This window comes from Massilia sp. IC2-278 (genome assembly GCF_020708045.1).
Classification (GTDB): Bacteria; Pseudomonadota; Gammaproteobacteria; order Burkholderiales; family Burkholderiaceae_D; genus Telluria.
Window position 1 is genome coordinate 685,237 of the sequence record NZ_JAJFES010000001.1, and the last position, 115,343, is coordinate 800,579.

Annotated in this window: 92 protein-coding genes, 3 tRNA genes and 1 pseudogene (1 of these 96 running past the window's edge); 53 read left to right on the forward strand and 43 right to left on the reverse strand. The window is 65.4% G+C overall.

Annotation, left to right across the window (positions count from 1 at the left end; all coding sequences use genetic code 11):
* The 5 genes from LK540_RS02990 to moaD form a co-directional block, all read left to right on the forward strand.
* Window positions 1-558, forward strand: partial view of an NAD-dependent epimerase/dehydratase family protein gene (locus LK540_RS02990; protein WP_229435542.1) — the 3' portion only. 399 nt of this gene lie to the left of the window's left edge; 558 of the gene's 957 nt are visible here — the last part of the coding sequence; its start codon lies beyond the left edge, outside the window; it ends in the stop codon at window positions 556-558.
* 33 nt (window positions 559-591) lie between these two features.
* Window positions 592-1,980, forward strand: a complete 1,389-nt coding sequence (locus tag LK540_RS02995) for an L-serine ammonia-lyase (protein WP_229435543.1) — start codon at window positions 592-594, stop codon at window positions 1,978-1,980.
* Window positions 1,981-2,332: 352 nt separating this feature from the next.
* Window positions 2,333-3,808 carry a threonine synthase gene (gene thrC, locus LK540_RS03000; RefSeq protein WP_229435544.1) on the forward strand — a complete coding sequence of 492 codons (1,476 nt, stop codon included), beginning with the start codon at window positions 2,333-2,335 and terminating at the stop codon, window positions 3,806-3,808.
* A 41-nt stretch (window positions 3,809-3,849) separates the two neighbouring features.
* On the forward strand, window positions 3,850-5,094 hold the full coding sequence (glp, locus tag LK540_RS03005; protein ID WP_229435914.1) for a gephyrin-like molybdotransferase Glp: 1,245 nt from the start codon (window positions 3,850-3,852) through the stop codon (window positions 5,092-5,094).
* Window positions 5,095-5,098: 4 nt separating this feature from the next.
* Window positions 5,099-5,356, forward strand: a complete 258-nt coding sequence (moaD, locus tag LK540_RS03010; protein WP_229435545.1) for a molybdopterin converting factor subunit 1 — start codon at window positions 5,099-5,101, stop codon at window positions 5,354-5,356.
* Between the two features lie 57 nt (window positions 5,357-5,413).
* On the opposite strand, the gene dctP is transcribed toward moaD, so the two are convergent.
* From dctP to LK540_RS03035, 5 genes are all read right to left on the reverse strand, one after another.
* On the reverse strand, window positions 5,414-6,448 hold the full coding sequence (gene dctP / locus LK540_RS03015; RefSeq protein ID WP_374041314.1) for a TRAP transporter substrate-binding protein DctP: 1,035 nt from the start codon (window positions 6,446-6,448) through the stop codon (window positions 5,414-5,416).
* 262 nt (window positions 6,449-6,710) lie between these two features.
* Complete coding sequence (locus tag LK540_RS03020; RefSeq protein ID WP_229435547.1) at window positions 6,711-6,950, reverse strand: hypothetical protein; 240 nt, start codon at window positions 6,948-6,950, stop codon at window positions 6,711-6,713.
* A gap of 10 nt (window positions 6,951-6,960) precedes the next feature.
* On the reverse strand, window positions 6,961-7,887 hold the full coding sequence (locus LK540_RS03025) for an alpha/beta fold hydrolase (RefSeq protein WP_229435548.1): 927 nt from the start codon (window positions 7,885-7,887) through the stop codon (window positions 6,961-6,963).
* On the reverse strand, window positions 7,884-8,087 hold the full coding sequence (locus LK540_RS03030) for a helix-turn-helix transcriptional regulator (protein ID WP_229435549.1): 204 nt from the start codon (window positions 8,085-8,087) through the stop codon (window positions 7,884-7,886). Before LK540_RS03030 ends, LK540_RS03025 begins: the two co-directional genes overlap by 4 nt.
* Before the next feature lie 9 nt (window positions 8,088-8,096).
* Window positions 8,097-8,483: a hypothetical protein gene (locus tag LK540_RS03035; RefSeq protein WP_229435550.1), complete on the reverse strand. Its 387-nt coding sequence runs from the start codon at window positions 8,481-8,483 to the stop codon at window positions 8,097-8,099.
* Window positions 8,484-8,611: 128 nt separating this feature from the next.
* Between LK540_RS03035 and LK540_RS03040 the strand changes: the two genes are divergently transcribed.
* The 3 genes from LK540_RS03040 to LK540_RS03050 all read left to right on the forward strand — a co-directional run bounded on the left by LK540_RS03040 (window position 8,612) and on the right by LK540_RS03050 (window position 12,369).
* Window positions 8,612-9,862, forward strand: a complete 1,251-nt coding sequence (locus LK540_RS03040; protein WP_229435551.1) for a TIGR03862 family flavoprotein — start codon at window positions 8,612-8,614, stop codon at window positions 9,860-9,862.
* A gap of 87 nt (window positions 9,863-9,949) precedes the next feature.
* Complete coding sequence (locus LK540_RS03045; protein ID WP_229435552.1) at window positions 9,950-10,291, forward strand: hypothetical protein; 342 nt, start codon at window positions 9,950-9,952, stop codon at window positions 10,289-10,291.
* 86 nt (window positions 10,292-10,377) lie between these two features.
* Window positions 10,378-12,369 carry a TonB-dependent receptor gene (locus LK540_RS03050; RefSeq protein WP_229435553.1) on the forward strand — a complete coding sequence of 664 codons (1,992 nt, stop codon included), beginning with the start codon at window positions 10,378-10,380 and terminating at the stop codon, window positions 12,367-12,369.
* A 158-nt stretch (window positions 12,370-12,527) separates the two neighbouring features.
* Here LK540_RS03050 and LK540_RS03055 read toward each other — a convergent pair whose 3' ends face one another.
* The 7 genes from LK540_RS03055 to hpnC all read right to left on the reverse strand — a co-directional run bounded on the left by LK540_RS03055 (window position 12,528) and on the right by hpnC (window position 18,590).
* Window positions 12,528-13,514 (reverse strand): hypothetical protein, encoded by a 987-nt coding sequence (locus tag LK540_RS03055; RefSeq protein ID WP_229435554.1) that lies wholly within the window; start codon window positions 13,512-13,514, stop codon window positions 12,528-12,530.
* Window positions 13,515-13,622: 108 nt separating this feature from the next.
* Entirely contained in the window at window positions 13,623-14,426 is an 804-nt protein-coding gene (locus LK540_RS03060) for a head GIN domain-containing protein (protein ID WP_229435555.1), read from the reverse strand.
* Window positions 14,427-14,435: 9 nt separating this feature from the next.
* Window positions 14,436-15,260: a DUF1700 domain-containing protein gene (locus LK540_RS03065; protein ID WP_229435556.1), complete on the reverse strand. Its 825-nt coding sequence runs from the start codon at window positions 15,258-15,260 to the stop codon at window positions 14,436-14,438.
* The gene (locus LK540_RS03070; RefSeq protein ID WP_229435557.1) at window positions 15,253-15,402 is read right to left on the reverse strand and encodes a hypothetical protein; all 150 of its coding nucleotides are present in this window, start codon (window positions 15,400-15,402) and stop codon (window positions 15,253-15,255) included. The genes LK540_RS03065 and LK540_RS03070 overlap by 8 nt, the downstream gene beginning before the upstream one ends.
* Window positions 15,403-15,433: 31 nt before the next feature.
* Window positions 15,434-16,837: a hydroxysqualene dehydroxylase HpnE gene (gene hpnE / locus LK540_RS03075; RefSeq protein WP_229435558.1), complete on the reverse strand. Its 1,404-nt coding sequence runs from the start codon at window positions 16,835-16,837 to the stop codon at window positions 15,434-15,436.
* 12 nt (window positions 16,838-16,849) lie between these two features.
* Entirely contained in the window at window positions 16,850-17,683 is an 834-nt protein-coding gene (gene hpnD, locus LK540_RS03080) for a presqualene diphosphate synthase HpnD (protein WP_229435559.1), read from the reverse strand.
* A gap of 97 nt (window positions 17,684-17,780) precedes the next feature.
* A complete protein-coding gene (gene hpnC / locus LK540_RS03085) occupies window positions 17,781-18,590 on the reverse strand; it encodes a squalene synthase HpnC (protein WP_229435560.1) in 810 nt (269 codons plus the stop codon).
* Window positions 18,591-18,761: 171 nt separating this feature from the next.
* Between hpnC and LK540_RS03090 the strand changes: the two genes are divergently transcribed.
* The 11 genes from LK540_RS03090 to LK540_RS03140 all read left to right on the forward strand — a co-directional run bounded on the left by LK540_RS03090 (window position 18,762) and on the right by LK540_RS03140 (window position 32,696).
* On the forward strand, window positions 18,762-19,904 hold the full coding sequence (locus tag LK540_RS03090) for an efflux RND transporter periplasmic adaptor subunit (protein WP_229435561.1): 1,143 nt from the start codon (window positions 18,762-18,764) through the stop codon (window positions 19,902-19,904).
* Window positions 19,901-22,987, forward strand: coding sequence for an efflux RND transporter permease subunit (locus LK540_RS03095; RefSeq protein ID WP_229435562.1), 3,087 nt, complete (start codon window positions 19,901-19,903; stop codon window positions 22,985-22,987). Before LK540_RS03090 ends, LK540_RS03095 begins: the two co-directional genes overlap by 4 nt.
* Before the next feature lie 356 nt (window positions 22,988-23,343).
* Window positions 23,344-23,430, forward strand: a tRNA-Leu gene (locus LK540_RS03100).
* 31 nt (window positions 23,431-23,461) lie between these two features.
* Window positions 23,462-24,802 (forward strand): trigger factor, encoded by a 1,341-nt coding sequence (gene tig, locus LK540_RS03105; protein WP_229435563.1) that lies wholly within the window; start codon window positions 23,462-23,464, stop codon window positions 24,800-24,802.
* A gap of 74 nt (window positions 24,803-24,876) precedes the next feature.
* Complete coding sequence (clpP, locus tag LK540_RS03110; RefSeq protein ID WP_267498632.1) at window positions 24,877-25,494, forward strand: ATP-dependent Clp endopeptidase proteolytic subunit ClpP; 618 nt, start codon at window positions 24,877-24,879, stop codon at window positions 25,492-25,494.
* Between the two features lie 147 nt (window positions 25,495-25,641).
* Window positions 25,642-26,910, forward strand: a complete 1,269-nt coding sequence (gene clpX / locus LK540_RS03115; RefSeq protein ID WP_229435564.1) for an ATP-dependent Clp protease ATP-binding subunit ClpX — start codon at window positions 25,642-25,644, stop codon at window positions 26,908-26,910.
* 269 nt (window positions 26,911-27,179) lie between these two features.
* Window positions 27,180-29,585 carry an endopeptidase La gene (lon, locus tag LK540_RS03120; RefSeq protein ID WP_229435565.1) on the forward strand — a complete coding sequence of 802 codons (2,406 nt, stop codon included), beginning with the start codon at window positions 27,180-27,182 and terminating at the stop codon, window positions 29,583-29,585.
* 507 nt (window positions 29,586-30,092) lie between these two features.
* The gene (locus LK540_RS03125; protein WP_229435566.1) at window positions 30,093-30,365 is read left to right on the forward strand and encodes an HU family DNA-binding protein; all 273 of its coding nucleotides are present in this window, start codon (window positions 30,093-30,095) and stop codon (window positions 30,363-30,365) included.
* A gap of 125 nt (window positions 30,366-30,490) precedes the next feature.
* Window positions 30,491-30,567: transfer RNA gene (locus tag LK540_RS03130), tRNA-Asp, on the forward strand.
* Between the two features lie 19 nt (window positions 30,568-30,586).
* Window positions 30,587-30,663 (forward strand) — tRNA-Asp (locus LK540_RS03135).
* A gap of 113 nt (window positions 30,664-30,776) precedes the next feature.
* The gene (locus tag LK540_RS03140) at window positions 30,777-32,696 is read left to right on the forward strand and encodes a SurA N-terminal domain-containing protein (protein WP_229435567.1); all 1,920 of its coding nucleotides are present in this window, start codon (window positions 30,777-30,779) and stop codon (window positions 32,694-32,696) included.
* A gap of 483 nt (window positions 32,697-33,179) precedes the next feature.
* Here LK540_RS03140 and mnmH read toward each other — a convergent pair whose 3' ends face one another.
* Window positions 33,180-34,235 (reverse strand): tRNA 2-selenouridine(34) synthase MnmH, encoded by a 1,056-nt coding sequence (gene mnmH / locus LK540_RS03145; RefSeq protein WP_229435568.1) that lies wholly within the window; start codon window positions 34,233-34,235, stop codon window positions 33,180-33,182.
* A 20-nt stretch (window positions 34,236-34,255) separates the two neighbouring features.
* Window positions 34,256-34,843 (reverse strand): arylesterase, encoded by a 588-nt coding sequence (locus tag LK540_RS03150; RefSeq protein ID WP_307729145.1) that lies wholly within the window; start codon window positions 34,841-34,843, stop codon window positions 34,256-34,258.
* Window positions 34,844-34,880: 37 nt separating this feature from the next.
* Between LK540_RS03150 and LK540_RS03155 the strand changes: the two genes are divergently transcribed.
* A complete protein-coding gene (locus LK540_RS03155) occupies window positions 34,881-35,597 on the forward strand; it encodes an ABC transporter ATP-binding protein (RefSeq protein ID WP_229435570.1) in 717 nt (238 codons plus the stop codon).
* Between the two features lie 212 nt (window positions 35,598-35,809).
* Here LK540_RS03155 and LK540_RS03160 read toward each other — a convergent pair whose 3' ends face one another.
* Window positions 35,810-37,312, reverse strand: a complete 1,503-nt coding sequence (locus tag LK540_RS03160; RefSeq protein WP_229435571.1) for an NAD(P)H-hydrate dehydratase — start codon at window positions 37,310-37,312, stop codon at window positions 35,810-35,812.
* An 89-nt stretch (window positions 37,313-37,401) separates the two neighbouring features.
* On the opposite strand from LK540_RS03160, the gene LK540_RS03165 reads away from it, so the two are divergent.
* Window positions 37,402-41,001, forward strand: a complete 3,600-nt coding sequence (locus tag LK540_RS03165; protein WP_229435572.1) for a hydantoinase B/oxoprolinase family protein — start codon at window positions 37,402-37,404, stop codon at window positions 40,999-41,001.
* Window positions 41,002-41,246: 245 nt separating this feature from the next.
* On the opposite strand, the gene LK540_RS03170 is transcribed toward LK540_RS03165, so the two are convergent.
* Window positions 41,247-42,887 carry a tetratricopeptide repeat protein gene (locus tag LK540_RS03170; protein WP_229435573.1) on the reverse strand — a complete coding sequence of 547 codons (1,641 nt, stop codon included), beginning with the start codon at window positions 42,885-42,887 and terminating at the stop codon, window positions 41,247-41,249.
* Between the two features lie 217 nt (window positions 42,888-43,104).
* Between LK540_RS03170 and purL the strand changes: the two genes are divergently transcribed.
* Window positions 43,105-47,130 (forward strand): phosphoribosylformylglycinamidine synthase, encoded by a 4,026-nt coding sequence (gene purL, locus LK540_RS03175; protein ID WP_229435574.1) that lies wholly within the window; start codon window positions 43,105-43,107, stop codon window positions 47,128-47,130.
* A gap of 384 nt (window positions 47,131-47,514) precedes the next feature.
* Here the strand turns inward: purL and LK540_RS03180 are convergent, their stop codons facing one another.
* The 6 genes from LK540_RS03180 to LK540_RS03205 all read right to left on the reverse strand — a co-directional run bounded on the left by LK540_RS03180 (window position 47,515) and on the right by LK540_RS03205 (window position 52,240).
* Window positions 47,515-48,291 carry a peptidyl-prolyl cis-trans isomerase gene (locus tag LK540_RS03180; RefSeq protein ID WP_229435575.1) on the reverse strand — a complete coding sequence of 259 codons (777 nt, stop codon included), beginning with the start codon at window positions 48,289-48,291 and terminating at the stop codon, window positions 47,515-47,517.
* Window positions 48,292-48,383: 92 nt separating this feature from the next.
* Window positions 48,384-49,166: a peptidylprolyl isomerase gene (locus LK540_RS03185; RefSeq protein ID WP_229435576.1), complete on the reverse strand. Its 783-nt coding sequence runs from the start codon at window positions 49,164-49,166 to the stop codon at window positions 48,384-48,386.
* A 107-nt stretch (window positions 49,167-49,273) separates the two neighbouring features.
* The gene (locus LK540_RS03190) at window positions 49,274-49,588 is read right to left on the reverse strand and encodes a BolA family transcriptional regulator (protein ID WP_229435577.1); all 315 of its coding nucleotides are present in this window, start codon (window positions 49,586-49,588) and stop codon (window positions 49,274-49,276) included.
* Window positions 49,585-50,217: a septation protein A gene (locus LK540_RS03195; RefSeq protein ID WP_229435578.1), complete on the reverse strand. Its 633-nt coding sequence runs from the start codon at window positions 50,215-50,217 to the stop codon at window positions 49,585-49,587. Before LK540_RS03195 ends, LK540_RS03190 begins: the two co-directional genes overlap by 4 nt.
* Window positions 50,218-50,241: 24 nt before the next feature.
* Window positions 50,242-50,637 (reverse strand): peptide-methionine (R)-S-oxide reductase MsrB, encoded by a 396-nt coding sequence (gene msrB / locus LK540_RS03200; RefSeq protein ID WP_229435579.1) that lies wholly within the window; start codon window positions 50,635-50,637, stop codon window positions 50,242-50,244.
* A gap of 109 nt (window positions 50,638-50,746) precedes the next feature.
* The gene (locus LK540_RS03205; protein ID WP_374041323.1) at window positions 50,747-52,240 is read right to left on the reverse strand and encodes a YdiU family protein; all 1,494 of its coding nucleotides are present in this window, start codon (window positions 52,238-52,240) and stop codon (window positions 50,747-50,749) included.
* A gap of 206 nt (window positions 52,241-52,446) precedes the next feature.
* On the opposite strand from LK540_RS03205, the gene LK540_RS03210 reads away from it, so the two are divergent.
* Window positions 52,447-54,099, forward strand: coding sequence for a 3-(methylthio)propionyl-CoA ligase (locus LK540_RS03210; protein ID WP_229435581.1), 1,653 nt, complete (start codon window positions 52,447-52,449; stop codon window positions 54,097-54,099).
* 30 nt (window positions 54,100-54,129) lie between these two features.
* Here the strand turns inward: LK540_RS03210 and LK540_RS03215 are convergent, their stop codons facing one another.
* Entirely contained in the window at window positions 54,130-54,303 is a 174-nt protein-coding gene (locus LK540_RS03215; protein ID WP_229435582.1) for a hypothetical protein, read from the reverse strand.
* A 177-nt stretch (window positions 54,304-54,480) separates the two neighbouring features.
* Between LK540_RS03215 and LK540_RS03220 the strand changes: the two genes are divergently transcribed.
* Entirely contained in the window at window positions 54,481-55,989 is a 1,509-nt protein-coding gene (locus tag LK540_RS03220; protein WP_229435583.1) for a CYTH and CHAD domain-containing protein, read from the forward strand.
* Between the two features lie 12 nt (window positions 55,990-56,001).
* On the opposite strand, the gene LK540_RS03225 is transcribed toward LK540_RS03220, so the two are convergent.
* From LK540_RS03225 to LK540_RS03240, 4 genes are all read right to left on the reverse strand, one after another.
* Window positions 56,002-56,724 (reverse strand): MarC family protein, encoded by a 723-nt coding sequence (locus LK540_RS03225; protein ID WP_229435584.1) that lies wholly within the window; start codon window positions 56,722-56,724, stop codon window positions 56,002-56,004.
* 586 nt (window positions 56,725-57,310) lie between these two features.
* Entirely contained in the window at window positions 57,311-58,075 is a 765-nt protein-coding gene (locus LK540_RS03230) for a hypothetical protein (RefSeq protein ID WP_229435585.1), read from the reverse strand.
* A 9-nt stretch (window positions 58,076-58,084) separates the two neighbouring features.
* A complete protein-coding gene (gene arfB / locus LK540_RS03235; protein WP_229435586.1) occupies window positions 58,085-58,483 on the reverse strand; it encodes an alternative ribosome rescue aminoacyl-tRNA hydrolase ArfB in 399 nt (132 codons plus the stop codon).
* A 92-nt stretch (window positions 58,484-58,575) separates the two neighbouring features.
* A complete protein-coding gene (locus LK540_RS03240) occupies window positions 58,576-61,041 on the reverse strand; it encodes a hypothetical protein (protein WP_229435587.1) in 2,466 nt (821 codons plus the stop codon).
* 44 nt (window positions 61,042-61,085) lie between these two features.
* On the opposite strand from LK540_RS03240, the pseudogene LK540_RS03245 reads away from it, so the two are divergent.
* The 3 genes and pseudogenes from LK540_RS03245 (at window position 61,086) to LK540_RS03255 (ending at window position 65,198) form a co-directional block, all read left to right on the forward strand.
* A pseudogene (locus LK540_RS03245) lies at window positions 61,086-63,172 on the forward strand (3-hydroxyacyl-CoA dehydrogenase NAD-binding domain-containing protein).
* Window positions 63,173-63,354: 182 nt separating this feature from the next.
* Window positions 63,355-64,578 carry an MFS transporter gene (locus tag LK540_RS03250; RefSeq protein WP_229435588.1) on the forward strand — a complete coding sequence of 408 codons (1,224 nt, stop codon included), beginning with the start codon at window positions 63,355-63,357 and terminating at the stop codon, window positions 64,576-64,578.
* Window positions 64,575-65,198 carry a metalloregulator ArsR/SmtB family transcription factor gene (locus LK540_RS03255; protein ID WP_229435589.1) on the forward strand — a complete coding sequence of 208 codons (624 nt, stop codon included), beginning with the start codon at window positions 64,575-64,577 and terminating at the stop codon, window positions 65,196-65,198. The genes LK540_RS03250 and LK540_RS03255 overlap by 4 nt, the downstream gene beginning before the upstream one ends.
* A 220-nt stretch (window positions 65,199-65,418) precedes the next feature.
* Here the strand turns inward: LK540_RS03255 and LK540_RS03260 are convergent, their stop codons facing one another.
* Complete coding sequence (locus LK540_RS03260) at window positions 65,419-67,119, reverse strand: MFS transporter (protein WP_229435590.1); 1,701 nt, start codon at window positions 67,117-67,119, stop codon at window positions 65,419-65,421.
* Between the two features lie 329 nt (window positions 67,120-67,448).
* On the opposite strand from LK540_RS03260, the gene LK540_RS03265 reads away from it, so the two are divergent.
* The 4 genes from LK540_RS03265 to LK540_RS03280 are packed head-to-tail and all read left to right on the forward strand — an operon-like array spanning window position 67,449 to window position 70,706.
* Window positions 67,449-68,627 carry an acetyl-CoA C-acyltransferase gene (locus LK540_RS03265; RefSeq protein ID WP_229435591.1) on the forward strand — a complete coding sequence of 393 codons (1,179 nt, stop codon included), beginning with the start codon at window positions 67,449-67,451 and terminating at the stop codon, window positions 68,625-68,627.
* Between the two features lie 54 nt (window positions 68,628-68,681).
* On the forward strand, window positions 68,682-68,984 hold the full coding sequence (locus LK540_RS03270) for a Dabb family protein (RefSeq protein ID WP_229435592.1): 303 nt from the start codon (window positions 68,682-68,684) through the stop codon (window positions 68,982-68,984).
* Window positions 68,985-69,014: 30 nt separating this feature from the next.
* The gene (locus tag LK540_RS03275; RefSeq protein WP_229435593.1) at window positions 69,015-69,797 is read left to right on the forward strand and encodes an SDR family oxidoreductase; all 783 of its coding nucleotides are present in this window, start codon (window positions 69,015-69,017) and stop codon (window positions 69,795-69,797) included.
* A gap of 12 nt (window positions 69,798-69,809) precedes the next feature.
* A complete protein-coding gene (locus LK540_RS03280; RefSeq protein ID WP_229435594.1) occupies window positions 69,810-70,706 on the forward strand; it encodes an SDR family oxidoreductase in 897 nt (298 codons plus the stop codon).
* 51 nt (window positions 70,707-70,757) lie between these two features.
* On the opposite strand, the gene LK540_RS03285 is transcribed toward LK540_RS03280, so the two are convergent.
* From LK540_RS03285 to LK540_RS03295, 3 genes are read right to left on the reverse strand one after another with little or no spacing between them, the layout of a single operon-like run.
* Window positions 70,758-71,501 carry an NRDE family protein gene (locus tag LK540_RS03285; protein ID WP_229435595.1) on the reverse strand — a complete coding sequence of 248 codons (744 nt, stop codon included), beginning with the start codon at window positions 71,499-71,501 and terminating at the stop codon, window positions 70,758-70,760.
* Window positions 71,492-71,779, reverse strand: coding sequence for a DUF4936 family protein (locus tag LK540_RS03290; protein ID WP_229435596.1), 288 nt, complete (start codon window positions 71,777-71,779; stop codon window positions 71,492-71,494). Before LK540_RS03290 ends, LK540_RS03285 begins: the two co-directional genes overlap by 10 nt.
* A 1-nt stretch (window position 71,780) precedes the next feature.
* A complete protein-coding gene (locus tag LK540_RS03295) occupies window positions 71,781-72,839 on the reverse strand; it encodes a folate-binding protein YgfZ (RefSeq protein ID WP_229435597.1) in 1,059 nt (352 codons plus the stop codon).
* 147 nt (window positions 72,840-72,986) lie between these two features.
* Here LK540_RS03295 and mltG point away from each other — a divergent pair, with 147 nt between their 5' ends.
* The 11 genes from mltG (at window position 72,987) to lpxO (ending at window position 80,648) form a co-directional block, all read left to right on the forward strand.
* The gene (mltG, locus tag LK540_RS03300; RefSeq protein ID WP_229435598.1) at window positions 72,987-73,988 is read left to right on the forward strand and encodes an endolytic transglycosylase MltG; all 1,002 of its coding nucleotides are present in this window, start codon (window positions 72,987-72,989) and stop codon (window positions 73,986-73,988) included.
* Window positions 73,985-74,614 carry a dTMP kinase gene (gene tmk, locus LK540_RS03305; protein ID WP_229435599.1) on the forward strand — a complete coding sequence of 210 codons (630 nt, stop codon included), beginning with the start codon at window positions 73,985-73,987 and terminating at the stop codon, window positions 74,612-74,614. The genes mltG and tmk overlap by 4 nt, the downstream gene beginning before the upstream one ends.
* A gap of 41 nt (window positions 74,615-74,655) precedes the next feature.
* The gene (gene holB, locus LK540_RS03310; protein ID WP_229435916.1) at window positions 74,656-75,645 is read left to right on the forward strand and encodes a DNA polymerase III subunit delta'; all 990 of its coding nucleotides are present in this window, start codon (window positions 74,656-74,658) and stop codon (window positions 75,643-75,645) included.
* Between the two features lie 10 nt (window positions 75,646-75,655).
* Window positions 75,656-76,045, forward strand: coding sequence for a PilZ domain-containing protein (locus LK540_RS03315; protein WP_229435600.1), 390 nt, complete (start codon window positions 75,656-75,658; stop codon window positions 76,043-76,045).
* A gap of 16 nt (window positions 76,046-76,061) precedes the next feature.
* Window positions 76,062-76,595 carry a GNAT family N-acetyltransferase gene (locus LK540_RS03320; RefSeq protein WP_229435601.1) on the forward strand — a complete coding sequence of 178 codons (534 nt, stop codon included), beginning with the start codon at window positions 76,062-76,064 and terminating at the stop codon, window positions 76,593-76,595.
* A gap of 67 nt (window positions 76,596-76,662) precedes the next feature.
* Window positions 76,663-77,103, forward strand: coding sequence for an acetyltransferase (locus LK540_RS03325; protein WP_229435602.1), 441 nt, complete (start codon window positions 76,663-76,665; stop codon window positions 77,101-77,103).
* Between the two features lie 253 nt (window positions 77,104-77,356).
* A complete protein-coding gene (locus tag LK540_RS03330) occupies window positions 77,357-78,139 on the forward strand; it encodes a TatD family hydrolase (RefSeq protein WP_229435603.1) in 783 nt (260 codons plus the stop codon).
* A gap of 34 nt (window positions 78,140-78,173) precedes the next feature.
* Window positions 78,174-78,833 (forward strand): ankyrin repeat domain-containing protein, encoded by a 660-nt coding sequence (locus LK540_RS03335; RefSeq protein ID WP_229435604.1) that lies wholly within the window; start codon window positions 78,174-78,176, stop codon window positions 78,831-78,833.
* A gap of 180 nt (window positions 78,834-79,013) precedes the next feature.
* Window positions 79,014-79,214 (forward strand): hypothetical protein, encoded by a 201-nt coding sequence (locus tag LK540_RS03340; RefSeq protein ID WP_229435605.1) that lies wholly within the window; start codon window positions 79,014-79,016, stop codon window positions 79,212-79,214.
* 112 nt (window positions 79,215-79,326) lie between these two features.
* Window positions 79,327-79,551 (forward strand): DUF6139 family protein, encoded by a 225-nt coding sequence (locus LK540_RS03345; RefSeq protein WP_229435606.1) that lies wholly within the window; start codon window positions 79,327-79,329, stop codon window positions 79,549-79,551.
* Between the two features lie 194 nt (window positions 79,552-79,745).
* Window positions 79,746-80,648 carry a lipid A hydroxylase LpxO gene (gene lpxO / locus LK540_RS03350; RefSeq protein ID WP_229435607.1) on the forward strand — a complete coding sequence of 301 codons (903 nt, stop codon included), beginning with the start codon at window positions 79,746-79,748 and terminating at the stop codon, window positions 80,646-80,648.
* A gap of 113 nt (window positions 80,649-80,761) precedes the next feature.
* On the opposite strand, the gene LK540_RS03355 is transcribed toward lpxO, so the two are convergent.
* From LK540_RS03355 to LK540_RS03380, 6 genes are all read right to left on the reverse strand, one after another.
* Complete coding sequence (locus tag LK540_RS03355) at window positions 80,762-81,199, reverse strand: universal stress protein (protein ID WP_229435608.1); 438 nt, start codon at window positions 81,197-81,199, stop codon at window positions 80,762-80,764.
* Window positions 81,200-81,319: 120 nt separating this feature from the next.
* Window positions 81,320-82,315, reverse strand: a complete 996-nt coding sequence (locus LK540_RS03360) for a site-specific integrase (RefSeq protein ID WP_229435609.1) — start codon at window positions 82,313-82,315, stop codon at window positions 81,320-81,322.
* A 197-nt stretch (window positions 82,316-82,512) separates the two neighbouring features.
* On the reverse strand, window positions 82,513-83,271 hold the full coding sequence (locus tag LK540_RS03365) for an ABC transporter ATP-binding protein (protein ID WP_229435610.1): 759 nt from the start codon (window positions 83,269-83,271) through the stop codon (window positions 82,513-82,515).
* A complete protein-coding gene (locus tag LK540_RS03370; RefSeq protein ID WP_229435611.1) occupies window positions 83,268-84,206 on the reverse strand; it encodes an iron chelate uptake ABC transporter family permease subunit in 939 nt (312 codons plus the stop codon). Before LK540_RS03370 ends, LK540_RS03365 begins: the two co-directional genes overlap by 4 nt.
* A 13-nt stretch (window positions 84,207-84,219) precedes the next feature.
* Window positions 84,220-85,248, reverse strand: coding sequence for an ABC transporter permease (locus tag LK540_RS03375; RefSeq protein WP_229435612.1), 1,029 nt, complete (start codon window positions 85,246-85,248; stop codon window positions 84,220-84,222).
* Window positions 85,245-86,195, reverse strand: a complete 951-nt coding sequence (locus tag LK540_RS03380; protein WP_229435613.1) for a siderophore ABC transporter substrate-binding protein — start codon at window positions 86,193-86,195, stop codon at window positions 85,245-85,247. Before LK540_RS03380 ends, LK540_RS03375 begins: the two co-directional genes overlap by 4 nt.
* 372 nt (window positions 86,196-86,567) lie before the next feature.
* On the opposite strand from LK540_RS03380, the gene LK540_RS03385 reads away from it, so the two are divergent.
* From LK540_RS03385 to LK540_RS03400, 4 genes are read left to right on the forward strand one after another with little or no spacing between them, the layout of a single operon-like run.
* Window positions 86,568-87,986 carry a hypothetical protein gene (locus LK540_RS03385; RefSeq protein WP_229435614.1) on the forward strand — a complete coding sequence of 473 codons (1,419 nt, stop codon included), beginning with the start codon at window positions 86,568-86,570 and terminating at the stop codon, window positions 87,984-87,986.
* Complete coding sequence (locus LK540_RS03390; RefSeq protein WP_229435615.1) at window positions 87,983-88,663, forward strand: chromosome partition protein MukE; 681 nt, start codon at window positions 87,983-87,985, stop codon at window positions 88,661-88,663. Before LK540_RS03385 ends, LK540_RS03390 begins: the two co-directional genes overlap by 4 nt.
* Complete coding sequence (locus LK540_RS03395) at window positions 88,660-93,060, forward strand: ATP-binding protein (RefSeq protein ID WP_229435616.1); 4,401 nt, start codon at window positions 88,660-88,662, stop codon at window positions 93,058-93,060. Before LK540_RS03390 ends, LK540_RS03395 begins: the two co-directional genes overlap by 4 nt.
* Entirely contained in the window at window positions 93,057-94,049 is a 993-nt protein-coding gene (locus LK540_RS03400) for a hypothetical protein (RefSeq protein WP_229435617.1), read from the forward strand. Before LK540_RS03395 ends, LK540_RS03400 begins: the two co-directional genes overlap by 4 nt.
* A 1,462-nt stretch (window positions 94,050-95,511) precedes the next feature.
* Here the strand turns inward: LK540_RS03400 and LK540_RS03405 are convergent.
* Window positions 95,512-96,525 carry a LacI family DNA-binding transcriptional regulator gene (locus LK540_RS03405; protein WP_229435618.1) on the reverse strand — a complete coding sequence of 338 codons (1,014 nt, stop codon included), beginning with the start codon at window positions 96,523-96,525 and terminating at the stop codon, window positions 95,512-95,514.
* A 305-nt stretch (window positions 96,526-96,830) separates the two neighbouring features.
* On the opposite strand from LK540_RS03405, the gene LK540_RS03410 reads away from it, so the two are divergent.
* The 6 genes from LK540_RS03410 to LK540_RS03435 all read left to right on the forward strand — a co-directional run bounded on the left by LK540_RS03410 (window position 96,831) and on the right by LK540_RS03435 (window position 106,415).
* On the forward strand, window positions 96,831-99,275 hold the full coding sequence (locus tag LK540_RS03410; protein ID WP_229435619.1) for a TonB-dependent receptor: 2,445 nt from the start codon (window positions 96,831-96,833) through the stop codon (window positions 99,273-99,275).
* 92 nt (window positions 99,276-99,367) lie between these two features.
* Entirely contained in the window at window positions 99,368-100,699 is a 1,332-nt protein-coding gene (locus LK540_RS03415; RefSeq protein ID WP_229435620.1) for a GH1 family beta-glucosidase, read from the forward strand.
* A gap of 14 nt (window positions 100,700-100,713) precedes the next feature.
* On the forward strand, window positions 100,714-101,784 hold the full coding sequence (locus tag LK540_RS03420; RefSeq protein ID WP_229435621.1) for a glucokinase: 1,071 nt from the start codon (window positions 100,714-100,716) through the stop codon (window positions 101,782-101,784).
* The gene (locus LK540_RS03425) at window positions 101,771-103,123 is read left to right on the forward strand and encodes an MFS transporter (RefSeq protein ID WP_229435622.1); all 1,353 of its coding nucleotides are present in this window, start codon (window positions 101,771-101,773) and stop codon (window positions 103,121-103,123) included. Before LK540_RS03420 ends, LK540_RS03425 begins: the two co-directional genes overlap by 14 nt.
* Window positions 103,120-105,357 carry a heme-degrading domain-containing protein gene (locus tag LK540_RS03430; protein ID WP_229435623.1) on the forward strand — a complete coding sequence of 746 codons (2,238 nt, stop codon included), beginning with the start codon at window positions 103,120-103,122 and terminating at the stop codon, window positions 105,355-105,357. Before LK540_RS03425 ends, LK540_RS03430 begins: the two co-directional genes overlap by 4 nt.
* A 20-nt stretch (window positions 105,358-105,377) precedes the next feature.
* Window positions 105,378-106,415 (forward strand): Gfo/Idh/MocA family protein, encoded by a 1,038-nt coding sequence (locus LK540_RS03435; protein ID WP_229435624.1) that lies wholly within the window; start codon window positions 105,378-105,380, stop codon window positions 106,413-106,415.
* Window positions 106,416-106,752: 337 nt separating this feature from the next.
* Here the strand turns inward: LK540_RS03435 and LK540_RS03440 are convergent, their stop codons facing one another.
* Window positions 106,753-107,925, reverse strand: a complete 1,173-nt coding sequence (locus LK540_RS03440) for a site-specific integrase (RefSeq protein ID WP_229435625.1) — start codon at window positions 107,923-107,925, stop codon at window positions 106,753-106,755.
* A gap of 123 nt (window positions 107,926-108,048) precedes the next feature.
* Between LK540_RS03440 and LK540_RS03445 the strand changes: the two genes are divergently transcribed.
* The gene (locus tag LK540_RS03445) at window positions 108,049-108,651 is read left to right on the forward strand and encodes a nicotinamidase (RefSeq protein ID WP_229435626.1); all 603 of its coding nucleotides are present in this window, start codon (window positions 108,049-108,051) and stop codon (window positions 108,649-108,651) included.
* Window positions 108,652-108,743: 92 nt separating this feature from the next.
* Here the strand turns inward: LK540_RS03445 and LK540_RS03450 are convergent, their stop codons facing one another.
* The 4 genes from LK540_RS03450 to LK540_RS03465 all read right to left on the reverse strand — a co-directional run bounded on the left by LK540_RS03450 (window position 108,744) and on the right by LK540_RS03465 (window position 115,215).
* Window positions 108,744-110,144 (reverse strand): amino acid permease, encoded by a 1,401-nt coding sequence (locus LK540_RS03450; protein ID WP_374041315.1) that lies wholly within the window; start codon window positions 110,142-110,144, stop codon window positions 108,744-108,746.
* 303 nt (window positions 110,145-110,447) lie between these two features.
* A complete protein-coding gene (locus LK540_RS03455; RefSeq protein WP_229435627.1) occupies window positions 110,448-112,220 on the reverse strand; it encodes a thiamine pyrophosphate-requiring protein in 1,773 nt (590 codons plus the stop codon).
* Between the two features lie 93 nt (window positions 112,221-112,313).
* Window positions 112,314-112,703 (reverse strand): DUF2784 domain-containing protein, encoded by a 390-nt coding sequence (locus tag LK540_RS03460; RefSeq protein WP_229435628.1) that lies wholly within the window; start codon window positions 112,701-112,703, stop codon window positions 112,314-112,316.
* Window positions 112,704-112,716: 13 nt separating this feature from the next.
* Complete coding sequence (locus tag LK540_RS03465; RefSeq protein ID WP_229435629.1) at window positions 112,717-115,215, reverse strand: alpha/beta hydrolase fold domain-containing protein; 2,499 nt, start codon at window positions 115,213-115,215, stop codon at window positions 112,717-112,719.
* Window positions 115,216-115,343: the final 128 nt, after the last annotated feature.

Genomic DNA, 115,343 nt, shown 5'->3' on the forward strand with positions numbered 1-115,343 from the left:
CAGTACACGGTGATGGACCCGACCACGATCTACGGCATCAGCAAGCTGGCCGGCGAGCGCCTGTGCGAGTACTACCACACCAAGTACGGCGTGGACGTGCGCTCGATCCGCTACCCCGGCATCATCAGCTTCAAGTCGCCTCCGGGCGGCGGCACCACCGACTACGCCATCGCCATCTTCCATTCGGCGCTCAAGGGCGAGACCTACGAGTGCTTCCTGGGTCCCGAGACCACGCTGCCGATGATCTACATGCCGGACGCGATCCGCGCCACCATCGAACTGATGGACGCGCCAGCCGAGCAAGTGAAGATCCGCTCCTCGTACAACGTGGCCGGCGTGTCGTTCAACCCGCGCGAACTGGCTGCCGCGATCCAGAAGGCCGTGCCGGCATTCGAGATCGCTTACAAGCCCGACAGCCGCCAGGCGATTGCCGATACCTGGCCGAAGAGCCTGGACGACAGCCGCGCCACGGCGGACTGGGGCTGGAAGGCGCGTGTCGGCATCGAAGAGATGGTGTCGAGCATGCTCGAGAACATCGACGTCGGCGCCACCGCTTAATCCATCGCATAATAAGAAAAGCCGGAGACAAAGATGGACATGAGCGTTTTCGATCTGTTCAAGATCGGTATCGGGCCATCGAGCTCGCACACGGTGGGCCCGATGGTGGCGGCGCGCCGCTTCCTGCTGGAGTCGGGCGCGCTCGATGAAGCGGTCGGCGTCGAAGCCCACCTGTACGGTTCGCTGGCGCTGACCGGCGTCGGCCACGCTACGGACAAGGCGGTGATCCTCGGCCTGATGGGCGAGACCCCGCAGGACATCGACCCGGACACGGTCGAGGACAAGCTGGCTGAAGCGGAGCTCGACGGCGTGCTGCGCCTCCTCGGCACGCACGAAGTGCCGTTCACGGCGCGCAGCAATCTGGTCTGGCACAAGACCTCGACCCTGCCCGAGCACCCGAACGGCATGCGCTTCGTGCTGCAGCTGAAAGACGGCAGCGTCATCGAGCGCATTTATTATTCGGTCGGCGGCGGCTTCATCACCGCGGCCGGCGAAGCGCAGACGCGCTCGAACGAAGCGCCGCAGACGCAGGTGCCGTTCCCCTTCGACACCATGAGCGAACTGCTGGCCCACGGCAAGCAGCACGGCCTGTCGATCCCGCACATGCTGCGCGCAAATGAACTGGTGCGCATGAGCGAGGCAGAGCTGGATGCGGGCCTGGACCGCATCTGGGTTACGATGCGCGACTGCATCGCCCATGGTCTCGTCACCGAAGGCCAGCTGCCGGGTGGCCTGAACGTCAAGCGCCGCGCTGCCACCTTGTGGAAGCAGGCGCACTGCAACGAGGGCAAGCGCGTCAACGAACTGCCGCACGATGCGACCCACCATGTGACGCTGTATGCGATGGCGGTGAACGAAGAAAATGCGGCGGGCGGGCGTGTGGTGACGGCGCCGACGAATGGCGCGGCCGGCATCATCCCGGCGGTACTGCGCTACTACGCCGAGGACTGCCGCCCAACCGATGCAGCGAAAGGCATCCGCGACTTCCTGCTGACCTCGAGCGCGATCGGCATGCTGTGCAAGAAGAACGCCTCGATCTCGGGCGCCGAAGTCGGCTGCCAGGGCGAAGTCGGCGTGGCCTGCGCGATGGCCGCGGCCGGCCTGGTGGCGGCGCTCGGCGGGTCGAACGAGCGTATCGAGAACGCGGCCGAAATCGGCATCGAACACCACCTCGGCATGACCTGCGACCCGATCGGCGGTCTGGTGCAGATTCCCTGCATCGAGCGTAACGGCATGGGCGCGATCAAGGCGATCACGGCGGCCTCGCTGGCGCTGAAGGGCGACGGCACCCACTTCGTCAGCCTGGACAACGTGATCGAGACCATGCGCCAGACGGGGGCGGATATGCAGGCGAAGTACAAGGAAACCTCGCTGGGCGGGTTGGCGGTGCATGTGGTGACCGTTAATCACGCGGCTTGCTGATCCAGCGGTCGCGATCCCGCACCAGACGTCCGGCCCGCAGCTGCAACCGTACGGTGGGGTGTTTGAGGCCGGGGGCCTCAAACACGAAGTGCCCACGCGGAAGCCAGCGCAGCGTTAGCTTCTTCCACATCGAAACCGACGCGTTATCGCGGCGCTTCCAGAGGCGCTGTCGAAACGCGTCGTTTTCGATTCCTGCATGCGCCAACGCGACGCATGCATCCGCGTGGGCACAGCGTGCCCACCGTACGGTCGCCGCCAACGATTCCCTACACAATCTCGACCACACATACAGGATCTGCCGGCCCGCACTATAATAAAAGAATCAACGCGAGCCCAACCGGATCATTTACGTATGCAATATGTGTCTACCCGCGCAACGAGCGCGTCCGCTTCCCGCAATCCGGAAACCTTCTCGACCATCCTGCTCGGCGGCCTGGCCCCCGATGGCGGCCTGTTCATGCCGGCCACCTACCCGCAGGTGACGAACGACGAGCTGACCGCCTGGCGCAAGCTCTCCTACGCCGAGCTGGCCTATGAAATCCTGCGCAAGTTCGCGACCGACATCCCGGACGCCGACCTGAAGGCGCTCACCGCGAAAACCTACACGCCCGAGGTCTACCGCAACGCACGCGAGGGCGAATCCGCCGCCGACATCACCCCGCTGCGCACCCTGGAAGACGAAAACGGCCGCAAGCTGATCCTGCAAGCCCTGTCCAACGGCCCGACCCTGGCCTTCAAGGACATGGCCATGCAATTGCTCGGCAATCTGTTCGAATACGCGCTGGCCAAGAACGACGACGAACTGAACATCTTCGGCGCCACCTCGGGCGACACCGGCAGCGCCGCCGAGTACGCGATGCGCGGCAAGCGCGGCGTGCGCGTGTTCATGTTGTCGCCGAACGAGAAGATGAGCGCCTTCCAGACCGCGCAGATGTTCAGCCTGCAGGACCCGAACATCTTCAACATCGCGGTCGAAGGCGTATTCGACGACTGCCAGGACATGGTCAAGGCGGTCTCGAACGATTTGTCGTTCAAGGCGCGCCACAAGATCGGCACCGTCAACTCCATCAACTGGGCGCGCGTGGTCGCGCAGGTGGTCTATTACTTCCGCGGCTACCTGGCAGCGACGACCGGCAACGAGCAAAAGGTGTCGTTCACCGTCCCCTCGGGGAACTTCGGCAACATCTGCGCCGGCCACATCGCGCGCATGATGGGGCTGCCGATTCATAAGCTGGTGGTTGCCACCAACGAGAACGACGTGCTCGACGAATTCTTCCGCACCGGCGTCTACCGTGTACGCAAGAGCGCCGAGACCTACCACACCAGCAGCCCGTCGATGGACATCTCGAAGGCCTCGAACTTCGAGCGCTTCGTCTACGACCTGGTCGGCCAGGACAGCGAACGCACCGCGGCGCTGTTCCGCAAGGTCGACACCCACGGCGGCTTCGACCTCTCCGGCGGGCCGGGCAGCGACGGCGACGAATTCGCCCGCGTCGGCGAGTACGGCTTCGCCTCGGGCAAGTCGACCCACGCCGACCGCCTCGACACCATCCGCATGGCCTTCGACGACTATGGCATCACCGTCGATACCCACACCGCCGACGGCATCAAGGTCGCGCGCGAGCACATCGAAGCCGGCGTGCCGATGATCGTGCTGGAAACCGCGCTCGCTGCCAAATTCAATGAAACCATCCTGGAAGCGATCGGGGTCGATGCTGAGCGTCCCGCCGGCTTCGAGGACCTCGAGCTGCTGCCGCAAAAATTCGTGCTGATGCGCCCGAACGTCGACGAAATGAAGACCTTCATCGCCGCGCACACCGGACTGTAACCATGACCCCAACGAACGACAAACCCGCGCCGGCGCGGGCGATGCTGACCGTGCGCGAAGCGCTCGACACGCTGCTCGCCGCCGTGCACCCCGTAGCCGACACCGAACAAATCGCCACGCTCGAGGCCAACGGCCGCGTGCTGGCCCAGGACCAGGCCTCGACCATCGATGTGCCTTCCGCCGACAACACGCAGATGGACGGCTACGCCGTGCGCGCGCTTGAGTGCATCAATGGCGGCGCCGTCCTGCGCGTGGCCCAGCGCATCCCGGCTGGCACGGTTGGCGAGCCGCTCGAACCCGGCACCGCCGCGCGCATCTTCACCGGCGCAATGATCCCGCAAGGGGCCGACGCGGTGGTGATGCAGGAGCAGTGCGAAGCCCAGGGCGAGAACGTGGTGATCCGCCACACGCCAAAGGCCGGCGAATGGATCCGCCGCACCGGCGAAGACATCGTCGCCGGCTCCACCATCCTCGCTGCCGGCACGCGCCTGCGCAGCCAGGAACTGGGACTGGCTGCCTCGGTTGGGCTTGCGACGCTGCCGGTGTGCCGCCGCGTGCGCGTGGCCGTGTTCTTCACCGGCGACGAACTGACCATGCCGGGCGAAGCGCCGAATGGCCAGCTGGCGCCGGGCGCCATCTACAACTCGAACCGCTTCACCCTGCGCGGCCTGCTGGAAAATTTCGGCTGCCAGATCACCGACTTCGGCATCGTGCCCGATTCGCTGGACGCCACCCGCGCCACGCTGCGCGCAGCGGCGCGCGAGCACGACCTGATCATCACCTCGGGCGGCGTGTCGGTGGGCGAGGAAGACCACATCAAGCCGGCCGTGGAAGCGGAAGGGCAGCTGAACATGTGGCAGATCGCCGTCAAGCCGGGCAAGCCGCTGGCGTTCGGCAACGTGCATCGTGAGAATGGCAGCAGCGTAAGCAGCCCCACCGGGGCTGCTTACTTTATCGGCCTGCCGGGCAATCCGGTGTCGAGCTTCATTACCTTCCTGTTGTTCGTGCGGCCTTTCCTGCTGCGCCTGCAGGGCGTGAGCGGCCCGGTCGAGCCGCGCGCCTACCAGATGCGCGCCGACTTCAGCCTGCCGAAGGCCGACCGCCGCAACGAATTCCTGCGCGTGCGCGTGAACGCCGGCGGCGGGCTGGAGCTGTTCACCAACCAGGGTTCGGGCGTGCTGACCTCCACCGTGTGGGGCGACGGCCTGGTCGACAACCCGCCGGGACGCGTGATCAACGAAGGCGACATCGTGCGCTTCATCCCGTTTGCCGAACTCCAGCACTGACACCATGTACATCGAACTGCGATTTTTTGCCTCCGTGCGCGAGGCTTTGGGCCTGGCGCAGGAGCGTGTGGAACTACCCGACGACGTGCGCACCGTGGGTGCGGTACGCGACTACCTGATCGCGCGCGGCGGCGCCTGGGCCGAAACCCTGGCGCACGGACGCGCGCTGCGCATGGCCTTCAACCACGTGATGTGCGCGCCGGAGACGGCGATTGTCGAAGGTGGAGAAGTGGCGTTCTTCCCGCCCGTGACGGGCGGGTAAAAAAACGCCGGCTGGCGATAGCCGCAGGGTGGACGGGGAACCCGTCCACCCTACCGATCACAACGCCGCGATCGATTTCTCGGCCAGCGCCAGCAGCTTGGCGCAGTTGTCGTTGCGCCCGCCGAACTCGCGCCAGGCCGTGGTGCGGGCAACCGCCTGCCACTGCTTGAGCGACTCCGCATCCATGTCCGCCACGCGCGCGCCGGTGCGCGAGTAGTAGCCGGCCACCGCCTGGTCGTCGGCCATGGCCATGCGCATCGCGAACTTTTCCAGGTCGGCGCCAACGGTCATGATCGCCTCCTGCTGCGACTTGCTCAGGCGCGAGAACACGGTCCGCGACATCATCAGCGGCTCGAACATGAACCAGTAGCCGCCGCCGCGCGCGGTGGTCACCGAACGCGCCACGTCGGCCAGGCGGAAGGTGATGAGCGAGGTCGACGAAGTAAACGCCGCATCCAGCGCGCCGCTCTTCATGGCGTCGTGGATCTCGTTCGAGGGCATGTTGACGATGGTGGCGCCGGCGTCGCGCAGGATCAGGTCCATCTCGTGCGAGCCGCCGCGGGTCTTCAGGCCCTGCACCTGTTCCGGGCGCAGGATCGGCTCCGCGCCGCGCGAGGCCACGCCGCCGGCCTGCCAGATCCAGCTGATCAGGACCAGGCCCTGGCTGTCGAGGATGCGCATCAGCTCCTTGCCGACCTCGGCGTTTTTCCAGGCGTAGCCCTGCTGGTAAGAGGTCACCAGGCCCGGCATCAGGCCGATGTTCGCCTCGGGCGATTCGGCGCCGGCATACGACAGCGGCACCAGCGCCAGGTCGAGGCTGCCCTTGCGCAGCGCGCCGAACTGGGCGTTCGGCTGCATCAGCGACGAATTCGGGTAGATCGAGAACTTCAGGCTGCCGCGCGTGCGTTTTTCCACCTCGGTAGCGAACATGCGGCACAGGCGGTCGCGGAAGTCGCCTTCCGTGATGCTACCGCCGGGGAATTGATGCGAGATCTTCATCGACTGCGAAGCGGCCCATGCGCTGCCGAGCCACAAAGGACTGGATGCGAGCGCACCCAGCACTGTCCTGCGAGCCAAAGATGGCCGTGACATTTCCGACATACTCATCCTCCAAGATGATTGAACGACCCGGCGAATCGTGCGCCCATCGGGGAGCTGCATCGTTCACCTGCGTCTGTATAAGAATATTCTCATGACATTCCTTGTCAAGAAGAATATTGTTGACTTAACAAATGCAGGATGAATAACGCGCCGGGGAGCACAGCAACGAGGGCAGCAACGAGGGCAACAGTATCAGGCTTGTCCAGCGGGACAACCCTGATACCGCGCATCGTTCATCGTGGAGAAAAACGCCTTATTTCTTGTCGAGCCGTTCGCACACCGCGCAGTCCAGGCCCTTGCGCATGTTGTAGTACCGGCGGCCGATGAAAAGCGCCGAGGCGACCGCCGCCCAGGCCAGGGCCGAGGGCCAGGCGCGGGCAAAGGCTTCGCCGCGCACCAGCACGTCGACCACGAGCAGCAGGGCGAACATCGAGCCGGCGGCAAACGCGTACTGGCCGATCCAGTGGGACATGGGGGGCATGGTTGCGGACATGGGTGTCTCCTTACAGGTTGTTCAGGAATTGGCGCAACGCGTCGTTCACGGCACGGGGCTGGTCGAGCATGGCGAAGTGGCGCGCGTTGTCGATGGGTTTGACGTCCAGCGTCAAGGTGCCGGTCATCAGTTCCCGATAATACGCCACCTTCTCGCTGCCGGACATCCCCGTCAGGGCCGCATCCGGGCCATAGGTGGGCGCGAGCACCAGCACCGGTACGCGAATGTTCGCCAGGCCCGGGCGCAGGTCGCGCGCCATCACCGAGGCGGCATAGTCCGCCACCGCGATGGGGTCGCTGCGCGAGGTGAGCATGGCCACGTCGTCGGCCTTGCCCATGTCGACCAGGCCGATGGTGCGCATGTACTGCCGCTGCTGCGCCGCGAACGCCGGCCCGGCCGCCGCCGCCATCTGCCGGCGCACCGCCTCGGCCATCGCCGGACGCTGCGCGGGCGGCATGTCCTCGGTGCGCGGGAAGACCGGCAGGCCGTCGATGGCGACCACGCCGCCGAGTGCGCCGGGCAGGTCCTCGGCCAGCGCGATCGACAGCGTGGCGCCCAGGCTGTGCCCGACCAGCACCGGCCTGGCGAGCTTGCGTGCGGCGATCAGTTCGGCCAGCGCGGCCTTCGCGTTGTCGAAGGGGTCGCCTTCAAGCGCAGGGCGGCCATCGAAGCCGGGCAGGGTGACCACGTAGATCGTGTAGCCACTCCCCAGTTCGCGCACCGTTTCCTGCCACACCCAGGCGCCGCTGGACAGGCCGGGGATCAAGACCAGCGGGCGCGCGCCGCTGCCGTGGCGCTCGACCAGCATGCCCTTGAGCTCGAAGCGTTCGGCGGGTGCGAGGCTGGCGGCAAAACGGTTGGCAGGCTGCGGCGCGTCCTGTGCCATGGCGGGCGCCGCGGCGCCGAGGATCAATGCGAACAACAATGCTGCTTTCATGCTGGCTCCTGGTTGGGGGTAAAAATCGCTTCGATGGGTTGCTTGAAGATCTTCGAGATCGCAAAGGCGAGCGGCAGGCTGGGGTCGTACTTGCCGTTCTCGATGGCGATCACGGTCTGGCGCGACACGTCCAGCAGCTCGGCCAGGTGGGCCTGGCTCCAGCCGTGTTCGGCGCGCAGTTCGCGGATGAGGTTTTTCATCTGCCGTGCTTACCGGTCGATCAGCTTGCGCGCGATGCAGACGACGCCCGTGGCGCCGCACAGCACGCACCAGACCGTGAACATCGACAGCTTCGGGTAGCCTGCGGTTTCCAGGAACCCATAGGTGAAGGTGAGGCCGGCGGTGATCGCCGAGGCCAGCGCCACGTTTTCCATCAGCTGCTTGCGAATGAATTCGTCGACCCGCGCCAGGTGGCGGGCGATGGCCCAGATCATGACGCCGAAGCCGATCATCGGGCTCACCAGCACCAGGGTGCGTAGCATGCCGTCATCCATCGGCCGCCCGTAGCGGATGGCCGCCATCAGCAGGACGATGTAGAGCGCGATGGCGCCGAACAGTTCGCGGTGATAGGCCCTGGTAACGCGTTTTTCGTGCATGTCGGCTCCATGTAAAGTATGCTTTACATTGTGGTTCGGGCCGAATCCGATGTCAAGCACCCTTTACATTTTATTTGCCGGTGCGATCTCGACTACAATGCGGCCTCCGACTTTCACTGTCCTCCAGCATGTCCGCATCTTCCCCCCCTGTTTCCCGCGTCGCCATCATCGGAGGCGGCCCGGCCGGCCTGATGGCCGCCGAAGTCCTGGCGTCACATGGCGTCGCGGTCGACGTCTACGATGCGATGGCGTCGAGCGGACGCAAGTTCCTGCTAGCGGGGAAGGGCGGCATGAACATCACGCACTCCGAGCCGTATGCCCCCTTCGTGGCCCGCTACGGTGCGCGCAGCGCCGAGGCCGACGCATGGCTGCGCGGCTTCACGCCGCAGGGCGTGCGCGACTGGATCCACGGCCTCGGCATCGACACCTTCGTCGGCACCTCGGGCCGCGTGTTCCCGCTCGAAATGAAAGCCGCGCCACTGCTGCGCGCCTGGCTGCACCGCCTGCGCGAAGCCGGCGTGCGCCTGCACACCCGCCACCGCTGGCAGGGCTGGCGCGACGGCCAGCTGGTCTTCGCCACGCCCGAGGGCGAAACGCTGGTCAACGCCGACGCCACCATCCTGGCCCTGGGCGGAGCCAGTTGGGCGCGCCTCGGTTCGGACGGCGCCTGGGTGCCGCTGCTGGAAGCGCGCGGCGTCGAGGTCGCGCCGCTGGTGCCCTCGAACTGCGGCTTCGACACCGACTGGAGTGCCCACTTCAGCGAGAAGCACGCCGGCGCGCCCTTGATCACGGTGGCGGTCGAATACGAGAACCGTGAGGGACAGCGCGAACGGCGCCAGGGGCAGTTCGTCGTCACCGCCAGCGGCATCGAGGGCAGCCTGGTGTACGCCCTGTCGGCGCCGCTGCGCGACCAGATCGCGGCGCGCGGACACACCACGATCTGGCTCGACCTCGCGCCCGACCACGACGCGGAGCGCGTGCGCGCCGAAGTGCTGCGTCCGCGCGGCTCGCGCTCGATGTCGAGCCACCTGCAAAGCCGGCTCGGCATCAAGGGCGTGAAGGCGGGCCTGTTGCGCGAATGCCTGGATGCGGCCGGCTACAACGATCCCGCACGCCTGGCAGGGGCGATCAAGGCGCTGCCGCTGGTCTTGAAGCGTCCACGCCCGATTGACGAGGCGATCAGCAGCGCCGGCGGGGTGCGCTTCGAATCGATCGATGCCAACGGCATGCTGCGGGCGCTGCAGGGCGTGTTCGTGGCCGGCGAGATGGTCGACTGGGAAGCGCCGACCGGCGGCTACCTGCTCACCGCCTGCTTTGCCAGCGGGCGCGCGGCCGGCGCCGGCGTGCTGCGCTGGCTGGGCGAACGCGCGGCGCCTTGAGGTAAAAACACCACGGGCAAGCGCCGGGCATGCGGTTCCGGTTAGAATGCCCGCTTGCCGTTTGAATTCGCCGTCGCCCGTTTTTCCATGTCCCGTTCCATCGTCCATGTGCTGTTGTCGCTCCTGCTGCTGCTTGCGCAGCAGGCGTCGATCCTGCACGTGGCAACGGACTGGGGCGGCGCGCGCGGCACGGCCACGGCCACAGTCGGCGAGTCCGTGGCCAAGTCCGGCAAGCTGCCGGGCGGCGCCGCGCACGACGCCTGCGCACTGTGCATGGACAGCGCCCAGCTGGCCTTTGCGCTGCCGCTGCCGGCGCTCGCTTTCACTCCGCTGCAGCTTGCCTTCGACACTCCGGACGGCGCCTGCGATGCCGGCATCCGCCTCCTCGGTTCCTGCGTCTTCCAGCCGCGCGGCCCGCCGCAAGCCTGATAACACTGCCGTTCATTTTCCGCTGCCACGGCCTACGCGCCCTGGCGGCGCCGCATGTTATCCGTTTTGCCAGAGGTTGAACCACCATGAACTACCCACGCACGCTGATCGCCAGCGCGATTCTCCTTGCCTTCAACGCGCCGGTCCTGGCGCAAACCGTCCACACCCACGACGACGCTGTACCCCAGGTGCTGGTCACCGCCTCGCCCTTCCGCAGCGCCGCAGAAGATCAGATCCTCACCCCGGCCAAGGTGCTGGCCGGCGACGAACTGCGCGACAAGACCGGCAGCTCGATCGGCGAGACCCTGTCGCAGGAACTCGGCGTCTCGGCATCGGCCTTCGGCGCCGGCGCCTCGCGCCCGGTGATCCGCGGCCTGGAAGGCTCGCGCGTCAAGATGCTGGAAAACGGCATGGCCACCAACGACGTCTCCGGCCTGTCGAACGACCACGCCGTGGCCTCCGAAGGCGCGGTGGCGCGCCAGATCGAAATCCTGCGCGGCCCGGCGGCGCTGCTGTACGGCTCGGGCGCCATCGGCGGCCTGGTCAACATCGTCAACGAACGCATCCCGACCACGCTGGAGCCGAAACCCACCGGCCAGGTGGAAGCGCGCTACGGCACGGTCGACAACAGCCGCAACGGCTCGGCCAGCGTGGATGGTTCGAGCGGCCACGTCGCCATGCACGTCGACGCCAACTGGCGCGAGACGAACGACTACAGGATCCCCGGCAACCGCGTGCTGGACGACCCGTCCACCAGCATGAAGCGCCTGCCGAACTCGGAAACCGAGGCAAAGGAAATCGGCGTCGGCGGCTCCTGGGTCGACGACTGGGGCTATGCCGGCCTGTCGGCCGCGCACCAGAGCAACCTGTACGGCATCCCGAGCCTGGAAGGCTCGCGCATCGACCAGAAGCAGGATCGCTACGACTTCGACAGCCTGGTCAAGGCGCCGCTGGCCGGCTTCGAATCCTTCCGCTTCAAGGCCGGCTACACCGACTACCGGCACGCCGAGCTGGGCGAAGATGGCCCCGAAGTCCTGTTCGCCAACCGCTCGCTGGAAACGCGCGCCGAGCTGGCGCATGCGCCAGTCGCCGGCCTGCACGGCACCTTTGGCGTGCAGACCGAGAACACCCATTTCTCGGCCCTCAGCGCCGAAGGCGGGCCGGACACGGTGCCGGTCACGCACTCGAAGACCGCCGCCGCCTTCATCGTCGAGGAGGCGAATGCCGGCCCGCTGCGCCTGAGCGCCGGCCTGCGCTACGAGAACGTCGAGCGCGACCCGGTCGGCAACCTCAAGCGCAGCTTCGACCTCGGTTCCGGTTCCTTCGGCGCTGCCTGGCCGTTCGCGCCGGGCTACAGCGTGGGCGCCACCGTGTCGTACGCCCAGCGCGCGCCGGCCATCGAAGAACTGTACTCGGGTGGCCCGCACGACGCCACCGCCACTTTCGACATCGGCAACCCGAGCCTGGACAAGGAAATCTCGCGCAACGTCGAGCTGTCGCTGGCCAAGACCAGCGGCCTGCTGCGCTGGAAGGCGAATGCCTACCGCAACAACGTGTCCGACTTCATCTACGGCCGCATCGACGACTCGTTGGTCGACGAAGAAGGCAACCCGGGCGATGAACTGCGCCTGCGCCGCTTCGAGCAGGCCGATGCGCACATTCGCGGCGCCGAGGCCGAAGTGACCTGGAACCAGACCGGCGCCGGCTGGTCGGGCCGCCTGTTCGCCGACACCTCACGCGGCAAGCTCGATGCGGGCGGCAGCCTGCCGCTGCAGCCGGCCGACCGCATCGGCGCCAGCGTCGGCTACCGCCAGGGCGACTGGCGCGGCGGGCTGTCGCTGGTGCACGCACGCGGCCAGGACCGCCTGGCGGCCTCGGAAACCACGGCCACGCCGGCCTACAACCAGCTGAACGCGAATATCTCGTACACCCAGCACCTGGCAAGCACCGACCTGACCTGGTTCCTGCTGGCGAAGAACCTGCTGGACGACGATATCCGCGTATCGACCTCGGTGCTGAAGGACATCGCGCCGCTGCCGGGCCGGAACTTCGTGTTCGGCGTGCGCGCGAAGTTCTAAACCGTAGGGTGGGTTCTCGAACCCACCCTGCAATCCTGTTCCACGAAGTTGTAGGGTGGACTCCCGAGTCCACGCTGTACTGCATGTGCATGTCGAAAAATGCGCGCTGTGGTCTGCACCGGTACGACAGCGTGGACTCGGGAGTCCACCCTACAGGATCAGCGCAGCAGCGGGCCGATATCCTCACCCAGCATCTTGCGCGCCAATGCCGGAATGTCCGGCTTGCCGCTGCTCGCCAGCACCGCGCTCACCCAGGCCTGCACGGCCGCCCGGCCATGCCGCGCTTCCAGGCCGTCGAACACGGCCAGCGCGGCGCCGTAGCGGCCTTCATCGTTGCCGTTGTCTTCCACCATATCTTCCGGCTTGAAGCTGAAGGGGCCGGGCGGAACATAGCCCGGGTCCCTGGCCCGGCGGGCGCGGTCTTCGGCCGACAGCTGGCGCTCGATGGCCTCGGGCTTGACCCGCAGGCCGCCCCAGGCGCCCAGGCGCGGCTGGGCCAGGGCTTGCGCATCGCGCCGGCGCCGGGCCCGTTCCTCTGCGGCCAGGTCGGGCCGGATCTGTTCGGTCACCTGCAAACCCGCCCATTCCGCATGGCCTTCCTGGAACCAGCGCGGCTGCCATGCACCGTTACGTCCCTGCAGCAGATGCGTCTCTTCATGCGGCATCACATTGACCAGCATGTCGATGGCGCGCGGCGACCAGGCGGCCGAGTCGAATTCGTTCAGCCAGCGCAGTTCGCCGTCGCGTTTCGGGGGAATGTAGTCGTGCTTGCGCGAGATGACCATCGGCGACCAGACCGCCTGGCTGCGCGCTTCGGGCACGGCCGCCGGCAGCAGGTCGAGCATGCCCATGAAGCAGGCGGCTTTCGAGGCGGCGGCAGCGGCCAGGTCGGGGTCGTGGTAGATGCGTACGCTGGCCCCGGTGACGCCGGAGCGGGCCTCGACATAAGGAAGGTCGCCCGGTCCGGCAGGCAGCGCGCGGACCTGGACCTGCGGCAGCGCCGCGTCCGGCCCGGCCTCTAGGCTGCATGCGGCGCGCAGGGCGTCGGGCGATGGCGCCGCTTCAGCCGCAGATGCGGCAGCCAGGCAGGCCGGGATGGTCAGGAAAACGAACGACAAGTGGGCGATGGTTCGGCGCGCGCGCAAGGAGGACTCCAATGACAGCTGCCGGTCCGGCGGACCAGCCAGCCCGCCATTGTAGCCACGCGGGCAGATGGCAAAATGCGCGCTTTGTCACGGCGCCAGGCCGCGTGCCTATTCCACGAAATGCACGGTCCCGCTGCCGCTGCGGCTGACGTTGCGCTGCGACGGCTCGCCGTGCACGTCGATGTCGCCGCTGCCGCTGACGGCGGCGCTCACCGTGTCGCGCACGGTGATGCTGGCGTCGCCCGAGCCGCTCTGGCGCAGCTGCGCCTCTTCGGTACGCAAGCGCTGGGCGTCCAGGGTGCCGGTGCCGCTGCCCTCGTACTTGAAGCGCCGGGTGGCGCCGGCCAGGCTCAGGGTGCCGGAGCCCATCAGCTCGGCCTCGATGCTGTCGCTGTTGCCGGCGTCCACGCTCAGGTCGCCGCTGCCGTGCAGGACGGCCCTGGCCTGGCGGTAGCGGCCGTTGAACTGCACGCTGCCCGAGCCGCTCAGCGACAGTTCGATGCGTTCGCCCGAGAAGCCGTTGATGCGGGTGTCGCCGCTGCCGTCGAGCGCCAGGCGCTCCAGCATCGGCAGGGTGACTTCCACTTCCAGCGGCTGGCGGTGGCGCAGCAGGATGCCCTGGGTGCCGATACGCAGCACGCCGTCGCGGCTGCTGGTGTCGATGTTCTGCAGCAGGCGCGCTTCGCCGCGCACCACCAGGCCGGGCTGGGGGCCGTAATGCACGCTCAGGTCGACCGGCGCGCTCAGTTCGATGGCGCGCACGCTGCGCTCGATGCTGCGCGTGTCGCTTGTCACGCTGCGGCCCTCGAGGCGCGTCGGCACGCCCTGGGCACGCAGCATGGTGTAGGTCAGGCCGATCAGCACGACGGCCAGGACCAGCAGGGCAAAACCGACTCGTAACAGGGCGCGCATCGGCTCTCCTCAGCTGCCGCGCAGGAGCGACATGTTCATTTGCAGGTAACGCCGGACGCCGCTGGCGGCGTAGCGCGTGACCACGATCGACACCAGGAACAGCACGATCCCGCCCAGCACCAGCGCGAAGCCGAGCACGGTCTGGGTCATGCGCGCGTCCTCGTCCAGGTCGGTGGAGATGCGCACGCTGCTGCCGGCCACGCGCTCGGCGCCGCGCACCACGCGCGAGGATTCGATCGAACGCCCCTCGGCTGCGTCGGCCGCCTCGGCTTCTGCGTCGCGCTCGGCAGCCGCATCGCCGGCGTCGTCGATCTCGATGCCGGTTTCGCTGATCGAGATGCGGGTGCGCACGCGCTCGCCCGCGCCGCCGTCGCCGAAGCTGACGTGGCGCAGCGGGCCGTCGAGCACGAGTTCGCTGGCGCCCGACAGGCCGCTGGCGGTGATCGCGATGCCGCCCACGTAGAACGCCAGCGCGGTCACGTACAGCGCGGCCAGCAGCGAGCCGAAGACGGCGGCCGGAATCACCATGAACAAATTGAAGATCAGCAGGCCGACGACCGAGACGCACAGGCGCAGCAGGTTGGCCGGGTTCTTCTGCTCGGCAAAGGCGGCCATGTGGCTGTTGGCGCGCAGGGTGAGGGCGACCTTTTTCGGGTCGTCGAGTTCGCGCGCGATGTCGGTTTCCAGGCGGCCGGCGGCGGCGCCGTCGACGAAGCGCTGCTCGTACCAGGCCAGGGTCCTGGCCTGCAGCTCGGGCGGCAGGCCGAGCATGGCGCGTTTCAGCGCGTCGAGGTATTCCAGCTTGCCCATGGCGATGGCGCCTGCCTCAGGCATGGCCGAGCAGGAGGATGGCGCGCAGCGCCGGGCCGGTGGCATTCGCCTGGCCGCCGAAGAGTTCGGGGGCGACCAGGGCGGCCGTGCTGGCGGCCACCACGGCCAGCAGGCCAAGCGTACGCACGCCGAGTTGGTAAGTCATGTTCCTGTCCAGGATGGGGTTTCCGATGCTGCTACTCTACGGAACCGGTGGCCGGGCCACCAGCGGCGTGCGACAGGCTGCTGTTTTCGCGGGGCAGGCGGGCGTAGGCGAGGATGGCCGCGGCGGCGCCCTGGCCGCTGCGCACCGCCGACTCGAGCGTGGCCGGGTAGTCGCTGGCGGTGTAGTCGCCGGCCAGCACCAGGCCGGGCAGCGAAGTGGCGTTGCCGGGACGCGCCAGGCCCGGGGTGCAGGCAAAGGTGGCGCGCTTGTCGGTGATCACCCGGCTCCAGAGCGGCGCGGCCAGGGCCGGCTGCCGGAAAGCCCCGGCCAGCTGCGCGGCCACCGCCGCGGCCAGCGCATCCTGGCCGAGCGCGGCGGCGGCGCCGGCGGCGCTGACCACCACCGCCAGCAGCCCGGCCTGGTTTGCGTCGAGCTGGCCGCGGTCGAACACGAACTGGCCGAAACGTTCGTCCCGCGGCGCATCCATCAGGGCGCAGAAGGGCAGTGGCAGGCGCAGCTTTTCGTCGTATTGCAGGTAGCAGGTGGAAATCGGCTCGTACTCGAAGGCGCCGATCTGGCCGGCAATCGCCGTTTCGCCCGCCGGCGCCAGCAGGGCGGCGCTCTGCGTGGGCGGCGTGGCCAGCACCACGGCGTCGAAGCTTTCCCGGTTGTCTCCGGCCTGGACTTCCCAGCCGGCGCCGACGCGCGCCAGCGCACCGACCTTGGCGCCCAGCCGCACGGCACCGCCTTCCGCTTCGATATGGCGCGCGGCGGCTTGCGGGAACAGGGCGCCCAGTTCCAGGCGCGGAATCAGCATGTCGGATGCCGCGCGTTTCGCGCCCAGGCTGTCGCGCAGCACGGCCAGGAACACGTTGGCGGAGGCGCGCTCGAGCGGCGTGTTCAGCGCGGCCAGGCACAGCGGGCGCCACATCAGGCGGATCAGGCGCTCGGTCTGGTCGAAGCGTTCCAGCAGCACGCTCACCGGCACGTCGTCGTTCAGGCCCCAGCGCATCCAGCGCGCGCTGCTGGTGAAGCGGGCCAGGGCCAGCTTGTCTTCGCGCCTCAAGCCCTGGGCGCGCACCAGGGCCACGACCATGTGCCAGGGCGCCGGCAGGCGCGGGGCGACGAAGTCCATGCCGCCGCTGCCGGCCGGATAGCGCATCTGCAGCGGCAGGCGCAGGAGCGCCGCATCGGGATCGACGCCGACGCGCCGCATGAGCTTCATCGTGTCCGCGTAGGCGCCGAGCAGGATGTGCTGGCCGTTGTCGAGCATCTTGCCCTGGACTTCGACCCCGCGTGCGCGGCCGCCCAGGGTGCGCGCCGCTTCAAACAGCGTCACCTGCGCGCCTTTGTGCACCAGTTCGACCGCGGCGGCGCAGCCGGCCCAGCCGCCGCCGACGACGGCAACGCGCAAGCCTGTCTTAGTTGCGGACATCAGTTACGCACATCAGTTACGCACATACGTTTTCCACGCCAGCCACAGCTTGCGCAGCGGCGTGAGGGAGATGCGCTGGGTCAGCACGTGGTACTTGTCGCGCGCGATCTCGTCCAGCAGCGTGCGGTAGATGGCCGACATCATCAGGCCCGGGCGCTGGGCGCGCCGGTCTTCCTTCGGCAGGGCGGCCAGGGCTTCGTCGTACATCTTCTGGGCGCGCTCGGTCTGGAAGGCCATCAGCGCTTCGAATTTCTCGCTGTGGCGCGCGTTCAGCAGGTCCGCCGCGGTGACGCCGAACTGCTGCAGCTCGTTCACCGGCAGGTAGATGCGGCCCTTGCGCGCGTCTTCGCCGACGTCGCGGATGATGTTGGTCAGCTGGAAGGCCAGGCCGAGCTTTTCGGCGTAGTCCAGGGTCTGGGCATTCTTGTACCCGAAGATGCTGGCCGACAGGATGCCGACCACGCCGGCCGCGTGCCAGCAGTATTTCTTCAGGCCCGCGTAATCGAGGTAGCGGCTCTGGTCGAGGTCCATCTCCATGCCGTCGATGATCGCCTGCAGGTGCTGCTCCTGCAGGTTGTAGACCGTCAGGTGCGGCTGCAGGGCCTGGGTTACCGGGTGCGTGGGCGTGCCCCCGTACATCTTCGACACTTCGGTACGCCACCAGGCCAGCTTGATGCGCGCGACCGAGCCGTCGGTGGCGTCGTCGACCGTGTCGTCGACCTCGCGGCAGAAGGCGTACAGCGCGGTGATCGCGCGCCGGCGCGCCGGCTCGAGGAATAGGAAGCTGTAATAAAAGCTGGAACCGCTCTGGACCGTCTTTTGCTGGCAGTATTCGTCAGGAGACATGTAAAAGATGCAATATTTGGCGATGCGAATCCGCTATCTTAGCCGAAGCGCGCGTGGCAGTGGCCGTCTAATGCGGCTTTTTGGCGGGCCGGTGCGCTTACATGCGCAGTCCGCGCCAGCCCATGAGCAGGTATTCGTGCTTGCCGAGCTTCGGCCGGCGCCGGAATACGTCGTACTCGGCCGCCTCGATCCGCTCCAGGATGCGCAATCCTCCCTGCACGATCAGGCGCAATTCCCAGCCGATGCGGCCCGGCAGGCGCCTGGCCAGCGGCGCGCCGCTCAGCATCAATGCGCGGGCGCGCTCGACCTCGAAGGCCATCAGCGCGCGCCAGGCCGGCGTGTCGGCGCCGGTACGAAGATCATGTTGACTCACGCCATAGCGGTCCAGGTCTTCCAGGGGCAGGTAGATGCGGCCCTTCTCGATGTCGATCGCCACGTCCTGCCAGAAGTTGATCAGCTGGAGGGCCGTGCAGATCGCATGCGAGTCGGCCAGGTTGCGCTCGTCCACCGCGCCGTACAGGGCCAGCATCAGGTGCCCGACCGGGTCGGCCGAGCGGCGGCAATAGTCGAGCAGCAGGGCGTAATCGGCGTAGCGCGTGGTGACCACGTCCTGGCGGAAGGCCGACAGCAGATCGCGCAGCGGCTGCAGCGGCAGGTCGAACTCGCGCACCACGCCGGCCAAACGCGCGAACATCGGGTGCGCCGGCGTGCGGCCGGCGGCGATCTCGTCGAGCGCGGCTTCGTATTCGGCCAGGCCGGCCAGGCGCTCGGCCGGCGCTGCATCGCCCTCGTCGGCCACATCGTCGGCGCCGCGCGCAAAGGCATAGATGGCTTCGACGGCAGGCACCAGGCGGCGCGGCATCAGGATCGAGGCGACAGGGAAGTTTTCGTAGTGGTCGACGGGCATGCAAATCTGATGACTGGCGGGTCATTTACGATGAATGTGAGCATGATTATAATTGCCGGGCTTTGGGCCGGCCCCGTTTGCATGGATAATGCGGCGAGGCTGCCCGAGACCAGCCTATCCCGGCCGCGTCAGTGGCCCGTATCCGAACACCGCAATCAAAAGGAAAAAGACGTGTCCGATTCGATCCGACTGCGCCGGCCGCTGGCCGCCCTGTGCACCCTGTCTGCACTGCTCCTGTCTGCCTGCTCGAAAGAGGCGCCCAAGGCCGAGGAGGTGCGCCCGGTGCGCGCCATCGTGCTGGCCCAGGGCGAGCTTGGGGCCAGCGCCGAATTCTCGGGCGAGGTGCGTCCGCGCATCGAGTCGCGCCTGGGCTTCCGGGTGGCCGGCAAGATCGTCGAGCGCAAGGTCGACATCGGCGCCACCGTGAAAAAGGGCGACGTGCTGATGCAGCTCGACCCGCAAGACCTGAAGCTGGCCGCCAGCCAGGCCCAGGCCAGCCTGCGCGCCGCCGAGACCAACCGCGACCTCGCCAATTCCGACTACAAGCGCTACCAGGAACTGCGCGAAAAGAACTTCGTCAGCCAGTCGGTGCTGGACTCGAAACGCGCCGCCCTACGCGCCGCCCAGGCCGAAGCCGACGCCGCCCGCGCGGGCTTCCGCGGCCAGTCGAACCAGGCCGGCTACAGCAACCTGGTGGCCGACATCGATGGCGTGGTCACCGGCATCGACGCCGAGGTCGGCCAGGTCGTGAACGCCGGCACGCCGGTGGTGCGCGTGGCTCGCACCGACGAAATGGAAGTGGTGATCGGGATTCCCGAAGACCGCGTCGACGACATCCGCAAGGTTGACTCCGTGACGGTGCGCCTGTGGGCCAATCCCGGCGAAGCGATCGCTGGCAAGGTGCGCGAAGTGTCGCCGGTGGCCGATGCCGCCACCCGCACCTACACGGTCAAGGTGGCGATCCCGCCGCGCGCCGACGTGCGCCTGGGGATGACGGCCGCGGTGCAGTTCGCCTCGCGCACGAAGAGCGACGGCCTGCGCGCGCCGCTCACCGCGCTGCACCACGAGAAGGGCGTGACGGGTGTCTGGATCGTCGAGAAGGATGTCGTGAAGCTGGTGCCGGTGCAGATCGCCGGCCAGGCCGGGAACGACGTTCTGCTCGGCGCCGGCGTCCGGCCCGGGCAGACCGTGGTCACCGCCGGCGTGAACCTGCTGTGCAATGGCCAGAAGGTGCGCATCCTCACCAGTGATGTCGCCCGCCGTGGCGACACCGAAGCCGCAGCGGCCGGCGCTGGCGCCGGAGCCCGGAAATGAAGGGCTTCAACCTGTCGCGCTGGGCGCTCGAGCACATTCCCCTCACGCGCTACCTGATCGCCGCGCTCCTGATCGGCGGCATCCTCAGCTACCAGAAGCTGGGCCAGGACGAAGACCCGCCGTTCACCTTCCGCGCGATGGTCGTGCGCGCCATCTGGCCCGGCGCCACCGCCGTGCAGATGGCCGAGCAGGTCACCGACAAGCTCGAACGCAAGCTGCAGGAAACGCCCTACATCGACCGTATCCGCAGCTTCTCCAAGCCCGGCGAAACCACCATCATCCTCGAATTGCGCGAATCGACGCCCCCAAAAGACGTGCCGGATTCCTGGTACCAGGTGCGCAAAAAGATCGGCGACATCCAGGGCACGCTGCCGCAGGGCGTGATCGGTCCCTTCTTCAACGATGAATTCGGCGACACCTACGGTTCGATCTTCGCCCTGTCTGGCGATGGATTCACCTATGCCGAGATGAAGGACTATGCCGACTTCGTGCGCCAGCAACTACTCGGCGTGCCGCTGGTGGCCAAGGTCGAACAGTTCGGTGTGCAGAACGAGAAGGTCAACATCCTGTTCTCGAACAAGAAGTTCGCCCAGCTCGGCGTGCCCTTCGAGCAGATCGTGAACCAGATCGCGACGCAAAACGGCATCGAGGCTTCCGGCGTGCTGGTGACGCCGACCGATAACCTGCAAGTACGCGTGACCGGGGCGATCCGCACGGCGAAGGAACTCGAAGACCTGCAGCTGCGCGCCGGGAACACCACCTTCCGCTTGGGCGACTTCGCCGTCGTGAAGCGCGAATACCAGGACCCGCCGCAGGACAAGATGCGCTTCAACGGCAAGGAAGTGATCGGCCTGGGCGTGTCGATGGAGAAGGGCGGGAACATCATCCAGCTCGGCGAGTCGCTGGACACGACCGTGGCGCGCATCCACTCCCAGCTGCCGGTCGGGATCGAGCTGGAACGCGTGTCGAACCAGCCGCAGGCCGTGACCGAATCGGTGAGCGAATTCATTCATACGCTGATCGAGGCCGTGATCATCGTGCTGGCCGTGAGCTTCCTGGCGCTCGGCCTGCACACCAAGCCAAAGCTGCGCATCGACGTGCGCCCCGGCCTGGTGGTGGCGCTGACCATCCCGCTGGTGCTGGCGATTACCTTCCTCTTCATGCGCATGCTCGATATCTCGCTGCACAAGGTGTCGCTCGGGGCGCTGATCATCGCACTTGGCCTCCTGGTGGACGACGCCATCATCGCGGTCGAGATGATGGTGCGGAAAATGGAGGAGGGTTTGTCGCGCTTCGAGGCGGCCACCTTTGCCTATACGTCGACTGCCATCCCGATGCTGACCGGGACCCTGATCACGGCGGCCGGCTTCCTGCCGATCGGCCTGGCCAAGTCGGCGGCCGGCGAGTACACCTTCTCGATGTTCTCGGTGAATGCGATCGCGCTGATCGTGTCGTGGATCGTGGCCGTCACCTTCACGCCCTACATCGGCTTCTTGCTGCTGAAGGTGAAGCCGCACGGGCAGGGGCATTCCGAGCACGACGTCTTCGACACGCCGATGTTCCGGCGCTTCCGTGCGCTCGTCACCTGGTGCGTCGAGTTCCGCAAGACCACGATCGTCCTCAGCCTGGCCGTGTTCGCGCTCGGCGTCTTTGGCTTCAAGTTCATCGAGAAGCAGTTCTTCCCCGATTCCAGCCGTCCCGAATTGATGGTCGAGATGTGGCTGCCGGAAGGGACCAGCTTTGCCGCCAACGAGGCGCTGGTGAAGAAATTCGAAAGTTTTGTTCGCAAGCAGCCGAACGTGGAGAGCATCACGAGTTATGTCGGCACCGGCAGCCCGCGTTTTTACCTGCCGCTGGACCAGATCTTCCCGCAGTCGAACGTGTCGCAATTCGTCGTGCTGCCGACGAGCGCGGCGCACCGCCAGGAATTGCTGACCAAGATCGAACGCGTCTTCCGCGAGGAATTCCCGGAAGTGCGCGGGCGCGTGAAGCTGCTGCCGAACGGGCCGCCGGTGCCGTATCCGGTGCAGTTCCAGGTGGCCGGGCCGGATATCGGCGTGGTGCGCGGCGTGGCCGATCAGGTGAAGGATGTCTTGCGCGCGAACCCGAATGCGGTGGGCGTGAACGATAACTGGAACGAGTCGGTGAAAGTCTTGCGCCTGGACTTGGACCAGGACAAGCTGCGCGCACTGGGTGTGACCTCCCAATCGGTGCGCCGCGCTGTGAATACCGTGTTGTCGGGGACGACCGTCGGCCAGTTCCGCGAGACCAACGAGCTGATCGATATCGTGGTGCGCCAGCCGGTGGAAGAGCGTTCGACGATTACCGTGCTGCGCGATACGAACATCCCCACCGCCTCGGGCCGCTCCGTGACGCTCGGCCAGGTGGCACGCGTCGAATTCGTGTGGGAGCCGGGCGTGATCTGGCGCGAGGGCAGGGAGTGGGCGATCATGGTGCAGTCGGACGTGGTGGCCGGCATCCAGGGGCCGACCGTGTCCGGGCAGGTGAACGAGAAGCTGGCCGAGATTCGCGCCAAGCTGCCGGCTGGCTACCGCGTGACGCTGGAAGGCGCGGCGGCGGACAGCTCGGAGGCGGAAGCCTCGATCACGGCGAACGTGCCGCTGGTGCTGTTCATCGTGTTCACGCTGCTGATGCTGCAGCTGCACAGCTTCTCGCGTTCGCTGCTGGTGTTCCTCACCGGGCCGCTCGGCGTGGCAGGAGCGGCGATGGCCTTGCTGTTGCTGGGGCGGCCGTTCGGCTTTGTTGCCAACCTGGGCGTGATCGCGCTGTTCGGCATGATCATCCGGAACTCGGTGATCCTGGTCGACCAGATCGAGCAGGACATCAAGGGCGGGGCCGAGGCCTGGGATGCGATCGTCGAGGCGGCGGTGCGCCGCTGCCGGCCGATCCTGCTGACGGCGGCCGCCGCGGCGCTGGCCATGATTCCGCTGTCGCGTTCCGTGTTCTGGGGGCCGATGGCGGTGGCGATCATGGGTGGCCTGCTGGTGGCCACGGCCTTGACCCTGCTGTTCCTGCCGGCGCTGTATGCGGCGTGGTTCAGGGTGAAGAAGCCGGTGCGGTGATTTGCCGGCGTGTCGATATTCAACCGTTCTATTCCGCGTGGACTCAGGAGTCCACCCTACGAAAAGCACATTCAACCATGACGTATCCGTGGTCGAATCCGTAGGGTGGGCACTTGTGCCCACGCGGTCTCGCCATTCGAATATCGGCGAATTTAACCGGCATAACGCTGCATGAAAACCATATTCAACATATGCATGAATAAACCCCACCGCACCCCAGCAAAATTCACTCCCTCTAGTGTCAGAAAATCCAGTAAAATACCGGGTTGAAGTTGTAGCCCCTAGACAATGGAGTGCAGGGCGGCCGGTTTCTACTGTCGGGCGCCCTTTGTTTTTGTGGCAATATGCAATCCTGCGCGAGGATGGCGAAATTGGTAGACGCACCAGGTTTAGGTCCTGACGCCAGCAATGGTGTGGGGGTTCGAGTCCCCCTCCTCGCACCACGAATAATTATTTTTTTGGACGATTTTTACGATGGCAACTGCAGTCGAAACCCTGGATAAACTCGAGCGCCGCTTGACGATCACTTTTCCGCTGAGCGATGTTCGTACGGAAGTTGAAAAACGCCTCAAGAAACAGGCCAAGACCGCCAAGGCGCCTGGCTTCCGCCCAGGCAAAGTGCCTCTGAAAATGGTCGCAGCCCAATACGGCTACCAGATCGAATCGGACGTGCTGAACGACCGCGTCGGCCGCGCCTTCAACGACGCCGCCAACGAAGCGGGCCTGCGCGTTGCCGGTTTCCCGAAGATCGAGCCGAAGGAAGAAGCGGCTGAAGGCATGCTGGCTTTCGACGCTACCTTCGAAGTCTTCCCTGAAGTCAAGGTCGGCGACCTGGCCGCCGTCGAAGTCGAAACCATTGCTACCGACGTCAGCGACGCCGAAATCGACAAGACCATCGACATCCTGCGCAAGCAGCGCGTGCACTACCACACCAAGGGCGAAGCCGGCGAACACGGCGACGGCGGCGAAGCCGTTGCAGCCAATGGCGACCGCGTGACCGTCGACTTCGTCGGCAAGATCGACGGCGTCGAATTCGACGGCGGCAAGGCCGAAGGCTACAGCTTCGTGCTGGGCGAAGGCCGCATGCTGCCGGAATTCGAAGCCGCCACCGTCGGCCTGAAAGTCGGCGAAAGCAAGACCTTCCCGCTGGCTTTCCCTGAGGATTACCACGGCAAGGACGTCGCCGGCAAGACCGCCGAGTTCACCATCACCCTGCAGAACCTGGAATGGGCGCACCTGCCGGAAGTCGACGCCGAGTTCGCCAAGTCGCTGGGCATCGAAGACGGCGCCATCGAAAAAATGCGCGCCGACATCAAGACCAACCTGGAGCGCGAAGTCAACGCCCGCATCAAGGCCCGCAACAAGGAAGCCGTGATGGACGCCCTGGTCAAAGTGACCGAGATGGACGTGCCGAAAGTCATGATCGAGCAGGATTCGCAGCGCCTGGCCGAGCAGACCCGCCAGGACATGGCCCAGCGCGGCATGGACGTCAAGAACCTGCCGTTCCCGACCGAACTGTTCGCTGAAAAGGCCGAGCGCCGTGTGCGCCTGGGTCTGATCCTGTCGCAACTGGTCGCTGACAACAACCTGCAAGCAACGCAAGAGCAGGTGAAGGCCCAGATCGAAGACTTCGCACAAAGCTACGAAGATCCGAAGGAAGTCCTGAAGTACTACTACAGCGACCGCCGCCGCCTGGGTGAAGTGGAAAGCCTTGTTTTGGAAGAAAACGTCGTTAACTATGTACTTGGCAAGGCGAAGGTCAGCACCAAGACCATCGCTTTCGATGAATTGATGGGTAGCAACCCACAGGCTTGATCGGATGGGTAGGCTCATCCTTCGAGCCTACCCTTCACCTTTTACAAGCCTCTTTTTCAAGGAACCAGACAGGTATGAACCATAATCCGGCATTGGACACCCAAGCACTCGGCCTCGTGCCGATGGTCGTGGAGCAAAGCGGCCGCGGCGAGCGCGCGTACGATATTTACTCGCGCCTGCTGAAGGAACGTGTGATTTTCCTGGTCGGTCCTGTCAACGACCAGATGGCCAACCTGATCGTCGCCCAGATGCTGTTCCTGGAGAGCGAGAATCCGGACAAGGACATCTCGCTCTACATCAACTCCCCGGGCGGTTCGGTTTCCGCAGGCCTGGCGATCTTCGACACGATGAACTTCATCAAGCCGGACGTCTCCACCCTGTGCACCGGCCTGGCGGCGTCGATGGGCGCCTTCCTGCTGGCCGCTGGCGCGAAGGGCAAGCGTTTCTCGCTGCCGAACTCGCGCGTGATGATCCACCAGCCGTCGGGCGGCTCGCAGGGCATGGCCTCGGATATCGAAATCCAGGCCAAGGAAATCCTGTACCTGCGCGAACGCCTGGCACGTATCATGGCCGACAACACCGGCCAGACCATCGAGCAGATCCACAAGGACACCGACCGCGACCGCTTCATGTCGGCGGAAGAGTCGGTGGAATACGGCCTGATCGACAAGGTTCTGACGAATCGCGCTTGATGCACCCCACAAGGTGTTGCTGAAAAACGCCCGGGCGCAAACACGTTCGGGCGTTTGTTTTTTATTTCGGGTAGCATGAGGGTGTGTGCGCCGACAGCGCGCGCGTCGTCATGACGTTATATCCATATTCAATAGAAACCTGCCCCCATGTCTGACAAAAAATCCTCCAGCGGCGAAAAGCTTCTGTACTGCTCGTTCTGCGGCAAGAGTCAGCACGAGGTGAAAAAGCTCATCGCGGGACCATCGGTCTTCATCTGCGACGAGTGCATCGACCTGTGCAACGACATCATCCGTGACGAGACTTCGAACGTCGAATCGGTGGCGGGCGCCAAGTCCGACCTGCCGACCCCGCACGAGATCGCCGAACTGCTCGACCAGTACGTGATCGGCCAGCAGACTGCCAAGCGCATCCTGTCGGTGGCTGTTTATAATCATTACAAGCGCCTCAAGCACCTCGGCAAGAAGGACGACGTCGAACTGGCCAAGAGCAACATCCTGCTCGTCGGCCCGACCGGTTCCGGCAAGACCCTGCTGGCGCAAACCCTGGCGCGCATGCTGAACGTGCCGTTCGTCATCGCCGACGCCACCACGCTGACCGAAGCCGGCTACGTCGGCGAAGACGTCGAGAACATCATCCAGAAGCTGCTGCAAAGCTGCAACTACGAGGTGGAAAAGGCGCAGCGCGGTATCGTCTACATCGACGAGATCGACAAGATTTCGCGCAAGTCCGACAATCCGTCGATCACGCGCGACGTCTCGGGCGAGGGCGTGCAGCAAGCCCTGCTGAAACTGATCGAAGGCACCATGGCCTCGGTACCGCCGCAGGGCGGGCGCAAGCACCCGAACCAGGACTTCGTGCAGATCGACACCACGAACATCATGTTCATCTGCGGCGGCGCCTTCGACGGCCTGGCCAAGATCGTGCAGAACCGTTCGGAAAAGTCGGGCATCGGTTTCGCGGCCAGCGTCAAGAGCCAGACCCAGCGTTCGAACAGCGAAATCATGATGGAAGCCGAGCCGGAAGACCTGATCAAGTTCGGCCTGATTCCCGAACTCGTCGGCCGTCTGCCGGTCGTCGCCACGTTGAACGAATTGACCGAAGAAGCACTGATCCAGATCCTGATCGAGCCGAAGAATGCGCTCATCAAGCAGTATTCGAAACTGCTGGAAATGGAAGGCGCGGAACTGGAAATTCGCCCGGCCGCTTTGCACGCGATTGCGAAAAAAGCATTGGCGCGCAAAACCGGCGCTCGTGGTTTGCGTTCGATCCTGGAACACGCGCTGCTCGACGTGATGTACGAATTGCCGAACCAGCAAAACGTGGTCAAGGTCGTGGTTGATGAAAACACCATCACCAATGGCGCCAAACCTTTGCTGATTTACAGCGAAAGCGCAAAAGCCTCGGGCGAAAACTAAAAAATTCCGCACGGAAAGCACAAATCCACTTGTGCGCCGGGAGCTTGAAGGTACAATTTACCTCAATAAAAGCATCCGGCTTCAATCGAAAAGCCACTCTCGGCCGCGTGCCGTGCAGTGGCTTTTTTATTTGAAACACGGGCATTTATTGGAACGGCAAGTCTCTTTTTCTTGAATGTCTTTTTTATTTCAAGAAATATTCGATTGCCGGTCTTGTGTTTTCACCGTGTGCGCCCAACATCGTCTACACGCTTTTTATAAGGTATGCCATGACAACTTCGAAATTAACCGAGCAAACGACGCTGCCCCTCCTGCCGTTGCGCGACGTGGTCGTGTTTCCCCATATGGTGATACCACTGTTCGTTGGCCGCCCGAAATCGATCAAAGCCCTGGAAGCTGCGATGGAGCAGGGCAAGAGCATCATGCTCGCCGCCCAAAAGGCTGCTGCCAAAGACGAACCTTCCGCCGCGGACATCTACGAGATCGGCTGCGTCGCGAACATCCTGCAAATGCTGAAGCTGCCTGACGGCACCGTGAAGGTGCTGGTCGAAGGCGCGCAGCGTGCCCGTATCGATCACATCACCGACGCCCCGACCCACTTCGTGGCCGAGCTGACCCCTGTGCGTTCGGAAATCGGCGACGACTCCGAAGTCGAAGCCATGCGCCGCGCCATCGTCCAGCAGTTCGACCAGTACGTCAAACTGAACAAGAAAATCCCGCCCGAGATCCTCGCGTCCCTGGCCGGTATCGACGACGCCGGCCGCCTGGCCGACACCGTTGCCGCGCACCTGCCGCTGAAACTCGAGCAGAAGCAGGTCATCCTGGAAATCTTCAACGTCGCCAAGCGCCTCGAGCACCTGCTCGGCCAGCTGGAAGGCGAACTCGACATCCTGCAAGTCGAGAAGCGCATCCGCGGCCGCGTGAAGCGCCAGATGGAAAAATCGCAGCGCGAGTACTACCTGAATGAGCAAGTAAAAGCCATCCAGAAGGAACTGGGTGAGGGCGAAGACGGCGCCGACATCGACGAGCTCGAGAAGAAAGTCATCGCCGCCAAGATGCCGAAGGAAGCGCTGGACAAAGCCACCGCCGAGATCAAGAAGCTGAAACTGATGTCGCCGATGTCGGCCGAAGCCACCGTCGTGCGCAACTACATCGACACCCTGGTGTCGCTGCCGTGGAAAAAGAAATCCAAGGTCGCCAACGACCTGGAAAACGCCGAGAAAGTGCTGGAAGCCGAGCACTATGGCCTCGACAAGATCAAGGAACGTATCCTCGAGTACCTCGCGGTGCAACAGCGCGTTGACAAGCTCAAAGCGCCGATCCTGTGCTTCGTCGGTCCTCCGGGCGTGGGTAAAACCTCGCTGGGCCAGTCGATTGCCCGCGCCACGAACCGCAAGTTCGTGCGCATGGCCCTGGGCGGCGTGCGCGACGAAGCCGAGATCCGCGGTCACCGCCGTACCTACATCGGCTCGATGCCGGGCAAGGTGCTGCAGTCGCTGGCGAAAGTCGGCGTGCGGAATCCGTTATTCTTGTTAGATGAGATCGACAAGATGGGTGCGGATTTCCGCGGCGACCCGTCGTCGGCCCTGCTGGAAGTGCTGGATCCGGAACAGAACCACACCTTCTCGGACCACTACCTGGAAGTCGACTTCGACTTGTCGGATGTGATGTTCGTGGCGACCTCGAACTCGTTCAACATCCCGCCGGCGCTGCTGGACCGGATGGAAGTCATCCGCCTGTCGGGTTACACCGAGGACGAGAAGACCAATATCGCCCAGCGCTACCTGCTGCCGAAGCAGGTCAAGGCCAACGGCCTGCGCGACGGCGAGATCAAGGTGGAAGAGTCGGCAATCCGCGACATCATCCGCTACTACACCCGCGAAGCCGGCGTCCGTTCGCTCGAGCGTGAAATCTCGAAGATCTGCCGCAAGGTCGTCAAGATGCTGCTGCTCAAAAAAGGCGACAAGGCCATCATCGTCAACGCCAAGAACCTGGACAAGTTCCTGGGCGTGCGCCGCTACGATTTCGGCGTGGCCGAGAAGGAAAACCAGATCGGCCAGGTGGTCGGCCTGGCCTGGACCGAAGTCGGCGGCGACCTGCTGACCATCGAAGCCGTGAACGTGCCCGGCAAGGGCGCCATCATCCGCACCGGTACCCTGGGCGACGTGATGAAGGAGTCGATCGAAGCGGCCCGCACCGTGGTGCGTTCGCGTGCCCAGCGTCTCGGTATCAAGAACGAGGTGTTCGAGAAGAGCGACATCCACATCCACGTGCCGGAAGGCGCGACGCCGAAGGACGGTCCGTCCGCCGGTATCGCGATGACCACCGCGCTGGTGTCGATCTTCACCGGCATCCCGGTCCGCGCCGACGTGGCGATGACGGGCGAGATCACGCTGCGCGGCGAAGTCCTGCCGATTGGCGGCCTGAAAGAAAAGCTGCTGGCGGCGCATCGCGGCGGCATCAAGACGGTGTTGATCCCCGAGCAGAACGTGAAGGACCTGGCCGAGATTCCGGACAACGTCAAGAACAAGCTCGAGATCGTGCCGGTGCGCTGGATCGAGAAGGTCCTGGAAATCGCGCTGGAACGCCAGCCGGAAGCCTTGGCCGACGTGCCGGCGGTGTCGGTCACTCCGTCGAGCTCGACCGAAGGGCAGGGCGATGTGGTGAAGCACTGATCGCTGGTAGATCGCAGTAAATGAAGAGGCGCCCAGGTGGCGCCTCTTTTTTTTGCCGGTTCGCGTCGTGTTCTTTGCTAACCGGCGTCACGTTTTGGGCCGGATGGCCTCCCGTACGGTGGGCACCCCGTGCCCACGCGGTACGTGCTCGTTCGCAGTCCGCTGCTTCAAGACTTCGCTCGAAACGCATGCAGTACTCTCGGCGCTAACAATGCGCCATTTGATCCGCCAACAATGATCACCGTTCCGCGTGGGCACGGGGTGCCCACCCTACGTTCGCGATTCCAAATACGCCGGCGGCCATGCGTATCGCGATTTCAAGCCCGTCCGTGGCCATGCATGCCGCGATTTCAATGCCGCCCATCGCCATGCATCCCCCAATTCCAGCCACGTCGCCCGCCATACGTGTTGCTTGACAGAAGCAAATCCCCCTTGTTTAATACGCGCTTGCAGTTTTTTGCAGGAAGGCGCAGCGCCGCCGCGTCAGAACGTACAAGAGGGAATAGAGTGAACAAGACTGAACTGATCGAAGAAATCGCGAAATCCGCGGACATTACCAAGGCCTCGGCAACGCGCGCACTCGACGCCATGATCGAAGCGGTGACCGCGACCCTGAAGAAGAACGACAGCGTGACGCTGGTCGGCTTCGGCACCTTCAGCGTGGGCGAGCGCGCGGCGCGTACCGGCCGCGATCCGCGCACCAAGGAACCGATCAAGATTAAAGCTGCAAAGGTTCCGAAATTTAAGGCTGGTAAAGCGCTAAAAGATGCTGTAAACTAATGCCTTCTCTGCAGCGACATGCAGAGAACACCAGGCGGTAAAGCGAGACTGTGTGTCTCGCAAAGTGGGAAGCTTTGGCCTCTCTGCTTTCTGCGGCCTGGTATGCAGTACCTAGTATGTGAAGTGGAGCGGTAGTTCAGTTGGTTAGAATACCGGCCTGTCACGCCGGGGGTCGCGGGTTCGAGCCCCGTCCGCTCCGCCACTCACCATACACAGATTCTGGAGCGGTAGTTCAGTTGGTTAGAATACCGGCCTGTCACGCCGGGGGTCGCGGGTTCGAGCCCCGTCCGCTCCGCCAGATGCAGTAGTACCGGGGCGCCACGAAAAGGCGCCTCAATAAGAAGAGGCGAACGCGAGTTCGCCTTTTTTTTTAACTGTGCTTTTAGGCCATTTCCTGAGTGATTGGTGACCATGTTTGATTTTGTACGTAACAACAAACGCGTGATGTACGGCGTGCTCGGCCTGATCATCGTTCCGTCCTTCGTTCTCGTCGGTGTCGACAGCTACCAGAGCCGCGGCGACAGCGCCGCCGGCGTCGCCACCGTCGACGGCCGCACCATCACCCAGCAGGAATGGGACGATGCCCAGCGCCGCCAGATCGACCAGGCCCGCCAGCAGATGGGTCCGCAATTCGACCAGAAGATGTTCGACACCCCGGAAGCCAAGCGCGAAGTGCTGAACAACCTGGTGGCCGAACGCGCCGTCAACGCGGAAATCGCACGCAGTCACCTCACGGTGGGCGACCAGGCGCTGGTCGGCGCGATCCAGAGCCTGCCCGGCTTCAAGAAGCCGGACGGCAGCTTCGACATGGACCAGTACAAGGCCGCGCTGGCCGCCCAGGGCATGACCCCGGACATGTTCGACGCGCGCATGCGCCGCGACATGGCGATCCAGCAACTGGCCGGTTCGATCCAGAGCACCGCCTTCGCCCCGCGCTCGGTGGCCAGCCGCATTTCCGACATCAACGACCAGGAACGCGAAGTCCAGGAACTGTTGTTCCCGATCGCGAACTACCTGCCGCAAGTCAAAGTCACCGACGAAATGGTCAAGGCCTTCTATGACAAGAACGCCAACCTGTTCCAGATTCCGGAGCAGGTGAAAGCCGAGTACATCGTGCTCGACGCAGCCGCCGTCGAAAGCCAGGTGAAGGTCAGCGACGCCGACGTCACCGCCTTCTACAACGCCAACCAGAAGCGTTTCGTGACGCCGGAACAGCGTACCGCCAGCCATATCCTGATCAACAAGGCGCGCGACGCCAAGCCGGCCGACGAAGCCACCGCCAAGGCCAAGGCCGAAGCGGTGCTGGCCGAAGTGCGCAAGAACCCGGCCGAGTTCGCGGCCATCGCCAAGACCCAGTCGCAGGACACCGATTCGGCGGCGCAAGGCGGCGACCTGGGTGCGATCGAGAAGGGCAACTATCCGGTCAAGGAAATCGAAGAGACCGTCTTCAAGCTCAAGGATGGCGAAGTCAGCGGCATCGTGGCCTCGGAATTCGGCTACCACATCATCAAGGTGACCTCGGTCAAGCCGTCGGTGCAGAAGCCGCTGGATGCCGCCCGTGCTGACATCAGCGACGAGCTGAAGAAGTCGGCGCTGTCGAAGAAATACTCGGAACTGGCGGAAAGCTTCAACGACATCGTCTACGAGCAATCGGACAGCCTGAAGCCGGCCGCCGACAAGCTGGGCCTGCAGATCCAGACCGTCGAGGGCCTCGGCCGCAAGGCGAACCCGGCGCTGGGCACGGCGCCTTACAACAACGACAAATTCCTGACCGCCCTGTTCTCGAACGAGTCGATCAAGAACAAGCGCAACACCGAAGCCGTGGAAGTGGCGCCTGCGACCCTGGTCGCCGGCCGCGTGGTCGAGTTCAAGCCGGCCACCAAGCGTCCGCTGGCCGAAGTCGAAGCGGCGATCCGCCAGCGCGTGACGCAGGAAGAAGCGCTGCGCCTGGCACGCCAGGCCGGCGAAGCCAAGCTGGCCGCCGCCAAGGCATCGGGCGACGCCACCGGCTTCGGCGAGGTGAAAGTCCTGTCGCGCACCAAGGAGCCGACCGTGAACCCTGCCGGCGCACTGGCCGTGTTCAAGGCCGACGTGACCAAGCTGCCAGCCTATGTGGGCGTGGACGTGCCGGGCGTGGGCTATGGCGTGTACCGCATCGGCAAGGTAGCGCAGCCGGCCCAGGTGGATACCACCCGCCGCAACCAGGAAGCCCAGCAGATCGGCGGCCTCGTTGGCCAGGCCGAGCTGTACAACTTCGTCGAGGCGATCAAGGTCAAGAACAAGGCCAAGGTGAATGTCGGTGCCGCCAAGCCGGCGGAGCAGGCTGAGTAAGTTGCTTCAGATGTAAATAAAAAACCCGGCTGTGCGAGCAGCCGGGTTTTTTTACGTCTGGCGTATCGTTGGTGGCAGAGATCGTGACAGTGCCAACCGTAGGGTGGGCACCCCGTGCCCACGCGGAAGCATGAGAGGTGTTGGCCCGGAGAGATGCGCTCCACGCCGCGCAATGACAAACGTTCAAAAAGAAATTCGTTAGCCCATCATTCCGGTCGGCGTTCCGGAGCGAACAGTCACCGTCGTGGGCCAGAGGATCGGCACGTAGCCGCGTGGGCACAGAGTGCCCACCGTACGGTTGAGGTCACAGGCCATAATCAAGCCGCAGACGCATCAAGCGCAGGCCACAATCAAGCTGCAGGCGACAATCAGTCGCCGCAGGACATAATGAATACGCAGGCCACAATCGCGCCGCAGCTGCCATCACGTCGCGGGCCACAATCAAGCTGCACGCCGCAGCCATCATGACGCTGCAAGCCGCCATTACCCCGCGTGCAGACTCCTCGCCGCACGCACGAAATCTTCCGGCGCAATATCCGCCAGCTCCAGCACCTGCGCCTTCGTATACTCCGTAAAGTTGCGGTCGATCGAGCGCAGGTAGGCCGGATCGTAGTGCTCCACCAGCAATTGATCGACCAGTTCCGGCATGGCCCCCGCATTCGCCATCGCATGCCAGGCGTCGATCTTCGCCCGCCCGTGCAATTGCACCAGGTGCTCGAGCTGCCCGTTCAGCGCACCGGCATCCTGTGCAAAATGTTCGTAGTCTTCCATCAGCAGCCGCACCCGGTTCGGGCGCGACAAATGCACTGCGATGCAGGGCGAGGCACGCATGCGGGCCATCACCGCGTCGGGCACGCGCAGGTTGCCGACCTTCTTGCTTTCAGACTCGACGAACACCGGTTGGTTCGGGTCGAAGTGACGCAGTTTGTCCCAGATCTGACTTTCGAACATTTTCTGGGTCGGCTGCGGTTCGTGCGGCAGGTGGCCGAGCACCGAGCCGCGGTGGGCCGCCAGGCGTTCCAGGTCCAGCACCTGGGCGCCGACGCGCTCCAGGGTCTCCAGCAGGCGGCTCTTGCCGCTGCCGGTGGTGCCGCAGATCACGCGGAAATCCACCTGCGGCGGATTCTCCAGCGCCGTGCTCACCTGGGCCCGGTACGCCTTGTAGCCGCCTTCCAGCTGCACCACCGGCCAGCCGATCCTGGCCAGGATGTGCGCCATCGAGCCGCTGCGGTTGCCGCCGCGCCAGCAATACACCAGGGGCTTCCATTCGCGGGGCTTGTCGGCAAACAGTTGCTCGATATGGCGAGCGATGTTGGCCGCCACGATCGGCGCGCCGAGCTTCTTCGCCTCGAACGAGCCGACCTGCTTGTATAGCGTGCCGACCCGGATGCGCTCTTCGTTGTTTAGCACCGGGCAATTGATCGCGCCCGGAATGTGGTCGAGCGCGAACTCGCCTTCGCTGCGGGCGTCGATGATGGTATCGAAGCTGTCGAGTTCGGGCAGGATGTCGGCGAAGGGCAGTACGGCGGGGTATTTCATTGTCGGGGAACGGGTTCCGGTTATTGTTGTCGGATCAGGCTGGAGAAGGTCGGCCAGATGTTCTTCAGGATGATGGGGTGGGCCTGGGCGTTCGGGTGCAGGCGGTCGGCCTGGAACAGCGCCGGCTTGTCGGCCACGCCTTCGAGCATGAAGGGAACCAGCGGCGCCTTCAAGTCTTTCGAGAGCGCGCCGTACATGCCGAAGAAGCGCTCCGTGTAGGCGCGGCCATAGTTTGGCGGCATGCGCATGCCGATCAGCATGACCTTGGCATCCTGCTTTTGCGAGAGCGTGACCATCTGGCGCAGGTTGGCCTCGGCCGAGGCCACCGGCAGGCCGCGCAGGCCATCGTTGGCGCCCAGCTCGATGACCACGATCTGCGGCTTGTGGGCGGTAAGAAGGGCCGGCAGGCGGGCCCGTCCGCCGCTGGTGGTCTCGCCGCTGATGCTGGCGTTGACGATGCGCGCGTCGATCTTTTCGGCCTTCAGTTTTTGTTCGAGCAGGGCGACCCAGCCCGCGCCGCGCGTCAGGCCATATTCGGCCGACAGGCTATCGCCCACCACCAGCACGGTTTTTGGTGCAGAATAAGCGCTCGCTGATGCAGCCAGCATGAGCAAACCGACAGACAATTTCTTGAGACGAGCAAGCATGCGTGATAATCCCGAGGCTTTCAAAAATGACGTATCCGCCGCAGCGGGGCGACCGGCCGCCATCGAGGTGACCGGGTTGTCCAAGCGGGTGGCGGACGCCAGCGGCGAACTCACCATCCTGCACGGCATCGATTTTACCGTGGGAGCGGCCGAGACGCTCGCGCTCGTCGGCGCATCGGGCTCGGGCAAGTCGACCTTGCTCGGCCTGCTGGCCGGCCTGGACACGCCGAGCAGCGGCAAGGTGCTGCTCGACGGCACCGACATCTTCGCGCTCGATGAAGATGGGCGCGCTGCGTTCCGCAAGGCCAAGCTGGGCTTCGTGTTCCAGTCGTTCCAGTTGCTGGCGCATTTGAATGCGCTGGAAAACGTGATGCTGCCGCTGGAACTGCGCGGCGACGACAACGCGCGCGAGAAGGCGGAGGCGATGCTGGGGCGCGTGGGCCTGTCGAGTCGGCTGAAGCATTATCCGAAGTATTTGTCGGGCGGGGAGCAGCAGCGCGTGGCCCTGGCGCGTGCCTTCGTCACCGAGCCACCGCTGCTGTTCGCGGACGAGCCGACCGGCAGCCTGGATGCGGCGACGGGGGAAGCGGTGATCCAGCTGATGTTCGAGCTCAATCGCGAGCGTGGGTCGACGCTGGTGCTCGTCACGCACGATCCGGCGATGGCGGCGCGCTGCGGGCGGACCTTGACCATTGCGGCGGGGCGCCTGGCGTAAGGTTTCGTAGGGTGGACACCTGTGTCCACGCTGTCTCAACCGTGGGCGTTCCGGTCAAGTTGCGGTGCGCCACGGTACGACAGCGTGGACTCGGGAGTCCACCCTACAACAGCCTGGCATCCCGGTAACAGTGGGGGATGCCGCAGTACGGCCGCGTCGGCACGCGTGCCTGGCGCGGCGCGGCCTGGCGCGGCCCGGCCCACCCTGCAAACCTAGCGTGTCACCAGGCCGTTTAATACCTTCCTGATCGCGGCCGGCAGCTCGCCGGCCGTCAAGCCGATCGGCCCGTAGCCATCGGCCACCAGATGGTCCGCCGCCGCGCCGTGCATCCACACCGCACCCACGGCCGCTTCCCACGCCGGCCAGCCTTGTGCCAGCAGCGCACCCACGACGCCCGCCAGCACGTCGCCGGTGCCGCCGGTCGCCAGACCCGGGTTCCCGGTCGGATTGACCGCCAGCGCTCCATCCGGGCCCGCCAGCACGCTGCCCGATCCCTTCAGCACCACGACCGCATTCAAACGCTTCGCCAGCGTGCGCGCCGCGCCCAGGCGGTCGGCCTGCACCTCGCCTGCCGACACGCCCAGCAGCCGCGCCGCCTCCAGCGGATGCGGCGTGATCACGGTCGCGCCTACGCGCCGGGCCACACGCGCCTGCAGGTCGGTGCTGCTCGATACCAGGTTCAAGCCATCGGCGTCGATCACCACCGGCGCGGTCGCATCGATCCCGTGCCCGAGCACCCGCATCGCCTCCAGCGCGTCGCCCATGCCCGGCCCCAGCACCAGGGTCCGGCCCTCGGTATCGAAGTCGTGCGTGGTGCGGAACATCAGTTCCGGCTGCATGCTGTTGTAGCCCGGCCCGACGTCGACCGTGGCCACGAACACGCGTCCCGCGCCGGCATGCAGGGCGCCGCGCCCGGCCAGCACGGCGGCGCCGAGCATGCCGTGCGCGCCGCCGACGATCGCCACGTCGCCGAAGCTGCCCTTGTGCGTGTTCTGTCGGCGCGGCGCCAGCTGGGCCGCGAACAGGGAAGGCGCGGCGACCAGCGCTGCCGCCGGCGGGTACAGTTCGGGCGCGATGCCGAGGCCGGCCACCAGTACCTGGCCCGCGTGGTCGCGCCCGCAGGCGGTGTGCAGGCCGGGCTTGTCGCCGATGAAGGTGATGGTGTGGCTGGCGCGCACAGCGACGCCGCCTTCACCCACCGGCACGCCGGTGTCGGCATCCAGGCCGCTCGGCACGTCCAGCGCCAGCACCGGGCAGCGCACGTCGGACAATGCAGTGACCAGTTCCGGGTAGCGCCCCACCAGGTTGCGTGCCAGGCCGATGCCGAACAGGCCGTCGACCACCAGCGCCCAGTCGCGCGTATCGGGCGCGACGTCGGCAAAGTTGGCGCGGCTGGCGCGGGCGCGGGCCAGGGCCTGCGCGGATTCGGGCGAGGGCTGGCCGGTGGGGGCGAAGTAGAGCACCACCACGTCGAGGCCGTCCTCGCTCAGGTTGGCGGCCAGTTCCAGGGCGTCGCCGCCATTGTTGCCGGGGCCGGCCAGCACCAGCACCGGACGGGTGCGGGCGTCGCCCACGAGTTGCAGCGCGAGGTCGGAGGCGGCGCGGCCGGCACGGCGCATCAGCGTGCCGGTTTCCAGTTCCTGCATCGCCGCTTCCTCGACCGCGCGGATCTGGGCGACGGTGTACAGCGTGCCGCTGTCAAGCTTGCTATCCATAAGTCTTCTCTCGAATGTCGTTGCCCGCATTGTGCCTGATCCTGGCGCGACGGCGGCTACAATAGGGAAAACACAACCTGGAGAGACGCATGGACTGGCAGTTCTGGATCGACCGCGGCGGCACATTCACCGACATCGTGGCACGCCGCCCGGATGGGCAGCTGGTGACGCACAAACTCCTGTCCGAGAATCCGGAACAGTACCGCGACGCGGCGGTGGCCGGCATCCGCCACCTGCTCGGCGTGGCCGCCGGCGACCCGCTGCCCGCGGCCCGGGTCGAGGCGGTGAAGATGGGCACCACGGTCGCGACCAACGCGCTGCTGGAGCGCAAGGGCGAGCCGACCGCGCTGGCGATCACGCGCGGTTTTCGCGACGCGCTGCGCATCGCCTACCAGAACCGCCCGCGCCTGTTCGACCGCCACATCGTGCTGCCCGAACTGCTCTACGCCCAGGTGGTCGAGATCGACGAGCGCATGGGTGCGCATGGCGAAGTCGTGCAGCCGCTGGACGAAGTGGCGGCCCGCGCCGGCCTGCAGCAGGCCTACGACCGCGGCCTGCGCGCACTGGCGATCGTCTTCATGCACGGCTACCGCTACACGGCGCACGAGGCCGCGATAGCGCGCATCGCACGCGAGATCGGCTTCACGCAGGTCTCCACCTCGCACGAAACCAGTCCGATGATGAAGCTGGTCGCGCGTGGCGACACCACCGTGGTCGACGCCTACCTGTCGCCGATCCTGCGCCGCTACGTCGACCAGGTCGCGTCCGAGCTGCCGGGCGTGAACCTCCAGTTCATGCAGTCGAACGGCGGCCTGACCGATGCGCGCGCCTTCCAGGGCAAGGACAGCATCCTGTCCGGCCCGGCCGGCGGCATCGTCGGCATGGTGCGCGCCAGCCGCCTGGCCGGCTTCGAGAAGATCATCGGCTTCGACATGGGCGGCACCTCGACCGACGTCTCGCATTACGCCGGCGAGTTTGAACGCGTGTTCGAGACCCAGGTCGCCGGCGTGCGCATGCGCGCGCCGATGATGAGCATCCACACGGTGGCCGCCGGCGGCGGCTCGATCCTGCACTTCGACGGCAGCCGCTACCGCGTCGGCCCCGACAGCGCCGGCGCGAATCCCGGCCCGGCCAGCTACCGGCGCGGCGGGCCGCTGGCGGTCACCGACTGCAACGTCATGCTCGGGAAGATCCAGCCGGCGCACTTCCCGAAGCTGTTCGGCCCGAATGCCGACGAAGCGCTCGACGTCGACGTCGTGCGTGCCCGCTTCGCCGAGATGGCCGGGCAGATCTTCGACGCCACCGGCGACCGGCGCACGCCCGAGCAGGTAGCCGAAGGCTTCATCCAGATCGCGGTCGGGAACATGGCCAACGCGATCAAGCAGATCTCGGTGCAGCGCGGGCACGACGTGACCGAATACGCGCTGACCAGCTTCGGCGGCGCCGGCGGCCAGCACGCCTGCCTGGTGGCCGATGCACTGGGCATGAAGACGGTCTTCATCCACAGCCTGGCCGGCGTGCTGTCGGCCTACGGCATGGGCCTCGCCGACCAGAGCGCGATGCGCGAGCAGGCAGTCGAGGAAAAGCTGGGCGCGGCCGGGGAAGGGGCGCTGGCGGCACGCCTGGACGCGCTGGCCGAGGCCGCGCGCGGCGAGTTGCTGGGGCAGGGCGTGGGCGCCGAGCGCATCGACGTCATCCGGCGCGTGCACCTGCGCTACGAGGGCACGGACTCGGCGCTGGTGGTGGACTTCGGCTCGAACGCGGCCATGCAGGCGCAGTTCGAGACAGCCTATAAACGGCGCTTCTCCTTCCTGATGCCGTCGCGCGCGCTGGTGGTCGAAGCGGTGTCGGTGGAGGCGCTGGGCCGCTCCGAAGCGCCGCCCGAGACCATCACCGACAGCAGCCCGCGTGCCGGCACCCCGGCGCCATCGGAACAGGTGCGCATGTTCGGCAATGGCGAATGGCGTGAGACCGGTATCTACCGCCGCGCCGACGTCAAGCCGGGCGACACGATCAAGGGTCCGGCCATCGTCGCCGAGAACAATGCCACCACGATCGTGGAGGCTGGCTGGCAGGCCGAAGTCACGCCTTACAACCACCTCGTGCTGAAGCGGGTGGAGGCGCTGCCGGAGCGGCGCGCGATCGGCACCACGGCCGACCCGGTGATGCTCGAAATCTTCAACAACCTGTTCATGTCGATCGCCGAGCAGATGGGCCTGCGCCTGCAGAACACGGCCTATTCGGTGAACATCAAGGAGCGCCTCGACTTCAGCTGCGCCATCTTCGACGCCGACGGCAACCTGGTGGCGAACGCGCCGCACATGCCGGTGCACCTGGGTTCGATGGGCGAATCGATCAAGACCGTGATGCGCGAGAATGCCGGCCGCATGCGCGCCGGCGACGTATACGTGCTGAACGACCCGTACAACGGCGGCACCCATTTGCCGGACGTGACGGTGATCTCGCCGGTGTTCGACGAAGCGGGCCGGGAGATCCTGTTCTATGTCGGCTCACGCGGCCACCATGCGGACATCGGCGGCACCACGCCGGGCTCGATGCCGCCGGACTCGCACCACATCGAGCAGGAGGGTGTCCTGATCAACAACTTCAAGCTGGTCGACGGCGCTGACGGCGTGCTGCGCGAGGCAGAGGCGCGCGCCTTGCTGCTCGGGGCGCGCTACCCGGCGCGCAACCCGGACCAGAACATGGCCGATCTGCGCGCCCAGGTGGCGGCGAACCAGAAGGGCGTCGAGGAACTGCACCGCATGGTGGCGCACTTCGGGCTGGACGTGGTGCGCGCCTACATGGGCCACGTGCAGGACAACGCCGAGGAAGCCGTGCGGCGCGTGATCGGGGCGCTGAAGGACGGGGCGTTCACGGTGGAGCTGGACAACGGCGCCCACATCGACGTGGCGATCCGCGTCGACCGCGCGGCACGGGGCGCCGAGATCGATTTCACCGGCACCTCGGCCCAGCTGGACAACAACTTCAATGCGCCCTCGGCGGTGTGCATGGCAGCGGTGCTGTACGTGTTCCGCACCCTGGTCGAGGACGAGATACCGCTGAACGGCGGCTGCCTGAAACCTTTGCGGGTGATCATTCCGCCGGGCTCGATGCTCAATCCCCACTATCCGGCTTCGGTGGTGTCGGGGAACGTCGAGACCTCGACCTGCATCACGAATGCGCTGTATGGCGCGCTGGGCGTGATGGCGGCCTCGCAGGGGACGATGAACAACTTCACCTTCGGGAACGCAAAGTACCAGTACTACGAAACGATTTCCGGCGGCAGCGGGGCGGGCGAGGGCTTCGATGGCACGGATGTGGTGCAGACCAACATGACCAACTCGCGCCTGACCGATCCGGAAATCCTCGAGTTCCGCTTCCCGGTGCGGCTGGAGAGCTATGCGATCCGTGCCGGTTCCGGCGGGGCGGGGCGCTGGCAGGGCGGGAATGGCGGCGTGAGGAAGGTGCGCTTCCTGGAGCCGATGACGGCGGCGATCTTGTCGAACAACCGGGTCTATGCGCCCTTTGGCATGGCAGGCGGCGAGCCGGGGGCGCGCGGCGTGAACAGCGTGCTGCGCGCGGATGGCAGCGTAGAGGGGGTGGGGCACATCGGCAAGGTGGAGATGGCGGCGGGCGACACGTTCGTGATCGAGACGCCGGGTGGGGGAGGGTACGGCAGCGTGTAAAGCAATTATCGGCGTATTCCGTACGGTGGGCACGCTGTGCCCACGCGGTTACGTGTTCATGATGCGGGCACGTGCGGGGAGGTGTCGCTCGCGTCACTGAACGAAGCCGGCCAACGCGATTGGGTGTGCGGCAGGGCTTGATGCTACCGATTGGATCTCATCGGCCAACGGCAAAAGCAGACGCACGTAACCGCGTGGGCACGGAGTGCCCACCGTACGGGAGACATCAGCGGCCGAACGTTGCGTTACGACGAAATACCGTACTTGCGCCGCATCGCCATGTACTCGTCGGTCAACGGCCCCAGCCTCGGATGCTGGGCATCCACCGCCCGGATATTCTCCAGCTGCGCGAAGCACAGCTCCCCCAGCGGGTGATCCCACCCCAGCTCGTTGATCTGCCTGAGCACCCCGCCCGCCACCGCGATCATCACCTGCAGATTCCCCGGCGCCATGCGCAGCGCTTCGAGCAGGGTCTGGACCGCGCCGCGCACGTCGCCCATGTTGCGCTTCTCGTCGGCCACGCCGAGCAGGATCTGGGCCTGCGCCTTCAGTTGCTGGCCCATGCCGTCGGCCAGGTCGCGGCGGCCGGCGTCGGCGAACACCTGCAAGGCGCCGGCAGTCGTCATGCCGGCGGCCGGATCGTTCACCACCGTCATCATCACCTCCTGCGCCTGGCCGTCGAGCCGGTGCGCCAGGCAGGAGCGCACCAGACCCAGGCGCAGCGCCGGCGACAGGCCGCTGCTGGCGCGCACGGCCGTCACCGCCGTGTGCAAGTCGTTCAGCGCCGCGGGGCGGTTGCCGGCCGCGTCGTGCACGGCCGCGTTGGCGATCGCCAGGCAGGCGTCGGTTTCCGGGCTGGCGCGCAGCGAGCGTTCCAGGTCGCGCACCACGCCGGTGGCCTGCAGCACGTCGCCGCGCTTCACCAGGGCCTTGACCAGTTTCACATGGTCTTCGGGGTCGCGGAATTCCGAGTAGCGCGCCTTGCTCACCACCTGCCTGAGCGCGCGTTCCGCCGCCGCCGCGTCGCCGGCGTCGAGCGCCACTTCGCCGAGTTTGCGCAGGCGCCGTACCAGATGCGGCGACAAATTCACCGCTTCTTCCAGGATCTTCTGCGCCTGGGCGTGGGCGCCGGCCGCCTCGTGGCAGCGCGCCAGCAGGTCGTAGGCGCCCATCAGCTGCGGCTTGGCGGCGATCAGCATCTGCAGGGTCTCGCGTGCCTCGTCGATGCGGCCCTGGGCGAACTGCGCGCGCGCCAGGCCCAGGCCGGCCCAGCCCAGCGGCTTGAAGGCCAGCACCTTGCGGTAGATCTGCTCGGCCTCGCCATGCTCCTTCAGCTGCACGTGCAGTTCGGCGCGCAGGCGTGCGAAGTCGAGGGCGTGGCGCGCATGCGTGATCTCGGCCGCGGCGGCGCTGCGGATCGCTTCGCGGAGATTGTTCTGCGCCACCAGCTGCCAGGTCGGCAGGAACACGGCGCGCCGCTCCAGGGCGCGGGCGATGCGTGCGCCCAGGGTCTCGGCCGTAAACGGTTTCAGCACGTAGTCGGTGGGCGCGAGTTCGGCCGCGCTGACCACCTTGCCGTGCACCGCTTCCGAGGTCAGCATGATGAAGATGGCCCAGGGCGCGATCAGGCGGTGGTGGCGCAGGTCTTCCAGCAACTGCTGGCCGTCCTGGCCGTCGCCGGCGCCGCCGCTGCCGGCGCCGCCAAGGTCGTATTCGCAGAGGATGACGTCGTAGGCGCGGCGCGTCAGCTGGCGGATCGCGGTGCCAGCATTGATCGCGTACTCGACCTTGCTGATGCTCGCGGCATTGAGCATGTTCTGCAGGTTGCTGCGCATGCCTGGATTGGGGTCGATCACCAGTACCGACAGCTTGCTGTTGTCTTGCATGTGTTCTCTTTCGTTGCTCGGGCGCGAAACGCTTCAAACGCTACAATACCGGCAAGGGAAGGGCGCGGCAACCGGCAGTCCGCCACGGGGCGCGCAGAAGCTCGCCGGCCCTGCAGTCCACCCTGCGGTCCACCCTGTAGTCCACCCTCTGGTGCACCCTGTATAATAGCGGGCTATCTTCCACCCGCAGCCACGCTGCATCAACCGACTTCCAGCCATGTTGATTCTGCCGGGTTCCAACGCCCTTTCGGTATTCCGTAGCCAACGCCTCCTGAACCAGCTGCAAGCAGTCGCTCCCACGATTGCCTCGGTCCAGGCTCGCTTCTACCACTTCATCGACGCCAGCGCACCGCTGTCCACTGCGGACACCGAGCGCTTGACGGCCATGCTCACCTACGGCGAGCCTGTGCCCGAGACCCTGTACGAGGGCGCCGTCGAAGAGTTCTTCGTGATTCCGCGCCTGGGCACGATCTCGCCCTGGGCCTCGAAAGCGACCGACATCGCGCACAACTGCGGCATGTCGCACGTGCACCGCATCGAGCGCGGCGTGGCGTACAAGGTGGTGCTCAAAAGCGGCATCCTCGGCAGCAGCATCGGCGCGCCGAAGAAGCTGGACGCCGACGCCATCGCCGCCGTGGCCGCCCTGCTGCACGACCGCATGACGGAAAGCGTGCTGCGCAGCGCCGACGATGCCGTGCGCCTGTTCGATGAACTGCCGGGCAAGGGACTGGAATCGGTCGACGTGCTGGGCCAGGGCCGCGGCGCCCTGGTGCGCGCGAACGTCGAACTTGGCCTGGCGATGTCGGACGACGAGATCGACTACCTGGACGACGCGTTCACGAAAGCCCAGCGCAACCCGACGGATGTGGAACTCATGATGTTCGCCCAGGCGAACTCGGAACACTGCCGCCACAAGATCTTCAACGCCGACTGGATCATCGACGGCGTGAAGCAGGACAAGTCGCTGTTCGGCATGATCAAGAACACTCACCAGCTGCAGCCGAAGGGGACGGTCGTCGCCTACAGCGACAATTCCTCGATCATGGAAGGGGCGACGGTCACGCGCTTCTTCCCGCGCGAGAACGGCGAGTACGCGACCCTGAGCGAACTGACGCACACGCTGATGAAGGTCGAGACCCACAACCACCCGACCGCGATCTCGCCATTCCCGGGCGCCTCCACCGGCGCCGGCGGCGAAATCCGCGACGAAGGCGCGACCGGCCGCGGCGCCAAGCCGAAGGCGGGCCTGACCGGCTTCACGGTCTCGAACCTGGACCTGCCGGATGCCCGGCGCGCCTGGGAGAATGCGGCCGACGTGACGGCTGCCGGCGACAAGAGCTCGGCAGCCGTGTACGGCAAGCCGGAACGCATCGCCTCGCCGCTGCAGATCATGATCGACGGCCCGCTCGGCGGCGCCGCCTTCTCGAACGAATTCGGCCGTCCGGTACTGGGCGGCTACTTCCGCACCTACGAGCAGAACGCGCAGGCGGCGGGCGGCGTGTACGGCTACCACAAGCCGATCATGATCGCCGGCGGCATCGGCAACATCTCGGACCAGCACACGCACAAGAACGACATCCCGCCGGGCAGCCTGCTGATCCAGCTGGGCGGCCCCGGCATGCGCATCGGCATGGGCGGCTCGGCCGCTTCGTCGATGGCCACCGGCACGAACACCGCCGACCTGGACTTCGACTCGGTCCAGCGCGGCAACCCGGAAATGGAACGGCGTGCCCAAGAGGTGATTAACGGCTGCTGGCAGCTGGGCGCCGGCAATCCGATCATCTCGATCCACGACGTTGGCGCTGGCGGCCTCTCGAACGCCTTCCCGGAAATCGTGAACGACGCCAAGCGCGGCGCGACCTTTGACCTGCGTAAGATCCAGCTCGAAGAGTCGGGCATGGCGCCGAAGGAGATCTGGTCGAACGAATCGCAGGAACGCTATGTGCTGGCGATCGCGCCGGAGAGCCTGGAGACGTTTGCAGCCCTGTGCGAGCGCGAGCGTGCGCCGTTCGCCGTGATCGGCGTCGCCACCGAAGAGCGCCAGTTGCGCGTGGTCGATCCGGAAGCGGGTAACAATCCGGTCGACATGCCGATGGAAGTCCTGCTCGGCAAACCGCCGAAGATGCAGCGCACGGTCGAGCACGTGCAGCGCGACCTGCCAGCGGTCGACCTGACCGGCATCGCGCTGGAAGAAGCCGCCAAGCGTGTGCTGCTGCTGCCGACCGTCGCCGACAAATCCTTCCTGATCACCATCGGCGACCGCAGCGTCGGCGCCATGACCGCGCGCGACCAGATGGTCGGCCCGTGGCAGGTGCCGGTTGCCGACTGCGCCGTCACCGTGATGAGCCACGAGGGCTATGTGGGCGAAGCGATGGCGATGGGCGAGCGCACCCCGCTGGCCGTGATCGACGCCGCCGCTTCCGGCCGCATGGCCGTGGGCGAGGCGATCACCAACATCGCCGCCGCGCCGATCGCCTCGATCGAAGACATCAAGTTGTCCGCCAACTGGATGGCCGCCTGCGGCCAGCCGGGCCAGGACGCGGCCCTGTTCGACACCGTGAAGGCGGTCGGCATGGAGCTGTGCCCGGCGTTGGGGATCAGCATCCCGGTCGGCAAGGATTCGCTGTCGATGCGCACAACCTGGCAGGACGAAGGCGAAGCGAAATCGGTGATCTCGCCGGTGTCGCTGATCGTCTCCAGCTTCGCGCCGGTGCCGGACGTGCGCCGCACGCTGACGCCGCAACTGCGCACGGACCTCGGCGACACCGCCCTGATCCTGATCGACCTGGGCCGCGGCAAGAACCGCATGGGCGCCTCGGCGCTGGCGCAGGTTACCCAGCAGCTGGGCGACGCGGTGCCGGACGTCGATTCGCCGGAAGACCTGAAGGCCTTCTTCGCCGCGATCCAGCGTTTGAACGCGGACGGCAAGCTGCTGGCTTACCACGACCGTTCGGACGGCGGCCTGTTCGCCACCCTGTGCGAGATGGCCTTTGCCGGCCGCGCCGGCGTGTCGGTCAATCTCGACATCCTGACCATGGAAGGCGAGCACGCCTCCGACTGGGGCGACGCCAAGAACTGGGCCACGCAGGTCGGCGAGCGCCGCAACGAGATGACGCTGCGCGCGCTGTTCTCGGAAGAGCTGGGCGCCGTGGTGCAGGTGCGCGCTGAGGACAAGAGCCTTGTCATGAACGTGCTGCGCGAACTGAACCTGGGCGCCTGCAGCCACATCATCGGCAAGGTCAACGATCGCGGCGTGGTCGAGTTCACGCGCGACGCCAAAGTCATCTACCTCGAAAAGCGCAGCAACCTGCACCGCCTGTGGTCCGAGACCAGCTGGCGCATCGCGCGCCTGCGCGACAACCCGGCCTGCGCCGACCAGGAATACGAGCGCCTGCTCGACGAAACCGATCCGGGCTTCACGCCGAAGATCGCTTTCGACATGAACGAGAACGTGGCGGCGCCCTTCATTGCGACGGGCGTGCGTCCGCGCGTGGCCATCCTGCGCGAGCAGGGCGTGAACTCGCACATCGAGACCGCGTTCGCCATGTACCAGGCCGGCTTCAACGCCGTCGACGTGCACATGAGCGATCTGATCGCCGGCCGCGTGAAGCTCGACGACTTCAAGGGCGTGATCGCGGTGGGCGGCTTCTCCTACGGCGACGTGCTGGGCGCGGGCGAGGGCTGGGCCAAGACCATCCTGTTCAACGCCCAGCTGGCGGACCAGTTCGCGCGCTTCTTCGCGCGCCAGGATACCTTTGGCCTGGGCGTGTGTAACGGTTGCCAGATGCTGGCCAACCTGAAGCCGATCATTCCGGGCGCGCAGGCCTGGCCGAAGTTCACCCGCAACAAGTCGGAACAGTTCGAGGCGCGCTTCGGCATGGTCGAGGTGCTGGATTCGCCGTCGATCTTCTTCCAGGGCATGGCAGGTACCCAGGCGCCGCTGGCGATCGCCCACGGCGAAGGCTTTGCCGACTTCTCGCTGACCGGCGATCTGTCGCAGGTGGTGCAGTCGCTGCGCTATGTCGACAACCGCGGCCAGGCCACCGAGCAGTACCCGTTCAACCCGAACGGCTCGCCGGGCGGCCTGACGGCGGTCACCACCCCGGACGGCCGCTTCACGGCCATGATGCCGCACGCCGAGCGCGTGTTCCGCACCGTGGTGCATTCGTGGGCGCCGGAGAGCTACGGCGAGGATGGACCGTGGATGCGCATGTTCCGCAATGCGCGCAAGTGGGTGGGTTGATCGCTTAGCGTGGAAACAGGAACGCCTCCCTCGGGAGGCGTTTTTGTTTGGGGATGCGGCGGCGGGGTTGACGTTGTAGGGTGGACACCTGTGTCCACGCGGTACGACAGTTGCGTATTCGTGCAGGCTCCCCCAATGGTCAAACGATGAGACCGCGTGGACACAGGTGTCCACCCTACGAACACCGTTCGAGGCCATCTCACGCAATTCGACAACGCGCACGCTACACCGCGTGGGCTCGAGAGCCCACCCTACCCACTGTCGGCATAGTGCCGCGCAGGCCTCGTCGGACGGTGGGTTCGAGCACCCACCCTACAAATAAAAAGGCGCTTCCTCGGAAGCGCCTTTTGCTTGTTTCAGCCTATTACTTACAGCCAGCCAGGATTACTGGACCTTGGCCTTCTTCAGCAGCGACTCGCGGAACTCGGCCAGCTTCTTCTGCTGCAGCGATTCTGCAACCTGCTGCTTGACCTGGTCCAGCGGCGGGACTTGCACCGGACGCACGTCTTCGAGCTTGATGACGTGGAAGCCGAACTGGGTCTTCACCGGGGTGTCGGTGATGGCGCCTTTTTGCAGCGAGGTCATGGCTTTCGAGAATTCTGGAACGAAGCCGCGCGGGTCGGCCCAGCCCAGGTCGCCGCCGTTCTGGGCGGTGCCGTCCTTGCCCTGCTTGGCCAGTTCTTCGAACTTGGCGCCGCCCTTGAGCTTGGTGATGATGGCCTTGGCGTCTTCTTCCTTCTCGACCAGGATGTGGCGGGCGTGGTATTCCTTCTCCGGCGCCTGGGCCTTGGCCTTGTCGTACTCGGCCTTGATCTCGGCGTCCTTGACCGGGTTTTTCTTGACGTAGTCGGCCAGCATCGCGTTGATGATGATGCTCTGGCGGGCATTGTCGACCGCTGCCTTGACGTCCGCACGGCCGCCGACGCCTTGCTTGTCGGCTTCCTGGATCAGGACTTCACGGCCGATCAGTTCTTTCTTGACCATTTCGCGCAGCTGCGGCGAATCCGTGGCACGGCCTTGGGCGACGATCTGCTTGACCGCCTGGTCAACCTTTGCCGCCGGGATCGGCTTGCCATTAACGGTGGCGGCGTTCTGCGCGAACACAGGCGCAGCGACCAGCGCGGTCATGGCGAGCAACAGGCGGGTGGGCTTCAAAATCATTGTTCGGATCCTATAAAAACTCGATAAAGTCGCCCGCTGGCGACGAAACCCGGCGCGTCACCCAGGGGCGGGCGCGCCGGAGGCACAACATCTTACTGTACCTTCGCCTTCTTGACCATTTCCTCCTGATAGGCGGCGAGCTTGGTCTGGGTCAGGCTTTCGGCGATCTGCGGCTTGATTTCTTCCATCGCCGGAACTTTCACGGCGCGGGTGTCGTCGACCTTGATCACGTGGTAGCCGGCGCCCGTTTTCACCGGGGTCTCGGTCACGCCGCCTTTTTGCAGCTTGGTGAAGCCGGCTGCGAATTCCGGCGGGAAGGCGGCCGGGCTAGCCCAGTCGAGGTCGCCGCCATTGTTGGCCGAACCGGTGTCCTTGCTTTGCTTGGCCAGTTCTTCGAACTTGGCGCCGCCCTTCAGCTTGGCGATGACGGCTTTCGCTTCGTCTTCGGTGGCCAGCAGGATGTGGCGCACGTGGTATTCCTTTTCCGCGGCCTGGGTCTTGGCGAAGCGGTCGTACTCGGCCTTGATTTCGGCATCGGTGACCGGGTTCTTGGTGATGTAGTCGCGCGCCAGCTGGCTCACGACGATGGCCTGGCGGGCATTGTCGAGGGCGAGCTTGACTTCAGGCTTCTTGTCGTAGCCTTGCTTGATCGCTTCCTGCATCAGCACTTCGCGTTCGATCAGCTGCTTCTTGATCATGTCGCGCATTTGCGGCGAATCCTCGCCCTGGCCCTGGGCCACGACTTGCTTCACGATCGCGTCCACGCGCGAGGTCGGGATCGGCTTGCCGTTGACGACGGCCAGGTTCTGGGCGAAAGCGGGTGCTGCGATAACGGCGATCAGGGCTAACAGCAGTTGTGCTGGCTTAAAAGTCATTATGGTGTTCCTGTGGGAGGGGAGTTGCTTGGACGGAGTTCTGATTAATTCTTTTGCAGAGCAATTCAATTGTGCGAGAGATTTCTTAAGCTATGCTGAACGTGGCCTCAGTCCGTGTTCGGCATGCTTGCGGATGACAGCTCGGAGGGCGCCAGGGCGGTGATTGCCAGGGCGTGGATCTCGGCCTTCATCATATCGTGCACGGCATCATACACCAGTCGATGGCGCATGACGAGTCTTAGTCCCTCGAAGCGCTCGGAGACGATGCGCACGCTGTAATGACCACCGCCCGAGGCGGCGCCGGCGTGCCCGGCATGCAGGTGCGAATCGTCGCCGACGGCCAGGTCGAGCGGGTTCAGGGCTTCGGTCAGGCGCGCTTCGATGCGCTCGACCCGGGTGTCGACGCGGTTATCCAGACTCATGCTTCCTCCTGTGGAACGTGTTTTACCAGCATCATGGCTTGGCCGATAGAGAACAAGAAGAAGATCGCGGTCATGCCGAAGACCTTGAAGTTCACCCAGGCGTTCGTGTCGTTCTCGAAGACCACGAAGGCCATCACCAGGTTCAGCGCGCCCAGGAAGAACAGGAAACCCATCCACTGGAAGCCGACGCGCGGCCAGATGGCTTCCGGCAGCGGCAGGGCTTCGTGCATCACCTTGCGCATCAAATTGTTTTTCAAGAAGACCTGGCTGACGAACAGGGCCGCCGCGAAGATCCAGTACAGCATGGTCGGCTTCCACTTGATGAAGGTCTCGTCGTGGAAATAGATGGTGGCGCCGCCGAACACCACGATCACGAAGAAGGACACCCAGAGCATGGTGTCGACCTTGCGCCGACGTACCAGCAGGTAGCCCACCTGGAGCACGGTGGCGATGATGCCGACCACGGTGGCGAGCATGATCGGCGCCTGGCTGGCGATGATCTTGCCGCCCGAGACCAGGCCGCCGAGGTAAGTCTCGGCCAGCGCCACCGCGGCCGCCTCGTTGCCGGTGCCGTATTTATAGACCGCGAAGAACAGGATCAGCGGGAAGAAGTCGAACAAAAATTTCATGGGGCTCCAGGTAAAGCTTGGTGGTTACAGCGGCTTGAAGCTGAGCGCGGCCGAGTTGATGCAGTAGCGCAGGCCGGTCGGCGGCGGGCCGTCCGGGAACACGTGGCCGAGGTGGGCGTCGCACACGGCGCAGATGATCTCGGTGCGCACCATGCCGTGCGTACGGTCGACTTTCTCGATCACGTTGTCGGGATCGAGCGCCTTGAAATAGCTGGGCCAGCCGCAGCCGGACTCGAACTTGGCGTCGGACTCGAACAGCGGGGTGTTGCAGCAGACGCAGGTGTAGATGCCGTGCTCGTGGTGGTCCCAGAATTTGCCGGTGAAGGCACGCTCGGTGGCGGCGTGGCGCGTCACCTGGTATTCCATCGGGTCGAGCTGGGCACGCCATTCGGCGTCGGTCTTGGTCACTTTATCGGTCATGTCGGTCTTTCTTTTCAAAGCCTGCGCAAAGCACGCAGTGTAATCGCACCCGGCAGTATACGCATGCGGGAGGACCGGCATGCGAAGGATACGCCTGGCAACGAGGAAATCACGAGGTGCAGCTGACCTCGAGATGCGCGGCCCAGTCCGGCGGCAGCGCGGCATAGGCTTCGTGTTCGGGCTGTTCGTCGTAGGGCTGCTCGAGGATGGCGAGCAGTTTGTTCACTTCGCCGAAATCGCCGTTCTGTGCCCGTTCGATCGCCTGCTGGGCCAGATAGTTTCGCAGGATGTATTTCGGGTTGACGCGGTTCATGGCGGCGCGGCGTTCGGCGTCGTCGCTGCCTTCGGCGCGCAGGCGCTTGCGGTAGCGCAGGGCCCAGGCGTCAAAGGCGGCGCGGTCGATGAACAGGTCACGTATGCCTTCCTCGCTGCCGGGCTCATCTATCTTGAGGTCGGCCAGGCGCCGGAATAGCAGGGTGAAGTCGACGTGGCTGGCCTGCATGATGGAGAACAGGCCGTCGATCAGGGCGCGGTCGCCGTCGCGGGTGTCCGCCAGGCCGAACTTGGCGTGCAACAGCACGTCCAGGTGGCGTTCGAATTCCGGCATGTAGACGTCCAGTGCTTCCTGGGCCGCTTCCACGGTCTCGATCAGCGGCAGCAGGGCATTGCCCAGCGCGTAGCAGTTCCAGTGGCCGATGGCGACCTGGTTCGCATACGAATAGCGTCCGCCCTGGTCGGTGTGGTTGCAGATGTGGTTGACGTCGAAGGCTTCCATGAAGCCGAAGGGACCGTAGTCCAGGGTCAGGCCCAGGATCGACATGTTGTCGGTGTTCATCACGCCGTGCATGAAGCCGACCGCCTGCCAGTGCGCGATCATGCGCGCGGTACGGCGTGTGACTTCCGCCAGCAGCGCCGCATAGGGATTCGCTGCGCCTCGCAGATCGGGGTAGAAGGTGTCGATCACGTAGTCGGCCAGGGTGCGCAGTTCGTCCGGCTTGTCGCGGTAGTGCCAGTGCTCGAAGGAACCGAAGCGGACAAAGCTCGGCGCCATGCGCGTGACCACCGCCGCCGTTTCCAGCGATTCGCGCATCACCCGCTGCTGGGAGCCGGTGACGACCAGGGCGCGCGTGGTCGGAATGCCGAGCGCAGCCATGGCTTCGGAGCACAGGAATTCGCGGATCGAGGAGCGCAGCACGGCGCGGCCGTCGCCCATGCGCGAGTAGGGCGTCTTGCCGGCGCCTTTCAGCTGCAGTTCCATGCGGCCTTCCGGCCCCGGCAGGTCGCCGAGCAGGATGGCGCGGCCATCGCCCAGCTGGCCGGCCCAGACGCCGAACTGGTGGCCGGAATACACGGCTGCCAACGGCTGGGCGCCTTCGGGGACGGCGTTGCCGGTCAGGGCGGCCACGAAATCGTCCTGCGCCAGGGTGGCCGGGTCGAGGCCGACCAGGGCGGCTGCACGGCTACTTCCCGCGACGAAATACGGCGCAGGCATGGGCGTCGGCATCAGCCGCGTGTAGAACGCGGGCGGCAGGGCGGCAAAGCCGTTGCCGAAGCTGAGATCGTTGGGTGTAATGGCAGTTCCCTCACTAGGTATGATCGAGATGACGACAAGATTCTACCGTACCGGGCAGATTCTATTCGCGCGCACCGCGTCCGCAAGCGCGCTTACATCCGATAACATTTTGCAATTGCCCGGCTTTGTGCCGCGATCCGGGGCTGCTGCGCCGCAGCATCGAAACATGTTGACGCGCTGCATCAAGCCGAATCACACTCGTTCGAGCTTGACAATCAGACCACAGGAGACATTCGATGACGCCGTACCCGAAGAGCCCGCTGATGGGCCAGATGATGGACCAGCCCCTGCTCATATCAAACATCATCGAGTTCGCGGCGCGCCACTTCGGCGCCAACGAAATCGTATCGCGCCGCGTCGAAGGCGACATCCACCGCTACACCTACCGCGAATGCGAAGAGCGCGCCCGCCGCATGGCGCGTGCGCTGACAGGCCTGGGCGTACAGATGGGCGACCGCGTCGCCACCCTGGCCTGGAACGGCTACCGCCACATGGAGCTGTACTACGCCGTGTCCGGCTCCGGTGCCGTGCTGCATACCATCAACCCGCGCCTGCATCCCGAGCAGATCGCCTACATCGTGAATCACGCCGAAGACCAGTACCTGTTCTTCGACCTGACCTTCCTGCCGCTGATCGAGGCGGTGGCGCCGCACTGCAAGACCGTGAAGTCCTTCATCCTGATGAGCGACCGCGCTCACATGCCCCAGGAAACGAAGATTCCGAGTTTGCTGTGCTACGAGGACATCATCGCGTCGAGCAGTGACGACTACGTATGGCCGCAGTTCGACGAAAACTCGGCCGCTTCGCTGTGCTACACCTCGGGCACGACCGGCAACCCGAAGGGCGCGCTGTACTCGCACCGCTCGACCCTGCTGCACGCCTATGCCTCGAGCATGCCGGGCGCGCTGAACGTGTCCTGCCTGGACACCGTGGTGCCGGTGGTGCCGATGTTCCACGTGAATGCCTGGGGCTTGCCGTATTCCGTGCCGCTGTCCGGCGCCAAGATGGTGTTCCCGGGCGCGGCGCTGGACGGCAAGTCGCTGTACGAGCTGTTCGAGGCGGAAAAGGTGACCTTCTCGGCCGGCGTGCCGACCGTCTGGCTCGGCCTGATCAACCACGCGCTGCAGAACAATTTGCAGTTCTCCACTTTCCGCCGCACCGTGATCGGCGGCTCGGCCTGCCCGCCGGCGATGATGGACACCCTGATCGACAAGCTCGACGTGCACGTGATCCACGGCTGGGGCATGACGGAAATGTCGCCGCTCGGCACCACCGGCGGCCTGCAGGCCAAGCACCGCGAACTGCCGAAGGAAGAGCAGCGCAAGATCCTGCAGAAGCAGGGCCACGCCATCTTCGGCGTCGACATGAAGATCGTCGACGACGACGGCGAGGAACTGCCGTGGGACGGCGAGACCTATGGCCACCTGTACGTGAAGGGGCCGTGGATCGTGTCGGGTTACTTCCGCAACGAAGGAGGAGACGTGCTGAAGGATGGCTGGTTCCCGACCGGCGACGTGGCGACCATCGACGGCGACGGCTACATGCAGATCACCGACCGCAGCAAGGACGTCATCAAATCCGGCGGAGAATGGATCGGCAGCATCGACCTGGAAAACATTGCCATGGCCCACCCGGCCGTGATGCAGGCGGCCTGCATCGGCGTGGCCCACCCGAAATGGGACGAGCGGCCGATGCTGGTGGTAGTCAAGCGCCCCGGGCAGGAAGTGTCGCGCGAGGAACTGCTGGCCTTCTTCGAGGGCAAGGTGGCGAAGTGGTGGCTGCCGGACGACGTGGTGTTCACCGAGGCGCTGCCGATGGGCGCGACCGGCAAGATCCAGAAGAACCGGCTGCGCGACCAGTACAAGGAGCACAAGCTGCCGACGGCGTGAGCCTGCGCCGCCCGCAGCGTGTGGGCGGCGTCAATCGAGCGCCGGGGGCAGGCCTTCGGGCAACTCTTGCTTGAGCACCTGCTCGATGACGCTGCCCTCGACGTCGCGCGCCTTCAGGAATTCGACGGCGCTCGGCGTGCCGGCATCGAGCTGGATGGCGCGCGCCGCTTCGACGGTTTGCGCGTCGAGTTCCAGTTGTTCCATCGGTTTTTCGTTCTCTGTTCCCACAATCGGCCTCATACAGGTTGGATAGCGCCAGTGTGACCGCCCATTATGACCACCGCATTACCGCGTCACCGATAGTCGCTGCCACCCGGTGACCGTCCGTGCGCCTCATCCGTGTCGCCTGTGCTGTAGTAGAGGCAAAGGAGGATACCCCGCATGGAAACCGAACTCAAACTGAAAGTCCCGGCGGACGAGCTGGAACGGCTGCGCCGCCACCCGATGCTGCACGAACGCGCGCTCGGCGAACCCGTCGAGCATCACCTGGTCGACACCTATTACGACACTCCCGAGCGGGCCTTGTGGAAGGCCGGCCTGACCCTGCGTGTGCGCGCCGACAACGGACGCTGGATCCAGACCGTGAAGACGGCCGGCGATGCCTCGGGCAGCCTGCACCGGCGCGGCGAGTGGGAATGCGCGCTGCCCGACGCCCAGCCGCGCCCCGACCTGGTCGCGCGCCAGGTCAAGCCGGCGGCGATGGCCGAACTGCTGCGCAGCGCCGCCATCGCTGCCGACCTGGCGCCGCTGTTCCAGAACACGACCCACCGCACCACCTGGCGCATTGCGCTGGCTGACGGCCAGGAGCTCGAATGCGCATTGGACGCGGGCAGCATCGCCGCCGGCGCCCAGCAGGCGTCGATCGCCGAACTCGAGCTCGAACTGAAGGAAGGCGATCCGGCCCAGCTGTTCCGGCTGGCGCTGGACCTGCACCACGAGGTGCCGCTGCAGCTGGCCAGCGACAGCAAGGCCGCGCGCGGCTATGCGCTGCTCGACGCCGCCCCGCTACGTGCCCACAAGGCGGCGCCGGTACGCCTGCGCGCCAGGATGACGCTGGAACAGGCCTTTGTCGCCATCGGCGCGAATTGCCTGGCGCAGCTGGAGTCGAATGTGCCGGGCGTGCTGAAGCGCGACGTCGAAAGCCTGCACCAGATGCGCGTGGGCTTGCGCCGCCTGCGCGCCCTGGTCGACATGTTCGACGAGCTGGTGCAGCCCCCGGCCGCGGTGCGCGAGGGACTCGACTGGCTGGCCGGGGAACTCGGCGCCGCGCGCGACTGGGACGTATTGGCCGGCTCCACGCTGGAAAGCATCGACGGGCTGGACCCGGCGGCCCTGCGCCAGGCGGCGCAGGCCAAGGCAGAGGCGCATCACCGCCAGCTGGCCCAGACCCTGCGCGCACCGCATTTCACCCAGGTGCTGCTGCAGGTGGGAGGCTGGCTGCACGGGCGCGCATGGCGCGCAGGTGATGCGTTGGTGAAGGATTCGCCGCTGGCGGCGCCGGCCGGGCGCGGCATGCGGCCGCTGCTGCGCAAGGCGGAGAAGCGGCTCGACAAGCGTATCGACGGGCTGGATACGGCGGACGCGCACGCGCGCCATCGCACCCGTATCGCGGCCAAGAAGGCGCGCTATGCGGCGGAGTTTTTCCAGGACCTGCTGCCGGCCAAGCGTGTGAAGCCGTATGTCGGGCGCTTGTCGAAGCTGCAGGACAAGCTGGGCATGCTCAACGATTACGCGGTGGCCGACCGCTTGCTGGATGCGCTGAAGGGCAGCAATGCGCAGGTGGCGCGCCAAGCGGCGTATGCGCGTGGCTACCTGGCGGCGAGCACGGCGGCGCGCAGCAGCCGGCTGGGCAAGGCGCTCGCTTCAGTGGCGGGCCGGCGGGTCACCTGACAGCGGCAAGACTCATTGCCACAGTGCGACCGTGTGGATGGTCGTGGGCTGCGAGGAGAACGCCATGATCTCCAGCAGCAGTTCGCGCACGCCATCCCAGACGATCTGCACGCCCAGGCAGAGCAGGATGAACGCGGTCAGCCGCAGGAAGACCGCGGTTCCCGCTTCGCCGATCAGGCGCAGGAAATGCTCGCCGTAGCGGAACGCCAGGTAGAGCAGCACCCCGATCAAAGCCAGCGCCAGCAGCGCCGCTCCCATGCGCGCCGCCGACATCACGAGCTCGACATCATGCAGGGTGACGCCCACCGTGATGGCGACCGAGATCGACGCCGGGCCACAGCTGATCGGGAACGTCAGCGGATAAAAGGCCTGGCGGTGCGCGTGGTCGAGCGTGTAGGCCTCGGCCAGGGCCGCGCGGCTGTCTTGCGTTTGCGGTGTGGCGCCGAGCAGCCGCCATGCGACCGAAGCCAGTATCAGGCCGCCGCCGATGCGCACGATCGGCAGCGAAATGCCGAAGAAGTCGAGCACGTAGGAACCGATGAGCATCGATCCCGTCATCAGCCAGAACATGTTGCGCGCAATGCGGCTGGCGAGCAGGATGCGTGTGGCGGGCGACGCGCCTTCGGTCATGCTCAGGAAAATCGGCGCGGTGGCGGCGGGATTAAGGATGGGCAGCATCGTCACCAGGACGAACAGGAAGCTCCTGGCAGCGGCGAGCATGAGGTCGACAGTCATGGGATACGGATGACGTCTGCCTGGCGCGTGGCGCCGTCATGCACGCAAACGGCGCCTCCCGGCAGACCGGATGGGAAAGACCTCAATCTACAGGAAGTGGCGCCTTGGCGAACACACTGCTGCGCGGGATGGCATCCATGCGCGCAAGGACGGAGCGATTCGTCTTGCTTCCATGCCCGCATCCGGCTGGTTGAAGGCGCGTCCGGAGCCGCTCCGATCCTGCGTCAAGTCATCGACAGGGACGAGGAAGCCGGCGGCGTTCTTGTTGACGAAAATGATCTGGGGAGGCCAGCACCCTGAGCGCGACAGACCTCGGCACGCCGCCTTGTTCCAGGAACTGCAGGGCTGGGTGCAGCCCTTGCTCCGAGCATAATCGGATCCCCGCATCGACCTGGCGCGCGGTTTTCGTATCAGTACGAATGTCGTTTTTACTTTGCGATGCCATACGTCCCCTCCCGTTGCATAAAACTTACCAGATGCAACAGCCAACTTAAAGTAATTTATTAAGTATGTTGCGTAAATACTTGAACATAATAAAATACTTGAAAAAATGGAACTTGCATGGCAGGCGAGGGAACCGGCTGCGTCAGCTGGACCGCCCCGACGGCAGCACGTGCCGGAACGTCGGTTCGATGTTCATCGCATGCAGGTGGCGCACGATGTCTTCCAGGCTGGCGTCCTTCAGCAGCAGACCGTCCGGCGTGGCGCTGGGCGACGCAGGGGGCGCCGGCGCCAGGCTGCCTTCCGATGCGGCCGCACCGGCCCCGCGCGCCTGCAGGCGTTCCAGCGCCGCGCCGAAACGCGCCGCATCGATGCTCTCCAGGCCTTCCAGGAAGGCAGCCTGGGCCGCTTGCGGCGGTGCGATCTCCAGCCCGGGTTCGCCGATGAAGGAGGCGCCCATGCCCGGATTGATGAAGGCGGTCCAGCGCCCGCTGTCGCGGTTCAGGCAGGGCGGCAGCTCGACCGGCGCGCCCAGGCTCGGCTCGGTTTCCGGGAAATAGGCCTGGCGCAGCAGCTCGACGAACTGGCCGGCTTCCAGTGAAGGCAGCGGGGTGGCCAGCGACAGCCACAAGCAGAAGCCTTCCTGGCTGGCGATGCTCACGGCCGGCGCAGGCAGGTCGAGTTCTTCCTGCAGGGCGTTCGCCACCTCGCACAGCAGGGCCCAGTGGCGGCCTTCCTCGGCCTTCGGAATCCGGTGGAAGGGAATCGCGATGGTGCGGGTCAGGCCGTCGACGGTGGTGATGTCGGGCGGCAGGGTCTGCTGGCCGAGGATGTGGGCTTGCAGCGCCTCCTCGGTGACGACGCCTTGCGGCAGGTAGAGCCGCATCAGTTCCTGGATAAGCTTGAGCATGGGTTCCTTTTAGTCTGTAACTTTGCGGCGCAGGGCCTTGACCTGGCTGCTGCGCGTCTTGCCGTCGAGGCGGCGTAGCTGCGAGCCACGCGTCGGCCGGGTCGGACGGCGCACGAGCGGCACCTCGGCCGCGGCGTCGACCAGCGCCTGCAGGCGCCGCAGCGCGTCTTCCTTGTTCTGCTCCAGGCTGCGCGATTGCTGGGCTTTCAGCACCAGCACGCCGTCCTGCGAGAGACGGCTGTCGTGCAGCGCCAGCAGGCGCAGTTTGACGGCTTCGGGCAGCGAAGACGCGTGGACGTCGAAGCGCGCATGGACAGCGCAGGACACCTTGTTGACGTTCTGGCCGCCCGGACCCTGGGCGCGGATGGCGCTGAACGCCACCTCGAGCGGGTCGATCAGTGGCTTCATGGCGAAGGATGGGGCGGGCGGTTCATGCCCCGCATGATAACCGCAGGCGCGGCCTTCGCCAAAGGCGGGCCGCGCCTGGCCGGTTTTCCGGGTCAGTTGGCCTTGCGCGGGAAGAGGCGCACCAGGATGGTCTGGTCGCGCGCGGCGGGGCCGTCGGCCTGCGCCGTCTGCGTGCCCTTCGCCAGCAGCGTGTCGACCACCAGGGCGCCGCGGGCCGCGGTTTCCAGGACGCGCGCGGCATGCTTGGCGCGGGCCGCCGACAGCACCACGTTGCGGTCGGCGGATGGACCTTCGCAACCTGCCATCGTGTAATCCTTGCGCAATTTGTTGGAATAGGTGCAGGCGCTTTCCGGTGCGATTGCCGCGGCCTTGCAACCCGCGAGCGTGGCCGGGAGAACGGACGCATAGCCTTCCACCGTGGCCATGTGTTCGAGTCCGTGGCGCGCACGGTAGGCGGCCAGGCCGCGGCCGAGCGCGGTCAGCGCCGGCTCCAGCTCGGAGGCCAGGCAGGAGTCGCCGCGGAAGGAACGGGCGAAGGTGATGACGTAGCCGTCGGCGGTGCGGGTGCAGTCGGCGCCGGCGCGGGCCAGGCTGGGGTCGGCGCACAGCGAGGGGGCTGCGGCCGAAGGTCCGGTGCCCGGGCCCGAAGCGGGGGCGGGCACGGCCAGGTTGATGACGGGCGTGACGTTGTTGTAGTTGGTCGGCGTGAAGTTGTTGACGTTGCTGACGCTGAGGTTCAGTTTGAGGGTGACCGAGGCCTGGCTGACCGCCGTGGCGGCCGTGACGACCGAGACGTTGCTGCTGATGTGGTTGCTGACCTCGGCGCCGCGCATGGCCAGGGTGCCCGGCGACAGCCGTACTGCATCGTCGATGACTTTCGCAGTGGCGACATCGGCCAGTTGCTGAACAGTATTTTCGTCAACCAGGTCGACGCCGTTTAGTGGCTCGTTTGGTACTCCAGCCCCTGTTTGCCGCTTAGCCGAAATGGCCGCGGCCAGCATTTGCTGCCGCGCTGTCCAGGCGTTTGTCATGTGCACCCCAGCCGGCGTGACGGTGGACATTGGCATGACTTGACCTTGCCCGATCTCGGCTGCCGCAACGGACGTACCGTGTGCGTGTGCAACGAAGGAGAGCGCTATACCATCGGTATTTGTGCCGTCACCTTCTGGTGTCGACTCTAGGAATGAGCTTTTTTCCACGATAGGGGGAAGCGGCTTGAGCTGAGTCAGAATGGGATCATTTTTCTGGACTTGGAGGATGATCATGGTATCGATCAGTTCGGTAAGCATCGAGAACTGCGTACCCTGAACGAGGTTCTCGCAGGCGGCCCGGCGCAATTCGCGCAGCACCGGTCGGGTAAGGAGCGCTTCCGCACCGGACTGCGTCGCGGAAACAGGACCTGCAAACTGTGGCGCATTCAGGGGCATTTCAGTTTCCACGTTTCTTTGCTGTTCCCTCACCTGGAAACTGGCCTGGATGCTCGCGAACGCGGCAGTTACGGCATCCTGGAGGTCCGGGCCAAAAGCAAGATAGCCGATGCTGACTGCGCCATACGCCTTTTCATCTAGTTGTCGAAGCACGGCGTCCGCAGTTTTGAGCGAGTTGTGCAGCATTTCGAGTGTGCGGCGGGCAACATGAGTCATCACCAAGTCCTTGACGCCCTCGCGCACGGCGAGCGCGTGACTGCCACTCAAAACTTCCTCGAAGCGGGTGAGATGAATCCGAAGGTTCATGTCCCATGCCTCTAACTCAATGCGGGCGGCCGGCTCCAGTTCCGCACCGAGCAGCTGCACCGCACGTCTCAGCTGGTATTGACTGGTGCGCACCGTTGTCAACTTCTCCCTGACGGAAGTCAGATGGCACTGCATGGTTTGAAGCAATCGTGTCTGGGTATCATAACGGGACAGTGGCGCCATGGCACCGGCGGCGCTGGGCTGCGTACAAGGTGCGTCAGCGTCGTCGTCGTTTAGCTTTTTGATATCGCTGTCGATTGCAGCGACGCTCTCGGCGAGGTCTTTGAAGTCATCGCGCAGCGCGTTGACCGCTGTGGACACGGCGGTCCAGCGCGCTTCACGTGCGGCCCAGATTTCTTTTTCCTCTGTCGTTTTGGCGGAGTCGATGGGGTCCGGTTGACGCGGCTTGATGTATTTGCTCATGATTTGATCAACCGAGCACATTGGAAGAAGGGTTTGCGTCTGGTCCAAACTACATTTGCCGACATTCCCTAACTGGATGCTGGCAAACGCCTCGGGAATCTTGAATCTGGGGGGCAATGCACTCGTCGCCAGCCGGCATTGTTCGCTGATCGCCATGCGCTGTTCAATCGATTTCGACAGGGTACTGGCGCAGCCCGATAATAGGCCCATGAGCGCCACCATCAGGCACATCCGTTTCGGCAACATCGCTTCCCCTTTTATTGTTGTGGAAATGATATTTCTGCAACTACGATATCGCTGTGTTTGCCATTTCGTCAATACACCTGCTTCTTTATTTTTTTCCCTTACTGAAAAGGACGGCTCATGAAATAAGACGACCGTACTTTTTTGCGTTATAGTCATCGAAGCAGTTCAACTCGCGCAGTCAACTATTAAAAGGAAGAGACATGAGTGCAGACTACGTCGTTCACGGCAGCGTTGCCGTCATCACCCTGAACAATCCGCCGGTCAATGGCCTAGGCTTCGAGACGCGCACGGCTGCCGTCGCCGCTCTGCGCCGCGCCGAAAGCGACGCCGCCGTGAAGGCGGTTGTGATCACCGGCGCCGGCAAGGTGTTTTCGGGCGGGGCCGACATCCGCGAATTCAATTCGCCGAAAGCGCTGGCCGAACCAAACCTGCACACCCTGATCGCCACCGCCGAGAATCTGGAAAAGCCCGTGGTCGCCGCGATCCACGGCGTCTGCATGGGCGGCGGCCTCGAACTGTCGCTCGGCTGTCATTACCGCGTGGCGCTGCCGGGCGCCCAGGTCGGCCTGCCGGAAGTGAAGATCGGCCTGGTGCCGGGCGCCGGCGGCACCCAGCGCCTGCCGCGCGTGGTCGGCCTGGAGCTGGGCCTGAACATGATCGTCTCGGGTAACCGGTGCTGTCGGAAAAGCTGGCGGAAACGAAGCTGTTCGACCGTGTGTTCGATGCCGGCGCCGACCTGGTCGCGGCCAGCGTCGACTTCGCGAACAGCATCGCCGACGTGCGTCCGCTGCCGAAGGTGCGCGACCTGAAGATCGACTATCCGAATGCCGAAGCCTTCTTGCAGTTCTCGCGCAATACCGTGAAAGCCATGGCTGGCCCGTTCCCGGCGCCGCTCGAATGCGTGGAGTGCGTGGCGGCGGCGGTGACGAAGAAGATCGAGGATGGCCTGGCATTCGAGCGCGAGCGCTTCTTCGCCCTGGCCCAGACCGACGAATCGAAGGCGCTGCGCCATGCCTTCTTTGCCGAACGCGCCGCCAGCAAGGTGCCGGATGTGCCAGCCGACACCCCGACCCGCGAGATTGCGCGCGCCGCCGTGATCGGCGCCGGCACCATGGGCGGCGGCATCGCCATGAACTTCGCGAACGCCGGGATTCCGGTCACCATCCTGGAAACGAAGCAGGAAGCGCTGGACAAGGGCCTGGCGACCATCCGCAAGAACTACGAGAACACGGTCAAGAAGGGGAAGCTGGCGCCGGAGAAGGCCGAGCAGCGCGTCGGGCTGATCACGGGCACGCTGGCCTACGAGGACATCGCCGGGGCCGACATCGTGGTGGAGGCCGTGTTCGAGGACATGGAGGTCAAGGCCCAGGTCTTCCGCAAGCTCGACGAAGTCATGAAGCCGGGTGCGATCCTGGCCTCGAACACCTCGACGCTGGACCTCGACAAGATCGCCGCGTTCACGAAGCGTCCGCAGGACGTGATCGGCCTGCACTTCTTCAGCCCGGCCAACGTGATGAAGCTGCTGGAAATCGTGCGCGGCGCGCAAACAGGCAAGGACGTGCTGGCCACCGCGCTGGCGCTGTCGAAAAAGATCCGCAAGACCGGCGTGGTTTCCGGCGTGTGCGACGGCTTCATCGGCAACCGCATGGTCGAGCAGTACCTGCGCCAGGCTTTCTTCCTGCTGGAAGAAGGTGCGCTGCCGGAGCAGGTGGACAAGGCGATCGAGAAGTTCGGCTTTGCGATGGGGCCGTTCCGCATGAGCGACCTGGCCGGCAACGACATCGGCTGGTATATCCGCAAGCGCCGCTATGCCGAGTCGCCGGAACTGGTGTATTCGCCGATCCCGGACCGCCTGTGCGAAGCGGGACGCTTCGGCCAGAAGACCGGCGCCGGCTGGTACGACTACCAGGCGGGCGACCGCAAGCCGCATGCGTCGCCGCTGGTGAACGACATGATTACCGGCTATGCGCAGGAAGCCGGTATCGAGCGCCGCGCGATTTCCGATGCCGAGATCGTGCAGCGTCTGGTGTTTGCGCTGGCGAACGAAGGCGCGCGCATCCTGGAAGAAGGCATCGCCCTGCGCGCCTCCGACATCGACATGGTCTACCTCACCGGCTATGGCTTCCCGCTGCACCGCGGCGGACCGATGCTGTATGCGGACACGGTGGGCCTGACCAACGTACTGGACACGATTCGCAAGTTCGCACGCGGACGCCACGGCGAAGCATGGCAGCCGGCGCCGCTGCTGGAGCGCCTGGCGAACGAGGGCAAGGGTTTTAACGGCTGAGCTCCTATTGCTCGCTTGCGCTAGGAGGTGCGCCGGTGAGTGCGCAGTGCGATGCGCAAGCGAGCCGACAAACGCCGCTGGATCCAGCGGCGTTTTTTTGCCGTGCGAATAAATAAACAAATCCGTTTACTTATCGTTGGCTCAGGCATACGATGTTGGTATTGCAACGTCGATTCGATCCCATGAAGACCGTGCTCCTGATCGCCAGCGCCTGTTTGCTGGGTTTACTGTCCACCACCGGCGCCTCGCTGCCTTACCCGATCCTGCCGCCGCTGTTTGCCGGCGGCAGCGCCAATGCGCTGACCCATTTCCTGGGCTTGCCGCCGAAGCTGTTGTTCGGCATCGCGCTGATGATCAACCCGCTCGGCCTGCTGATCGGCAGCGCCATGCTGGGCCCGGTGTCGGACCGCTTCGGACGGCGCCGCCTGCTGTTGATCACGGCGATCGGCGCCGCCGTCGGCCACGGGCTCACCGCGATGGCGCTGGTGGCCCAGTCCTACCCGCTGTTCCTGCTGGCGCGCTTCGTGACCGGCCTGCTGGAAGGAAATGGCTCGATCATGCGCGCGATGCTGGCCGAACGCCTGACGGGCGGGCTGCGCAACCATGCGCTGTCGTGGCTGAACGGTTCCTTCAACCTCGGCTGGCTGGTGGGGCCATTGCTGGCCGGGCTCACGGTCGGCCCCGGGATCACGCTGCCGTTCTACATCGCCGCCGCTGCGCTGTTGCTGGGCGCAGGCCTGGCGGCGCTGGCGCTGGAACGCGAGCCGGTCGGCCAGGGACATGCGGCGCAGGCCGGGAGCTGGTGGGCGGTGGCGCGCGAGCGGCATGCTCTGACCCTGCTGCGCCATGGGCCGCTGCGCACCCTGTTCACGGTGCACTTCGCCTATGCCTGTGGCGTGGCGGCCTTTTACGAGTTCTTTCCCTTGTGGCTGGTGGACGTGGGGCGCTACGACACGTGCCAGATCGCTTTCGTGAACATGGGCATGTGCGCGCTGATGACTTTCGCCGCCCTGTTCGCGGGACGCGCCAGTGCGCTCGAGCCGCGCCGGCGCGCGAGTGCCCAGGCGGCGCTGGCGGCAGCGGCGATCCTGGCGGTGGGGTTTGGCAGCCTGTGGGTCGGGCTGGTGGGCATTGTCCTGTTCGGCTTACCGCATGCGTACTACAACGCCACGCTGCAGGGCTGGTCGGCCGACCAGTTTGCCGCGCACGGGCAAGGCGCCGTGATGGGCCTGCTGTCCACGACCTTTTGCCTGGCGAATATCGTGATGGCGCTGGCGGGCGGCGTGCTGACCCTGGTCGACACGCGCCTGGTGCTGATCGTCGGCGGCTTGCTGGCGGCCTGGGCGGCGCTGGCGCTGCGCCAGTGGAGCGGGCGCCGCCTTGAGTTGACCGTGGAGGCAAAATGAATACCTTCGACCAGGTACTGATGATGTTGAAGACGCGCGGCGCGCAGACGGCGCAGGCACTGGCCGGGCTGCTCGGCATGACGGCGATGGGCGTGCGGCGCCAGCTCGAGCTTGGCGTCGACAAGGGGCTGGTGACCTATCACGACAGTCCGGGCAAGGTCGGGCGGCCGGTGCGGCGCTGGCAGCTGAGCGACGCGGGACATGCGCGCTTTCCAGACCGGCATGCCGAGGTGACGCTGGACTTGATCGACGGTGTGCGCACCCTGTTTGGCGAAAGCGGGCTGGAGAAGCTGATCGTGGCGCGGGAGGCGGCCAGCGAGCAGGCCTACCGGGCGCAGGTCGACCCAAGCGGGACCCTGGACCAGCAGGTTGAGGCGCTGGCGGCGGCGCGGTCGCTGGAGGGATACATGGCGGAAGCGGAGCCGCGCGTGGATGGGAGTGTGCTGCTGCTGGAGAACCACTGCCCGATCTGCGCGGCGGCCCAGGCTTGCCAGCAGTTTTGCCGCTCGGAGCTGGAGGTGTTCCGGCGCGTGCTGGGGCCGGGGGTGTCTGTTGTGAGGATCGAGCATCAGCTGGAGGGGGCGAGGCGGTGTGCTTACCTGGTTAGTCAGGTGGGATGATCGGTGGTTCGGGAGCGGGTTGATTCGGGCCGTGTCCTGGCTTGGTGCTGGCGGGCGACGTTTCTCGGCCGCAGGGCATCGGTGACGTGCGTACCGCGTGGGCACGGGGTGCCAACCGTACGGGTGATGACCCAGGCCTCATCGAATGTACTGGTGTTGGAACAAACAAAAAATGCCGCTGTTTCCAGCGGCATTTTGCTTTCTACTAAGCCGATAAAACTCAGTCGGCGGCGTAGATGTTGTTGTCCTTGGTTTCGCGAACGAACAGGGCGCCGATCACGACGGTGATCAGGGCGATGATGATCGGGTACCAGAGGCCGTAGTAGATGTTGCCGTTGGCTGCCACCAGGGCGAACGAGATGGTGGGCAGCAGGCCGCCGAACCAGCCGTTACCGATGTGGTAAGGCAGGGACATCGAGCTGTAGCGGATGCGGGTCGGGAACATTTCGACCAGCATGGCGGCGATCGGGCCGTAGACCATGGTCACGTACAGCACCAGGATGAACAGCAGCAGCACGACCATCGGCTTGTTGATCTGGTTCGGGTCGGCCTTGTCCGGATAGCCGGCCGATTTCAGGGCGCCGGTGATTTCCTTTTTAAAGGCGTCTTCGCGGGCCTTGCTGTCGGCGTCGAAGTTCAGGCCGTCGGCGGTCATGTTGGCGTTGAAGGACTGGAACACCTTGTCGCCGACCTTGATGGTGGCCACGGTGCCGGCCGGCGCGTCGACGGTCGTGTAGTTGACCGAGGCGTTGGTCAGCACGCGGGTGGCGATGTCGCAGGAAGCCGGGAATTTGCGGGTGCCGCTCGGGTCGACCTGGAAGTTGCACGATGCCGGGTCGGCGACGACGACGACCGGCGCCGAGTTGATGGCTTGCTCCAGGGCCGGGTTGCCGTAGTGGGTGATGGCCTTGAAGATCGGGAAGTAGGTGGCCGCGGCGATGACGCAGCCGCCGAGGATGATCCACTTGCGGCCGATCTTGTCCGACAGCGCGCCGAAGACCAGGAAGAACGGGGTGGCCAGCAGCAGGGCGATGGCGATCAGGATGTTCGCGGTCGGGCCGTCGATCTTCAGGGTTTGGGTCAGGAAGAACAGCGCGTAGAACTGGCCGGTGTACCAGACCACGGCCTGGCCCATCGTCAGGCCGACCAGGGCCAGGATGACGATCTTCGCGTTTTTCCATTGCAGGAAGGCTTCCGACAGCGGACGCTTCGAGGTCTTGCCCTCGGCCTTCATCTTGGCGAATGCCGGCGACTCGTTCATCGACATACGAATCCAGACGGAGATGCCCAGCAGCAGGACGGAGAGCAGGAAGGGAATACGCCAGCCCCAGGCCAGGAATTCTTCTTCGCCGACGGCGGTACGGGTGCCGAGGATGACCAGCAGCGACAGGAACAGGCCCATGGTCGCGGTGGTCTGGATCCAGGCGGTAAAGGCGCCGCGCTTGCCTTCAGGAGCGTGCTCGGCCACGTAGGTGGCTGCGCCGCCGTATTCACCGCCCAGCGCCAGGCCTTGCAGGATGCGCAGGGTGACCAGGATGATCGGCGCTGCGATGCCGATCGAGGCGTGGCCCGGCAGCAGGCCGACGAGGAAGGTCGAGCCGCCCATGATGAGGATGGTGACCAGGAAGGTGTACTTGCGGCCGATCATGTCGCCGAGGCGGCCGAACACGAGGGCGCCGAAAGGACGCACGATGAAGCCGGCGGCAAAGGTGAGCAGTGCGAAGATGAAGGAGGTGGTCGGGTCGCCGAGGAAGAACTGCTTGCCGATGATGGCGGCAAGCGAACCGTAGAGGTAGAAGTCGTACCATTCGAATACGGTGCCAAGCGAGGACGCAAAGATCACCTTGCGTTCTTCCTTGGTCATTCCCTGGGAGGAAGGCACTGCCTTGCCGCCAGCGGTCATGCCGGGTGTGATAGCCATGTTGTTGTCTCCGTGTAGTAATAAAGTCTGCGACTAGCCGATACTTGGTCAGCTGAACGGAGTGTGGACCGCCAAACTTACGTCATGCTTGCTCCAAACTTACTGCAAACTTACTAAGGTTTGAGGGGGCCGCTTGACCTTGCCGCGGCCATGCCGCCTGGGCCGGCGCGACCCCGGCTTCCCACTGTCCCGTACTGAACATTGGACCGCGTTTCGCCCCTCGAAATCCCGGCTGCATATGATGAGGCGCAAGCCTTGATATTTGCGAACGACCGTACTTATCTGTGCTATTCTGGTTTGATCGAATACCAACAACCAGGGAGACCAGAATGCAAGACGCCGTCATCGTTTCGACCGCCCGCACCGGCTTGGCCAAGTCGTGGAAAGGGGCTTTCAACATGACCCATGGGGCCAGCCTCGGGGGCCACGTGCTGGCCGCCGCCATCGCGCGCGCCGGCATCGAGGCCGGCGAGGTCGAGGACGTGATCATGGGCTGCGCCAATCCCGAAGGCGCCACCGGCGGCAACATCGCGCGCCAGATTGCGCTGCGCGCCGGCTGCCCGGTGACGGTGCCGGGCATGACCGTCAACCGCTTCTGTTCTTCCGGGCTGCAGACGATTGCCCTGGCGGCCCAGCGCGTGCTGGCCGGCGAAGGCGAGATCTTCGCGGCCGGCGGCGTCGAGTCGATCTCCTGCGTGCAGCAGGAAATGAATACCCACATGCTGCGCGACCCGGCCCTGCGCGCGCAGAAACCGGAAATCTACTGGTCGATGCTGCAGACCGCCGAGATGGTGGCCAAGCGCTACGGCGTCGCCAAGGAGCGCCAGGACATCTATGGCGTGCAGAGCCAGCTGCGCGCGGCCGCTGCCCAGCTCGAAGGCCGCTTCGACGCCGAGATCGTGCCGATGACGACCGTGATGGGCGTGGCCGACAAGGCCTCGGGCCGCCTGCTCACGCGCGAAGTGACGATCGCCGCCGACGAGGGCATCCGCGCCGATACCACGCTCGAGGGCGTGGCCAAAATCCGCACCGCGCTGCCGGGCGGCGTGGTCACCGCGGGCAATGCCAGCCAGTTCTCGGACGGCGCCTCGGTGTCGATCGTGATGAGCCGGCGCATGGCCGAAGCGAAGGGGCTGGCGCCGCTCGGCGTGTTCCGCGGCTTTGCGGTGGCCGGCTGCGAGCCGGACGAGATGGGTATCGGCCCGGTGTATGCGGTGCCGAAGCTGCTGCAAAAGGCGGGCCTCACCGTGGACGACATCGGCCTGTGGGAACTAAATGAAGCCTTTGCCGTGCAGGTGCTGTACTGCGCCGACACGCTCGGCATTCCGATGGAGCGCCTGAACGTGAACGGCGGCGCGATTGCGGTCGGCCATCCGTATGGCGTGTCCGGCGCGCGCCTGGTCGGCCATGCGCTGATCGAAGGCAAGCGGCGCGGCGTGAAGTACGTGGTGGTGACGATGTGCATCGGCGGTGGCCAGGGCGCGGCGGGGCTGTTCGAGGTGCTGTAAGCCTTCTGTGATTCGTAAAACCATCTGAAATGACGCAATAGATTCGAGAAACATATGATCAAGCACATCGTGATGTGGAAACTGAAGGAAGAGGCCGAGGGCGCCGACCGGCTGGGCAATGCCCGGGAAATGAAGCGCCGCCTGGACGAGTGCGCGGCCATCGTGCCGGGCATCCTGCAGTTCGAGGTGGCGCTGGCCCAGCCGGGCCTGGAAGCCACCTACGACGTGATCCTGAATTCGGCCTTCGAGAGCCGCGACGCCCTTGAAGCCTACGCCAATCACCCCACGCACAAGGCGCTGATGCCTTTCTTCAAGGCGGTGCGCGACGAGCGCCAGTGCATGGATTACGAAGTCTGACCCAAGCAGATCAATAACAACGGAGACAGCATGCGCACTACCCAGGAACTCTTTTCACTGCAAGGCAAGACCGCCCTCGTGACCGGCGGCTCGCGCGGGCTCGGCCTGCAAATGGCCGAAGCGCTCGGCGAGCAGGGCGCGCGCCTGGTCATTTCCTCGCGCAAGCAGGAAGAACTCGACATCGCCGTGGCGCACCTGACGTCGAAAGGCATCGAGGCCTCGGCAATCGCGGCCGACCTGTCGCACGAGGCGAACGTGCAGCCCTTTGTCGAGGAAGCGCTGCGCCGCCTCGGCCAGATCGACATCCTGATCAACAACGCCGGCGCCAGCTGGGGCGCCCCGGCCGAGGAGCACCCGCTCGACGCCTGGGACAAGGTGATGAACCTGAACGTGCGCAGCATCTTCCTGGTGAGCCAGGCGGTGGGCAAGCTGTCGATGATCCCGCGCGGTTACGGCCGCATCGTGAACATTTCCTCGATTGCCGGGCTGGCCGGGAATCCGCCGGGCACCATGAGCACGATCGCCTACAACACCTCGAAGGGTGCGATCGTGAACTTCACGCGCGCACTGGCCGGCGAATGGGGCCGCCACGGCATTACCGTGAACTCGATCGCGCCGGGCTTCTTCCCGTCTAAAATGACCAAGGGCGTGCTGGCGACCATCGGCGCCGACGTGCTGGCCAAGGATGCGCCACTGGCGCGCCTGGGCGACGACGAGGACTTGAAGGGTGCGGTGGTGCTGTTCGCCTCCGACGCCGGCAAGCACATCACGGGCCAGATCCTGGCGGTCGACGGCGGCGTGTCCGCAGTCTGAAGGGGAAACGACATGAAGAATTTCAGCGGAAAAGTTGCCGTCATCACCGGCGCGGGCAGTGGCCTGGGACGCGAATTCGCCGACACGGCGGCCAGCCTCGGCATGAAGCTGGTGCTGGCCGACATCCAGGCCGACGCCCTGGAAAAGACGACCGACGCCTTGCTGGCCCAGGGTGTCGAGGTGCTGGCGATGGTGTGCGACGTCAGCAAGGCGGCCCACGTGGAGGAGCTGGCGGATGCGGCGGTGGCGCGCTTCCACGGCATCCACCTGGTGTTCAACAACGCCGGCGTCGGTTCGGGCGGGCTGATCTGGGAAAACAGCGCGGAGGACTGGGAATGGGTGCTGGGCGTGAACCTGTGGGGCGTGATCCACGGCGTGCGCGTGTTCACCCGCGCCATGCTGGAATGCGCGAAGAAGGATCCGTCGTTCGAGGGGCATATCGTGAACACGGCCTCGATGGCCGGGCTGCTGAATGCGCCGGCGATGGGCGTCTATAACGTGTCGAAGCATGCGGTAGTGTCGCTGTCGGAAACGCTGTACCACGACTTGCAGCTGGTGAACGCGCCGATCGGCGCCTCGGTGCTGTGCCCGTATTTCGTGCCGACCGGGATCAGCCATTCGCACCGCAACCGTCCGGAAGAGCTGAAGGCCGAGGGCGGGCCGACCAACAGCCAGATCGCGGCCCAGGCGTTGACCGTCAAGGCGGTGGAATCGGGCAAGGTCTCGGCGCGGGATGTGTCGCGCATGACCTTCGATGCGATCCGCGACGGGCAGTTCTACATCTTCTCGCATCCGCACGCGCTCGGCGGCGTGACCGAGCGCATGGAGGCGATCGTGGGGGCGAAGAACCCGCCCGATCCGTACGCGGCCACGCCGCACGTGCGCGAGATCTTGCGCGGTAAGTTGTAAGCGCAGCTGGAGGCGTGGACGGGCGACCCGCCTCTCGCGGCCCGGTCCACCCTACGGCCGCAAGATACGCTCGTGCAACTCCGCCGGCGCGCCGTCGTACAGCTTCACCACCGTCGACGTACGCGTGCCATACCCGGCGGTCTCGATACACACCGCCGACAGCACCCGCTCCAGGTCGAGCGGCACGCCGGTTTCCGGCAGGCGCATGTCCGGCGCGCGCGTGGTGTCGGCCAGCATCTCGAAATAGGCATCTTCCGGCGCGCCCTGGCACAGCAGGCTGGCGAACTGCGCCTTGGTGCGCGTGACCTTCGGCCACGGCGCATCCAGCAGGCTGTTCGAGATGCCGTAGATGCGGCCTTCTTCGAGCGGCTGGCCGTTGCGCGCATCGTCGCCGGCGCGGTTCGAGTACCAGTACAGGGCTTTCGCATCGCCCAGCACCAGGTTGTAGCCGTTATAGATGTCGCCGCGCTCGCGGATCACGTCCAGGTAGTCCGCCGCCGACAGCGAACCCTTCAGGAAGTCGGCCACCAGCGCCCCGCGTGAGGGCGCGTCCGGACGCACCTCGTGCGGCGCGCGGATATTGGTCAGGGCGGCGAACTTCGGGCCGTCCGGCCCTTCGCGCGTGATGCCCATCCAGCTGCCGCCGTGTTCCAGGTCGCGCCCGGCGATCACGTTCGGGTTCTCCGGCCAGGGCGCGGCCGGGGCTGCCGGACGGTCATAGAATTCGTCGCGGTTGGCGGCGGCGATGACGGGCACGCCCGGGATGACACGCCAGGCAAAGACGATCAGGCACATGTGAACTCCACGAAAACCTCGGCCCGGCGCGGACCGTCGATCAAACCGGCGATACCGGCCTCGAGTGCATACGATTCCAGCAGGGCGGAGAAATTGGCGTCGACGCCGGGAAACACTTCCATCCAGGTCTGCACGCCGTCCTTGCTCTCCGGGCGGCGCTTCAGCTGGCCGTGAATACCGGTGTCGGCGCCCAGGCGCGCCAGCAGCGCACGCACGGGCGGTTCGAGCCGCGCGGCGTTCGCCTGCGGCACCTTGTAATACACGTACAGGTCGACCATGCTAGACGTCGAGCGCATCGAGCGCGTACGGCAAAGGCTGGAAGCGCAGGGCCGGGCCGGCGGCCGAGCCGTGGCGCACGTCTTCGTCCAGAGCGGCCAGCTTCATTTCCACCAGCAAGTCGGCGCCGCCGCGGCCGTTCGGCGCGGCGTTGACCACCATGCCGCAGGGCTGGTCCGGGTCGGCGGTTGCAAACACTTCGTCGCCGGCACGCGCGGCGGCGTTCTCGACCGTGGCAAGGGCCGTACGGCGCTTCAGCTTGCCGAGATACTGGCTGCGCGCGACGATTTCCTGGCCCGGGTAGCAGCCCTTCTTGAAGTTCACGCCGCCCAGCAATTCCAGGTTGATCATCTGCGGCACGAACTGCTCCTGGGTCGGCTGCGTCACCTGCGGCACGCCGGCGTGGATGGCGGCCAGCTGCCAGGCCGCGTTGCCGCCGAGCGCCAGCTCACCCGCCAGGGCAGGAAACGCCGCTTCGGCGGTAGCGGACGACGTCACCCACAGGTAGCGCGGCGCACCGAAGGCGTCGGCCAGGCGGATCACCGTGCCATGCGCGCCGGTAACTTTGCCGTAGGGCGCGGCCGGCAGCTCGCTCACCTGGGCCCGCAGCGCGGCTTCGCCCTTGGCGCCGCCGATGCCGAGCACGGCCGCGAAGGCATCTTCCGCGGTCGCATCGCGCAGCTTGGCCTTGGCGCGCAGCACGAACATGCTCAGGCGCTTTTGCAGCGGCGCCTGGATCGCGCGCGGCAGCTGCAGGTAGACCGCATCCGCATCACGCCAGTACAGGAAAGTCGCCTGCAAGCGGCCCTTCGGCGTGCAATACCCGGCCAGGCGCGCTTCGCCCGTGCCGAGGTGCTCGACGTCGTTGGTGAGCTGGTTGTGCAGGAAGCCTGCCGCATCCTCGCCGGCCACGGCGATCAGGCCGAGGTCGGTCACGGGTGCGACGAAGCCGGCCGCCAGCTCGTCTGCGGTAAGGGTGCGGCCGAAGTCTTCGGCCTGGGTCGCTTCGTCGATATGGAAGCGGGCGCCGTGCGACGCCAGATAGTCTGTCCAGTTGCTCATAAATGCAATATGCTGTGCGATTAGGCTATATCATTACGGCCTCATTATAGAGTTGTCGAGCGAATCGCGCCGGAGACGGCGAAAAAACGGAGCCTCGCAAACCTGCTGCGCATCGGCTTGCGCGGGCTCGTTCAAACCAAAAACAGAATGGCACTGATAAAAAAACTCATCTTTACCGGCGCGATCGTGTCAGTCGCGGCGGCCGGCGGATTCGCCTGGTGGTCGGGCCACCCGCTGACCACGGCCGAGCCGCCGATCGAATTCACCATCACCCCGGGTAGCGGCGTGAACGCCGCTGCCCAGCAGATGGCCAAGGCCGGCGTGCCCGTGAACCCCTTCCTGTTCCAGCTGCTGGCGCGCTTTTCCGGCGACAGCGGGCGCATCAAGGCCGGCAGCTACGAGCTCAAGCCGAACACCACGCCGCGCCGCCTGCTCACGCAGCTGGTGCGCGGTGAATTCGCCCAGGAAGCCGTGACCATCATCGAAGGCTGGACCTTCCGCCAGATGCGCGAGGCGATCGCCGCCACCAAGACACTGCGCCACGAAACGGCGCAGATGTCGGATACCGAGCTGATGGCGAAGATCAGCCCGGAGTTCAAGCAGCCCGAGGGCCTGTTCTTCCCCGACACCTACCTGTTCGCCAAGGGTTCGAGCGATTTGCAGATCTACCGCCAGGCGCACCAGATGCTGGTGAACCGCCTGAACGCGGCCTGGGAAAAGCGCGACCCGAACCTGCCCTACAAGAATCCGTACGAGGCGCTGATCATGGCCTCGATCGTGGAAAAGGAAACCGGCCAGAAGAGCGAGCGCGCCATGATCGCCGGCGTGTTCGTGAACCGCCTGCGTACCGGCATGATGCTGCAGACCGACCCCAGCGTGATCTACGGCATGGGCCTGCGCTACGAGGGCAAGATCGCCAAGAAGGATTTGCTGACCGACACCCCGTTCAACACCTACACCCGCTACGGCCTGCCGCCGACGCCGATCTCGCTGCCGGGCGTGCAGTCGCTGGCCGCGGCCATGGCGCCGGCCAAGACCGACGCTCTGTATTTCGTCTCGCGCAACGACGGCACCAGTCAGTTCTCGGACAACCTGAACGACCATAACCGCGCCGTGAACCAGTACCAGCGGGGAGTGTCGCGGCCATGACTAGTGTGCAGAATCCCGTGCGCGGCAAGTTCATCACCTTCGAGGGCATCGACGGCGCCGGCAAGTCCACCCACATCGGCTTCGTCACCGAACTGATCAAGTCGCATGGCAAGACGGTCGTTGCCTCGCGCGAACCGGGCGGCACGCCGCTCGGCGAAAAGCTGCGCGACCTGCTGCTGCACGAAACCATGCACCTGGAAACCGAGGCCCTGCTGATGTTCGCCAGCCGCCGCGAGCATATCGCGCAAGTGATCGAACCCGGCCTGGCCTCGGGCGCCTGGGTGCTGTCGGACCGCTTCAGCGACGCCAGCTTCGCCTACCAGAGCGGCGGGCGCGGCCTGGACCGCACCAAGATGGAAGCGCTGGAAGCCTGGGTCCACCCGCAGCTGCAGCCCGACCTGACCCTGCTGTTCGACGTGCCCCTGGAAGTGGCGCGCGAACGGCTGGACGCCACCCGCACCCTGGACAAGTTCGAGCAGGAGCAGGGCGCATTCTTTGCGCGCTGCCGCGCCGAATACCTGCGCCGCGCGGCGCAGTTCCCGGACCGTTTCATCGTCGTCGATTCGACCCGCAGCATCGAGGCCACGCAGCAGACTCTCCGCGAGGCCCTGGAGAAATTCTTGTGATCTACCCCTGGCAGCAAACCGCCTGGACCCGCCTGCAGCAGATGCGCGAGCGCCTGCCGCACGCCATCCTGTTCCATGGCCCGGCCGGCATCGGCAAGGCCGACTTCATCGAGACCTTTGCGCAAGCTTTATTGTGCGAAAACGTGCAGCCCGACGGCCATGCCTGCGGCGCCTGCGCGTCCTGCGGCTGGTTCGTCCAGCACAACCATCCCGACTACCGGCGCGTGCGGCCGGAAGCGCTGGAAGACGACCCCGCGCCGGAAGGCGAAGAAGGGGGCAGTACGGAGGGCGAGAAGAAATCCAAGTCGGCCAAGGCGCCCTCGAAAGAAATCAAGATCGAGCAGATCCGCAACCTGGCGGACTTCATGAACATCTCGACCCACAGGCAAGGCTTGCGGGTGGTGGTGCTGTATCCGGCCGAGGCGCTGAACATGCCGGCCTCGAACGCCCTGCTCAAAACCTTGGAAGAGCCGCCGCCGGGCACCGTGTTCCTGCTGGCCTCGAACGGGCTCGACCGGCTGCTGCCGACGATCCTGTCGCGCTGCCGCAAGTTCGCGCTGCCGATGCCCGACCACCCGGCCGCGCTGGCCTGGCTGAAGGAGCAGGGCGTGCCGGATGCCGACAGCTGGCTGCGCGAGGAAGGCGGCGCCCCGCTGGCGGCGCGCACCCAGGCCGAGACCGGCAGCCGCGAGGAACTCGAGGCCCTGCTGCATTTCCTGGCGCGGCCGTCGGCCGAGAGCGCGCTGCGCAATGCCGAAAAGCTCAGCAAGACGCCGCTGGCGGCGCTGGTGGCCTGGCAGCAGCGCTGGCTGTACGATTTGTTGTCGATGAAATTGTCCGGTGTAGTGCGTTACTATCCGCGCTACCAGAAGGAACTTGCCGCCCTGGCCGGCAACGTGCACACTGGGAATGTGTTGCGTGCGGTGAAGTCCGCAAACGAACGGCGCGCGGTGGCGGATCACCCGTTGTCGGCTAAACTGTTCGTCGAAGACATGCTGCTCGATTACACATCCTGCTGCAGCCCCGTTTGAGAGGAACGCAATGAGCGGAAACACGAGCGGCAACACCACCGACCCGAATGCTTCGCTGCTGCCGCGGCCGGCGGTGCTGTCGCTGTCGATCAAGGAAAAGGCGGCCCTGTACGCCGCCTACATGCCCTTCCTGAAGAACGGCGGCCTGTTCGTGCCGACCAACAAGCCCTACAAGATCGGCGACGAGATCTACCTCATCCTGTCGCTGATGGAAGATGCGGCCAAGTACCCGATCGCCGGGAAAGTGGCCTGGATCACCCCGGCCGGCGCCAACAACAGCAAGGCGAAGGGCGTCGGCGTGCATTTCCCGGCCGACGAGACCGGCCAGCGCGCCAAGGCCCGCATCGAAGAAATCCTCGGCGCCGCGTTGCGCTCCTCGCGCGCCACCCATACCCTGTAACTTTCTTTTTTCCTTCATGCCGTCCTACGTTCACCGCCTCGCCCGCCGCGACGACTTGCCCGTCATCGTCGACATCTACAATTCCACCATCGCTTCGCGCGAAGTCACCGCCGACACCGAACCCGTGTCGGTCGAGTCGCGCGTGGCCTGGTTCAACGACCACACGCCGGAGCGCCGCCCGCTGTGGACCATCCACGCCGCCGACGATGGTGCGGAAAATGCTGCGGCAAACCCGGAAGTCATCGGCTGGATGTCGTACTCGAATTTCTACGGCCGCCCGGCGTATTCGGGTACGGCGGAGCTGTCGATCTACATTGCCGAAGCCTGGCGCGGCAAGGGGCTGGGCAAGTATTGCCTGGAGCAGGCAATCGCCTTTGCGCCGCAGATCGAGGTGCACACGCTGCTGGGCTTCATCTTCGGTCACAACGCACCGAGCCTGGCGCTGTTCCGCAAGTTCGGCTTCGATACCTGGGCTAATTTCCCGCGTGTGGCGAACCTGGATGGGGTCGAGCGCGACCTGATCATTCTCGGCAAGCGGGTCGCCGATTAAGAAGGCCTGACAAAACCGTCCGACTGGACTACGGCTGCCTTTTTTTTTGAACACTCACTACCAGACAATGACCACCATTCGACTTTCCCGTCCCGAAGAGGGCGCACGTGCTATCGACATCTGGCGCCGCGCAGTCGATGCTACACATGATTTCCTGAAGCCGGAAGACCGTCAAGCCATCGAAGAACTGGTCTGCGACTTCCTCCCGAAAGCCGTGCTCTGGCTGGCAGTGGATGCTGACGATTATCCCCAGGCATTCATGCTGATCGATGAGGGCCACATGGAGGCACTGTTCGTTGACCCTGCCTTCAGAGGGATGGGCGTTGGTGCGGCGCTGGTCCGTCACGGCCTGACGCTTGACCCGGCAATGACAACGGATGTCAATGAGCAGAACGGTCAAGCGATCGGGTTTTACGAGAAGATGGGCTTTAAACGGACAGGCCGCTCTCCACTGGACGGGCAGGGACGACCTTATCCTCTGATTCATTTGGCTCACAGCAGCTCCTGAGTGCATGCGCTTGGCCGGTAGCGGACGATCGACACGGCCGAGTGCAGCTGGCGCTTGCCTTGGAGACGAAAACAGGATCGGTCGGCGTTCCAAAGCGGGCCGCACCTCGACGTCATACACAACGAAAACGACCGCAAAGAAAGCCAGGATGCAGTCCGCATTCGATGCGCGGGCCTGGCGCCGGCGCCGTGCCCAGACATAGCCTGCACGGGCCGGCATGGCACGCGCGGGCGCCTGCCTTTACAATGTCAGCATGTACATCGATTCCCACTGCCACATCAATTTCCCCGAGCTGGCCGCTCGGATGCCCGAGATCCTGGCCAAGATGGCCGAGAACAAGGTCACGCACGCCATGTGCGTGTCGGTCAATCTGCCGGAATTTCCCTCGGTGCTCGCCCTGGCCGAGCAATATCCCCACATTTTCGCCTCGGTCGGCGTCCATCCCGACTACGAGGACACGCCCGAGCCCAGCGTGCAGCAGCTGGTCGAGCTGGCGGACCATCCGAAGATCATCGCCATCGGCGAAACCGGCCTCGACTATTACCGCCTGGAAGGCGACCTCGAGTGGCAGCGCGCGCGCTTCCGCACGCATATCCAGGCATCGCGCGAAACGCGTAAACCACTGATCATCCATACCCGCTCGGCCAGCGCCGATACCATCCGCATCCTGCAGGAAGAGCGCGCGGCGGTGCAAGAGGGGGGCGTGGCCGGGGTGATGCACTGCTTTACCGAGTCGCTGGAAGTGGCCGAGGCGGCCATCGAGATGGGCTTCTATATTTCCTTCTCCGGCATCGTGACCTTCAAGAGCGCCAAGGACCTGCAGGAAGTGGCGCGCACGATTCCGCTGGAACGCATCCTGATCGAAACCGATTCGCCCTACCTGGCCCCGGTGCCCTACCGCGGCAAGGTGAACGAGCCGGGCTACGTGCCGCACGTGGCCGAGTTCATCGCCAACCTGAAAGGCGTGCCGCTGCGCGAAGTGGCGGACCGCACCTCCGAGAACTTCTTCAACCTGTTCCAGCACGCCAGGGCCTGACATGATCCGCAAGCGCCGCGTTCTCCTTCAAGGTATGTTGTTCGCAATGTGCGCCGGCGCCGGCCTGGTCCATGCCGTCCCGGCCTTAGCCGCCCCGGCCGCACCGGATGGGCGCCAGCTGACTGCCTTCTTCCGCGCGGTCCAGCTCGACGATGCGAAGACCGTGAACGCCATGATCGGCAGCGTGGTGAATGCCAACCAGTTGAATCCCCTCGGCGGCGAACCTGGCCTGGTGCTGGCGGTGCGTGAAGACGCGATGCGCGTAGTGGAGGTTTTCCTCGCTCACCCTGGCACCGATCTCGAAGCAAAGGCCGCGAACGGCAATACCGCACTCATGATGGCGGCCTTCAAGCGCAACCGGCCGGTGATCGAGGCCTTGCTGGCGAAGGGAGCGAAGGTCAACCAGCCGGGCTGGACGGCGCTGCACTACGCGGCGGCGGCCGGCGACAACGGGATCGTGGAACTGCTGCTGAAGCACGGCGCCAGGATCGACCAGGCCTCGCCCCTGAAAAGCGGCGCCTATACGCCCCTGATGATGGCGGCGCGCGAAGGCAAGGACGATACCGCGCTGCTGCTCATGAAGCACGGGGCGAAGCCCTCGCTGAAGAACAGCGAGGGACTCACGCCGGAACAGCTCGCCGAGCGGGCCGGCAAGACGCGCGTGGCCCAGACGATCCGCAACGCCAGCCGCTGAGTTCTCGCTACGTTCCCGTGTATGGCGCTGGCGCTGCCTGCCGGGATGATGCCGGCCGTGGCCCGCTCGTCGGCGCTTGCGGCAGTTCGGCCCCGCACGGACCCCATTCGTCGCACGTCGGTGGCAAGGACGGGGCGGCTTGCCTACACTGGCCGCTCGTCAACCTGACCGGAGCGTGCGATGCTGGGCTTCCTGCTGTGGCTGCTTTTACTCTTCCTGTGCTGGCCGCTGGCCTTGCTGGCGCTGCTCGCTTATCCCCTGGTCTGGCTGCTGCTCCTGCCCTTGCGCCTGCTGGGAATCGGCGTCGAGGCCGTGTTTGCGCTGCTGCGCGCCGTCGTGCTGTTGCCGGCGCGTATCCTCGGCCTGTCGCCGGGACGCTGAGGTGTTTGCTATCCGGTTGAGTGGGGCAATTAACAGACGCGCCTCACGTGCTTCGTTACTGTGGAGTCGTCCGCTTTCATCCGAAAGCGAGCTTTAACGTAAGGAAACGATTATGCGCCTGGACATCTACCGCAGAGCCGAAAGCGACGGCAAGTTCTCCTACTTGGCCGTGCCGGAAACCCGCAACATTCCTGAAGAAGCCACCAATACCGATTGGGAAGTGGAGGCCCGCGCCTTCGAAGTCGACGACAACGCCGAGCAACTGCCGGACTACGACATCGACAACCTGAATGGCCAGCTCTCCGAAAAGGGCTATGCCATGACGGCGCTGCATTGATGTAGCGCGCGGCGCGTCCCGCGGCTGTTTCTCGGTCTGCTTCGGCGGACTTGCGGCAGCCCTGGCACGTGCTTCGTCATGAACGCGACAGTCCGCTGTCGATTTCGCCGGGCGCCGGACGGCCGCCTGGCGGATATGCTATTCTTGCGCCCTGTTTAATTCGATGCTGACTGCGTGGTCAGTTCTGGGAGTGCATGATGAAGTGGGTGGTCGTCGGTTTCTATTTTCTCTCGATTCTCCACATCCATTTCCGCGGCAAGGTGCGTCTGCCGTTCAGGCGCCAGCTGTTCGACCATTCGTCGTTCATGGCCCCGATTAACATCTTCATGCACCTGTTCTCGAAGGTGCCGAGCACGCCCTACATCCCGGTACGCGAATTCCCCGATCTGGCGCCGCTGCAGCAGAACTGGCAGGTCATCCGCGCCGAAGCCGAGAACATGCTGGCGCTGAAGAAGATCAAGGCCGCCGAGCAGAACGACGACGCGGGTTTCAATTCCTTCTTCAAGACCGGCTGGAAGCGTTTCTACCTGAAGTGGTACGACGCCAGCCACCCGTCGGCCGAACGCCTGTGCCCGCAGACCTATGCGCTGCTGCAATCGATTCCTTCGGTGAAAGCCGCGATGTTCGCCGAGCTGCCGCCCGGCGCCAAGCTGAACCCGCACCGCGATCCCTTCGCCGGCTCGATGCGCTACCACCTGGGCCTGGCCACGCCGAACGACGACCGCTGTTTCATCGACGTCGACGGTCAGCGCCACAGCTGGCGCGACGGCGAAGGCGTGATCTTCGACGAAACCTTCATCCACTGGGCCATCAACGGCAGCGACAGCGACCGCGTGATCCTGTTCTGCGACGTCGAGCGCCCGATGCGCTACCGCTGGATGCAGGCCATCAACCGCTGGCTCGGCCGCACCATGATGACGGCCGCCAGCTCGCCGAACGAAACCGGCGACCAGACCGGCCTGGTCAGCAAACTGTTCCGTATCTCGCACGTGATGGGCCAGTACCGCCGCCGTTACAAAGCCTGGAACAAGACCGCCTACAAGATCACCAAGGTGGCGCTGATCGTCGGCGTGGCTGCGCTGATTTACTGGATCTGATCCGGGCTACTGGCCATCCCCTTGCTGAAGGCGCCGCATTCGTTGCGGCGCATTTTTTTTGCCGCTTTTTCGCTGCTTTTTCGTCGTTTTCAAGCCGCTGTCGGGCGAAGGCGTCAACGGTAGACCAGCACCGGGATCGCACTGTGGACCAGCACCTTCTGGGTCTCGCTGCCGAGCAGCATGCCGGTGATGCCGTGGCGGCCGTGCGAAGCCATCACGATCAGGTCGCAGCCGCGCTCGCGCGCCGCCTGCAGGATCGCTTCAAAGGGCTGGTTCGAGCGCGTGATGAGGCTGGCGCAGGGCACGCCGGCGCTGCGCGCGGCGCTCTCGACCACGGCCAGGATATTCGCACCGCGCGCCTCGCTCGTGGCCAGGTATTCGTCCTCGGTGGTGGCGAGCATCTCGGCGTCGGCGGTAAAGGTGCGGTAGTCGGGCAGGGCGGTGAAGCCCACCACCTGGGCCCCGACGTCTTTTGCGAAGCTGACGCCGGCCAGCACGGCGCGTTCCGACAGCGCGGAGCCGTCGGTGGGCAACAGGATCTGCTTGAACATGGTCGCTCCTCGGGTTGGCGCGCCGGGCGCGCGGACGGCCCCAGTCTGCCGTCGGGGTAAGCCTGGCGTTTGATGCCGCTCAATCGCGCGCCGGCGATGCCTGGCGCATTGCCGAGGCCTTCACTCCGAGGGATCGGGCGTCACGCGCGTGAGCTTGTAGTCGGCGGCCGAGCGTTCCAGGGCAAGGCCCAGCACGTCCTTCAGCTCGTCCGGCTGGGTGCCGCTGTCGAGCTGGCGCCGGGCAAAGGTGTTGCGCAGGGTGCGCCCGCCGGCGCGCGACAGGTCCATGCCGGCGCGCTCGAACGTGGCGCGCATCTGCACGTACACCGTCTTGCGCGTCAGCCTGGCCCCGCCCACGTTGGCCGGAAAGACGAACTCGCCCGGAATCTTCATCGCCTCACGCTCCCGCAGCCAGGGCAGCAGTTCCTCGACGCCTTCGCGCGGCAGGGTGACCGCATGTTCGTGGCTGGTGTCGTGCTTTTCGTCGGGCGTAATGGTCAGCACGATCGAACCGTCGAGGCCTGGCTGGCTGCCCACCTCGGCCACCAGCAGGCCCACTGCTTCCGACACGCGCAGCCCAGCCAGCGCGATCACCACCTGCATGGCGCGATCGCGCCGGCGCTTCCAGCCGTCGAAGGGCGTGTTGCGCCGCTTGCGCGGGGTGTCGGCGGGGAGGGCGGCAAAGAAACGCTGCAATTGGTCGTCGGACAGGGTGCGGCCGGCCTCGTCCTTCGTCATGTGGGCGCGGTCGATGCCGAGGATGGCCTGCTGGGCCGGATTCGGGTCGACGGCAAGATGCTCATAGCAGCGCTCCAGCAGGCGGAGGTAGCGGTAGGCGATCTTGCTGTTCAGGACACGCTTGCCCTTGACGGTGCGGTCGATGAAGCGGTGCAGGTCGGCGTGGGTTAGGGTGGAGAAGACAAGACCCTGTTCCATGCACCAGCTCGCGAAGTTCTGGAACATGAAAACATAGATCCTGGCCGACTCGGCGGACAGCACCCGCAGCGTGCCGTCGGCGCGCTGGCGTCGGCCAGTCTCGGCAAACGCGGTGCTGGCGATGAACGCCTTGAAGGCCTTGATGGGATCGGCATCCCAGGAAACGATGGTGTGCATCATGCGCTTACATCAAAAGAACATGCCATACCCTACCATAAAAACGTAACTAACCAACAAATACCTACACAAAAACCAGAAAAATCACCTTACCGGACTACGGACACAATGCATGCTACAAGCTAGCCACCAGGATGAGGGGTCGCCCGGTAGCCGGCCCGGCCCACCCCGGGAGCGGGGCGGTCGGCGGCGGCAGGCAATCAACGATAGTAGGTGCAGATACGGTGGCCGCCCACCTCGTGCACGGCGATCTCGAGCTGGTACAGCGCACTCAGGACCTCGGGCCGGATGATCTCCTGCGGCGTGCCATAGTGGGCCAGGCGGCCGTCGCGCATGGCGATGATGCGGTCGGTATAGCAGGATGCGAAATTGATGTCGTGCAGGACCAGCACCACGGTCTTGCCGAGGTCGTCCGCGGCGCGGCGCAGGATGCCCATCATGTCCACCGCATGGCGCATGTCGAGGTTGTTCAGCGGCTCGTCCAGCAGCACATAGTCGGTGTCCTGGCACAGCACCATTGCCACGAAGGCGCGCTGGCGTTGGCCGCCCGACAGTTCGTCGAGGAAGCGCTCGGCCAGTTCGCCCAGGTTCAGCCAGCCGATGGCGCGCTCGACGTGCTCCTTGTCAGCCAGCGTCAGGCGCCCGCCCGAGTGCGGGAAGCGTCCAAAGGCGACCAGGTCGCGCACCGTCAGGCGCAGCGGCAAGTGGTTGTCCTGGCGCAGGATCGCCAGGCGTTTCGCCAGCGCCTTGGTGTCGCCGTGCATGACGTCGATGCCGTCGACCAGCACGCTGCCGCTACTGGCCGGCAGCAGCCGGCTCACCATCGACAGCACCGTCGACTTGCCGGCGCCGTTGGGGCCGATGATGGCGGTCAGGCCGCCGGCGGGAATCTCGAGCGACACGCCGTCAACCACGACCGTGTGGCCGTAGCGTTTGCCGAGTCCAGATATTTTGATCATGCTTGCTTTCTGCGGGTAACGAGGAGCAGGAACAAAAGCCCGCCCGCGAATTCGATGACGATGCTGATGGTCGCGTTCAGCTTGAGTATCCGTTCGAGCAGGGCCTGTCCGCCGACCAAGAAGATGACCGCCCACAGCACGGCGGCGGGCACCAGCCAGCGGTGCCGGTCGCTGCCCATCGTCACATACGCCAGGTTGCTCACCAGCAGGCCAAAGAACAGCACCGGCCCGACCAGGGCGGTGGACACGGCCACCATCACGGAGACTGCCACCAGCGTCGCCATCACGGTGCGCCGGTAGGGCACGCCCAGGTTGACCGCCACGTCGCGCCCCAGCGCCAGCACATCGTAGGAACGGCGCAGGCGCCAGGCAATCGCCGATGCCAGCCCGATCGCCAGCGCGCACGCCCACAGCAAGCCGGTCTCAATCGCACTGAACGAGGCGAACATGCGGTCCTGCAAATAGGCGAACTCGTTCGGATCGATGAGGCGCACCACGAGGCCGGACAGGCTGCGGAACAGCAGCCCGAACACGATTCCCATCAGGAGCATCAGGTGCAGGCTGTGCGCCGCGCCGTTGAACACGCCCCAGAACAGCAGGCAGGCGAAGCCGGTCATGGCGGCCACCTCGACCAGGAACTGCGCCGTCTGCCTTTCTTCGCCCTGGGCAGGGTTGATGCCCATGCCGAGCACCATCAAGGCCTGGATCAGGATGTAGAGGGCGTCGAAGCCCATCACCGAGGGCGTCAGGATGCGGTTGTGGGTAATGGCCTGGAACAGCACGGTCGAGACGGCGATTGCGAACGCCACCAGCAGCATGGCGGCGAGCTTGGCGCCGCGGAAAGGCAGCACGAAGCCCCAGTTGCCGTTTGCACCGGCCAGCATGTAGGTGGCGATGGCAGCGGCGGCCAGCGCCGCCAGGATGGCCATGCGCATGCGTGGAGAGACGTCAAGCCGCACGGCGACCCCGCAACAGCAAGACCAGGAACAGCACGCTGCCCACGATGCCGACCACGGTACCGATCGGAATCTCGTACGGATAATCGACCAGCCGGCCGGCGATGTCGCAGGCCAGCACGAACACGCCGCCCAGCAGCGCCACCCAGGGCACCGAGCGCCGCATGTTGTCGCCGAACAGCAGGCTGACGACGTTCGGCACGATCAGTCCGAGGAAAGGGATGCTGCCGGCCGTGACCACGACCACCGAGGCGATGGCCGACACGATCAGCAGACCCGCCAGGGTGAGTCGCCGGTAGTCCAGGCCCAGGTTGGTGGTGAACTGCTGCCCCATGCCGGCCACCGTGAAGCGGTCGGCGGCAAGGTACGCCGCCCCCGCCAGGCCGAAGCCGATCCACAGCAATTCATAACGCCCGCGCAGCACGCCGGAGAAATCGCCGACGGTCCAGGCGTGCAGGGTTTGCAGCATGTCGTGACGGACGGCGAAGAAGGTGGTAACGGCCTGCACCACGCCGCCCAGGATCAGGCCGACGAGCGGCACCAGGTAGGGCGAGCGCAAGGGAATGCGGCGCAGCAGGCCGAGGAAGGCGAGCGTGCCCGCCATGGCGAAGGCGGTGGCAACCAGCATCTTGCCCAGCACCGGGGTATCCGGCGCCAGCAGCATGACGACCAGGATGCCGAGCGTGGCCGATTCGATCGTGCCCGCGGTCGAGGGTTCGATAAAGCGGTTGCGCACCAGCATCTGCATGATCAGCCCGGCGACCGCCAGCGCCATCCCGGCCAGCAGCAGGGCGACGGTGCGCGGTACGCGGCTGACGGCGAACAGTTGCCAGGCCTGGGTGTCGGTGCCGGCCAATAGGCCGGCGAAGCTGAAGTCGCCCGCGCCGATGCTGATGCTGAGCAGGGAGAGAATCAGGGCGACGGCCAGCACCAGCGCCAGCCAGCCATGCGAGGCCGGGCGCCGGACCGCTGCCGCCGCGGCGCCGCCGGATGCCGGCGCCGGTTCGGCAAGATGGCTCATCGTTTGGCGTCGAGGGCCTGCGCCAGCTGGTCGATGTTCTGTTGGATCGCGGTCAAGCCTGCGCCGCCCAGGGTGTACCAGTTGCCGCCGTCGAGGTAGACCACCTGCTTGTTCTGCCAGGCTTTGGTCTGGCGCACCAGTTCGTTGTCGAGCAGGCGCTGTGCCGAAGCGCCCTGGCGGCCGATGGCGCCGTCGCGGTCGATAACGAACAGCCAGTCGGGGTTGGTCTTCTGGATGAACTCGAACGAGACCGCCTGGCCGTGGTTCGAGGTCTGCAGCGTGGCCACGGCCGGCTTGAAGCCGAAGGCGTCATGCAGGACGCCGAAGCGCGAACCCGGGCCATAAGCGCTCATCTTGCCGCCCGTCGTCAGCACGATCAATGCGCTGCCGGCAGTGGAGGCCTTGGCTTTCAGGCCGGCGATCGAGGCGTGCAACTTGTCGAGCTGGACCTTGGCCTGCGCCTGCTTGCCGAACAAACCGGCCAGCAGGTTGGTGTTGCGCTCGACGCTCTTGATCAGGTCGGTACGATCGACCGTCATGTCGATGGTCGGGGCGATCTTCGCCAGTTCCTTATACTTGGCCTGGGAACGGCCGCCGACGACGATCAGGTCGGGGGCGGCGGCGTGGATCGCCTCGAAGTCAGGTTCGAACAGGGTGCCGACGCGGGCGTATTTCTTGTCGCTGAAGCGGGACAGGTGCTTCGGCATCGGCGACTCCGGTACGCCGGCTACGTCGATGCCGAGGGCGGCCATGGTGTCGAGGCTGGTCAGGTCGAGGACGACGACCTTTTTCGGGTTGGGGACAACGGCGGTGGTGCCGCTGGCGTGCTTGATGTCGACTTTGGATTGGGCCAGGGCCGAGAGTGCGGACAGGGCGAGCAGGGCGCCGGCGGCGGCGAGGGCGCAGCGGCGGCGTGCGGTGTTGACTGGGTTCGAGAGTAGGTGCATGTGGTGGTGTAAGCGAGAGTGGTAAATCAGAATCATTATCATCTGCAATCCACCGAAAAGTTTGTCAACTTGTGGCAGAGCTTGTGCCGGGTGAAAGCGTAACTAACTAATTCCGATATGAAGGCAAGAATAGAACTGGTCCATCTCGGGCCAAAACGAAATACGAATCAAGAAACAAGCTTCCAGCAACGAGGCTCCGGGCGAATTCACCTGTCCAGCGACATTTGGCGTGCGCTAACGCTGTCCTGATACCACTGTTTTGGCATGGCTGGTGACCTTCCTGGGAGCGTCTGCGGTTCATGATATGCGTCAAACTCGGGTGGTTGCTCGTCAGTAGACTGCATGTTTTAACTCAAGCCGTGGCGACCACTCATGCACGTCGATCCATCTTCCGATCCACCAGACGCGCCCGTATCGGTCGCCGAAGTCGTCGCAGAGGCCTGGCATGCCAACTTCACCCTGGATCTCGACAGGGAAGAAGCGGCTTTCCTGGCGGGTCTGCACGCGTATTTGCTCGATGCCGTGGAGCCGAGCCTCGACGGTGAAACCTTGCGCCGTATCTTCGCGCCGGTATATGAGCTTGCCCAGGTCGACAGCGAAACCGAAGCCCAGCGCGCAACGAACATGATCGCGCGCTTGAAAGCGCAGGGCATCTTGTTGCGCACTGATGGCGCCGGCTTGGCCAGCGAAGGCGAATTTTCGCTTTCTCCGCTGGGATTGGCACTCGCCAGGTCCATGGAAAAAGATCGGGAACTGACGAAACGAAACCTGTCCTTCATGCTGATGAACATCAGGACGGTCATGGTCGAGATCTTGCGCGGCGCTGCCAGTGCGGATGGCGAAGAGGACTGGGAAAGCAGGGTCATCTGGCCACTACGTGACATCGTTGCCGAAATGATCCGGCTGGTCGATCAACGGCAGCGTGGGCTCGACCTTGCGCACAAGGCCTTGCGCAAGGAGATCACCGAACTGGTGGACAGCGAATGGGCGGAAGCCATCGACCGCTGCGTTGCCATGATCGACCGCGTGCACCGGACGCTGCGCGAGCTCAACGAAATACTGAGCGAACATGTCCAGCACCTTGAAACCCAGCTTTTCGAGCTCGCGGCATATAGCGGCAGGCACGCTGATCTATCCAGGCTGCTCGACCGCACGCGCAACCAGCTCGGACGGCTCGCACTCTGGGGACACCAGCGCTATGAGGACTGGAGCGGTTACTACCGGAATGCGCAGATCTACATCCGTGACGTTGTCCGCACCGACCCGGACAACCTGCTGCGGAGCCGATTGAGCGAGCAGATCCGCCGATTCCAGACCCGGCCCTTCGGACTGTTGGCCGTGGCGCCGGAACCGTTCCTGCACCTGCGCGACGTGACGCGGCCTTCCGCTTCCGTGGTAATCATGGTGCCGGACGAGGTGCTCGCGAACCGGACACTTTCCGAGCGCGTGCAGCCGTGCCCCGACGAGATCGAACTTGCGGTTGCGGCCCTTGTGGAGCGCCTCCGGCACGACGGCCGGATCGACATCGTGGCCGCGGTACGCGATATCGCCCCCGACTTCACCGAAAACGCGTATTTCCAGCTGCTGATGCGCGTCACGCCCGAACTGCTCAGGTTCGGCATGACGACCCGTGACATGCTCGAACAGGCATGGGTCAAGCTGTCGGAGCATCTCCATGCTCAGACCCTGGACCTGCACCTTCGCCTGGATGCAGCGCAGGCCGATGACGATGTGCTCGAATTGCCGTTCACGCCATCCTTGCCGGTCCATGACGAAAGACACCAACCATGATCTATCAGTCCCTGGAACAAGTCATTGCCGATCCGCTATTTCCACGTGCCGACTTGCAGCTGCGCGCCGGCAAGCACATCGGTGCGGATTACGATGCTGCCCTATTCGACTTCCTGACGGCCGCCAAGCCGCACCTCGACAGCTTCTACGGGCGCTACGAAGTGTCGCTGCTGACCCGTGAGGAAGCGTACTTCTATCTCGTGCCGGACCGGTTGGCGATACCGCCGCCGCTTGGGCAGCGCAGGCTCTACGCCATGGACATGCTGGTCGGCCAGGCACTCGCACTGATGCGCCTCGATCCGAAGTGGCTCGAGAATAATCTGTGCATACCCGAGAAGGCCGTGCTCACGCTGCTCGAGCAGCTGTTGGGCGAGGAGAGTTTGCTGCGTTTTATCCCCCGTCCACGGCGGCGCGGCAAGGACGTCGATCAGGATGCGCGCAAACTGCGCGAGACTTTCGCCACGTCGCTGCGATCGCTGGAGCGGCAGGGCTTCATCAAGCGCGAGGGGCGCGCCGACGCAACCGTGATCAGGCCGCTACGCGCCGTGATGCGCTTTGCCGACCCGGTCCGCACGTCCGCGGATCTCGAGGCAGCCTTGCAAAGCCTGATCGCGCAAGGACAGATCGCGGATGGCACCGATGATCCGGATGCTGACGGCCGGGAGGAACCCAGATGAATCTGCGTCGTGCTTTTGCCAAGCGCCTGGTCCTGGCAAACTGGAAGGGTATCGTTTTCCATTCGTTCGATCTGGACCGGCACGTTACCGGTCTCGAGGGACAGAATGGCGCCGGCAAGACCACGGTCATGGCGGCCTACGTCACCGCGATCCTGCCGAATCAGCGGCTGCTCTCCTTCAAGAACATCAATGGTGGTCCGTCCACGCGTGGCGATGGCGGCCTGTGGGGACGCATCGGCGAATTCGGTACCTGCTATACCCTGATCGAATGGGTTACGCCGCGCGGAAAAAACCTGTGGGCCGGGGTTGCGATGACGCGCGCAGGCATGCCCTCGGTCGACAGCAAACCTTTCATCATCCACGATCTGCCCCCGGATACCAGCCCTCATGATGTCCTGCTGCTGCGTGAGCCATCCGGCGTGATCGTGCCTCCTCTGGCGCGGCTGCGCGAGCAGCTTGCGATGCATGGCGCGAGAATGGTCGTGCACAAGTCGCTTGCCGATTACATGCGGGTCTTGTTCGATCACGGTATCACACCGATGCCGATGACAACCCACGAGGAACAGGAACGCTTCTACCGGGTGCTTGCCACGTCGATGGAGGGCTCCGCACTGGCGACACTCATCAAGACCGGCTTGCGCGACTATCTGCTGTCGCCCGACACCTCGCTGGAGCGGCGCATCACACTCATGCGCGAAAGCCTGGATCAGTGCCGGCAGACGCGGCGCGAGCTGGAGCACGCAAGGGAGGCTCACCATGAGATTTGCGAACTGTTCGACGCGGCATGGAAGATGGCGTCGTATGCGTACTTCGGCGCGCGCGGCCGCTATGAACAGGAGACACGAAACTGGAAGGAACAGGTCGACCGCAGCAGGGAGAGCCAGCGCCAATATGTCAGTCTGCAGGCGAGCACCGCCCACTTGCAGCGGCGCGTGGACGAGTTGAAGCAGGAGCTGGCAGCGTCCCGGGAGGCGATGGAAGCGAGACGTGCCGACGTGCAGAAGGCATTGCACGCGCGCTCGCTGAACCAGGATCTCGGTCGCGCCCGCGAGGAGCATGCAAGCCGTCAAGCACAAGTCGACCAGGCCGTGTCGCGCCGCGATCGGGCCGAGGCGGAAGAAAAGGAGGTCGCGCAGGCGCTGCGGCATGCCCAGGATGAATATGCACGCATTGCCGGAGAACTGGCCGATGTCCAGGCGGCCGTGGAAGGTTTGATTCGACGCGTAACCGAGTTGCGTATCGCCCGTGCTCACCTGGCGGATGCGCGCAAGGCGATGCGTCCGGCCAAGCTCGATCCGGCAAACGCATCGTCGACGAAACGGGACATCGACCGGCAGTATGCGGAGGAAACCCAGCGCCAGACACGATTGCAGACAGAGCTCGACGCGCTGGACGATCACGCGACGCGTTTCGCCTCGTTGCTTGCCAAGTTGCAGACTATTGCAGTTGTCGAAGAGGATCAGGACGGGAGGGAGGCCGGCGCCTACGACAGGGCACTGGCACTCGAAGCGAAACTGCGCGATGACACGCGCCTTGCTGGTCAGGTCGCCGCTTTCCAGACCGCACTGGTGCACGCGCGTAACCTGGCGGCGCAACAACGGGAAGTACGGAAAACCGGGGCGGACCTGGGGATTGCCAGCAGTGCGGCGCTGGCCGAGCAACTGGCAGCCGTGTCCGGCCAAATCGAAAGAATCGAGAGCGACCGGGCAAACCTGGCAGCAGAACTCTCCGAACGGCAAAACGCGCTCGTCGCATCCAGGAGCAGGATTGCGCAGCTCGAGGAGGAGGCGCGCCGTTACGTCGACGCACGCAACTGGCACGAGCAGTTGGCCGCATCATGTGCCGACTGGGCCAAGTCGGCAACGGCCGATAGCCTGTCAAACGCAATCGACGCGGGACGACGTGAATTGTCGAATACCGACGCGTGCCGGCGTCTTCTCGAAACCAGACTGCATGAGACGGCGGAGCGTATTCGCAACCTGGCGCATTGCGCCGGCCTGCTCGATGCGCGTCTCGGCACCGTCGCCGAACATGTCGATGGACGCCTGTTGGCTGCCCGGTTCGATTCGCTGACAGTGGAAGATGCTCCTGTGGTGCAGGCACGCCTGGGAATGTGGACCGAAGCGATCGTGGTGGCGGCACCCCGGCACGCGGCACGCGAGGCCGCCGAGCTGAGTGACCGTCCGGATAACCTGCTGTTCGTATCGGAGGCGGCAGTATACGGGGAGCGGGATGAGGAAAGCCTGGACGACAGCGAGCTCGTTGCCGAGCGCTTTCGCGACGAAGAAGCGGTACGCCTGACGCGGCGGCCGCGCCACCCCGTGTTGGGGCGCCACGCGCGTGAGCGCGAGATGGCGCGTCTCGAAGACGAGCGCAATGCCATGGAGAGCGAACTCAGCGAACTGCGGGAGACATCGCGGCGCCTGAAGGAGGGCGTTCGCCTGGCGGAAAAGGTGCTGTCCTATGGCAGCGCCGCCTGGGCAAGCGATCCTCGCCCGGCCCTGCATGCCGAGCATGCCGCCGTGCGGGCGCTGAGCCAGACGATCGAGAGCGCACAAAGCCAACTGGTCGAACTGCGCGAGACAGGCGCTACCATCGCCCGGCGGCGGCAAGTCCTGATGCGCTTGCAAACCCAGCATGCCTTGCTCGATGCGCCCGACCATGCCGAAGAAGCAGAGCGGCTCGATGCGCAACTTGCGGCGGCACGTGCTGCGCAAGCCTGGATCGGCCGGCATGGGCACACAGCACAGGAAATCCTCGCTGGGCTGCCGATTCTCGCGCATCCGGTGCAGCCCGGGCAGCGCGATCAGCTGAAAGCGTCGGTCGAGCGTCACCGGGGTGTGCGCGAGCGGCTCGCACATCAGCGTGAGGCGCTCGAACGCCTGCTGGGCGTGCTCACGCATCTGGACCGGGAAGAGGACGAACGGCACTATAACGAAAAAACCAGTGTGATCGAGGCGCTCCAGCGAAAAATCGAACCCGTACGACAAGGCGTCACGCATGCCGACAAACTGCTGCAGGTCCGGCGTGCCGAATTCGATGGCGCGCGGCGGGCGGAGTCGGATGCGTCGGCCGTCCTGCTGCAAGTCGTCGAGAAATGCCGGGAGCTCATCAGCACGCTTGACCTCACTGGCCTGCAGGGAACGGACGAGGAGGTCGCTTCCGCCGTGCAAACACATGACCTCGCCAGCGCCAATTCCCAGCGCCTGGGTGGCGAGCATGAAAGGTCGAACAATCTGCTCATCGAACAGCGCATCAGGCTGGAAGACCGGGCCGAGCAGATCAAGGTCGAACAACAGCGCGCATCGGAGCGGCTGGCATCCGTCCGCTACGAGCGTCGGGCGCAGCGCGAACTGGACCGGGTCGTGATCCAGCTGGGCTTACGCGGCCGCATCGAATCCGATCTCAACCGGCAGCAACATTTCCCGACAGGCAGCCAGATCAACGCTTTCCAGTCGTCGCAGAATCAGCAAGCCTTGTTGTTCGAGCGCTTGAAACCCTGGCCCGATGTGCTTCTGGACCTGAAGCGCATCGAGGGCTTCGACGATGTGCCCGGTGAACGGCGCGCCGTGCAAACCCTGCGGGCGTGGGAACGTGTGCGCCTGCATATCGAGCAGCGTATTCCACGCCATCTGGCCAGCGCCGACGATCCGCAAGTGGCGTTGGCCCAGATGCTGGAAAAGATGAGCGAGCTGGAGCGCACCCTGGCCTCGCAAGAGGACGAGATGCGGACACGTTCGTCCGGGCTTACCGACGGAATCGCCGCTCGCCAGCGCTCGGCCCGGTCGTTGATTATTCGTTTGAACCGGGAGCTGGAGAAGGTCAGTTTTGGCTCCATCAAGGGGCTGCAGATTGCGATCAGCTATCCAGACGACATGATTAACATGCTGGCTTGCCTGAAGCGCGATAACAGCATTTCGCTTTTCGATTCGGGCCTGCCGCTCGAGGACACGCTGGCAGCGCTGTATAAACGTGAGACTGGCGGATCGATCCAGGGGGCACGCCTGTTTGACTACCGCAATTATCTGCAGCTGAGGCTGGAAGTCAGGCGCATCAACGGCAAGTGGGAAGCCACCAGCGAGGTGTCGACCGGCGAAGCGATCGGTACCGGAGCCGCGGTGCTTGTCATGATCCTGCGCACATGGAACGAGGAGGCCAACCGGATTTCGGGATCGGGCGGCTTTGCCATGCAGCAAATCCTCCTCGATGAAGCCAATCGCCTGGACGAGCAGGCACTCGATACGTTGACGGAATTTTGCCAACGGATGGACGTCCAGGCCTTGGTGGCGGCCCCCGGACTGGACAAACCGCGCCGCTCGACCGTGTTCCAGCTGAGCCGAAGCCTGCGCGGTAACGACGAGTTTGTCACCATCCGCGGGACAAGGATCAGCGCGTGAACTGGGACAGCGACGAACTGCGGGCGGCGGCGTTACGGCTCCTGCTGCTGGGAACGATAAGATCGACTAGGGTTGCCGAGCCACTGCTCGTGGAGGCCGAAGAACTTGGCTTGGTCGTACCTGCCCGGCGCCTGAACGAGTTTCGCCTGCCACCTCACTGCAAGGAGAAGTTCCGTCGGTATCTGAAGGTGCGTTGGCCAGAACTGGACGATTCCGAGTCGGCGTTTTGTTCCTGTCCGGATACGATTTCGGCCACCGCGCTACGAACGATGCGGCGCATGTCGCTTGACCTCCCGGTCGGCATCGAGCGTCTCAACCGCAAAACCTGGTCCGCCTGGGCCGGTGCCCACTCCAAGTCGGGCTATCGCACGCCGCCGGAAGGCGTACTGCTGACAACAGACGAAGCGCTGAGACTGCGGGCGAACGCAGGACTCGAATTTTCAGGGGAGGGCGGAGAACGGTTTGCAGCCAATGCGTGCCAAGCGTTATTTGGGGAAACAATCGTGCCTGAACGAGGTCTGGCACGCAGCTGGCGCCTTTGCGGGGAGCTGCCAAAGCTGATCCTGACGGTGGAAAACATCGGCGCATACGTCGATTTTTCCATGCCGTCCTGGTTACTCCTGATCCATGCGCCGGGCCGGAACACCTTGTTGGCAACACGCTTCATCGACCGCTTGCCGAGTAATATTCCCTGGCTCCATTTCGGGGACGTCGATCCGGCTGGCCTCGACATTGGGCTCTCGATTCATGGGCAAGAGCCGGGACGCAGGCCAACGCCCTGGATCCCACGTGCCGCGAGTGTACTCCTGGCTACGCATTCGTTGCCTCTCGACTTGCCATGGCCGACACGACGTTTTCCACCTGATCTGTTGAACAATCCTATGCTGAAATGGTTGATCGATCACCAGCGCTGGTTGGAACACGAGGCAGCGGTGCTGTTGCCCGGCTTCAGGGACGAGTTGGACCAGCTCGGAGAATCCTTCATCTGACGCCACAGAGCGAATCAATCGCGGCCGCGAATCCAGATCATGTCGGAAGGTCGCATGATAGTGCGAACGTGGCCAAAGAGAGCAACGATGCCAGTGACGGCTTGGTCTATTGGATTCCAAACGATTCATCAAGCGCGCAAGCAAATTCTTCCCAAGCCTTTTCAAAAAAATGTGGAGGACGCCCGGGCGAGCATCAGCAAGCCCGTGTTCACCTTAAGTGCGCATAATCTATATTATGTTAAATGCGCTATCTGAGAAGCAGCATTGAAGCTCAAGAATCACCTCCCTGCCGGACGACGAGGTATGTATAGACGCCTGCACCTCGAATGCTTTAAGCCCCGGTTCAGGTCGCGCACCAGGAGCCGGGCAAGCATGCGCATTAGACGCAGATGGATAATTACCCCGGCCTGTACGAATTCCCGAAGTTGGTGCCGCTGACCACTCTCGTGCAGGACGGGCGACTGTACGAACGATTAGCAAACGATGGGGTTCTGAAGATCGAGGCGACTGGACCGGACGAATACGTCGTACCGAAATACCGCGCCTGTTTCACTTTCCAGCGCACTAATGCGAAGATCAGCTGCGTCAGCGTGCACCATTCGGCCGATTTGGTTCGAGTGAAAACCACTGAACCGATCCTGCCACGGCGTTCTCGAGCAACGCGGCCGAGGAACGCTACAGGAGCATCTACGCTTTCATGGGCGATAAGGACCAGCCAAATCTCGTGAAAGCAGCCAAGGGATTGGCCGGCATGAAGGTATCCGCCAGCTCTCCGCAAGAAAGCGCTGGCACGCGCTCAACGCGTCCCAGGTTGCAGACGAGCCCCTAGCTTTTCCTACCCGAGCGCAAGCTCTGTGCCGAGAGCGTGATGGCGAGTGCATGCATGGCATCCGGGTGCTTTTCCCAGCATTCGACAGGGAAGTTTTCGGCGTGTCGGCGCGTGACCGAGGTTGTGGAACGAATCGCGATCACACGAAAATCTGCGATGGAGGCCGTTCGGACGCTGGCGCGCATAGGCTGGCTTGATCAAGGGACCACGTCCCGGTCGGACCCGCGCCGCTGTTGAGTAAAGTCGACACACCGCCATGGTCGTGGACGGGGACCTGCTCTACGGAGTCCAAGACGCTTAACGCCACCCAACTCGACAATATTTTGCGTAATGTCGAGTTGTATATTCGATGCGGAATAGGCGCTTTTCGCGTACGTTCGAACAAAGTTCAGCGTCGTTGCTCAGAATCAGCGGAGCCGGCGTGCAGTCAGTCGGGATTCAAAGCGAGCACAGTGCACAGCCGGACCAGATGCATCCAGCCCGAAAAACAGCATTTGCTGATCCCGTAGTCTATCCTCTGACTCGGCACTCCTTCTACACACTGACACGCCAAGCGACCCTTCGCTCCCACCCGCAACACATGGACCGCCAAGCCAGACGCGCATGCCCCCAACCCGCACTTCCCACTCCACCCTACGCAATCCTGCGCACCGACTCCCTCACCATCAATCCCAGCTGTGGCGCCTCCACCTCCACCTGCTTCTGCCCCAGCATCCCGAGCATCATGCGTCCGATGCCCTTCCCCACCTCGTACAGCGGTTGCCGCACCGTGGTCAGGGGCGGCGTCGTGTACATCGAGCTGTGCAGGTCGTCGAAGCCGATGATCGAGATGTCGTCCGGCACGCGGATGCTGCGCCGATACAGGGCCAGCCTCGCCCCATAGGCGCTCAAATCGTTGCTGGCGAAGATGGCAGTAAAGCTCTGCTTCTCGGCCAGCAGCTGGTTCACTGCCAGCAGCCCGCCCGATTCCTGGAAGTCGCCCGGCACGACCAGCGCCGGATCGGCCGCGATCTTGTGGCGCGCCAGGGTGTCGAGGTAGCCGGCCAGGCGGGCGCGGGCATCCTCGTGGTCGTCGGGACCGGTGATGAAGGCGATGCGGCGGTGCCCCTGCTCCACCAGGTGCTCGACAGCGTCGCAGGCGCCCTGGTAGTTGTCGAGGCGCAGGCTCATCAGGCGCTCGCCTTCGAGCTGGCGGCCAAAGGCGACGATCGGCACGCGCTGGGAATAGCCGACGATCTGCTCGTCGCTAAGCTTGCCGGTGAGAATGGCGACGCCGTCGACGCGGCGCCCGATCAGGAGCTCGACGCGTTCGGCTTCCTCGTCGGCATGCCAGTGGCCGCTCATGATGAGGAGCGCATAGCCCGAGGCCTTGACGGCGTCCTCGATGCCGATCATGGCCTGGCTGAAGTAGCCGCTCTCGAGCGACTGGGTCAGTACGCCGATGGTGCGCGTGCTGCCCATCTTGAGGCTCTGGGCCAGGCGGTTCGGCTTGTAGTTGAGTTCCTCGATGACGCGCTCGATGGTCTTGCGCTTGTCGTCGGACACCTTGGCGGTGCCGTTCAGGAAGCGCGACACCGTCGCCGGCGACACGCCCGCCGCACTGGCGACTTCGTACAGGGTAGCGGTACTGCTGTCGTCGTTCTTCATCGTGTAGGCATCGTGGCGCCGTCACCGGCTAGTTGACTGAAGTATATCACGCGGGTTTTTCTCCTTTTTACAACGCCTGTTTGCAGCCAGTTGCCGCACAAGGCCGGCAGGCCTGGCCATGAAACGCTTTCACGCGACCGGTGCCAAGACCGCGAAAACACGCGTCACAACACTGTTGCAAATTTTGTTTGACTTTCGAACAAGTCCAAATGTAGCATGAAATCGTTTTCACGGCGGATGAAATCGATTTCTTAAAAAAGCTGCCGGCAGACGCGCAAATCAATAATTCCACATTGGAGACAACCATGGAAACCCTTGCACCGCAACGCGGGCGGCACGCCAACGCCCAGATCCAGCTCGCCATCCTGACCCTGCTGGCCGGTATCGGCAGCGCCCACGCCCAGGGAGTCCAAAATCCGGTCCAGACGCCTGAGGCCAACGCCGCAGCCGCCGTGCAGGCGCCCCCGTCCGGCGCTGCCGACTCGAACGTCATCCCCGAAGTGCGCATTACCGCAACCAAGCGCAATACCTCGCTGCAAAAGACCCCGGTGGCCGTCACCGCGCTGTCCGCCGCCACCCTGGCCGACAACCACGTCCAGACCATGCTCGACGTGGTAGCCCTGGTGCCCGGATTCCAGGCGACCGCCCAGGGCGACCACGGCGTTACTACCATGACCCTGCGCGGCATCGGCAACGACAGCGCCAAGACCCAGTACGCCGACCCGGAAGTCGCCTCGTTCGTCGACAACGTGTATTCGCCGCGCGCGGAAGGCGCGACCGCCCTGCTGTTCGACGTCGAAGGCATCGAGGTGCTGCGCGGTCCGCAGGGTACGCTCTGGGGCCGCAACTCGACGGTCGGCGCAGTCAACATTCAGACCGTGAAGCCAACCCTGAACAGCCGTTCCGGCTATGTCGAGGGCGGTATCGGCGACTACAAGCGCTACGGGGCGCGCGGCGCCTTCAACGTGCCGCTGTCCGATAACGCAGCCCTGCGCTTTGCCATCGTGCACGAGCAGCACGACGGCTACGTCGATTACCAGAAATTCCCGGGCGTGCCGCTCGCGGACCAGCGGGCCGCCTTTGTGGCCGCCGGCGGCGACCCGGCCGGTTTCCGCCCGATCAACCCGAACAACTACGTGGTCGGCAACCAGAAGTACAGCGCCCAGAACCAGACCTCCGCCCGCGTCAGCCTGCTGTGGCAGATCAATCCCGACCTGCGCTGGAACATCGCCTACGAAAACTTCGCCGACCGCGGCACCCCGAGTGCCAACCTGATGCAGACCCCGCGTCCGGGCCAGAAGCACTGGTCGACGCTGAGCGACAGCGCTCCCTGGATCGACCGCGACAGCCACAACATCCGCAGCCGCGTCAGCTGGGACCTGAACCCCGACCTCGCCTTCCACTACATTGCCGGCTTCTCGAAGTACCGCGGCTCGATGCGCTTCGACCAGGACGGCGGCTCGGTGCTGCCGACCAGCATCCGTTCTGGCGGCATCTGGCAGGAACACACGACGGTTGACTCGAACTACCGCAGCCATAGCCACGAGCTGGAACTGCAGTCGCTCGGCAGCAAGACCGTCGACTGGCAGGCCGGCCTGTATTATGCGGCCGAAAAGAACGACATCCGCTTCGACATCCCGGCCTTCGACGGCACCCAGGACGGTACGGTCCGCTGGCAGGGTTCCTTCATCCAGCCCGAGGAAACCGTGGAATCGAAGGCCGCCTTCGGCCAGGCCACCTGGAACGTGAACGCCGCCCTGCACCTGACTGCCGGCGTGCGCTACACCCACGACCGCCGCGAGAACGTGGGCGGGCGCGCTTTCAACTGGGTGGGCGGGCCGGGGCTGGCGGTGATTCCGCTGAACCCGTCGATCGACCCGAGCGTGCCGGGTCAGGGTTTCGTGGCCGGCGTGCCGGGTAACGACGGCGTGTTCAAGGGCAGCAAGGTCACCGGCCTGCTGCGCGCGAACTACGACATCGACCGCAACCACATGGTGTATGCGAGCGTGGCCACCGGCTACAAGTCGGGCGGCGTGCAGGACCGCGGGCTGCCCTACCAGCCTGAAACGCTGACCAACTACGAGATCGGCAGCAAGAGCACCTTCCTGAACGGCGGGCTGCGCATCAACAATGCGCTGTTCTATTCGGACTTCAAGGACTTCCAGTTCAATTCGCCGGTGAACTTCTCCGACGGTAACCGCGGCCTGGCCATCGAGAATGCCGAAGGCGCCAAGGTCAAGGGGCTGGAGAGCGAGATCGCGGCGCGCATCGGCGACAACGGACGCCTGCAGATTACGCTGGCCCTGCTCGACGCCAAGCTCGGCCGCCTGGTGGCCGGTTCCAACGACTACGCACTGCCGCGCTGCACGGTGGACACCACCATCGAAACCTGCGTTGACGTCACCGGCAACAAGATGCCGCATGCGCCGCGCTTCTCGACCACGGTCCAGTACCAGCACAACTTCCACATCGGCAGCGACGGCACCCTGTCGCCACGCATCACGGCCCACTACGAGACCGATGCCGAGCTGAGCGTGTTCAACCTGGGGCCGGAAGACCGCCAGGAAGCCTACACCACGGCCGACGTCGGCCTGCGCTACCAGAACGGCCGCGGCTGGTGGATCGACGCCTGGGTGCGCAACGTCAACGACAAGCGCATCAAGACCAGCGCTTTCAACGGCTTCGGCCCGTGGCTGGCCCAGTACAAGCCGCCACGCACGGTCGGCCTGAATACCGGCTTCGATTTCTAGGCCGGCGCCCGCCTTTCCGTACTACCGCATCGCCCTTGGCCGCCTGCATCGGCCAGGGCGGCGCACATCCCAGCATAACCAAGAGCTAACGTATGAAACCGATTTCAATATCTGCGCGGCAGTTTCCGAGCGACTTCGTCTGGGGCACCGCCACCAGTGCCTTCCAGATCGAGGGCGCATCCAGCGCCGACGGCAAGGGACCGTCGATCTGGGACAGCTTCTGCACCCGTCCCGGCGCCATCAAGGACGGCAGCGACGGCAAGGTCGCCTGCGACCATTACCACCGCTACCACGAGGACGTCGAGCTGCTGGCCGGGCTGAACGTGGACGCCTACCGCTTCTCGATGGCCTGGTCGCGCGTGCAGCCCTGCGGCAAGGGCGCCTGGAACGAGGCCGGCTTCGGCTTCTACGACCGCCTGCTCGACGCCTTGGCCGAAAAGCGCATCGATGCCCACCTGACCCTGTACCACTGGGATTTGCCTCAAGCCCTGCAGGACGAAGGTGGCTGGCTGAACCGCGACACCGCGCACCGCTTCGCCGACTATGCCTACGAGGTCAAGCGCCGCTTCGGCGACCGCATCGCCGCCATCGCCACCCACAACGAGCCCTGGTGCACGGCGAACCTCGGCTATGGCAACGCCCAGTTCGCGCCCGGCGTGGCCGACTTGGCGCAGAGCGTGCAGGTGTCGCACCACCTGCTGGTCTCGCACGGGCTGGCGATGCAGGCGATGCGCGCGGCGGCCGGCACGGCGCGGCTGGGCATCGTGCTGAACCAGTGGACCGCCGACCCGGCCACCGATTCCGAGGCGGATCGCGCCCTGGCCGAATGGGAATATGCGCGCTCGGTGCAATGGTTCATGGACCCTATCTTCAAGAAGCGCTACCCGGAACTGGCCCTGCGCGGCTACGGCGAGAACGGACCCCGGGTGCAGGAGGGCGACTTCGACATCATCGCCCAGCCGCTCGACTTCCTCGGCTGTAATTATTACTTCCGCGCCTGGTGCAGCGCCGAAGCCCCGCCCCGCCCTGCCCCCGCGCCACTCGGCACGACGGACATGGACTGGGAAATCTATCCGGAAGGCTTGCCGGAACTCCTGCTGAAGCTGAAAGCCGAGTACCCGCTGCCGCCGCTGTACATCACCGAGAACGGCATGGCGCGCGCCGATGCGGTCGAAAACGGCAGCGTGCACGACCCCGAGCGCATCGCCTTCGTCCAGGCTCACCTGGCGGCGCTGCATCGGGCCATGTGCGAAGGCGTCGACGTGCGCGGTTATTTCCTGTGGAGCTTGCTGGACAACTTCGAGTGGAACTCGGGCTATGCCAAGCGCTTCGGCATCGTCCATGTCGACTACCAGACCCAGCGCCGCACGCTGAAGGACAGTGCGCGCTGGTACCGCGATTTCCTGGCGCGCGCCGCGCGCTGAACCGAGGAGAGACCATGCATCCCGGCCCGCACACTCCCTTTCACATCGATGGCCCGCGCCTGCTGGCCGACATCGGCGGCACCAATGCCCGCTTCGCGCTGGAGCGCGCGCCCGGCCAGATCGGCGCCGTGCGCACCCTCGCCTGCGCCGACTATCCCCGCTTCGAGGACGCCGCCGCGGCCTACCTGGCCGGCGCCGGCATCCTGGTGCGGCATGCGGCAATCGCCATCGCCAATCCGGTCGACGGCGACGCCATCCGCATGACCAACCACGGCTGGGCCTTCTCGACGGCGCGCGCGGCGCGCGAACTCGGACTGGAAACCATGCTGGTGGTGAACGACTTCACGGCGCTGGCGATGTCGCTGCCGGTCTTGCCGCAAGCGAGCCTGGTGCAGATTGGCGGCGGTACGGCGCGGCCCGGCTGCGCCATCGGGCTGGTCGGCGCGGGCACCGGCCTGGGCGTATCCGGCCTGGTGCCGGCGCCGGGCGGCGGCTGGACGCCGCTGCACAGCGAAGGCGGCCACGTGGCGTTTTCGCCGGCGGACGAGCGCGAGCTGGCGGTGCTGCGCCATTGCTGGCAGCGCTATGCTCACGTGTCGGCCGAGCGTCTGGTCTCGGGGCCGGGCCTGGTGCTGGTGCGCGAAGCGCTGGCGGCGCAGCAGGGACTGGTGTTCGAGACCCTGGACCCGGCCGATATCGTGGCGCGCGCCCTGGAAGGAGGCGATGCGCTGTGCCTGAAAACGCTCGAGTGTTTCGCCGGCATGCTGGGCACGGTGGCGGCCAACCTGGCGGTGACCCTGGGCGCGCGCGGCGGCATCTATATCGGCGGCGGCGTGGTGCCGAAACTGGGCGCCTGGTTCGCACAATCGCCGTTTCGCGCCCGCTTCGAGAGCAAGGGGCGCTTCAGCGCCTTTACGGCGGCGATCCCGACCTTCCTGATCACGGCGCCCTGCCCGGCGCTGCTGGGTGCGGCGCGCATGCTGGCCAGCCACCTGGGTGAGGATGCGGCGCTGGCGCCGGAGCTAGCGCCGGTGACCGCAGCGGCAGCGGCCCCGTACGAGGAGCGCGAACATGTCCATTGCTGAGCGCCGCCATTCTCCGCTGCTCTGGGTGCCGACTGGCTATTTCACGATGGCCCTGGGCTACGTGATGCTGACCAGTGTCACCGCCATCATGTTCAAGAACCTGGGCATGGACAACGGCAAGGCGGCCCAGTATTCGAGCCTGCTGATCCTGGCCTATACCGTCAAGCCGCTGTTCGCGCCTTTCGTCGAGATGTACCGCACCAAGAAATTCTTCGTGCTCTGGGCCCAGGTGCTGATCGGCGCCGGGTTTGCCGGCGTGGCGCTGGCGATGGCGCTGCCCGGCTACATGTCGCTGCTGATGGCGCTGTTCTTCGCGCTGTCGTTCATCGGCGCGACCCAGGACATTGCCAGCGACGGCGTCTACGTGACATCGCTCGACACCCGCACCCAGTCGCTGTATTGCGGGCTGCAGAGCCTGTCGTGGAACGTCGGGCCGATCGTGGCGGCCGGCGGCATGGTCTACCTGAGCGGCTACCTGCACACCCACGTGTTCGGAAACGATCCGGCGCGCTTCGGCCCGGAGTGGATCGAATCTTGGCGCCTGATCTTCCTGCTGGTCGGCGGCGTGGTGCTGGCCATGGCCGCCTGGCATGCGCGCACCATGCCCGAGGGCGCGCGCGCCGCCGACACCCCGGCAAGCGTGCGCGATGCCGGCCGCATCCTGTTCGACGCCTTTGTCACCCTGTTCCAGAAACGCGGCATCTGGCGCATGCTGGCCTTTGCCTTCCTGTTCCGCCTGAGCATAGGCTTCCTGGAAAAGATTGGCCCCTTCTTCATGGTCGACCCAGCCAGCAAAGGCGGACTCGGGCTGTCCAATGAAATGCTGGGGCTGGTATACGGCACCTATGGCCTGGCCGCGGTGCTGCTCGGCTCGCTGCTCGGCGGCTGGTACGTGGCGCGGCGCGGGCTGAAGGCGACCCTGTTCGTGCTCTGCTGCGCTGTGAACATCCCGAACCTGACTTTCCTGCTGATGAGCATTTATCTGCCCAGCTCGCTGCTGGTGATCACGGCCGGCGTCGTGATCGAGAAATTCTTCTTCGGCTTCGGCGCGGTCGGCTTCATGATCTACCTGATGCAGCAACTGGCGCCGGGCAAGTACACGACCACGCACTACGCCTTCGGCACCGGCGTGATGGGCCTGTGCGGGCTGGTAACGGGCGTCGTCAGCGGCCATTTGCAGGAGTGGCTGGGCTACGTGCATTACTTCGTGTTCGTGATGGTGGCGACCATCCCGTCTTTCCTGGCGACCTGGTTCGCGCCGTTCTACCACGACGACGGGATGGGCGCGCCCGGCGCCGCGGGGAATGGCAAGACAGACGGCAAGGCGGTGCCGGCATGAGGCCGCCCTCCTTGCGCCTGCGCCTGGGTCTGGGGCTGGGTTTACACCTGGGCCTGCTGCTGGCCGGTAGCGCCGCCGCGGCCGGCCCGGCCCCGGGCATCAAGCTGAACCAGATCGGCTACCTGCCCCAGGCCAGCAAGCTGGCCCTGGTTCCGGCCGCGCCCGGCGCCGGCGCCGCGTTCGACGTGGTGACGGCCGACACCGCACGGGTGGTCCTGCAAGGCCGGCTCGGCGGTCCCACCAATTGGGCGCCGGCGGACGACACGGTGCGGGTGGCCGATTTCTCCGCCCTGCGCACGCCCGGGCGCTACCGCCTGCGCGTGGCCGGCCAGCCGGAGTCCGACGTGTTCACAATCGGCGCCGACTCCTACCGTGCGCTCGACGGCGCCGCCCTGAAGGCCTTTTACTTCAACCGCAGCGGCACCGCCCTGGCGGCGCGCCACGCCGGGCCGTATGCGCGCCCGGCCGGCCATCCCGACGACCGGGTGCTGGTGCACCCATCGGCAGCCTCGGGCACGCGTCCGGCCGGCACTGTCATTGCCGCCGCGCACGGCTGGTACGACGCCGGCGATTACAACAAATACATCGCCAGCTCGGCCATTTCCACCTATACCTTGCTGGCTGCCTATGAACACTTTCCGCAATGGTTTGCGAAGCTGGAAACCGGCATCCCCGAATCCGGCGACGCCGTGCCCGACATCCTCGACGAAGCCATGTGGAACCTGGACTGGATGCTGGCCATGCAGGACCCGGAGGATGGCGGTGTCTACCACAAGCTGACCAATCTGCGTTTCGACGCCATGGTGCTGCCGCACGAGGCGATGCGCGAGCCGCGCTACGTGGTGGCGAAAAGCACGGCGGCGGCGCTCGGCTTCGCCGCGACCATGGCCACCGCCAGCCGCGTGCTGGCGGGGCAGGAGCAGCGCTGGCCGGGCCTGGCGGCGCGCACCCTGGCGGCGGCCGAGCGCGCCTGGGCCTGGGCCGGGGCGCATCCGGCGCTGCCGTTCAAGAATCCGCCCGATGTGGTCACCGGGGAATACGGCGACGTTCATCTGGATGACGAGTTCGCCTGGGCGGCGGCCGAGCTCTACATCACGACCGGCAAGGACAGCTATTACGCGGCGCTGGCGCCGGAAGCCGTGTCGGCCACGGTACCGGCCTGGGACGACGTGCGCGGCCTGGCCTGGATGTCGCTGGCCCATCACCGCAACCGCCTGGGGCCGGGCGCCGACCGCGCGCTGATCGCCAGCCGCGTCGATGGCCTGGCGGCGCGCCTGGCCGCCGAGTGGCGCGCATCCGGCTACCGGGTGGCCATGAGGGGCGCCGATTTCGTCTGGGGCAGCAATGCGGTGGTGCTGAATGGAGCCATGATGCTGCTCCAGGCCTACCGCCTGAACGGCAAGCGCGACTACCTCGACGCCGCCCAGTCGAACCTCGACTTCGTGCTGGGCCGCAATCCGCTCGGCCTGTCCTTCGTTACCGGCTTCGGGGCGCGCACGCCGCAACACCCGCACCACCGGCCGTCGCTGGGCGATGCGGTGGCGGCCCCGGTGCCCGGCTTCGTGGCCGGCGGGCCTAACCCGCTGCAGCAGGACCGCGCCGAATGCCCGCCGTACCCGAGCAGCCTGCCGGGCCTGTCTTACCTCGACCATGCCTGCAGCTATGCCAGCAACGAAGTGGCGATCAACTGGAACGCGCCGCTGGTGTACGTGCTCGGCGCCCTGTCCACCCTGACTCCCGGAGAAGCGTCCATGCCCCCGACAGACTACAGCCTGGCCCAGTTGCAGCGCCAGGAAGACCTACTGCAGTTCGACAGCTTCGGCAACGGGGCGGCGCTCGACATCGGGCTGAAGCTGGTCGCGCTGGCGCGCGTCGAGGGCAAGGCGGTGGCGGTCGAGATCCGGCGCAACGGCATGCTGCTGTTTGCCCACGGCATGGACGGCACGGCGCCCGACCATGCGGACTGGATACGGCGCAAGAGCAATCTGGTGAACCGCACCGGGCACAGTTCGTACTACATGCACGCCCAGGTGAAGGCGGATGGGGGCGACATCGACGCCATGCCCACCTTTGACGCGCGCGAGTACGCGGCGCATGGCGGCGCCTTTCCGGTGCGCGTGCGCGGCACGGGGCTGGTGGGCAGCATCACCGTGTCCGGCTTGCCGGGCGTCGAAGACCATGCGCTGGTGGTGCGCGCCTTGCAGGATTATCTCGGCGTGAACGGAGCACTGTAAGTATTCCAAAGGGAGCGGCCATGGCAAGGACCATTCGTTGGGGCATCCTCGGTACGGGCGGTATCGCGCGCGCCTTTGCCCAGGCATTGCGCGACACGCCGGACGCGCAATTGGTGGCGGTCGGTTCGCGTACGCTGGCGTCGGCCCAGGCATTTGCAGACGAGTTCGAGGATGAATTCGGCGTGGCGGCCTGCCCATCCTACGAGGCGCTGGTGGCGATGCCGGAGGTTGACATCGTGTATGTGGCCACGCCGCACACCATGCATGCGCAGAATGCCCTGCTTGCGCTTGGGGCCGGCAAGCCGGTGCTGTGCGAAAAGCCGTTTGCCATGAACCTGCGCGAAGCCGAGGCCGTCGTCAGCCTGGCGCGCAGGCGCGGGCTATTCCTGATGGAAGCGATGTGGACGCGCTTCATGCCGGCCCTGGCCGAGGTGCGGCGCCTCGTCGACGCCGGGGAAATCGGCGAGGTCGCCCTGGTGCAGGCCGATTTCGGCTTTGCCGCCACGCGCGATCCCGAACACCGGGTCAACCGGCGCGAGCTGGGCGGCGGCGCGCTGCTCGACCTCGGCATCTATCCGCTGTCGATCGCCATGGCGCTGCTGGGGCCGGTGGAGAGCGTGCGCGCTGGGGCACGCATGGGGCCGACCGGGGTCGATCTCAGCACCGGGTTCACGATGCTGCACCGGGGCGGGACGGTGTCGGTCTCGAACTGCTCGCTGCGCGCCCGCACGGCGTGCGAACTCAGCATTTCCGGCGAGCTCGGTTGCATTCGGATGGAAAGCATGTTCCACATGGCGCGCGCGATCAGCGTCACGGCGGCCGATGGCAGCACGCGCCGCATCGCCACGCCTTTTTTGGGTAACGGCTATGTGCACGAGGCGATGGCCGCCGGCGATGCCCTGCGCGCCGGGCTGCTGGAACATCCCCTGATGACCCACGAGGAGACGCTGGCCGGCATGCGCGTGCTGGACGAGATCCGGACGCAGATCGGCTTGCGCTATGCGGCCGATGGCGAGGACGGGCGTGTCGGCCGCCTCGGCACAGTAACCGGTAACTAGGCGACAGGCGCCCGGGCGCGCGCTGCCGGTCACCGCGCGAACATGCGCCGGCATCCGGCAGCGCGCACTACCGCTCGCCGGGGCGACGATCGACTTCAATACGCGGATTGCCGGTCACCGATGCAACGATGAACTCGGCTTCACGTGCTCAAAACCGGTCACCGAGCCACTGATTACCGAGCTGTCCGGCGCCAGGACGCTGATCGCCGGGCTGCTGAGCTCCGGGGGCAAAGATCAACCGGCTGCTGAGCTCCGGGGGCAACGATCACCGGGCTGCTGAGCTCCGGGGGCAACGATCACCGGGCTGCTGAGCGCCGGGGAAACGACCGTCCAGGTGTCAACCGCGTGCGCTACCGGTCACAGAAGCGATGATCTCGTCATGGCGCTCATTGTCGGTCTTATGCAGGTAAGCCGCAGTGGTGGCGATGTTCGCGTGGCCGGCGGTGTCCTGCAGGGTCTTCAGTTGCACGCCGTTGTTGGCGTGGTTGGTCAGCATGCTGTGGCGCAGCCAGTGCGCGGAGGCGTGGCGCAGGGTGGCGGCGGTGTCGCTGTCGCCGTCCCGGGCCGCGCGGGCGGCGGCCTCGGTGAAGATGCCCTTCAATGCCTCGGATGCGGCTTCGTCGCTCAGGCGCGTGACTTCGCGGCTGCGGCTCGACAGCACCAGCGGGGTGCGGTCGACGCGCGCCGTCTGCGGCGGCAAGCCATAGGCTTCGCGGTAGCGCCGGAAGGCGGCGAGCATGTCGTCAGGCACCGGCAGGCGGCGCGGCTTGTTGCCCTTGCCGAGCACGTCGATCCACCAGCGCCCGCCGCCTTCGGTATAGATGGCGCCCATGTTGGCGCTGACGATCTCGTTCAGGCGCGCGCCGGTATGGGCGAACGCGATCAGGAGAAAGCGGTCGCGCTCGCGGCGCCGCTCGGCAGCCGGCGAATCGGCGAGGCGGTTGGTGACCGTGTCCAGGGCCAGGGCAATGGCTCCCGGCGTGAGGTAGCGCGTAATGCGGCTGGCAATCGGCGTGCGCACGTTGCGCACCAGGGCGCCGGGATTGCGGCGCAGGTAGCCGGTTTGCTCGGCAAAGGCCAGTAGCCCCTTGACCGCGATCATGGCCTGGCGCCGGCTCGGGTCGGACAGCGGCCCGCTGAACGGACGGTAGCGGGGGTCGCTGCGCGGCCACTTGGTGGTCGAGATCCAGTCCGGCGGCGGGTTGCGCAGGAAGTCCTTGTAGGCGTTCAGGTCAGCCACGTTCAGCTGGGACAGGGTTTTTTTCGCTTCTTCGCGGCACCAGGTGAGGAAGCGGAACAGTTCCTTTTGCGAATTGGCGATCGAGGCCGGGGTGAGTTCGCCGTTGGCGATGAACTCGCGCGCGATCTCGATGTCGGTTTGCGCTTCGGTGATCGGGTCGTCCGCGACACGGAACATCTTGACGCCGAGCCGGCCGCTGGGACCGGCGGCAGCCAGGACTTCGGTGTCGGGACGTGAGGGGCCGAGGTCGATGGGAGCGAACTTTGTCATGGTGAGGCTCAAAAATACTGTATTCATATACAGTATAACATTCGGCCAACATCAGGCACAGCCCCGTCGCTGCCGTGCTACCCTGTCCGCTTGATGTGTATCCATACAGGGAGGCCTGCTTTTATGAATCCGATCCGTCTGCAAGACAGCGATGCCTTGCTCGTCATCGACATGCAATACGACTTTCTGCCCGGCGGCAGCCTGGGCGTGCCCGAGGGCGACCAGGTGCTGGCGCCGGTCAACGAGGCGATGGCCAGGTTTGCCGCACTCGGCTTGCCGGTGTATGCCTCGCGCGACTGGCATCCCGAAAACCATTGTTCATTCGCCGAGCGCGGCGGCCCCTGGCCTCCGCACTGCGTGGCCGAGACCCGTGGTGCGGCGTTTTCCGAGGAACTGGCGCTGCCGGCCAACACGGTGATCATCTCGAAAGCCGACAGCGCCGATGCCGACGCCTATTCCGCCTTCAACGGGACCGCGCTGGCTGAGCACCTGCGCCAGCACGGCGTCAGCCGCGTCTTCGTGTGCGGCCTGGCCACCGACTACTGCGTGCTGAACACGGCGCTCGACGCCCGCACCGAAGGTTTCGAGACCGTGATCCTGCCGGAAGCGATGCGCGCGGTGAATGTGCAGCCGCAGGATGGCGAACGCGCGATCGCGCAGATGCGCCAGGCCGGCGTCACGACGGCGACGCTGGCCGAGCTGGGCGAGGTCGCCGCCGCGGCCTGAACCTGCCCGTATCGACCATCGCGGTCAAGGTCACAAACAAAAACGGCGCCCGTCGGATTGACGGGCGCCGTTTTCACGTCAGCCTGGAATGATCAGGCCTTGCTGTTGTTCAGCAGCGAGCGCTGGCGGGCGTAGCCGAAGTAGACGACCAGGCCCAGCGCCAGCCAGACGGCAAAGGCCACCCAGGTATGCCAGCTCAGGAAGGACATCAGGGCCACGCAGAAAATGATGGCCAGGGCCGGCACCACCGGGACGCCCGGGCAACGGAAGGCGCGGTGCAGGTCCGGACGCTTCTTGCGCAGGATGATGACGGCCAGCGACACCAGCGAGAAGGCGGCCAGGGTGCCGATGTTGACCAGTTCGGCCAGCACGCCCAGCGGCACGACGGCGGCGATCAGGCCGAAGATGATGCCGACCATCCAGGTGGCGAAGTACGGGGTGCCGTATTTCGGGTGCACTTCCGACAGTTTCTTCGGCAGCAGGCCGTCGCGCGACATGGCGTACAGGATGCGGGTCTGGCCGTAGGCCATGACCAGGATCACGGTGCTCATGCCCAGGATGGCGGCCAGGTCGACGAAACCGGCAACCCAGTCCTGGCCGGCGTATTGCAGCGCCAGCGACACCGGGTGGTCGACGCCCTTGAAGTTCATGTACGGAACGATGCCGGTCATGATGCCAGCGACCACCACGTACAGGATGGTGCAGATCGCCAGCGAACCGATAATGCCGATCGGCAGGTCCTTGGACGGGTTCTTGACTTCTTCCGCCGCCGAGGTCACCGCGTCGAAGCCGATAAAGGCGAAGAACACCAGTGCGGCGGCGCTCATCACGCTACCCATGCCGAATGGCATGAAGGGCTGCCAGTTATCCGGCTTCACGTAGCTGACGCCGACGAAGATGAACAGCAGCACGACGCCGGTCTTGATCAGCACCATGATGTTGTTCACGCGCGCCGATTCGCGCACGCCGAGCGAGAGCATGAAGGTCAGGACCAGCATGATCAGGAAGGCCGGCAGGTTGAAGATGGTATTCACGCCCGGGATCGCACCCGGCGCGGCGCGCAAGGCTTCCGGCAGCACGATGCCGATTCCCTTCAACAGCGACTGGAAATAGCCCGACCAGCCGACTGCAACCGTCGAGGTCGCCAGGCCGTATTCGAGCAGCAGGTCCCAGCCGATCATCCAGGCGACGATCTCGCCCAGGGTCACGTAGGAATAGGTGTAGATCGAGCCGGCCACCGGCACGCTGGAAGCGAACTCGGCATAGCAGAGCGCGGCAAAGCCGCAGGCAATCGCGGCGATGATGAAGGAAAGCGTCAGCGCCGGGCCGGCCGTGACCGCGCCGGTACCGGTCAGCACGAAGATACCCGTGCCGACAATTGCCCCGATACCCATCAGGATCAGGTCCATCGGTCCGAGGACCTTCTTCAGCCCGCCAGGGGTGCGGGCGTCCGCCACCATGGTATCGAGGTTCTTCGTCCTAAAAATACTCACTACGTGTTCTCCTGTTATGCATTGTCGTCTCCTCCTGGAAGGCCGCCGCTGTCACTGGCGCGCCCTCACCGCTTCCCTGCAGACCTGCTGTCGTTTGCCGGCTCGTGTCGTGCTCGTCTTGTACGCATGCGCACCCTGGCCGCCCGTGCATGCAGCAACATGCGCGGGAGCACAGGATACGGTCATCATCGGAACGGGGGAAAGCGCCTGCTTAACTGCCAGGCGCCAATCGGTTCACATGTTCAGCCCTGCGTCTTTACACGCAGCCGCGAAAAGCGATAACAATAAGCCAGCACATCCGCATTATTGCTCCGGCAACCCCTGTTGAGCAAGCGCCCGCCGAACGGCATCGGCTTCCGGCTCGCCTTTTTCGATGGCCTCGTAGTATTGCTTGGCCTGGGAACGGGTGATATGGGGCGGCAAAGGCGGGATATTCGCCTCGCTGACAATGTCGAGCACGAAGGGTTTATCGGCGGCGAATGCCGCGTCCAGGGCCGGGCCGAGCTGGTCCGGACGTTCCACGCGCGCGCCGTCGAGCCCGAGCAGGCGCGCATAGTCGGCGTACGCCACGTCGGGCAATTGCTGGGAGGTTTCGAACTTCGGTTCGCCTGCCATGCCGCGCTGCTCCCAGGTGACGAAGTTCAGGTCGCGGTTGTTCAGCACCAGCACGATCAGGCGCGGGTCGCCCCACTGCTGCCAGGTGCGGGCAATCGTGATCAGGCCATTCATGCCGTTCATCTGCATGGCGCCGTCGCCAGCCAGCGCCACCACCAAGCGTTCGGGATAGGCCATCTTGGCGGCAAACGCATACGGCACCGCCGAGCCCATCGTGGCCAGGCCGCCCGACAGCGAACCCAGCATCCCCTTGCGGGCGCGGATGTCCAGCGCATACCAGGAGGTCGAGGAACCCGAGTCGCCGGCCAGGATGGCATCCTCGGGCAGGCGCTGCGACAGTTCCCAGAAGGCGCGCTGGGGATTGAGCTCAGGCGTTTCCTGCATCGCCTTCTTTTCCAGCAGCTGCCAGCTCTTGCGCACATTCTCTTCGATGCGCTCCTGCCAGCCGCGCTCTTCCTTGCGCTGCAGGAGCGGGATCAGGGCGCGCAGGCTGGCCTGGGCGTCGCCGATCAGGTTGCTCTCCATCGGATAGCGCAGGCTGAGCATCTTGCCGTCGATGTCGATCTGCACGCCGCGCGCCTGGCCCTCCTCGGGCAGGAATTCGGAATACGGGAAGCTGGAGCCGACCATCAGCAAGGTATCGCACTCATTCATCATGTCGAAGCTGGCCCGGGTGCCGATGATGCCGATCGAGCCGGTCACGAAAGGCAGCTCGTCGGGCACGACCATCTTGCCGAGCAGGGCCTTGGCGATGCCCGCCCCCAGCAGCTGGGCCACCTCGATCAGTTCGTCGGCCGCACCATGCGCGCCGGCACCGGCCAGGATAGCCACCTTCTTGCCGGCGTTCAGGATATCGGCCGCCTCCTGCAGGGCCGCTTGCGGCGGCACCCCGGCGCGCGCCATGCTGCCGATGCCCGTGACGATGCTGCCGTGCTCGCGCGGCGGCTCGGTGACGGCGTCTTCGTCCTGCAGATCGGACGGAATGATGATGCAGGTGACGCAGCGCTCGGTACGCGCGATGCGGAAGGCGCGGTCGACCAGGTGGCGGATCTGTTCGGCGGTGGTGGCCATCTGCACGAAGGCGCCGGCCACGTCCTTGAACAGGGTGACCAGGTCGACTTCCTGCTGGAAGTGCCCGCCGAGCGAGGCGCGCTTTTGCTGGCCGACGATGGCGACCACCGGCTGGTGGTCGAGCTTGGCGTCGTACAGGCCATTGAGCAGGTGGATGGCGCCCGGGCCCGAGGTGGCCATGCAGACGCCGACCTCGTCGGTGTACTTGGCGTGGGCGCAGGCCATGAAGGCGGCCATTTCCTCGTGGCGGGTCTGGACGAAGTCGATGCGGTCCTGGCGCCGCATTGCGGCCAGGATGCCGTTGATGCCGTCGCCGGGGTAGCCGTAGATGCGGCCCACGCCCCATTCGTCGAGTCGTTGCAGAAGGAAATCGCCTACCGTCATCGTCATGAATCTCTCCTGGAATGGCCCGGGCAGCGGGCCGGATGCACTACGGACGAGCATAGCACCGAGGCCGCCACGCGCCCGCACGTTACCCTGCGTTCACGTGCGGCCCCGCCCCTGCCGCGCCCGCCACATCGGCCGCAGGACGATCCAGCCGTACAGGAGCAGGTTGACCCCGACCACGCCGGCGGCCAGCGCCAGCTGCAGTTCGCGCGTCAGGCTGCCGGGATAGATCAGCGGCAGCAGATAGTGTTCGACGAAGCTTTCGCCATAGCCGGCCAGGCCGGCGCGCATGCGCAGCAGGTTCTCGAGCGTGGTCAGCGGGCAGCCGCTTCCGCTTGCCTCGATATAGAAGCCCCAGGCGGAGGCCGGGAGGTGCAGCCAGGCCAGGCGCGGCCAGCGCGCCACCAGCAGCGCGCCGAACACGACGAAGAGCACGAAGGCAAGGTGCAGCAGCAGGACGGCGGCAGCGGCGGCGGAAAAGGCCATGGGGTCCTCGAAATCAGTCGGCGGGCGCCTCCTCCACGCGCGCTTGGGCAAAGGCGGCCAGGTGGCCGATGGCGTGCGCCGCCGAGCGCAGGTAGAAGGCCTGCAAGTGGAATACATGCCAGCGCCCGGCGTATTCCTCGAGTTGGCATGGTACGCCGCATGCGCGTGCATGTGCAGCCAGGCGCCAGGCATCGTCGCGCAGGATTTCCTGGTCCCCGACCTGGACGAGTATCGGCGGCAAGCCCGCCAGGTCCTGGGTCAGCGGCGCATGGACGCCCGCCTCAAGCGGACTAGCGTACCAGGCGATGCCCTGCGCAACCCAGGAACGGCGCACCATCGGGTCGATGCGGGCGTTCGCTTCGACTGAGGGACTCGACAGGGAGGGATCGGTCAATGGCGAGATGAGCGCCAGCCCCGCCGGCAGGGCCAGGCCCTTGTCGCGCAGCGTCAGGGCGAGTGCCAGCGCCAGCCCGCCGCCGGCCGAATCGCCGGCCAGCACGATCCGGTGGGCGGGGGTGCCGCTGTCCAGCAGCGCCTGGTAGCAGGCCAGTGCATCGTCGAGTGCGGCGGGATACGGATGTTCGGGCGCCAGCCGGTAATCCGGCGCCCAGACGGTGATGCCCGCGTCGCGCGCCAGGCGTGTGGTGATGCTGCGGTGGGAGGCAGGATTGCCGAGGCAAAAGGCGCCGCCGTGCAGGTAGAGGATGGCGCCAGATCCTTGTCCCTGAGCTTGTCCCTGCGGGATGACGGCTTCGGCTGGCTTTCCACCCAGCGCGCGGCGCACCCGCCGCACCCCGCGCACGCCCGGCATCAGCGGCGCGAGACAGGCGACCAGGGCCCGTTGCAGGCGCGGGCCGGCGGGCGGTCCGATCAGGGGCCGGAAGCAGGTGCGCAGGAACAGGCGCTGGAAGCCGGCCTGCAGGCGTTCGCCTAGTCCGGGCGGCGCGGCAATGCGCAGGCTGCCGGGTTCAGTCGGCAAGGGCGAGGCAAAACGGTAGGCAGCCAGGCTGGCATGCCGCGCCAGCCAGCGGTAAGTAAAGCTGAAGCCGGGCCAGTTGGTGACGTTACGCCCCTGGCGGTCGAGGTACCAGCTGTGGCAGCCATTCCACACCGTCCTGTCCAGATGCCGGCGCAGCCGTGTGTTGAAGCCGTGGTGCACCGCCGGCTCGACCTCGACCGTGGTGGAACCCGTCGTGCGCAGGGCATCCAGGCAGCGCATCACGTGGGCTACCTGGCTTTCGAGCATGTAGACGATGGAATTGTGGCCCAGGTTCGTATTCGGCCCATACAGCATGAAGAAGTTCGGAAAGTGCGGCATGCTCACGCCCAGGTAGGCTTGGGCGCCCTCGCGCCAGGCCCGGTTCAGGTCGACCTCGGCACGGCCCTGGATCGCCATCGGGGCCAGGAACTCGGTGGCGGTAAAGCCGGTGCCGTAGATGAGGATGTCGGCCTCGTGCAACTGTCCCGACGCCGTTTCCACGCCCGCTGGAACGATGCGGCGGATCGGCTCGCTGACCAGTCGCACCGCCGGATGGGCCAGGCTGGCCAGGTAGTCGTCGGAGAGCAGGACCCGTTTGCAGCCGATCGGATAGTCCGGTGTCAGGCGTGCGCGCAGCGCCGGGTCGGCCACGTCGCGCGCCAGCATGCGCCGGAAAGGCTGGCCGACGGCAAGTTCCATCATGCCCTTGAAGCGGGTAAAGGCCAGCGCGCGCGACTCGTATTTTGCATAAATCAGGGCGCGGTGCAGGCGCATCGCCAGCGGCAGGCGCCGGAACAGGCGCCTGCACCAGTCCGGGTAGGCGCGGTCGCCGCGCGGCTTGAGCCAGGCCGGCGAGCGCTGGAACACCAGCAACTCCTTTACCTCGCCGGCAATGGCCGGGATGAATTGGGTAGCCGAAGCCCCGGTGCCGATCACCGCCACCCGCCTGCCGGCCAGCGGCAGCGCATGGTTCCAGTGCGACGAGTGGAAGGCGGCCCCGGCAAAGCTGTCCATGCCGTCGATCCGCGGCAATGCCGGCCGGCCCAGCAGGCCGATGGCGCTGACCAGCAGGCGCGTGTGCAGGCTGTTGCCGTCCTCGAGTGTCACTTCCCAAGTGGCGCTGGCTTCATCGTAGCGGGCGCGATTGACCTCGCGCTTGACGCGCAGATGCGGGAGCAAGCCGAAACTGACGCTGCAGCCGCGCAGGTAGGCCAGGATCTCGGCCTGGGTGGCAAAGGTGCGCGGCCAGTCGGGGTTCGGCGCGAAGGAAAACGAATACAGGTGCGAAGGCACGTCGCAGGCCGCGCCGGGATAGCGGTTGTCGCGCCAGACCCCGCCGATGTCGTCGGCACGCTCGAGAATGAGGAAGTGCTTGATGCCGGCGCGCAGCAAGGCCCGGCCCATGCAGATGCCACCGAAACCGGCGCCGATGACGATGGCGTCGAACGGGGACGCCGGGGTGGTCTTCGGGATGCTTGACTCGTGGAAGATGCCGGTGGCTGCCGGGCCGCCGGCGGGAGGATGCGAGGTCATGCCGGGGTCTCCAGGTGAGCACTGCGCGACGTTGGATACGTTTCCGTAAAGATACTACGAATGCGGGCATGGCGGCTTGCCGGAGAGCTGGTGTAGGATGCCGCTTGCCGGCCCCCGCTTTCATGGCG

Coding starts and splice junctions, on each gene's coding strand:
- lpxO (WP_229435607.1), top strand. CDS start 79,746: ATGATGAAGTGGGTGGTCGTCGGTTTCTATTTTCTCTCGATTCTCCAC.
- LK540_RS03380 (WP_229435613.1), bottom strand. CDS start 86,195: ATGCACCTACTCTCGAACCCAGTCAACACCGCACGCCGCCGCTGCGCC.
- LK540_RS03370 (WP_229435611.1), bottom strand. CDS start 84,206: ATGCGCATGGCCATCCTGGCGGCGCTGGCCGCCGCTGCCATCGCCACC.
- LK540_RS03160 (WP_229435571.1), bottom strand. CDS start 37,312: ATGGATAGCAAGCTTGACAGCGGCACGCTGTACACCGTCGCCCAGATC.
- LK540_RS03020 (WP_229435547.1), bottom strand. CDS start 6,950: ATGTCCGCAACCATGCCCCCCATGTCCCACTGGATCGGCCAGTACGCG.
- hpnC (WP_229435560.1), bottom strand. CDS start 18,590: ATGCCCGTCGACCACTACGAAAACTTCCCTGTCGCCTCGATCCTGATG.
- LK540_RS03155 (WP_229435570.1), top strand. CDS start 34,881: ATGCGTGATAATCCCGAGGCTTTCAAAAATGACGTATCCGCCGCAGCG.
- LK540_RS03365 (WP_229435610.1), bottom strand. CDS start 83,271: ATGATCAAAATATCTGGACTCGGCAAACGCTACGGCCACACGGTCGTG.
- LK540_RS03165 (WP_229435572.1), top strand. CDS start 37,402: ATGGACTGGCAGTTCTGGATCGACCGCGGCGGCACATTCACCGACATC.
- LK540_RS03220 (WP_229435583.1), top strand. CDS start 54,481: ATGGAAACCGAACTCAAACTGAAAGTCCCGGCGGACGAGCTGGAACGG.
- hpnD (WP_229435559.1), bottom strand. CDS start 17,683: ATGTCTCCTGACGAATACTGCCAGCAAAAGACGGTCCAGAGCGGTTCC.
- LK540_RS03430 (WP_229435623.1), top strand. CDS start 103,120: ATGAGGCCGCCCTCCTTGCGCCTGCGCCTGGGTCTGGGGCTGGGTTTA.
- clpX (WP_229435564.1), top strand. CDS start 25,642: ATGTCTGACAAAAAATCCTCCAGCGGCGAAAAGCTTCTGTACTGCTCG.
- holB (WP_229435916.1), top strand. CDS start 74,656: ATGCGCGAGCGCCTGCCGCACGCCATCCTGTTCCATGGCCCGGCCGGC.
- LK540_RS03390 (WP_229435615.1), top strand. CDS start 87,983: ATGATCTATCAGTCCCTGGAACAAGTCATTGCCGATCCGCTATTTCCA.
- LK540_RS03405 (WP_229435618.1), bottom strand. CDS start 96,525: ATGAAGAACGACGACAGCAGTACCGCTACCCTGTACGAAGTCGCCAGT.
- LK540_RS03225 (WP_229435584.1), bottom strand. CDS start 56,724: ATGACTGTCGACCTCATGCTCGCCGCTGCCAGGAGCTTCCTGTTCGTC.
- LK540_RS03025 (WP_229435548.1), bottom strand. CDS start 7,887: ATGAAAGCAGCATTGTTGTTCGCATTGATCCTCGGCGCCGCGGCGCCC.
- LK540_RS03460 (WP_229435628.1), bottom strand. CDS start 112,703: ATGGCCTTTTCCGCCGCCGCTGCCGCCGTCCTGCTGCTGCACCTTGCC.
- hpnE (WP_229435558.1), bottom strand. CDS start 16,837: ATGTCCGCAACTAAGACAGGCTTGCGCGTTGCCGTCGTCGGCGGCGGC.
- LK540_RS03435 (WP_229435624.1), top strand. CDS start 105,378: ATGGCAAGGACCATTCGTTGGGGCATCCTCGGTACGGGCGGTATCGCG.
- LK540_RS03060 (WP_229435555.1), bottom strand. CDS start 14,426: ATGCGCGCCCTGTTACGAGTCGGTTTTGCCCTGCTGGTCCTGGCCGTC.
- LK540_RS03260 (WP_229435590.1), bottom strand. CDS start 67,119: ATGGCTATCACACCCGGCATGACCGCTGGCGGCAAGGCAGTGCCTTCC.
- glp (WP_229435914.1), top strand. CDS start 3,850: ATGCTGACCGTGCGCGAAGCGCTCGACACGCTGCTCGCCGCCGTGCAC.
- LK540_RS03255 (WP_229435589.1), top strand. CDS start 64,575: ATGAATACCTTCGACCAGGTACTGATGATGTTGAAGACGCGCGGCGCG.
- LK540_RS03265 (WP_229435591.1), top strand. CDS start 67,449: ATGCAAGACGCCGTCATCGTTTCGACCGCCCGCACCGGCTTGGCCAAG.
- LK540_RS03440 (WP_229435625.1), bottom strand. CDS start 107,925: ATGACAAAGTTCGCTCCCATCGACCTCGGCCCCTCACGTCCCGACACC.
- LK540_RS03420 (WP_229435621.1), top strand. CDS start 100,714: ATGCATCCCGGCCCGCACACTCCCTTTCACATCGATGGCCCGCGCCTG.
- LK540_RS03375 (WP_229435612.1), bottom strand. CDS start 85,248: ATGAGCCATCTTGCCGAACCGGCGCCGGCATCCGGCGGCGCCGCGGCG.
- LK540_RS03045 (WP_229435552.1), top strand. CDS start 9,950: ATGTCCCGTTCCATCGTCCATGTGCTGTTGTCGCTCCTGCTGCTGCTT.
- LK540_RS03270 (WP_229435592.1), top strand. CDS start 68,682: ATGATCAAGCACATCGTGATGTGGAAACTGAAGGAAGAGGCCGAGGGC.
- LK540_RS03050 (WP_229435553.1), top strand. CDS start 10,378: ATGAACTACCCACGCACGCTGATCGCCAGCGCGATTCTCCTTGCCTTC.
- LK540_RS03030 (WP_229435549.1), bottom strand. CDS start 8,087: ATGAAAAACCTCATCCGCGAACTGCGCGCCGAACACGGCTGGAGCCAG.
- LK540_RS03315 (WP_229435600.1), top strand. CDS start 75,656: ATGAGCGGAAACACGAGCGGCAACACCACCGACCCGAATGCTTCGCTG.
- LK540_RS03280 (WP_229435594.1), top strand. CDS start 69,810: ATGAAGAATTTCAGCGGAAAAGTTGCCGTCATCACCGGCGCGGGCAGT.
- LK540_RS03040 (WP_229435551.1), top strand. CDS start 8,612: ATGTCCGCATCTTCCCCCCCTGTTTCCCGCGTCGCCATCATCGGAGGC.
- LK540_RS03425 (WP_229435622.1), top strand. CDS start 101,771: ATGTCCATTGCTGAGCGCCGCCATTCTCCGCTGCTCTGGGTGCCGACT.
- tig (WP_229435563.1), top strand. CDS start 23,462: ATGGCAACTGCAGTCGAAACCCTGGATAAACTCGAGCGCCGCTTGACG.
- purL (WP_229435574.1), top strand. CDS start 43,105: ATGTTGATTCTGCCGGGTTCCAACGCCCTTTCGGTATTCCGTAGCCAA.
- LK540_RS03140 (WP_229435567.1), top strand. CDS start 30,777: ATGTTTGATTTTGTACGTAACAACAAACGCGTGATGTACGGCGTGCTC.
- LK540_RS03345 (WP_229435606.1), top strand. CDS start 79,327: ATGCGCCTGGACATCTACCGCAGAGCCGAAAGCGACGGCAAGTTCTCC.
- LK540_RS03250 (WP_229435588.1), top strand. CDS start 63,355: ATGAAGACCGTGCTCCTGATCGCCAGCGCCTGTTTGCTGGGTTTACTG.
- LK540_RS03035 (WP_229435550.1), bottom strand. CDS start 8,483: ATGCACGAAAAACGCGTTACCAGGGCCTATCACCGCGAACTGTTCGGC.
- LK540_RS03215 (WP_229435582.1), bottom strand. CDS start 54,303: ATGGAACAACTGGAACTCGACGCGCAAACCGTCGAAGCGGCGCGCGCC.
- LK540_RS03285 (WP_229435595.1), bottom strand. CDS start 71,501: ATGTGCCTGATCGTCTTTGCCTGGCGTGTCATCCCGGGCGTGCCCGTC.
- LK540_RS03325 (WP_229435602.1), top strand. CDS start 76,663: ATGACCACCATTCGACTTTCCCGTCCCGAAGAGGGCGCACGTGCTATC.
- LK540_RS03455 (WP_229435627.1), bottom strand. CDS start 112,220: ATGACGATGACGGTAGGCGATTTCCTTCTGCAACGACTCGACGAATGG.
- mltG (WP_229435598.1), top strand. CDS start 72,987: ATGGCACTGATAAAAAAACTCATCTTTACCGGCGCGATCGTGTCAGTC.
- dctP (WP_374041314.1), bottom strand. CDS start 6,448: ATGTCACGGCCATCTTTGGCTCGCAGGACAGTGCTGGGTGCGCTCGCA.
- moaD (WP_229435545.1), top strand. CDS start 5,099: ATGTACATCGAACTGCGATTTTTTGCCTCCGTGCGCGAGGCTTTGGGC.
- LK540_RS03355 (WP_229435608.1), bottom strand. CDS start 81,199: ATGTTCAAGCAGATCCTGTTGCCCACCGACGGCTCCGCGCTGTCGGAA.
- LK540_RS03150 (WP_307729145.1), bottom strand. CDS start 34,843: ATGCTGGCTGCATCAGCGAGCGCTTATTCTGCACCAAAAACCGTGCTG.
- arfB (WP_229435586.1), bottom strand. CDS start 58,483: ATGAAGCCACTGATCGACCCGCTCGAGGTGGCGTTCAGCGCCATCCGC.
- LK540_RS03385 (WP_229435614.1), top strand. CDS start 86,568: ATGCACGTCGATCCATCTTCCGATCCACCAGACGCGCCCGTATCGGTC.
- LK540_RS03185 (WP_229435576.1), bottom strand. CDS start 49,166: ATGACTTTTAAGCCAGCACAACTGCTGTTAGCCCTGATCGCCGTTATC.
- LK540_RS03415 (WP_229435620.1), top strand. CDS start 99,368: ATGAAACCGATTTCAATATCTGCGCGGCAGTTTCCGAGCGACTTCGTC.
- LK540_RS03230 (WP_229435585.1), bottom strand. CDS start 58,075: ATGCTCAAGCTTATCCAGGAACTGATGCGGCTCTACCTGCCGCAAGGC.
- mnmH (WP_229435568.1), bottom strand. CDS start 34,235: ATGAAATACCCCGCCGTACTGCCCTTCGCCGACATCCTGCCCGAACTC.
- tmk (WP_229435599.1), top strand. CDS start 73,985: ATGACTAGTGTGCAGAATCCCGTGCGCGGCAAGTTCATCACCTTCGAG.
- LK540_RS03320 (WP_229435601.1), top strand. CDS start 76,062: ATGCCGTCCTACGTTCACCGCCTCGCCCGCCGCGACGACTTGCCCGTC.
- LK540_RS03180 (WP_229435575.1), bottom strand. CDS start 48,291: ATGATTTTGAAGCCCACCCGCCTGTTGCTCGCCATGACCGCGCTGGTC.
- LK540_RS03170 (WP_229435573.1), bottom strand. CDS start 42,887: ATGCAAGACAACAGCAAGCTGTCGGTACTGGTGATCGACCCCAATCCA.
- LK540_RS03290 (WP_229435596.1), bottom strand. CDS start 71,779: ATGGTCGACCTGTACGTGTATTACAAGGTGCCGCAGGCGAACGCCGCG.
- LK540_RS03195 (WP_229435578.1), bottom strand. CDS start 50,217: ATGAAATTTTTGTTCGACTTCTTCCCGCTGATCCTGTTCTTCGCGGTC.
- LK540_RS03330 (WP_229435603.1), top strand. CDS start 77,357: ATGTACATCGATTCCCACTGCCACATCAATTTCCCCGAGCTGGCCGCT.
- LK540_RS03095 (WP_229435562.1), top strand. CDS start 19,901: ATGAAGGGCTTCAACCTGTCGCGCTGGGCGCTCGAGCACATTCCCCTC.
- LK540_RS03410 (WP_229435619.1), top strand. CDS start 96,831: ATGGAAACCCTTGCACCGCAACGCGGGCGGCACGCCAACGCCCAGATC.
- lon (WP_229435565.1), top strand. CDS start 27,180: ATGACAACTTCGAAATTAACCGAGCAAACGACGCTGCCCCTCCTGCCG.
- thrC (WP_229435544.1), top strand. CDS start 2,333: ATGCAATATGTGTCTACCCGCGCAACGAGCGCGTCCGCTTCCCGCAAT.
- LK540_RS03335 (WP_229435604.1), top strand. CDS start 78,174: ATGTTGTTCGCAATGTGCGCCGGCGCCGGCCTGGTCCATGCCGTCCCG.
- LK540_RS03340 (WP_229435605.1), top strand. CDS start 79,014: ATGCTGGGCTTCCTGCTGTGGCTGCTTTTACTCTTCCTGTGCTGGCCG.
- LK540_RS03240 (WP_229435587.1), bottom strand. CDS start 61,041: ATGACTATAACGCAAAAAAGTACGGTCGTCTTATTTCATGAGCCGTCC.
- msrB (WP_229435579.1), bottom strand. CDS start 50,637: ATGACCGATAAAGTGACCAAGACCGACGCCGAATGGCGTGCCCAGCTC.
- LK540_RS03445 (WP_229435626.1), top strand. CDS start 108,049: ATGAATCCGATCCGTCTGCAAGACAGCGATGCCTTGCTCGTCATCGAC.
- LK540_RS03395 (WP_229435616.1), top strand. CDS start 88,660: ATGAATCTGCGTCGTGCTTTTGCCAAGCGCCTGGTCCTGGCAAACTGG.
- LK540_RS03065 (WP_229435556.1), bottom strand. CDS start 15,260: ATGCCTGAGGCAGGCGCCATCGCCATGGGCAAGCTGGAATACCTCGAC.
- LK540_RS03210 (WP_229435581.1), top strand. CDS start 52,447: ATGACGCCGTACCCGAAGAGCCCGCTGATGGGCCAGATGATGGACCAG.
- LK540_RS03190 (WP_229435577.1), bottom strand. CDS start 49,588: ATGAGTCTGGATAACCGCGTCGACACCCGGGTCGAGCGCATCGAAGCG.
- clpP (WP_267498632.1), top strand. CDS start 24,877: ATGAACCATAATCCGGCATTGGACACCCAAGCACTCGGCCTCGTGCCG.
- LK540_RS03070 (WP_229435557.1), bottom strand. CDS start 15,402: ATGACTTACCAACTCGGCGTGCGTACGCTTGGCCTGCTGGCCGTGGTG.
- LK540_RS03360 (WP_229435609.1), bottom strand. CDS start 82,315: ATGATGCACACCATCGTTTCCTGGGATGCCGATCCCATCAAGGCCTTC.
- LK540_RS03275 (WP_229435593.1), top strand. CDS start 69,015: ATGCGCACTACCCAGGAACTCTTTTCACTGCAAGGCAAGACCGCCCTC.
- LK540_RS03295 (WP_229435597.1), bottom strand. CDS start 72,839: ATGAGCAACTGGACAGACTATCTGGCGTCGCACGGCGCCCGCTTCCAT.
- LK540_RS03465 (WP_229435629.1), bottom strand. CDS start 115,215: ATGACCTCGCATCCTCCCGCCGGCGGCCCGGCAGCCACCGGCATCTTC.
- LK540_RS02995 (WP_229435543.1), top strand. CDS start 592: ATGGACATGAGCGTTTTCGATCTGTTCAAGATCGGTATCGGGCCATCG.